The following is a 115,343-nucleotide window of genomic DNA, read 5'->3' on the forward strand; positions in this document are numbered from 1 at the left end:
GCCGGCAAGCGCGCGATCAAGGGCCTCAGCCTTGCACTCGGCGACAACAAGGTTTCGGGCGACCTCGCGCTCGACGACCAGTTCCTGCCGGTTGGCACGCTGACGCTGGCCGTTCCCGATGTCGGCCCGCTGGCGGCGCTTGGCGGCCAGACGGCGACCGGCGATATCAACGGCACGATCGCCTTCGCCAAGGATGGCGCGACTCCGAACCTCACCATCAATGCGGCCAGCACATCGATCGCGCGCGGCGAACTGGCGGCGAAAGCGATCACCGTCAATGCGCTGATCGCCAATTATCTCAAGGGACCGGCAATATCGGGCACGATCAAGGCCGACAGCGTCACTTCCGGCAAGACAGTGGTCAGCGGTATCGGCATCGACCTGAGGCGCGACGGCGACTGGACCAATTTTTCCGGCGGCGCGACGGCATCCGGCATTCCGGCCACCGCGACCGGGCGCGTGAAGATCGCCGACGGCAAGACCAGCGTCGAGATCGCGTCCGGCGAAGCGACCCTGCGCGGCATCAAGGCGGCGATCGCCGAGCCGTCGCGCCTTGCAATCGCCAACGGCGTCGCCAGCGTCGAGAAGCTTGCGCTCAATCTCGGCGGCGGCTCGGCGACCATTTCCGGCAGCGCCGGCCAGATCCTCGACCTGACGACCAATTTCGCCGGCCTGCCTGCGGCGCTCGCCAATGATTTCGTGCCGGGCCTCGATGCTGCCGGAACGCTGGAAGGCACGGCACATGTTACGGGGCCGTCGGCCAATCCCGATATCGAGTTCGACGCCAAGCTTGCCGGCGCCGAGACCAGCCAGACCCGCCAGGCCGGACTTGGGCCGCTCAATCTGGATGCCGCCGGCAGCTACGGTCTGGCGAGCGGCCTGGCCCTGGACCATGCAACGCTTTCGGGCGACAAGATTTCCGGCAACGCCGCCGGCACCTTGAATCCGAACGGCGTCAGCGATTTTTCGCTCGATCTGACGTCATCCGGACCCAGCCTGCCGTTGACGATCGGCAGCGCCGAAAGCCCGGTCAAGATCGAGGTCCAGTCATTGTCGGCAAAGATAGCCGGCCAAAGCACGCAGGCCCGCCTCGAGGCTTCCGCCATCCTGCCTTCGGTTGCCGCCAGCCAGGTGAATGTGGACGGCCTTGCCGTTGCGCTGCATTCGGATGCGTTCGATCTCAAGGGGCGGACAGGCCCGGTCTCCGGGACGGTGTCGATCGACAGGATCGGCCTGGACAATCCGATGATCGCGCCGTTGGTTGCCGGCAAGGTCACGGCCGAGGTCAATGGCCGTTTGACGAGCGACGCCGTTGCCGTCAACAGCGGCTCGCTCAAGAGCGATGCGCTCAACAGCCAGGTCGCCGGCCGCATGTCGCTGCGCGACGGCGCCGTCGACCTCAATGTGAACGCCAATGTCGCTTCTTCCGCCTTGCCGGCGGCGGTGCGCGGCATGTTGGGCGAGAGCGCGCAATTGAGCGCCGCGCTGAAACGCGACGCCAACGGCAATGTCAATGTCTCCGGCTTGAAGCTCAACTCGGGCGCGCTGAGCGCCGACGGGCAGGCGAGCCTTGCCGACAACAAGCTTGCCGCCGACATCAGGGGGGCGTTGAGCGACGTTTCGCTGCTGTCGAAAGACGCCAAGGGCGCCATCGCTTTTGGCCTGAATGCGCAAGGTCCGATTATGGCGCCCGACCTCTCGCTGACGGTCAACAGCGACAGGCTGTCCGTGGCGGCGCGCGAGATCACCGGACTGAAGCTCACCGCGACAGGCAAGGCCGATGCCGCCAATCCGGCGGCCGATGTGCAACTGACCGGCAATGTCGCCGGACAGCCGCTGCAGGGCAATGCCGTGCTTGCCACCGCCGCCGGCAAGCGCGCGATCAAGGGCCTCAGCCTTGCACTCGGCGACAACAAGGTTTCGGGCGACCTCGCGCTCGACGACCAGTTCCTGCCGGTTGGCACGCTGACGCTGGCCGTTCCCGATGTCGGCCCGCTGGCGGCGCTTGGCGGCCAGACGGCGACCGGCGATATCAACGGCACGATCGCCTTCGCCAAGGATGGCGCGACTCCGAACCTCACCATCAATGCGGCCAGCACATCGATCGCGCGCGGCGAACTGGCGGCGAAAGCGATCACCGTCAATGCGCTGATCGCCAATTATCTCAAGGGACCGGCAATATCGGGCACGATCAAGGCCGACAGCGTCACTTCCGGCAAGACAGTGGTCAGCGGTATCGGCATCGACCTGAGGCGCGACGGCGACTGGACCAATTTTTCCGGCGGCGCGACGGCATCCGGCATTCCGGCCACCGCGACCGGGCGCGTGAAGATCGCCGACGGCAAGACCAGCGTCGAGATCGCGTCCGGCGAAGCGACCCTGCGCGGCATCAAGGCGGCGATCGCCGAGCCGTCGCGCCTTGCAATCGCCAACGGCGTCGCCAGCGTCGAGAAGCTTGCGCTCAATCTCGGCGGCGGCTCGGCGACCATTTCCGGCAGCGCCGGCCAGATCCTCGACCTGACGACCAATTTCGCCGGCCTGCCTGCGGCGCTCGCCAATGATTTCGTGCCGGGCCTCGATGCTGCCGGAACGCTGGAAGGCACGGCACATGTTACGGGGCCGTCGGCCAATCCCGATATCGAGTTCGACGCCAAGCTTGCCGGCGCCGAGACCAGCCAGACCCGCCAGGCCGGACTTGGGCCGCTCAATCTGGATGCCGCCGGCAGCTACGGTCTGGCGAGCGGCCTGGCCCTGGACCATGCAACGCTTTCGGGCGACAAGATTTCCGGCAACGCCGCCGGCACCTTGAATCCGAACGGCGTCAGCGATTTTTCGCTCGATCTGACGTCATCCGGACCCAGCCTGCCGTTGACGATCGGCAGCGCCGAAAGCCCGGTCAAGATCGAGGTCCAGTCATTGTCGGCAAAGATAGCCGGCCAAAGCACGCAGGCCCGCCTCGAGGCTTCCGCCATCCTGCCTTCGGTTGCCGCCAGCCAGGTGAATGTGGACGGCCTTGCCGTTGCGCTGCATTCGGATGCGTTCGATCTCAAGGGGCGGACAGGCCCGGTCTCCGGGACGGTGTCGATCGACAGGATCGGCCTGGACAATCCGATGATCGCGCCGTTGGTTGCCGGCAAGGTCACGGCCGAGGTCAATGGCCGTTTGACGAGCGACGCCGTTGCCGTCAACAGCGGCTCGCTCAAGAGCGATGCGCTCAACAGCCAGGTCGCCGGCCGCATGTCGCTGCGCGACGGCGCCGTCGACCTCAATGTGAACGCCAATGTCGCTTCTTCCGCCTTGCCGGCGGCGGTGCGCGGCATGTTGGGCGAGAGCGCGCAATTGAGCGCCGCGCTGAAACGCGACGCCAACGGCAATGTCAATGTCTCCGGCTTGAAGCTCAACTCGGGCGCGCTGAGCGCCGACGGGCAGGCGAGCCTTGCCGACAACAAGCTTGCCGCCGACATCAGGGGGGCGTTGAGCGACGTTTCGCTGCTGTCGAAAGACGCCAAGGGCGCCATCGCTTTTGGCCTGAATGCGCAAGGTCCGATTATGGCGCCCGACCTCTCGCTGACGGTGAACAGCGACAGGCTGTCCGTGGCGGCGCGCGAGATCACCGGACTGAAGCTCACCGCGACAGGCAAGGCCGATGCCGCCAATCCGGCGGCCGATGTGCAACTGACCGGCAATGTCGCCGGACAGCCGCTGCAGGGCAATGCGGTGCTTGCCACCGCCAATGGCAAGAGCGCGATCAACGGGCTTCTGCTGTCGCTGGGACCGAACAAGATCTCCGGCGACCTCGCGCTCGACGAAGCGTTCGTGCCGGTGGGCACCGTGTCACTCGATCTTCCTGACATAGGGCCGCTGGCGGCGCTTGCGCTAGAAAAGGCGGAAGGCGACGTCCGCGGCGCGATCGCCTTCTCGAAGGCCGGCAACGCACCGAACGTCGCCGTCAAGGCAACCACGGCAGCGATCAGGCGCGGCGACCTCTCGGCCAAAAAAGTCGCCGTCGACGCCCAGATCGCCAATTACCTCGCAGCACCTGTCATCTCCGGCAGGATCCGCGCCGACAGCGTGACCTCCGGCGGCACTGCCGTTACCGGCATCGATGTCGACCTGAAGCGCGATGGCGACTGGACCGCCTTTTCCGGCGGCGCCACCGTGAAGAACATTCCGGCGAAAGCGGCCGGCCGGGTGAAAGTGGCGAACGGCACGACGACCGTCGAGCTCGCGTCGGGCCAAGCGACGGTGCAAGGCATCAAGGCAGCGATCGCGCAGGCCTCGACCGTGACCATCGCCAACGGCGCGACGACGCTCGACCGGCTGGTGCTCAATCTCGGCGGCGGCACGGCGACGGTGACGGGCAAGGTCACGCAGACGCTCGACATCAACGCCAATCTGGCCCGGGTGCCGGTCTCGCTCGCAAACAGTTTCTCGCCTGGCCTCGATGCGGCAGGCTCGATCTCGGGCACGGTCAAGGTCTCCGGCGCGCCGGCCACTCCGACGGTCGCCTTCAATGTCGATGCTTCGGGCGTGCAGACTTCGCAGACGCGGGGCGCAGGCCTCGGCGGCATGAACGTATCCTCGTCGGGAACCTTTGCCGGCAGCAAGCTTGCCTTCGACGCCAACATCAGCGACGGCGCGGGCCTTGGTCTCAAGGGCGGCGGCACGGTGACGACGGCAGGCGGGCCGACCCTGGCGCTCGATTTCAAAGGCAAGGTGCCGTTTTCCTTCCTTGCCTCGAAACTCGCCGTGCAAGGCCTGGCGCTCAACGGAACCGCCAATGTCGACGTGCAGGTGCGCGGTCCTGTATCCGCGCCGGTGATCAGCGGCAAAGTCACGACGTCGGGCGCCCGTCTCATCGACGCGCGCTCCGGGCTGGCGGTCAACGACATCGGGGCTGACGTCTCGATCGGCGGCGGCGTCGCCAGGATCACTCGCCTGACGGGCACGTTGTCGACGCGCGGCAGCCTTTCGGCGAGTGGCACCGTCGGCATCACGCCGGCGCAAGGTTTTCCGGCCGACCTGTCGATAAAACTCACCGACGCCCGCTACACCGACGGCAGGGTGGTGACCGCCAATCTCGGCGGCGACCTGACCATTAAAGGCCCGCTCGTGTCGGCGCCGGTGATCGCCGGCACCATCAATCTGGCGAGGACGGTCATCACCGTGCCGGACAAGCTGCCCGGCTCGCTCTCGGAGTTGGATGTGAAGCATAAGAACCCGCCGCGCGCGGTGCGCGCGCAGGACAGAGCGCTGAACCCGCCGACATCCAGCAGCGGCGGCAGCAGCGGCAGCGGCCTTGTCCTCGACGTGACGGTCAACGCACCGAATCAGATCTTCATCCAGGGCAGGGGCGTCGACGCCGAGCTAGGCGGCTCGCTGAAGCTGACCGGCCCGGCATCCTCGCCGCAGGCCGTCGGAACCTTCACCTTGCAACGCGGCCGGCTGACGATCCTTGCCAAGCGGCTGACCTTCACCGAGGGCACAGTCGGGTTCCAGGGTTCGCTTGTGCCTTACCTCAACCTGACCGCGACCACGACGACCAGCAGCGCCACCGTCACCATCGTCGTTTCGGGCGAAGCGACCAACCCGAAGTTCAACTTCTCCTCCGCACCGGCGCTGCCTGAGGACGAGGTGCTGGCGCAACTGATCTTCGGCCGCTCGATGTCCAATCTCTCGCCGCTGCAGATCGCCCAGCTTGCTGACGCGGCCGCGCAATTGGCAGGGGCCGGCGGCACGACCTCGCTGCTGGACAATCTACGCAGCGCGATCGGCATCGACGATCTCGACGTGACGACCGACGAGAAGGGGGGCACCGCGGTTTCGGCCGGCAAGTACCTCAACGACCGTACCTATGTGACAATCCAGAAGGGCGACAAACCGGGCTCCGGCAAGGCGACGATCGATCTCAATGTCGGGAGGGGCGTGAAGCTGCGCGGCGAGGCCAACGACGCGGGCGAAGCCAAGGGCGGCGTCTTTTACGAACGCGAATATTGACGGTGTTGCCCGCCCCGGCGGGCTGAAGAGGACTTTTGGCGCGCGCACGAGGCCCTGTCCGCCGGCAATGTCTTGATTTGATTGCCCTGTTAATTTTTGGAAATGTGCTGTGGACTAACAAATTTGCGTCAAGGCTGTCGCTATCACGCCAACCGGCCCCATTCCAAAGTTGCACATTCCCCACCATGTTCCAATTCCAAACCGGCTTTTGACATCACGGTCTGGATGCGGAATGTTAAAAGGCAGAAAGCCAAACAATGGGAGTCAGTCATGGCAATCTACAAAAGTAACGGTGATCGCGTTCCGGACCACATCCTGGCGATGGCCGAAGCGGCCAAGTCGGGCACGGTGGACCGCCGTGAATTCCTGGCTTTGGCCAGCGTTTTCGGTGCATCGACGGCAATGGCTTACGGCATGCTCGGTCTCGCCGCGCCGACGCCGGCCAAGGCCGAGGACGTGCAGGGCAAGAAGGGCGGCGTGCTGAAGGTCGCCATGTCGATCAAGGATCCCAAGGATCCACGCACCGCCGACTGGTCGGAGATTGCCAACGCCGAGCGCCAGGCGCTCGAGCCGCTGGTGAAGTACACGAAGGAGTACACCTTCGCGCCTTACCTGCTGGCAAGCTGGGACATCAACGACGACGCCACCGAATACACGCTGCATGTGCGGCCAGGCGTCGAATGGAATAACGGTGACAAGTTCACCGCCGACGACGTGATCTACAATTTCACCCGCTGGGCCGACAAGGCAGCGGAAGGCAACTCGATGCCTGGCCGCCTCGGCAGCCTGGTCGACGACGGCACCAAGAAGCTGCGCGAAGGCTCCGTCGTCAAGGTCGACGACATGACGGTCAAGCTCAAGCTGAGCAAGCCCGACATCGCGATCATCCCGAACATGTGCGATTACCCGGCACTGGTCGTGCACAAGACCTTCGATGAGAAGGGCGCCAACTTCAAGAATTGCCCGATCGGCACCGGCCCGTTCGAGCTTGTCTCCTACGATGTCGGCCAGAAGGTGGTCTACAAGCGCCGCGAGACCGGCAAGTGGTGGCAGGGCGAAGCTTTCCTCGATGGTGTCGAGTTCATCGATTACGGCACCGATCCGGCGGCGACGGTTTCGGCTTTCGAATCCGGCGAAGTCCAGACCAACCACGAAACGACCGCCGACTACATCAAGATCATCGCTGATGTCGGCGCGCCGGTTTCGGAGGTCGTCACGGCCGCCACCGTGGTGTCGCGCTTTAACATCACCCACAAGCCGTATGACAACCAGAAGGTTCGTCAGGCGATGTTGCTTGCGGTCGACAACGCCACGGTGCTGCAGCTCGGCTACGGCAATGCCGGCACCCCGGCTGAAAACCACCATGTCGCGCCGATCCATCCGGAATATGTCAAGCTGCCCGAGGTCAAGCGCGACATCGCCAAGGCCAAGCAGATGCTGACGGAAGCCGGCGTGATCGATTTCGAGCACGAACTGATCAGCAACGACGAAGACTATCACAAGAACACCACGGACGCGATCGCGGCCCAGCTGCGCGAAGCGGGCATCAAGGTGAAGCGCACCGTGCTGCCGAGCTCGACCTTCTGGAACGACTGGACGAAGTATCCGTTCTCGCAAACCAACTGGAACATGCGCCCGCTGGGCATCCAGGTCATCTCCATCGCCTATCGCTCCGGCGAAGCGTGGAACGAGACGGCCTACGCCAATCCCGACTTCGACAAGAAGGTCAACGAGGCGCTCGGCATCGCCGATGCGGAGAAGCGCAAGGTTGTGATGAAGGACATCGAGCAGACCCTGCAGGATTCCGGAATCATCATCCAGCCCTACTGGCGCAAGCTCTACATCAACATCAAGCCCGAGGTGAAGAACCACTCGATGCACCCGACCTATGAGCACGACTTCGGCAAGGTCTGGCTCGAACAGGCGTGATCCTTTTGCGACAAATATGAGGGGCGTCAGCCCCTCTTATTTGCAGCTTCGTCGCCGTTGCGTATTGTGCAACGGCGGCGGAGCCTCACAAGGTATCCGACACAGGGTTGAACCTATCTGACCCCAACCCGGCCGGCAGGGGAGCGCGCATGTTCTCATTCATTGCCAGACGCATCGGCACGATTCTGCTCACGATGCTATGCCTGACGCTGGTCGTCTTCTTTCTCGTCAATCTCGAGCCCAACTTGAAGAAGCTGGCGATCAGCCAGACCGAGATGCACACGTCGGCCGAACAGCTCGAAAGCTGGCTGGTCAATCACGGCTACCGGCAGAACTTCTTTGCGCGCTACGGCCAATGGCTGGGCGTCCTGCCCAAGCAGCCGATCACCGATCCTGCCACCGGCAAGGTGACGCAGCGCTTCTCCTTCTGCAACGACCCAGTCGAGCCGAAATTCTCCGGCGTGCTGCAGGGCGATTTCGGCTGTTCGACCAAGTTCAAGACGACGGTCGCGGCCAAGCTGTTTCCGGCACTCGGCGCCACCGGCATATTGATGTTCTGGGTGCTGGCGGTGATGGTGCCGATCTCGCTGCTCATCGGCATCCTTGCCGGCATGCGCGAAGGCTCGCGAACGGACCGGACCCTGTCGGTGGCCTCCATCGCCTCGACGGCGACGCCCGAATATGTGTCGGGCGTCATCTTCACCGTCATCTTCGCCTCGTGGTTGGGCTGGCTGAACGGCTCGGCGGCATCCGCCAGCCAGGGCATCACCTTCTACAATTTCACCCTGCCGGTGATCACTCTGGCGATCTACGGCACCGGCTATATCGCGCGCATGACACGGGCCTCGATGGTCGAGGTGATGACGCAGCAGTATATCCGCACGGCCCGCCTCAAGGGCCTCTCCTTCGGCAGTGTGGTGATCAAGCACGCGCTACGCAACGCGCTGATCGCGCCTTTCACCGTCATCATGCTGCAGTTCCCGTGGCTGCTCACCGGCGTCGTCATCGTCGAGGTGATGTTCCGCTACCAGGGTTTCGGCTACACGCTGGTCGAGGCCGCCGGCAACAACGACATCGACCTTCTGCTCGGCTGCTCGCTGGTCTCGGTATTCATCGTGCTGATCACCCAACTCATCTCGGATGTCGGCTACGCGTTTCTCAATCCGCGCATCAGAGTTCAATAGGGGGCAGGGCGGATGCAGATCGAATATATCGGTGCCTTCGATGTCGTGCTCGGCGTGCTTTGGCGCTTCTGGCCGGTATGGGTCGCGCTTGTCCTGGTGATGGGCGTTAGCTTTACTTACAAGAAGAAGCTCGGGCTCTACGGCCAGCTCTTTGACAGCGGCGTCGGCATTGCCGGCGTCGGCATCTGCCTGTTCTGGCTGTTCACGGCGATCTTCGCCTCGACCATCTCGCCTTTCGATCCGCTGGCCCAGGTGTCGATCATGAAGGATACGCTGCCCGGCGCGATCGAGCCGACTTCGAAGCTCGTCTACTATTTCGGCGGCGACAAGCTCGCCCGCGACGTGTTCTCGCGCATGGTCTATGGCAGCCAGATCGTGCTGATCATCGCGCCTGCGGCGACCGGTTTTGCGCTGATGGTCGGCATCACGCTCGGCCTGCCGGCCGGTTACTACGGCGGCAAGATCGACACGGTGCTGTCCTTCCTCGCCAATCTGGTGCTGGCCTTCCCGGTGATCCTTTTGTTCTACCTGCTGGTGACGCCAGGCATCATGGACACGCCTATCCCGTACGCCCTGGCGGGGCTGTTCTTCCTGTTCCCGATCATCTTCTTTTGCGTGCTGTTCTGGACCCGCTACAAGAACCGGCCGGACCGGCTCTATATCCTGCTCGGCCTGACGCTCGTCATCGGGGGCTGGATCTATACGGGCCTCGTCTTCGACAAGGATCCGCTGAGGATCGTCCACATCGATCCCAACCAACTCAACATTTTCGTGGCGGTGGTGTTCGCTTCCAGCCCCGGCGTGTTCCGCATCGTGCGCGGGCTGACCATGGATATCAAGACGCGCGACTACGTGGCGGCGGCGCAGACACGCGGTGAATCGCCCTGGTACATCATGCTATGGGAAATCCTGCCCAATGCACGCGGACCGCTGATCGTCGATGCCTGCCTGCGCATCGGCTATACGACGATCCTGCTCGGCACGCTCGGTTATTTCGGCCTGGGGCTGGCGCCCGAGAGTCCCGATTGGGGCACCGCGATCAAGGATGCCAGCCGGCTCTTGCGCTCCTTCATCCACCCGGCGCTGCCGCCGACGATCGCGCTAATGTCGTTCGTGCTGGGCCTGAACCTTTTGGCGGATTCGCTGCGCGAACAGTCGATGAAGGATTGATGGCGGGGCTTCGGGCCCCATCTTCCAGGAAGCAAGGATTGGAGCGACCCATGAACGAGGCAGTTCGAGATCCAGCCAAGACGACCAATGGGCCGATCATCGAGATCGAGAACCTCTCGATCTCCTTCTTTACCCGCAAGGGCGAGATCCCGGCGGTGATGGACTTTTCCTGCACGGTCATGCCCGGCGAGGCGATGGGCATCGTCGGCGAATCCGGCTGCGGCAAGTCGACCGTATCGCTCGGCATCATGCGCGACCTCTCAAACATCGGAAAGATCGTCGGCGGCCGCATCAAGTTCCAGGGCAGGGACATGGGCGAGATGTCCGACGAGGAGCTTCGGGCCATCCGCGGCAACAAGATCGCCATGATCTATCAGGAGCCGATGGCGAGCCTCAATCCGGCGATGAAGGTCGGCCAGCAATTGATGGAAGTGCCGCTGATCCACGACAAGGTCTCGAAGGAAGAGGCCCATAACCGTGCACTGGAGATGGTGCGCGCGGTCAAGCTGCCCGATCCGGAGCGCATGATGCGCTCCTATCCCCACCAGCTTTCGGGCGGCCAGCAGCAGCGCATCGTCATCGCCATGGCGCTGCTGTCGAAACCGGCGCTGCTGCTCCTCGACGAGCCGACGACGGCGCTCGACGTCACCGTCGAGGCCGGCATCGTCGAACTGGTCAAGGGACTGGGCCAGAAGTTCGGCACCTCGATGATCTTCGTGTCGCACAATCTCGGCCTCATTCTCGAGACCTGCGACAAGATCACGGTGATGTATTCCGGCGAGGCCGTCGAGACCGGCAAGATCGAGGACGTGTTCGACCGGATGCGCCACCCCTATACGCAAGGGCTGTTCCGCTCGATTCCGCTGCCCGGCGCCGACAAGAATTCGCGGCCGCTGATCTCCATTCCCGGCCAATTGCCGCTGCCGCATGAGCGGCCGAAGGGATGCAATTTCGGACCCCGCTGTCACCATTTCGTCGAGGGCGTCTGCAATGCCGCCGAAATTCCGATGGTTGCCGTCGAGGGGCATGAGGGCCATTTTTCGCGCTGCGTGCGCTTCAACGAGATCGACTGGGAAGCGCTGCCGCCCGGCGCCAAGAAGGTCAACGAAAAGGTCGAGCCCGGCGCGCCGGTGCTCAAGATCGACAATCTCAAGAAGTACTACAAGGTCGGCGGCAGCGAGGTGTTCGGCTCGAGCGAAGGCCGCGTCGTCAAGGCCAACGAGACGATTTCGTTCACCGCGCGCGAGTCCGAAACGGTCGCGATCGTCGGCGAGTCCGGCTGCGGGAAATCGACGCTCGCCAAGGTGCTTTTGGGGCTTGAGACCGCAAGCTCGGGCACCGTGACGCTGGGCAACAAGGAGATCCAGTCGACCGGCATCGAGAGCCGCAATGTCGAGACGGTGTCGTCGATCCAGATGGTGTTCCAGAACCCGTTCGATACGCTGAACCCGAGCCACACGGTCGGCTCGCAGATCATCCGCACGCTGGAGAAGTTCAATGTCGGCAAGACGGTCGCCGAGCGGCGCAAGCGCATGCTGGAGCTGCTCGACCTGGTGAAGCTGCCGCGGGCCTTCGAGACCCGCAAGCCGCGCCAGCTCTCAGGCGGCCAGAAGCAGCGCATCGGCGTGGCCCGCGCCTTCGCTGGCGACGCCAAGGTGGTGGTGGCCGACGAGCCGGTCTCGGCGCTCGACGTCTCGGTGCAGGCGGCGGTGACCGAGCTCTTGATGGACATCCAGCGCAAGAACAAGACGACGATGCTGTTCATCAGCCACGACCTGTCCGTGGTGCGCTACATCGCCGACCGTGTCGTCGTCATGTATCTCGGCTATATCGTCGAGCAGGGCACGACGGACCAGATATTCTCGCCGCCCTACCATCCCTACACCGAGGCGCTGCTCTCGGCGATCCCGATCGCCGACACCAGCGTGGTCAAGAAGCACATCGTGCTCGAAGGCGATATCCCATCGGCGATGAACCCGCCGACCGGCTGCCCCTTCCAGACGCGCTGCGGCTACAAGAAGCTGGTGCCGGACAATCTGTGCGAGACGACGGTGCCGCCGGTGAAGAATCTCGGCAACGGCCATATGAGCCTGTGCTGGCTGTCGGACGATGTCTTGGCGAAGATGGAGCCGGTCATCAAGTTCGACAAGGAGCATGCGGCACATGAAGGCGTGCCGGACGACGCGCCGCACGGCACCGGGCCGGGCTTTGCCGGCACCCCGCCCAAGCGCCCGAGGGGCAAGAGGCCGAAGTCGAACTAAAACTTCGCCGGGTCCCGGCCTCAGTTCCCACATTGCCGCAACTGGGCGGCGTAGTCGCGGGCCATTTGGTCCGTGGCGCGCGCGTAGTTCTGCACGCCGGCATCGCCGCGATTGCCGCGTCCGTAGGCCGACCAGCCGAGATAGTAGGCGAGATAGAGACTGTAGGTGTCGTTGCGGGCGACGCCGAAGCTGTCGACAGTCTTGGAATGATACCAGCCGACGAAGTCGATGGCGTCGGCGAAACGGCTGCGGCGCGCCGCCCAGTTGCCGGTCTCCATCTGATATTGCGACCAGGTGCCGTCCAGCGCCTGCGAATAGCCCGCGGCGGTGGAGACATGTTTCCAGGGAATGAAGCCGAGCAGCTTGGTGCGCGGTGGCCGGGCGTTGCTTTTGAAGCCGGATTCCTTGCGCACCGTCGCCATCAGCACCGGAACGGGAATGCCGTATTTTTGTTCGGTGCGCTCGGCGGCGGACTGCCAGTTGTCGAACCAACCGTCATTCTGGTCGAAGACGGCGCAGACATTGTTGATGTGGCTGGGCGCCGTCGCGCAGGCTGAAAGCGCCAGCAGCACAGAGACAACGACAATTTTACTAAAACTCGAGCTAGGCATCGGAAGACGAATAGGGCGAAATCATAAAAGGAATCTTTCGAGCTTCCTTAACGCCGACCGAGGCTCCTCGATCTGGGCCTATCGATATTTCGACTTCACTCGTCGTATTTGTCTTCATCAGAATGAAGAAAATGCCGCCTTGGCTAAAATCACGCCGGCAAATGGCGAATTCCTGACAGCTCGCGCCTGACGTCGGCGCTCTGATAGACGCCATGACCGAACCAAGACGAAAACGCGGCGCCGAACGGACCAGCAACCGCGGGCCCGCCCCCATTCCGCAGCTGCCGCCACGGCGTGTGGTCAACCCTTACCCGCCCATGGCGGTGCTTTCGGCCGACCAGATCGAGTCCATTCACCAGGCCTCGATGCATATTCTCGAAAATTTCGGCATCGAGGTGATGAGCCCGCGAGCGCTCGCGCTGTTTGAACGCGCCGGCGCCAAGGTCGATCACAGCTCGATGAATGTGCGCCTCGATCGGGGCATGGTCGACGAAGCGCTAAAGACGACACAGGCCAGCTACACACTTACGCCACGCAACCCGGCTCACGCCGTTTATCTCGGCGGCAACACGATCAACTTCACGCTGGTGGCCGGGCCGCCCAATGTGCACGACATGGAGCGCGGCCGCCGCGCCGGCAATCTCGCCGACTATTGCGATCTCGTCCGGCTGGCGCAGCATTTCAACTGCATCCACATGTTGGGGAACCAGGTCTGCGCGCCGATCGAGCTGCCGGCGAATTCGCGGCACCTCGACACCTACTTCGCCAATCTGACGCTGACCGACAAATGCTTCCATGTCTCGGCGATCGGCCGGGGCAGGGCCCTCGACGGCATCGAGATGATGGCGATCGCGCGTGGCTTGACTCTCGACCAGGTCGGCCAGGACCCCGGCGTCACCACCATCATTTCCGTCAACTCGCCGCGCCGCTTCGACGAGATGATGGCCGAAGGGCTGATGACCATGGCCGAGTTCGGCCAGTCGGTGGCGGTGACGCCGTTCACGCTGATGGGCGCGATGAGCCCGGTGACGCTTGCCGGCGCGCTGGCGCAGCAAAATGCCGAGGCACTGTTCGGCATCGTGCTGACCCAGTTGGTGCGGCCTGGCGCGCCGGTGATGTATGGCGCCTTCACTTCCAATGTCGACATGAAGTCCGGCGCGCCGGCCTTCGGCACGCCGGAGAACACCAAGGCCAACATCGCCTCCGGGCAATTGGCGCGGCGCTACAATCTGCCGTACCGCACGACGCCGGGCTCGGCGTCCAATGCCGCCGATGCGCAAGGCGCCTACGAGACGCTGATGGCGCTGTGGGGCGCCGTGCTTGGCCACGGCAACCTCGTCTATCATGCCGCCGGCTGGCAGGAGGGCGGACTGACGGCCTCATTCGAAAAACTCATCATCGATGTCGAGATGATGCAGCACATGATGGAATTCCTGCGGCCGATCGTGGTCGACGAAGGCGAATTGGCGGTCGACGCATTGGGCGCCGTGCCGACCGGCGGCCACTTCTTCGGCGAGCAGCATACGCTTGAACGCTATGCCACCGCCTTCTATCAGCCGATGCTCTCCAACTGGCAGAACTACGAGGCCTGGCAGGAGGCCGGCGCGCTCGATGCCACGGCGCGCGCGACCCGGCTCTGGAAGAAGGCGCTGGGAGAGTACGTTCAGCCGACAATGGACCCAGCCGTGCGCGAGGCACTTGAAGCCTATATGGCGCGCCGCAAGGAAGCGATCGGGCAGGGCGAGCCGTGACGGTTTTGGAACGCTGGCGCCGCCCCTCATCCGCCTTCCGGCACCTTCTTCCGTGAAGGACGGGGAGAAGGGAAGCGCTACAGCGCTGGCGACCCCTCTCCCCGTTTTTCACGGGGAGAGGGCAAGGGTGAGGGGCAGCGCCGACGTTTGAGGAGAGACATGCCTCTCATCCTGAATCCACTCAGTCATCCAACTCACTGAGATAACGAGAAGAACCCATGAAGTCGCATGCAAAGGTCGTGGTCATCGGCGGCGGTGTTGTCGGATGTTCCGTGCTGTTCCATCTTGCCCGCCACGGCTGGACGGACGTGGTGCTTCTGGAGCGCGATGAGCTGACCTCGGGCTCGACCTGGCACGCGGCCGGCGGCATGCACACCATCAACGGCGATCCCAACGTCGCCAAGCTGCAGAAATACACGATCTCGCTCTACAAGGAGATCGAGGAGCTTTCCGACCAGGCGACGGGGGTGCATCTGACCGGCGGCGTGCTCTTGGCAGCAACCGAGGCGCGGCTCGACTGGCTGCGCGGCGTCGTCTCCAAGGGCCGCTATCTCGGCATCGACCTCGAGGTGATCTCGGCGAAGGAAGCGGCCGAGTTGATGCCGCTCATTGATCCGAAGCAATTCGTCGGCGCCGTGCGCAACAAGGAGGACGGCCATCTCGATCCCTCCGGCGTCACCCACGCTTACGCCAAGGCGGCGCGGAAGCTGGGCGCGGAAGTGGAGCGCTTCACCAAGGTCGAGGACATCGTGCGCCGGCCCGACGGGCTTTGGCGCGTCATCACCAACAAGGGCGATGTGATCACCGAGCATTTCGTCAACGCCGGCGGTCTTTGGGCGCGCGAGGTCGGCCGCATGGTCGGGCTCGAACTGCCGGTGCTCGCCATGGAGCACATGTACCTGATCACCGAGGACATGCCGGAGGTCGCCGACTGGAACAAAAAAACCGGCACGGAAATCATCCATGCGGTCGACTTCGACGGCGAGCTCTATCTGCGCCAGGAGCGCGGCGGCATGCTGATGGGCACCTACGAGAAAGCCAACAAGGTCTGGTCCGAATTCTCCACACCCTGGAATTTCGGCCATGAGCTCTTGGAGCCGGATATCGACCGTATCGCGCCTTCGCTCGAAGTCGGCTTCCGTCACTTCCCGGCCTTCCAGAAAACCGGCATCAAGCAGATCATCAATGGACCTTTCACCTTTGCGCCGGATGGCAATCCGCTGGTCGGTCCGGTGCGCGGCCTGCCGGGCTTCTGGGTCGCCTGCGGCGTCATGGCGGGTTTTTCCCAAGGCGGCGGTGTTGGCCTGGCGCTCGCAAACTGGATGATCGAGGGTGATCCCGGCGCCGATATCTGGGCGATGGACGTGGCGCGCTACGGCGACTGGGCGACGATGGCCTATACCAATGCCAAGGTGCGCGAGAATTACTCGCGCCGCTTCTCGATCCGCTTCCCGAACGAGGAACTGCCGGCCGGGCGTCCGCTGAAGACAACGCCCCTTTACGACACATTGTCGGCCAAGGGCGCGCAATGGGGCGTCGCCTTTGGGCTGGAAGTGCCGCTCTGGTATGCGCCCGAAGGGGTCAAGGACGAGTTCTCCTGGCGGCGGTCGACCGATTTCGACCATGTCGGCAGCGAAGTGGCCGCCGTTCGCAACGGCGTCGGCCTCTCGGAGATCTCGAGCTTCGCCAAGTACAAGGTGACGGGCGAGGGGGCGGCAGCCTGGCTCGACCGTCTGCTTGCCTGCAGGTTGCCGAAACCCGGCCGCATGACGCTGGCGCCGATGCTGAAGGAAGACGGCAAGCTGATCGGCGATTTCACGCTCGCCAACATCGACGACAGCGACTGGTTCATCGCCGGCTCCGGCGTCGCCGAGCAGTACCATATGCGCTGGTTCGAAGCGCATCTTCCGAAGGACGGCTCGGTGGAGATAAAATTGCTGGGGCAGAAGCTCACCGGCCTAGCCATCGCCGGGCCGAAGGCGAGGGCGGTGCTGGCCAAAGTCACCCGCGCCGACGTCTCCAGCGCGGCGTTCCCATTCATGGCCGTCGCCAGGATGGATATCGGCATGGCGCCCTGTCTTGTCGGCCGCGTCAGCTACACCGGCGATCTCGGCTATGAGATCTGGGTGGCGCCGGAATATCAGCGCGCCGCCTACCAGGCGCTGGTCAAAGCGGGCGAGGAATTCGGCATCGGCCTGTTCGGCTCACGCGCGCTCAATGCGCTCAGGCTCGAAAAGAATTACGGCTCATGGGCGCGCGAATACCGGCCGATCTACGGACCGGTCGAGGCCGGGCTCAACCGTTTCGTCGCCTATGGCAAGGAGGCTGACTTCATCGGCAAGGAAGCAGCACTTGCCGAGCGCAAGCAGGGCGGCAAGCTCCGGCTGCGCGCCTTCATCGTCGAGACCACTGATGCCGATGTCATCGGTGACGAGGCGATCTGGCATGACGGCGTCGTGCGCGGCTGGGTCACGTCCGGCGGCTATGCGCACAATGCAAAAAAGTCCATCGCCATGGGCTACGTGCCGAAGGAGATCGCCGACGGGCCCGACGGCTTCGAGATCGAGATCCTCGGCAAGCGCCACGCCGCGCGCATTCAGGCAACGCCGCTGTTCGATGCCAATTTCGAGCGGATGCGCGCCTGAAAAACAGGCGCGCGTCCGCACAGGGCATCAGGCGCTGCGGCGGTTGTCGAGCGCGAAAGCGCCGGGACCGGCAAAGACCAGATAGAGGAAAATGAAGCAGAACGAGATCGCAGCGTCGCCGCCATTGTTAACGGGGAAGAAGTCGCGCGGGAAATGCGCCATGAAATAGGCGATGGCCATTTCGCCGCAGAGCAGGAACGCCACGGGTCGGGTCAACAGCCCCAGCGCCAGCAGGATGCCGCCGGCGAATTCAAGGATTGCGGACGTCAGCGCGAGCCCCGTCAGCGCCCCGGCATGGGCGCCGGCGGGGAAATTGAACAGCTTCTGGGTGCCGTGCTCGGTGAACTGCAACGCCGTCATGATGCGAAGCACGCCCAGCGCCTGCGGCTGATAGCGGGAGAGACCTTCAAAAAGCTTCATCTAAACTCCATCTTGCCCTTCCGGACCCGCCATAAATTATCGCCCGGAAGCGGACCATTCACTTCCCATGCCCTGCCATCAACAATCGGTGAGTGGGCATGAGTTCACCTCTTCCGGCTTATTCTCGCCGTGGTTGCAATTGGCTCTCATAAGTTGTATTGATGCGCGGATACACCAAATCATCCGGGAATCCATCGCCATGAAAAAATTCGCCATCAGCCTCTTCGCATTCCTTGCAGGCACGAGCTTCGCCATAGCTGCCGATGCTGGTTGTGATGCCTTCAAATGGCCGGTGACACGCGAGCAGGCCCTGTTTCCGTCAGCGTCCGCCGCCCAGTCCGGCGCGGCCCTGACAGTCGGGCAAGCGGCGGATTTCTCACTTGCAGCGGTCGACACGATCGGGTTTGAAGTTCCGCCTGGACGTGCACCGGCAGCCGGCACGTTCGGCGCGATGGCAAGCGTGACCGTACCGGCTGAAGGTGAGCTCCAGTTCAGCCTGTCCGATGAGGTCTGGATCGATGTCGTCCAAGACGGCCGCGCCGTGAAGTCGGCGGGCTTCAGCCGCGCGAAGACCTGCCCAGGCATTCGCAAGAGCGTGCGCTTCAAGCTGTCGGCCGGTCCGGCCACCGTGCAGCTCAGCGGCGCCAAGAAGGCCGATCTCAAAGTGGCGGTGCTGACGCCGGAGTGACGCCCAAGAGGGCGACGCCGGCGCCGGGCCAGCGCTCCCCTCTGCCCGGCCCGACCTCCGCAGCAGCTGCGCCGCGGCTGCGGAGGATGGACCGGATATCTGCCCCACAAGGGGGCGGCAGTTTCTACCGCCCAGGCGCCAGCAGCGCGAAATGCGCGCCCTGCGGGTCCTGGCATTGGATGATCCACTGCGCGCTCGGCACCTCCATCGGCCCCATCAATACCTTGCCGCCATTGTCGGTGACACGCTTGGCGGCGGCGTCGATCGCGTCGACGTTGAAATAGAACTGCCAGACCGGGACCGGGATCTGCGGCGGCTTGTTCATCATGCCGCCGCCGGATTCGGGCCCGGCGCCGAAGGTCTGGTAGAGGCCCATCTCGCCCATGTCGAACTGACCGGCGCTCTCCCAGCCGAACTGGCTGGAATAGAAGTCGAAAGCGGCTTTCCAGTCCGAGGTGTAGAGCTCGTGCCAGCCAACATGGCCGGGCGTGGTAGCGGGTACCGGCGGCTGCTCGGGCTGGTTGGGCTGCAGGAACATGAAGGTCGCGCCCTGCGGGTCGGCGACGACGGCGAAGCGACCGACGCCGGGAATATCATCCGGCGCGCGATGAACGGCACCGCCAGCGTCCTTGAGCGCCTTCGTCGAGGCATCGACGTCCTTGGTGTAGATGTAACCGAGCCAGGCCGGCGGCATGCCCATCTTGGCGGCATCCTCCGGCATCGTCATCAATCCGCCGACGCCGCGCAGGCTGGAATTCACCACGATATAGCGCGGCATGCCCGACGCCTTGTCGAAGGGCTCGGCCCGCCAGCCGACGACAGCAGTATAGAAAGCCTCGGCGGCGTCGAGGTCGGTGGTCATCAGTTCGTACCAGAAGAAGGGTTTTGCGGCATTCGGCATGGTCGGTCTCCTCACCGGTTCAGGCAGCGATCGCGGTTCCGATCCATCGTAGGACGATCTCGGCGACAGAAATCCGACATCTGGACCAGAAATCGAGAACGGCAAGGCGCTCATGCATGTCACTCAAAAATGCGCAGCGGTTTTGGGCGGCCGACACGCATCAAAATCGGAGCTTGAAGCGCGTCGGCCTATCCGTTCTGCGCGAAGCGCCATAGGAACCGTGATCTTGCATGGCCCGGGGTTTTAGCCTTTGCTGCGGGCAACGAGGGGCTGTCTTCCATGCGTGAATGTCGCTTACGCCCGAGAGTGGCTTTGTGCCATCGCGAGGAGCTCGACCCTGGTCCGAGCGGGGACTGGACCCAGCTTAACGACGACGATTTCCGCGCGCTCGCCTCGCGCCTGTCAGACCAGGCCGACGAGGGGCCGCTCTGGGTGTTCGCTTATGGCTCGCTGATCTGGAAGCCGGCGTTGGAATCCATCGAGCAACGCCGCGCCTCCGCCTATGGCTGGCATCGCTCCTTCTGCCTCGACATGGTGCGCTGGCGAGGCAGCGCCGCGCAGCCGGGGTTGATGATGCTCGAGCGCGGCGGCCGTTGTGACGGCGTCATCTATCGTCTGCCGGACGGCGAGAAGCCCGCCCAGATCGAGAGATTGCTGCGGCGAGAAATCGACGATCATGAAAGCGTCAGCTCGGTCCGGTGGGTTCCGGTACGCACGGCGCAAGGATCGCTGCGAAGCGCTGGGCTTCTGGATCGGGGTGACGGGTAGGGGCACGTCGCTCAGGCAGCCGCTCGAAAGGGTGGCGAAGACACTGGCACACGCATGCGGCCATGTAGGTTCCGGCGCCGAATATCTTTACTACACCGTCAGCCACCTGGAAACATTCGGCATCCATGACCGCAATCTGTGGCGCCTGCAGGAACTCGTGGCAGACGAGATCAGGTCGATCCATCCCTCCAGGATTGAAAGCGCTGAACCGACAGACATCGGCGTGGCGATAATATGAGTACGACTATCATGTTTTGTCCAAGCAATACAGCAGCTTGGCCGAAAATTGACCAATTGATAAAAAAATAAAACGTGCTAGCCTTCCTCAAAACAAACAAGGGGAACTGGAATGGCGACTGGTCATTTCATCGAAGGCATAGCCGGCGGCCGGCTGTCTGCGGAGCAATACGCCGATAATTTTTCCGACCTGCACCCGCCGCTCGATCACCACGAGGCGCTGGTTGAGGCCGATCGCTGCTATTTCTGCTACGATGCGCCGTGCATGAATGCATGCCCGACCTCGATCGATATCCCGTTGTTCATCCGGCAGATCGCGACCGGCAATCCGCTGGGCTCGGCCAAGACCATTTTCGACCAGAACATTCTTGGCGGCATGTGCGCCCGAGTCTGCCCGACGGAGACGCTGTGCGAAGAGGTCTGCGTGCGCGAGGTCGCGGAGGGCAAGCCGGTGCAGATCGGCCGGCTGCAGCGCTATGCGACCGATGTCGCGATGGATGAGGGCAAGCAGTTCTACAAGCGCGCCGAACCGACCGGAAAAACGGTCGCCGTGGTCGGCGCCGGGCCAGCGGGCCTGGCGGCGGCGCATCGCTTGGCCCGCCACGGCCACGATGTGACGATCCTCGAAGCGCGGCCGAAGGCTGGCGGCCTCAATGAATACGGCATCGCGGCTTACAAGAGCGTCGACGATTTCGCTCAGGCCGAGGTCGACTACGTCACCGCGATCGGCGGCATCGACATCCAGAACGGCAAAGCGCTCGGACGGGACTTCCAGCTTTCCGACCTGATCCGCAACTACGATGCGGTGTTCCTTGGCCTCGGGCTCGGCGGCGTCAATGCGCTGCGCGCCGAAGGCGAGGATACGGATGGCGTCGCCAACGCAGTCGAGTTCATCGCCGAACTCAGGCAGGCAAGCGACCTTTCCAGCCTGCCGGTCGGCCGCCGCGTCGTCGTCATCGGCGGCGGCATGACGGCGATCGACGCCGCGGTGCAGTCGAAGCTGCTCGGCGCCGAGGAGGTGACGATCTGCTACCGGCGCGGCCAGGAGCATATGAATGCCTCCGGCTTCGAGCAGGATCTGGCCGCCGCGAACGGCGTCACGATCCGCCACTGGCTGCAGCCGAAGCGCGTCATCGCCGAGAACGGCAAAGTGTCGGCGATCGAGCTCGAATACACAGCCATGAATGGCGACAAGCTCGCCGGTACCGGCGAAATGCTGAGGCTCAACGCCGACCAGGTGTTCAAGGCGATTGGCCAGAGCTTTGTGCCGGCTCATCTCAACGGCAGCGTTGCCTCCATCGAGCTCGATGGCGGCCGCATCAGGGTCGATGCCGAGGGCCGCACCTCGCTGGCGAAAGTCTGGGCGGGCGGCGACTGCATCTTCGGCGGCGACGACCTGACGGTCTCGGCCGTGGCGCAAGGCCGCGACGCCGCCGAATCCATCCACCGGGCACTGACCTCTAACGGGAGGGCATGAGCATGGCAGACATCCGCAACACCTTCGTCGGCATCAAGTCGCCAAATCCGTTCTGGCTGGCTTCGGCGCCGCCGACCGACAAGGCCTATAATGTCGAACGCGCCTTCAAAGCCGGCTGGGGCGGCGTGGTCTGGAAGACGCTTGGCGAAGAGGGCCCGCCGGTCGTCAACGTCAACGGCCCGCGCTACGGCGCGATCTGGGGCGCCGACCGCCGGCTGCTCGGCCTGAACAATATCGAGCTGATCACCGACCGCGACCTGCAGACCAATCTGCGCGAGATGAAGCAGGTGAAGATGAACTGGCCGGATCGGGCGCTGGTCGCCTCGATCATGGTGCCTTGCGAGGAGGAAAGCTGGAAGGCGATCCTGCCGCTGGTCGAGGAGACCGGCGCCGACGGCATCGAGCTCAATTTCGGCTGCCCGCACGGCATGAGCGAACGCGGCATGGGCTCGGCGGTGGGCCAGGTGCCGGAATATATCGAGATGGTGGTGCGCTGGTGCAAGCAGTATACGCGCATGCCGGTCATCACCAAGCTGACGCCGAACATCACCGACATCCGCAAGCCGGCGCGCGCCGCCAAAGCCGGCGGCACGGACGCGGTGTCGCTGATCAACACCATCAACTCGATCACCGGGGTTGACCTCGACAGTTTCGCGCCGCAGCCGACCATCGATGGCAAGGGCTCGCATGGCGGCTATTGCGGCCCGGCGGTGAAGCCGATCGCGATGAACATGGTGGCCGAGATCGCGCGCGATCCGGAAACGCACGGCCTGCCAATCTCGGGCATCGGCGGCATCACAACCTGGCGGGATGCTGCCGAATTCATGGCACTCGGCGCCGGCAACGTGCAGGTCTGCACCGCGGCAATGACATACGGCTTCAAAATCGTGCAGGAGATGATCGCGGGGCTGGAGAACTGGATGGACGAGAAGGGCCACGCCTCGCTGTCCGACATCATCGGCCGCGCCACACCCAATGTCACGGACTGGCAATATCTCAACCTCAACTATGTCGCCAAGGCGCATATCGACCAGGACGCGTGCATCAAATGCGGGCGCTGCCACATCGCCTGCGAGGACACCTCGCACCAGGCGATCACCAGCATGGTCGACGGCGTCAGGCATTTCGAGGTGATCGAGGCCGAATGCGTCGGGTGCAATCTTTGCGTCAATGTCTGCCCGGTCGAGGGCTGCATCACCATGGAACCGCTGGCCGCCGGCGTGCTGGATCAGCGCACGGGCATACCGGTGTCGCCGGTCTACGCCAACTGGACGACGCATCCGAACAATCCGATGGCCAAGGTGGCCGCGGAGTAGGAACACTTTTGAAGGAAATGCGACGCCTTCGGGTGCCGTTTTTCGTTACCTATATTGCAGATAAGAATTATCCATGATAGGTACTATCCATGAATTGGAGCCAAAGATCGTGAAGCTGGGAGAGGGCGTCGAAGCGGCGATCCACTGCGCCGCCATGCTTGCCGGCGTCGACGGCAACAGCACCATGTCGGGCGCGGCCATGGCCGAGGCGTTCGGCCTGTCGCCGAGCTATCTCTTGAAGCATCTCAATCAGCTGACAACGGCGCGCATCCTGGAATCCGTGCCGGGGCCGGCAGGCGGCTACAGGCTGGCGCGGCCGGCCGAGCGGATCACGCTGCTCGACATCGTGCTTGCGGTCGAGGGCAGGGAGCCTGCCTTCCGCTGCGGCGAGATCCGCCAGCGCGGCCCGGTCAAGCTCGACGCGTCGGCCTATGTCAAACCGTGCGGCATCAATGCCGCGATGCTGAGGGCCGAGCGCGCTTATCGCGCCGCGCTTGCCGATGCAAAGCTCTCCGACATCGTCGCCGATTTCATGAACCACGCCGATCCCCGCACCGTCGCCGCAAGCTGCGCCTTCGTCGAACGCCATCAGCGGGCGCAGAAAGTTCAACAACCAAGCAAAGCGTGAAAGGTAAGAGAATGAAACAGAGGCTGCAGTTCTTCGCCAAGGCGCCTGAAATCATGAAGGCGGTGATGGCGCTCAACAAGGCCGTCGAGGAGTGCGGGCTGGAAGAAAGCCTGATGCACCTGGTCAAGCTCAGGGCTTCGCAGATCAATGGCTGTTCCTATTGTGTCGAGATGCATAGCCGCGAGGCAAGGCGAGATGGCGAAACGGAGCAGCGGCTTTATTTGGTCGCCGCCTGGAAGGAGTCGCCGCTGTTTTCCGAGCGCGAGCGCGCCGCGCTCGCCTGGACCGAGAAGGTGACAAACATCTCCGACAACGGCGTTCCGGACGATCTCTACGCCAGGACGCTGGAGCAGTTCTCCGAGGAAGAGCTGGTCAAGCTGACAGTGGTGATCGGCATGATCAACACCTGGAACCGGCTCTGCGTGTCGTTCCACGCCATCCATCCGATGCCGGCCGCCAAGGCTGCCTGATCATCCAAAGCCGCGCGGATCCGAAGACGGTTCCGCGCGGCTTTCATTTGCGAGATCAATGACATGTTTGAGAATCTTCAGAACGAGACTCTGTTTGCCGCGCGCCTGCTGCTCGGCGGCGCCTTCGTCATTGCCGGCCTGCGCAACGCCCAGCACAAGACCTGCTCATCCCGATGATGGCGGCACGCGGCGTGCCGTAGGCAGGGCCGGCATTGTGGCTGGAAATGTCCTGCAGGTCGCGCCGGACGGCTGGTGATCGGCGTCTTGTTCACCGCGCTGGCGGCGGCAAGCCTGATCCTGTTCCTGATCGTCGCGACGCCGATGTTTCACAATTTCTGGGATCATCAGGGTCCGGATCGCGCCTCACGCATCAACGGCTTCGTCGCCAATGTCGCCCTGGCCGCGGGTTCCTGGCGCGGGTCTATGCCTGACAACTGCACTCGGATTCCGCGCAGTCGATGGCGCCGCGTTAATCGGTTTGTCGCGATTGTCCTGTATTAGCAAAAAACAGGTTCGCCCGTCGGAGCGTTCATGGAGCAGAACTGGACTGCATTCTGGGCACGCGTTTCGGATGCCTTCCACCAGGCGCTGGCTCCGTTCCGTGCAGTCGCGGGAGCCTTCGGCCAGCATCCGAGCGACATTCAGATATGGTGCTTTCTGTGCGGCGTCTTCTTCCTCGCGGTCGTCGCCATACAGACCTATGGCGACATCATGCTCAGGCGACGCGGCGCCTTTGCCACCGGCAAGGTGATCGGCATCGACAAGTCGAGCGACGGGCCGGACACGCCGATCATCGAATTCGCCGACCGACTGGGCAAGACCTGGCGTTTCGGATCGCATCTGCCGGTCAACGGAACGACCGGGAACGTCGGCGCAGTGGTCGAAGTGATTAATGACCCTCTCCACCCGAAGCGGGCGCGGGAAGTGGGCCGGCTGCTGATGAAGGCCGTCCACCTGGCTGTCTGGTATGCGGTCGTCGCCGGGCTGATGGTGCTGGCCTTCCTGCCCGGCCTCTTTTTCCAATTGATCCATTCAGGCGGCGAAGCGCAGGCCGCCGTCGCAGGTCAGCACCTGGCCGGTCATGAAACCGTTGGACACCAGGAAGGCGATCGCGTCGGCGACGTCCTCGGCGCGACCGATACGGCCGACCGGCGTCTTTCCGGCGTACTCGGCAAAGACCGCCTGCCGCTCTTCGCCCGATAGAAAATCCCACCAGGGCGTATCGATGACGCCGGGGGCCACGACGTTGACGCGCAGCGGCTTCAGTTCAACGGCCAGGATCGGGACTACGGTCAAAAGCATGCCGTTGATGGCGCCGATGCCGGCAATGCCGGGTGCTGCGATCTGCGCCGAGACGGCCGAAATGAAAGTGACCGATCCGGCTTTGTTCAAGGTCGGCAGGGCCGCTTGCAAGCAGCCTAGCTGCGGCTTGATCTTCTCGTCGACGCCGCCGCCGATGTCGGCAAGGTCGAGGGTCGCGAACGGCCCAAGGCCCTTGCCGCCGCTTGCGGCGAGAACGAGATGATCGAATGGGCCGAGACCATCGAAGAAGTGCCGGACCGCGTCCGGCTTGGTCGCGTCGAAAGCGGCCTTGCCGACGGTGCCGCCGAGGCTCTTCCAGGCGTTGTTCAGCTTGTCCTCGCTGCGGCCGGTGATCGTCACCTTCATCGTGGGGCTGAGCAGCCGTTTGGCTGTGGCAAGGCCAATGCCAGACGAGCCGCCGATGATGACGCAATGTTCGATGCTCATGAATGCTGTTCCTTGGATGTCGCGGAAGATTGTCCGGTCAGTTCGAGGCTGAGCGCCCGCAACCGGCTGCGGGCTTTTTCGTCATAGGCCTGGGCATCGGCGCGCGCTTCCCGCTGGCCATCGAAATAGAGGCCGCTGCGCCCTTCGAGCGCCGGAGATATTGCCAAGTTGAGGATCGCGTCGGCGCCGGTCTCGACCGAGCTCCACGGTGTGATGCCGGCCTGCCGGACCATGGTGGTATCCATGTAGCTTGCCGGATGGAGTGCATTGACGGTGACGCCGCTGCCTTCGAGCTGCTCGGCCAGATCGATGGTGAACAAGATCTGCGCCAGCTTGCTCTGGCAATAGGCGCGCACGCCGCTATAGCCGCGGGCCAGATTGATATCGTCGAAATCGATCGCCTGCTGGCCGGCGGAGGCGACATTGACGATGCGCGCCGGCGCGCTTGCCTTCAGCAAGGGCAAAAGCTCCGACGACAGCAGGAAGCCTGCGAGATAGTTTACGGCGAAGCGCATTTCGTAGCCGTCGGCGCTCACTTGCCTTTTTGCGCCTTCGCCGCCCGTGCCGACGCCGGCATTGCTGATCAATATGTCGAGCCGGTCGGTTCCTGCCCGCACGGCGCCGGCAAGGCGGCGCACTTCGGCGAGCGACGAAAGATCCGCAAGCAGAAATTCGGCGTTGCCGCCCTCGGCTTCGATGGCAGCGACTGTCGCCTTGGCGCGAGTTTGGTCGCGGCCATGTACCAGCACGCGGGCGCCGGCAGCGCCGAGCCTTTCAGCGACCACGCGGCCAACCCCGTCGGTCGAGCCGGTGACGAGAACGGTCTTATTCTTAAGTTCCATGTTCAGAGCCTCCTTATGCTGCTCTGAACGCAAGATGGGGCGCGGCGCGCAGGCCAAACAGTTCAATTTTTATCCTGGTATCGATACTGCTATAATAGCTGCATGGATGCCGTGCCCCATTCCCCTGACGACAGCCGCCGCCGCGAGCTCGGCGCTTTCCTGCGCTCGCGCCGGGAGCGGCTCTCGCCTGCCGACATTGGGATTGCGAGCGGCGCCAGGCGGCGTACGCCCGGGCTGAGGCGCGAGGAAGTGGCGATGATCGCCGGCGTCGGCACCACCTGGTACACCTGGCTGGAGCAGGGGCGGGACGTGCGGCCCTCGGTCGAGGTGCTGACCGCGCTCTGCGAGGCGCTGCGCCTGGACGCCGTCGAGAAGCGGCATCTGTTCATCCTTGCCGGCCGCCAGCAGCCGGAGCAGCGCACGGCGACGTCTGAAAAGGTCGACGCCACACTGCTGCACATGCTGGGGAGCCTCGTCCTACAGCCGGCTTATGTGGTTGGCCGGCGTTGGGATGTGCTCGCCTGGAATCCGGCGGCGGTCGCCTTGTTCGGCGACTATGGCCTGCTGGAGGGCGATGCCCGCAACATCGTCCATCTGGTGTTCACAAGCCCGCATCACCGCCGGCTGCTGGTCGACTGGGAAGCGCTTGCCCGCGTGGTGCTCGCTTCGTTTCGCGCGGAGAGCGCCAAATATGTCGGCGATCCGGATTTCGAGCGGCTGATCGCGCTGATGATGCGCTCAAGCCCGGAGTTCCGTGATTGGTGGCCGCGGCGGGACGTGGCGAGAAGGCTGACGGGCGTGAAACATGTCCGCCATCCCACAGCCGGCCCGATGGCTTTCGAGCATATGAGCCTGTCGATCGACGACGGCTCAGACATGCGGCTGATCGTCTACACGCCGTTGCCCGAGCAGAATACGATCGCCAAGCTCAAGAAGCTGCTGGAAGAGAAGCCCCCGAGCGGCGCAGCGCCTGATCTTCGCCCGACCTAAGCTTTCGGCTTCAGCCCATCGAGGAACAGTTGCTCCAGGAACCGGGCAGCATCCTCGAAGCGGCCGTCGCCGCCGCGGTCGGGGCCGAGCACGGCGCGCACCTGGACGTCGAAATCGGCGTAATGCTGCGTCGTCGCCCAGATCGAGAAGATCAGATGCCAGGGGTCGGTGCGGGCGATCTTGCCGGCGCGCATCCAGCCCTTGATGACGGCGGCCTTCTCCTCGACCAGCGTTTTCAGCTCGCCCTCCAGCATCGGCATGATGCGCGGCGCGCCCTGCAGGATCTCGTTGGCGAAGAGCCGGCTTTCGCGTGGAAAATCGCGCGCCATTTCGAGCTTGCGGCGGATGTAGCTTCTGAGCTCGGTCATCGGATCGCCGATATCGTCAAGCTCGCGGAGCGGCGCCAGCCAGGTGTCCAGCAGCCGCTGCATCAATGTCTCGTGAATGTCCTCCTTGCGGCGGAAGTAATAGAGAAGGTTCGGCTTCGACATGCCGGCGGCTTCGGCAATCTGGTCGATGGTCGAGCCGCGAAAACCGTTGGCGGAGAAGACTTCCAGCGCGGCTTCCAGGATGAGCTCGCGCTTTTCCTGCTGGATGCGGGTGCGGCGTGGAGCTGAGCCTTCCATCCTGTCCGTCATCCTTGCCGGCTGCTGCCGTGTGGGCACTCTGGACCAATTCTCTGGACCAGTTTTTCTCCGAGCCGTGGAGCGCGCTTTCGATGCCGCATTTCCGTTAGTAGTCCCTTGACCGCCGACAGGGCGGTGCTAACGTTTGTCCAACCGGTCAAAATTTTGCGTAGCACGAAAACGCAACGAAGACCAAGCCTTGGGAAGACCAAGCGTTAGCGCACAGAAACAGGTTACAAGGGGAAATCTTGGTCATGTCCAACCGGCTGAAAGTCACGCCGAACGATCTCAGCGCATTCTGGATGCCGTTCACGGCAAACCGGCAGTTCAAGCAGGCGCCGCGCATGTTCGTGTCCGCCAAGGACATACACTACACGACGAGCGATGGCCGCAAGGTGCTCGACGGCACTGCAGGCCTGTGGTGCGTCAACGCCGGCCATTGCCGGCCGAAGATCACCGAGGCCATTCAGCAGCAGGCCGCCGAACTCGACTATGCGCCGGCCTTCCAGATGGGCCACCCGATCGTCTTCGAACTGGCGAACCGCCTGGTCGATATCGCGCCGAAGGGCATGGACCATGTGTTCTTCACCAATTCCGGTTCGGAGTCGGTCGAGACCGCGTTGAAGATGGCGATCGCCTATCACCGTGTCCGAGGCGAGGGCTCGCGCACCCGGCTGATCGGCCGCGAGCGCGGCTATCACGGCGTCAATTTCGGCGGCATTTCGGTCGGCGGCATCGTCGCCAACCGCAAGATGTTCGGCACGCTGCTCGGCGGCGTCGACCATCTGCCGCACACCCATCTGCCGGAGAAGAATGCCTTCTCGAAGGGCGTGCCTGAGCACGGCGCCGAATTGGCGAACGAGCTGGAGCGTCTCGTCACCCTGCATGACGCCTCGACCATCGCGGCGGTCATCGTCGAGCCGGTCGCAGGCTCGACCGGCGTCATCCTGCCGCCGAAAGGCTACCTGCAGAAGCTTCGAGAAATCTGCACCAAGCACGGCATATTGTTGATCTTTGATGAAGTGATCACCGGCTTCGGCCGTCTTGGCGCGCCGTTCGCGGCCGATTATTTCGGCGTCACGCCGGATATCATGACGACGGCCAAGGGCGTGTCCAACGGCGTCATCCCGATGGGCGCGGTTTTCGTGAAGAAGGAAATCCACGACGCCTTCATGAACGGCCCGGAGCACATGATCGAGTTCTTCCACGGCTACACCTATTCGGGCAATCCGATCGCCTGCGCCGCGGCTCTCGGCACTTTGGACACCTATAAGGAAGAAGGGCTGCTAACCCGCGGCGAGGAGCTGGCGCCTTACTGGGAGGACGCGCTGCATTCGCTGAAGGGCGAGCCGCATGTCATCGACATCCGCAATATCGGCCTGATCGGCGCGATCGAGCTGGCGCCGATCGCCGGTAGCCCGACCAAGCGGGCCTTCTCGGCCTTCATCAAAGCGTTCGAACGCGGCGCGCTGATCCGCACAACCGGCGACATCATCGCGCTGTCGCCGCCGCTGATCATCACCAAGGGCCAGATCAACGAACTGATCGACCATGTTCGCGATGTTCTGCGCTCGATAGACTAACTGCTCAAACCGCTCGGGCGGCGACGGGAACCGCCGCCCGACCGGAGACCTGAAATGAGAGGACTTTGAATGGCCGCCCCCGGCGAGAATCTGCGAATCAATTCAGACCGTTTGTGGGATTCCATCATGGAGATGGCGAAGATCGGCCCCGGCATCGCCGGGGGCAACAATCGCCAGACGCTGACCGATTCCGACAAGCAAGGCCGCGAACTGTTCAAGTCCTGGTGCGACGAGGCCGGGCTCACGATGGGCGTGGACCAGATGGGCACCATGTTCATGACGCGCGCCGGCACCGATCCGGACGCGCTGCCGATCTATGTCGGCTCCCATCTCGATACCCAGCCCACCGGCGGCAAATATGACGGCGTGCTCGGCGTGCTCTCTGGCCTCGAGGTCGTGCGCTCGCTCAATGATCTCGGCATCAAAACCAAACATCCGATCGTCGTCACCAACTGGACGAACGAGGAGGGAGCCCGTTTCGCGCCGGCCATGCTCGCCTCCGGCGTGTTCGCAGGCGTTCACACGCAGGACTATGCCTATGCCCGCAAGGATCTCGACGGCCTGAGCTTCGGCGACGAGCTGAAGCGGATCGGTTGGGTCGGCGACGAGACGGTCGGCGCGCGTAAGATGCACGCCTATTTCGAGTACCATATCGAGCAGGGGCCCATCCTCGAGGCCGAGAACAAGCAGATCGGCGTGGTGACCCACTGCCAGGGCCTGTGGTGGCTGGAATTCACGCTGACCGGCAGGGAGGCGCATACCGGCTCGACCCCGATGAACATGCGCGTCAATGCGGGGTTGGCCATGGCCCGCATCCTGGAGATGGTGCAGACGGTCGCGATGGAGAACCAGCCTGGCGCTGTCGGCGGTGTAGGCCAGGTGAAGTTCTCGCCCAACTCCCGCAACGTGCTGCCGGGCACGGTGATCTTCACTGTCGATATCCGCTCGCCCGATAAGGCGAAGCTCGACGGCATGCGCGCGCGCATCGAGAAGGAGGCGCCGAATATCTGCGAGCCGCTCGGCGTGAAATGCGCCGTCGAGGCGGTCGGCCATTTCGATCCGGTGACCTTCGATCCGACGCTGGTCGGCCGTGTCCGCACCGCCGCCGAGAAGCTGGGCTACAGCCATATGAACATCATCTCCGGCGCCGGCCACGACGCCTGCTGGGCGGCCAAGGTCGCGCCGGCGACCATGGTCATGTGTCCCTGTGTCGGCGGGCTCAGCCACAACGAGGCCGAGGACATCTCCAAGGAATGGGCGGCGGCAGGCGCCGATGTGCTGTTCCACGCGGTGGTCGAGACGGCAGGAATCGTCGAATGACCGAATAGAAATCACCTCGAAAAAGCCGCTCGCAAAGAAGCGTGAAAAGATCAGGGGAACGGATATGACCAAAGTCATCAAGAACGGCACCATCGTCACGGCCGACCGCACGTGGAAAGCCGACGTGCTGATGCAGCACGGCAAGATCATCGCCATCGGCTCGAACCTGCATGGCGATCACGAGTTCGACGCCACTGGCTGCTATGTCATGCCGGGCGGCATCGATCCGCACACCCATCTCGAAATGCCCTTCATGGGCACCTATTCGGCCGACGATTTCGAATCCGGCACGCGCGCGGCGCTTTCGGGCGGCACGACCATGGTCGTCGATTTCTGCCTGCCGGCGCCGCAGCAGTCGCTGCTGGAGGCGCTGCAGATGTGGGACAACAAGACCTCGAAAGCTGCCTGCGACTATTCCTTCCACATGGCGATCACCTGGTGGGGCAAGCAGGTCTTCGACGAGATGGCGACCGTCGTCGACAGGGGCATCACCTCGTTCAAGCACTTCATGGCCTACAAGGGCGCGCTGATGGTCGACGACGACGAGATGTATTCCTCGTTCCAGCGCTGCGCCGATCTCGGCGCGCTGCCGCTGGTCCATGCCGAAAATGGCGACGTGGTCGCGGCACTCTCGCAGAAGCTGCTTGCCGCCGGCAATAACGGCCCCGAGGGGCATGCCTATTCGCGTCCGCCCGAAGTGGAAGGCGAGGCGACAAACCGCGCCATCATGATCGCCGACATGGCGGGCGTGCCGCTCTATGTCGTGCACGTCTCCTGCGAGCAGAGCCATGAAGCCATCCGCCGGGCACGCCAGAAGGGCATGCGCGTCTATGGCGAGCCGCTGATCCAGCACCTGACGCTCGACGAGAGCGAATATTTCAACAAGGACTGGGACCATGCGGCGCGGCGCGTGATGAGCCCGCCTTTCCGCAGCAAGTGGCACCAGGATTCGCTGTGGGCGGGCCTGCAGGCCGGATCGCTGCAGGTGGTGGCGACAGACCACTGCTCCTTCACCACCAAGCAGAAGCGCAACGGCGTCGGCGACTTCACCAAGATCCCGAACGGCACCGGCGGCCTCGAGGATCGTTTGCCCGTGCTTTGGACGACCGGCGTCAACACCGGTCGGCTGACGATGAACGAGTTCGTCGCGGTGACCTCGACCAACATCGCCAAGATCCTCAACATGTATCCGAAGAAGGGCGCGATCGTCGAAGGCGCGGATGCCGACATCGTGGTCTGGGACCCGAAGCGCAAGAAGACGATCACGGCCAAGAACCAGCAGTCGGTGATCGACTACAACGTCTTTGAGGGTTTCGAGGTGACAGGGCTGCCGCGCTTCGTCTTTTCGCGCGGCGAACTGTCGATCGAAGAAGCGGACGTCAAGGCCAAGGTCGGGCACGGGGAGTTCGTGGCGCGCGAACCGAACGCCGCTGTCAACCGCGCGCTTTCGACCTGGAAGGAGATCAGCGCACCGCGCAAGGTGGAGCGCACGGGCATTCCGGCGACCGGAGTTTGAGCGTGCGCGCAACTCACCTTCTGACCGGGGCAGCCGTGCTGCTGGCCGCCGGCCAAGCTTTCGCCGCCGGCATCGATCTCTCCAAGCCCTGGGGCAACAAATCCGGCTGCATCAACAAGAACGGCCAGGAGGTCTATGCCGAGGATATGCTGCTGTTGACCAGCGAGGCGTTCGTCACGGTCGCCAGCGCCTGCACCTTTACCGACAAGAGACCCCAGGCGAATGGCTCCCTTGTGGTGACGGCGCAGTGCGAGGCGGAAGGCGAGGAGGGGCAGACGCCGGCCCAGTTCATCATCAAGCGCAGCGCCAAGAACGCCAAGAGACTGGTGATCGCCGACAAGGACGGCAACGCGATGGGAGAAGTCTCCCGGTGCAAATGACGGCGGTCCCGTCGACCTCAGGCAACCAACGCATCCAGTTCCGGCATCAGGACCACGCTTTCCTGCTCGTTGGGATCGGTGCGGGCGATGACCGCCGAAGAGGGCGCTCCGCTCAGATTGGCGGGCAGATGCGGCACGCCCGCCGGAATGTAGAACAGGTCGCCGGCCTTGACGACTTCGTGATGCTCGAGCCGGTCGCCATACCAGGTGTGGACCTCGCCGGAGAGCACATAGATCGCGGTCTCGTGGTTCTCATGCATATGCGCCTTGGCGCGGGCGCCGGGCGGCATGGTGAGAAGATGCATACAAATGCCGGAGGAGCCGACGGTTTCGGCGGCTATACCGGCGAAATAGCTCAAGCCTTGCTTGCCTTCATAGGTGCTTTCAGGGCGAATAAGATGGCACGTGGGTTTAGGCGACATCGGCAAGGCTCCGGGCGTCGATCAAGTGGGACTGGACGAGTGGAAAGCAAGGCAATCGTAAAATCAACCGGATTCCGGCCGGCGCGGCAGCGGCTGCGAAAGACAGGTTTCTGCCGATGAGCGGACAGTCGCCAGCCGTCGTTTCGGCAAGCAAGCTCGGCCTCACCTTCCAGACCAATGACGGTCCGGTGCAGGCGCTGTCCAATGTCGATCTCACCATCGGCAAGGGTGAGTTCGTCTCCTTCATCGGCCCCTCCGGCTGCGGCAAGACAACCTTGCTGCGCGTCATCGCCGATCTGGAGAAGCCGACCTCGGGAACGATCTCCGTCAATGGGATTTCGCCGGAGCAGGCGCGCGAGAAGCGGGCTTACGGCTATGTCTTCCAGGCGGCGGCGCTGTTTCCTTGGCGCACAATCGAGCGGAATGTGGCGCTGCCGCTGGAAATCATTGGCCTCAGCCAGGCCGAGCAGGCGGAACGCATCAAGCGAACCCTCGAACTCGTCAACCTCTCCGGCTTCGAGAAGAAGTATCCCTGGCAGCTGTCCGGCGGCATGCAGCAGCGCGCCTCGATCGCGCGCGCGCTCGCCTTCGACGCCGATTTGCTTTTGATGGACGAGCCGTTCGGCGCGCTCGACGAGATCGTGCGCGATCATCTGAACGAACAGCTTCTCGAACTCTGGGATTCGACCAACAAGACGATCTGCTTTGTCACTCACTCGATCCCCGAGGCGGTCTATCTGTCGACCCGCATCGTGGTGATGTCGCCGCGGCCGGGCCGCGTCACCGACGTGATCGAATCCACCTTGCCCAGGAAGCGGCCGCTCGACATCCGCGAGACGCCGGAATTCCTGGCGATCGCCGCGCGCGTGCGCGACGGGTTGAGGGCGGGGCACAGCTATGATGATTGAGGGTGCTTGCCAGCGGACGGACACCCGCTGCTTCGACATCCTGGGGCGGAGCAAGCGCGAAGCCGCGCGCGTGGCGGGAGCCGACCGCCGTGATTTCGTTATCCTAGGGTGGAGCGACGCGAAGCGGAGCGCAGACCCTAGGATCCATGCCGTGACGTCGACCGAAGGCCGTAAGCGGCTCAGAATACCCGACGAGCTGAGCGCGGCGCAGGGAGCCGCATTCTGCGCCACGGCGGAGCGTCGAGATAACGGCATGGATCCTAGGGTCTGCGCCGCGTCGCTTCGCTCCTTGCTCCGCCCTATGATGACGAAAACCGCGCAGCGCCGCGTGCTGCCGTTGCGCCGGGGGGAGGCCCGCTAAATGGACTCCTTCCGTTCCAAGATCATCCCGGTCACGTCAATCCTCGCCGGCGTGGTGGTGCTCTGGTATGTCTTCGCCGTCATCCTCAATGCGCCGTTCCAGCGCGATCTCGACGCCAGAGCCAACGAAACCCCCGGCACGGTCGAATTCATCGGCAAGACATTATCGCAGCCGAAGCCGACGCTGCCGGCGCCGCACCAGGTGGCGGTGAACTTCTTCGAGAACACCTTCCTGCGCGGCATCACCTCGAACCGCAGCCTTGTCTACAATGCCTGGGTGACGCTGTCCTCGACGCTGCTCGGCTTTGCTTTCGGTACGGCGCTCGGCATCGTGATCGCCGTCGGCATCGTGCATGTGACGACGCTCGACCGCAGCCTTATGCCGTGGATCATCGCCTCGCAGACCATTCCGATCCTGGCGGTGGCGCCGATGATCATCGTGGTGCTGGCGGCCATCGGCATCACCGGGCTGATCCCCAAGGCGCTGATCTCGACCTATCTGTCGTTCTTCCCGGTTGCGGTCGGCATGGTGAAGGGATTGCGCTCGCCCGAGCTCATGCATCTCGACCTGATGCACACCTATAATGCCAGCGCCTCGCAGACCTTCTGGAAAGTGCGCGTGCCGGCCTCGGTGCCGTTCCTGTTCACGTCGATGAAGGTGGCGGTGGCGGCGAGCCTGGTCGGCGCCATCGTCGGCGAATTGCCGACGGGTGCTGTCGCCGGAATCGGCGCCAAGCTGCTCTCGGGCGCCTATTACAGCCAGACGATCGACATCTGGTCGGCGCTGGTTGCGGGCTCGGTGGTTGCCGCGCTTCTGGTCATGGTGGTCGGCATCGCCGGCCGCCTGGTCGACCGCGCCATGGGTGGGAGGCCGGCATGACCTGGCTGAAACCATCCTGGCAAGCGGTGCTGGCGATCCTTCTTTGCGTCGTCGCCTTCGCGCTCGGAGCGATGTCGACACCGGAAGCGGCGGCGCTCGCCGAGCCTGCCGCGACGGTTGCCTACCCATATATGGGCACCAAAGGCCTCATCCTCGGATTGCTGCTGATCGCGGCGCTGGTTTCGACAGTGAGACTCGCGCCACTTGTCGAGGCGTTTGTCCTGTTCGTCGGCGCTCATGTCGCAGCGTGGCTTCTGGTCAAGGGCATCGGAGGCTTCGAGGGCACGGCACTGGCGCCGTACTTTCTGGTTCTCGCGGCCGCCTGGTTGCTTGCCTGGCGCTGCGTCGCCCTGTTGTCCTCGTTACGGCCTGCAGCCAGCGGGGCCAAAACGGCGCTACGGCTGATCATTCCGGCGATCTTCGGCGCCTGGATCCTGATCATCTGGGAAGCGGTGACGCGCGGCGCCGGCATTCCCTTCATCCTTTTGCCCCCGCCGAGCGCCATCGGTGCGCGCATCGCCAACTCGCTGCCGATCCTGGGATCGGACGTGCGGCAGACGATCTTCAAGGCGGTGCTGATCGGCTACATCGTCGGCAATCTCGCCGGCTTCGTCGTCGCTATTCTCGCCGACCGTGTGCCGTTCCTCAGGCGCGGGCTGCTGCCGATCGGCAACATGGTATCGGCGCTGCCGATCATCGGCGTCGCGCCGATCATGGTGATGTGGTTCGGCTTCGACTGGCCGTCCAAGGCGGCAGTCGTGATCATCATGACCTTCTTCCCGATGCTGGTGAACACCGTCGCGGGGCTTGCCGCCTCCGGCCACATGGAGCGCGATTTGATGCGCACTTATGCGTCGGGCTACTGGCCAACCTTGCTGAAGCTGCGGCTGCCGGCGGCAATGCCGTTCATCTTCAATGCGCTGAAGATCAACTCGACGCTGGCGCTGATCGGCGCCATCGTCGCGGAGTTCTTCGGCACGCCCGTGGTAGGCATGGGATTCCGCATTTCGACGGAAGTCGGGCGGATGAACATCGACATGGTCTGGGCCGAAATCGCAGTTGCAGCACTGGCGGGTTCGGTCTTTTATGGCGTGGTCGCTCTTGTCGAGAGAGCCGTCACGTTTTGGCATCCCTCTGTCCGTGGTGGATAGGGGCGGTGGGTTTGGGTGCTAACTTCAGAGGGTAAAAACATGAAAAGACTGGTAATTTCTGCTCTGGCCGGGGCGATGTCGCTGGCCGCTTTCCAAGCGATGGCGGCCGACAAGGTGACGCTGCAGCTGAAATGGGTCACGCAGGCCCAGTTCGCTGGCTACTACGTCGCCAAGGCCAAGGGCTTTTACGAGGCCGAAGGGCTCGACGTCGACATCAAGCCGGGCGGGCCGGATATCGCGCCCGAGCAGGTGATCGCCGGCGGCGGCGCCGATGTGATCGTCGACTGGATGGGCGGCGCGCTGGCCGCCCGTGAAAAAGGCGTGCCGCTGGTCAACATCGCCCAGCCGTTCAAGAAAGCCGGCATGGAACTGGTCTGCCCGAAGGACGGCCCGATCAAGACCGAAGCCGACTTCAAGGGCCACACCCTCGGCGTCTGGTTCTTCGGCAACGAGTACCCGTTCTATGCCTGGATGAATAAGCTCGGCCTCAAGACCGACGGCGGCAAGGACGGCGTCACCGTGCTGAAGCAGAGTTTTGACGTTCAGCCGCTGATCCAGAAGCAGGCGGACTGCATCTCGGTCATGACCTATAACGAGTACTGGCAGCTGATCGACGCCGGCTACAAGCCGGAGCAGCTCATCGTCTTCAACTATTCGGCCATGGGCAACGACCTGCTCGAGGACGGCCTCTACGCGCTGGAGAACAAGCTCAAGGATCCGGCCTTCGAGGACAAGATGGTGCGCTTCGTGCGCGCCTCGATGAAGGGCTGGAAATACGCCGTCGACAATTCGGATGAGGCGGCCGAGATCGTCATGGATAATGGCGGCCAGGACGAGAACCATCAGAAGCGCATGATGGGCGAAGTCGCCAAGCTGATCGACAATGCCGACGGCAAGCTCGATCCGGCCACCTATGAGCGCACCGCCAAGGCGCTGCTCGACCAGAAGATCATCGCCAAGGAGCCGTCGGGCGCCTACACGACCGCGATCACCGACAAGGCGATCAAGTAAGGTTGACCTCGCCAGTCGAGACTTAACGGGGGCGGGTGACCGCCCCTTTTGCTTGGCTGTGGTAAAATATCCGTGTGCAGGGATACAAGCGGCCTGCCAACCGTTGCAGTGGGGCATCCGCGCGCCGGGGGAGCCGCGGCGGGGCGGATGCGCGCCAGCCAAGGAGGTTCTCCAATGCGCATCCAATCATGGCCGATGCTTTCGGCCTTTGCTGTCTCGACTGCTTTGCTGCTCGCATCTCCGGCCTTGGCCGAAACTGTGAAGTACAATGCGACGCTCGACGGTAGCCAGCAGAGCCCGCCCGTCACCACCAAAGGCAAGGGAACCGCCACATTCACCTTCGACACCGCCAAGAAGAAGCTCAGCTGGAACGTCAAATATTCCGGCCTCAGCGGACCTGCGACGGCTGCTCACATTCACGGCCCGGCCGCGTCGGGTGAAAACGCACCTCCGGTGATCCCATTCAAGAAGCTCAAGAGCCCGATCAAGGGATCGGCGACGCTGACCGACGCGCAGGCAGCCGACCTCGAGGCCGGCAAGTACTACGTCAACGTCCACACCAAGGCGAATCCGGACGGCGAGATCCGCGGCCAGATCGAGAAAGCCGGCGGATCGATGTAGCGGAGTTTCCTCAGGCAACGAGGGGGCGACCGCCTCGTTCTGCCTGATCAGGACTTGTCGCGTATCTGTGTCAGCGTGCGGGTCGGCGTGATGGCTTCGGGATCGAGCCTGATCTCGACGATCGCCGGCTTGCCGCTGGCGCGTGCGCGTTCGAAGGCCGGCGCGAAGTCTTCGGTCTTTTCGACGGTCTCGCCATGGCCGCCATAGGCGCGGGCGAGGGCGGCGAAATCCGGGTTCTTGAGGTCGGTCGCCACGACGCGGCCCGGATATTCCCGCTCCTGATGCATGCGGATCGTGCCGTAAATGCCGTTGTTGACGACCACCACGATGATCGGCAGGTCGTATTGCACGGCGGTCGCGAACTCCTGCCCGTTCATCAGAAAACAGCCGTCGCCGGCAAACGCGATGACCTCGCGATCCGGGTATAGGGCCTTGGCCGCGACCGCGGCCGGCGTGCCGTAGCCCATCGAGCCGGAAGTCGGCGCCGCCTGCGTGGCGAAGCGGCGGAAGCGGTGGAAGCGATGTACCCAGGTGGCGTAGTTGCCGGCGCCGTTGGTGAGGATGGCGTCTTCCGGCAGCGCCTTTTCCAGATAGGTCATGATCGGCCCCATCTGCACAGCGCCGGGGCCGGTCTGAGGCGGCGTCGACCATTCGAGATAGGCGGCATGCAGCTTTGCCGTCTCCGCCGCCCAACCGGGCGCGGCCGGACCTTTGCGTCTGGCGAAGGATCGCACGAAGGCGGCGGGGGAGGCGTTGATCGCCAGGGTCGGCCGATAGACGCGGCCAAGCTCGCCGGCGTCGGCGTGGACATGCACCAGCATCTGGTCCGGGTAAGGGCTTTTCAACAGCGTATAGTCCGAGGACGGCATCTCGCCCATGCGGCCGCCGATGAGCAGCACCAGGTCTGCCTGCTTGACCGTTGCCGCCAGCTTTGGATTGATGCCGATGCCGACATCGCCGGCATAGTTCGGATGCAAGTGGTCGAACAGCATCTGGCGGCGGAAGGAGCAGCCGACCGGCAGTGACCAGGCCTCTGCGATACGGGTGACGTCCTGAACCGCTTGAATATCCCAGCGCGTGCCGCCCAGGATGGCAATCGGCCGTTTGGCGGCATTGAGCAGGGCCTCAAGCCGGTCGAGTTCGGCTTCACCAGGGCTTGTTTCGACCAGCGTATGAGCCAGCGCCGTTGGGGCCTCGACCTCGCTGGTCAGCATGTCCTCGGGCAGCGAGATGACAACTGGGCCAGGGCGGCCTGACGTCGCCACCGCGAAGGCGCGGGTGACGAATTCCGGGATGCGTGAGGCATCCTCGATCTCGACCACCCATTTGGCGATGTCGCCGAAGAAGCTCTTGTAGTCGACCTCCTGAAAAGCCTCGCGCTCCTTGGCGTGACTGGCGACCTGGCCGATGAACAGGATCAGCGGCACCGAATCCTGCATGGCGATATGAATGCCGGCCGAAGCGTTGGTGGCGCCGGGGCCGCGCGTGACAAAGCATATGCCGGGCTTGCCGGTCAGGCGCCCCTGGCAGTCGGCCATCATCGCCGCTCCGCCTTCCTGACGGCAGACGATGGTGCGGATCGGCGAGTCATGCAGCGCGTCGAGCACTGCCAGATAGGATTCGCCTGGAACGCAGAAGATGCGGTCGGTGCCGTTCGCTTCGAGCGCCTCGACGATCAATTGTCCGCCGGTCTTCATTTTGCTGCTCTCTCCAGTTCGGCAAGGATTTCCTCAGTGTGCTCGCCGAGACGCGGCGAGGGGCGCTCATAGACGAGCGGCGTGCCGGACATCACCATCGGCGCACGTACCGTAGGCAGCAAATTGCCATGACCGTCGTCCAGGTCGAGCCGCATGCCGCGCGCGATCGTCTGCGGGTCGGCGAACATCTGGCCGATCGTGTTGATCGGGCTTGCCGGCACGCCGGCCGCCTCTAGCTTCGCCAGCAGCGGATCGCGATCCCACGTGCTCAGCGTCTCGATGATCTGTTCGCGCAGCTTTGCGCGATTGGCGACGCGCGCCGGATTGGTGGCGAAATCCGGATTGGCTGGCAGATCGGTGAGGCCGACCGCTGCGCAGAACTTGGTGAATTGTCCGTCATTGCCGACCGCGAGGATGATATGGCCGTCCTTGACCGGCAGCACCTCGTAAGGCGCGATGTTCATATGCGCGTTGCCCATCTGCACGGGCGACTTGCCCGAGACCAGATAGTTGAGGTTCTGGTTGCCGAGCGCCGAGATCTGGCTGTCGAAGAGCGCCATGTCGATATGCTGGCCTTCACCGGTCCTTTCTGCATGGCGAAGCGCCGCCTGGATGGCGATCACCGAATAAAGCCCAGTGAACAGGTCGGAGATGGCGACGCCCGCCTTCTGCGGCTCGCGGCCGACCTCGCCGGTGATCGACATCATGCCGGCCATCGCCTGGATGATGAAATCGTACCCAGCGCGGGGCGCGTAGGGCCCGTCCTGGCCAAAACCGGTGATTGAGCAATAGACGAGACGCGGGTTGATCCTCTTCAGGCTTTCATAGTCGAGCCCGTATTTCTTGAGACCGCCAAGCTTGAAGTTCTCGATCAGCACGTCGGCCGTGGCGACGAGGCGGCGGAGCGTGTCGGCGCCCTCGGGCTTGGAGAAATCGATGGCGACCGAGCGCTTGCCGCGATTGCAGGAATGATAGTACGCCGCCGAAAGGTTCTCGCCGTCATGGCTCATGACGAAGGGCGGGCCCCATTTGCGGGTGTCGTCGCCGCCGTGCGGGCTCTCCACCTTGATGACATCGGCGCCGAGATCGGCGAGCAGCTGCCCGGCCCAGGGGCCTGCCAGGATGCGGGCGAGTTCGATGACGCGGATGCCTTTCAGCGGGGGTTCAGCCATGGATCACCGTGAGTGGTCGAAAGCGCAGCGTCTACCAACAGAGGTCGCCCCTGTCACGACCCATGCAATGGGCCAATGCCGCTAGAGTTCAGCGTATGATCCGCCCAGGCGGCGAAATCATTCATGATGATGTCGCGGTTGACCTCGTTCAGGCTTTCGTGGCGGGTGTCGGCGTAAATCTTTGAAACCAGATTCGAAAAGCCCATTTTGTCCATCCGCCGGGCAAGGTGGTGAACCGCTTTGCCGTGGTCCGATGCCGGATCCTTCCCGCCGCCGATCAGATTGACGAAGAGGTCGCGGCGCACGCCGGCGAAGCTAGAATCCCTGCCGGCGTAGAGCGCCAGGTTGACCACATCGCGCCACATGGAGACCGAGGCATCCCAGCCGCAGAGCGGGTCAGCGATGTATTTGTCGACCTCGACCGGATCACGCGACAGCCAGTCGAACAAGGTCCGGTGATTGGGTACGGCCTTGCCCCAGGCCTGGAAGGTCAGCTTGGGCAGCAGCCGAGATGGCACGTCGGAGCCCAGCCGCATCCTTTCCCAGCCCAGGATGGCCAGGGCCAGCCGGCCGAGCAGGCCTTGCGAGAAATTGCCGTTCCAGATTGCGGCGGCATGGACGCGATCGGAATGGCGGAGCACGAAATTCAGCGCGATCGAGGCGCCGAGCGAGTGTCCAAAAGCGATGACCGGCAATCCCGGATGTTCAACGGCGATCAGATCATGCACCGCGCCGACATCGGCAATCACCTTGGCGATGCCGTCGGTATCGGCGAACCGGCCGAGCGGCGCATCGGGCGCCTTTGTCGCGCCATGGCCGCGATGGTCATGGGCGTAGACATGGAAGCCGCGCGCGCCGAGGAAGTCGGCAAAGCGGGCGTAACGCGCCGCATGCTCGGCCAAGCCGTGATTGATCTGGATGACGGCGCGCGGGGATAGTTGCGCATGTTTCACATAGAGGTTGAGGTCGGCCCCGGTCGGTGAGGCCAGCCTGGTCTGCTTGTCGAATGGCATGTCTCGCTCCCTTGGCGACTGATGGGCGAGGGCTTCGGCTGCGTCAAGAGTGCGAGATCCTTTCGAGCCTATGGAGTGCGCTTATCGCTCTCCTGGGGATTATTTTCGCGCGACGACAAAGATCGCAATTCTGACACGTCGCCTGTTCTAATGTGGCGAATCCGATACGGTTCGATGGTCGCCGGGAGAGCGGGAATGCGGGTTTGGGCAGTATGGGGTTCGGTTGTTCTGGCCCTGGTTGGCGCCGGCGCGGCTCAGGCCGATGTGAGGATGAGCGGCACCTTCGTGGCCGACAGCGCCTGTCCGGCAACGCAAGCCATCAGGAGCGGCAAGAACTCCGGCAACGTGTCTACCGAAGCGGGACAGACCTATCAGCTTCTGGCAGGCAACAAGGACGAGCCCACCCATTATCTCATCCAGGTTCCTGGCGCCGATCCGGAGCGACGCTGGGTGAAGATCGGCTGCGGTCATGTCACCGGCAGCAGCGCGTCCGCCACGCCCTCGCCGGCCGATCCGATGAAGCCGTCGCAACCTGGTTCCGGCAAGCCTGAATATGTGTTCGCGCTGAGCTGGCAGCCCGCATTCTGTGAGACCAAGGCCAACAAACCCGAATGCAAGGCGCAGAATCCCAACGAATTCGACGCTTCGCACTTCACGCTGCATGGGCTGTGGCCGCAGCCGAACGGCAATTTCTATTGCCAGGTGTCGGCGGCCGACAAGGCCAACGACAATCCCGCGCATTGGGGGGATTTGCCGCCCGTCGAACTCGACGTCAACACGCGCGCCGAGCTCGACCAGATGATGCCGGGCACGGCGTCCAAGCTGGAGCGCCATGAATGGATCAAGCACGGCACCTGCTACGGCAAGAGCCAGCAAGAGTATTTCTCCGACGCGCTCAATCTGATGCGCGCGGTGAACGCCTCGCCGGTGCGCGATCTTTTTGTCAAAAACATCGGCAAGCAGCTGACATCGGAGCAGATACGCAATGCCTTCGACCAGGCCTTCGGCAAGGGCGCCGGCGACCGCGTGCGCGTCTCCTGCCTTGTCGATCCGTCGAGCGGAAGGCGGTTGATCGGCGAGCTGACGCTCGGTCTCTCCGGTCCGATCGCCCCCGACAGCAAGCTCGCCAGCCTGCTGATCGCCTCGGCGCCGACGAGCAAGGCGGGCTGCCCGAAGGGCATGGTGGACGCGATAGGGTTTCAATAGGGCGCGTGCCAGGCCCGGATCTGGCCGCCGAACCGAGCATGATCGCCGGCTGGTGAAGATCGCGGCGTGCCGAAAGCGATTGCCGTTCGGCGCTTCATCGCCTACATAGCGCGCAACTCCACCCAATTCGACAGTTCAGTTTCAGGGAAAGCGCGCGTGGCTCGCCAGTTCATCTATCACATGTCAGGCCTGTCGAAGGCCTACGGCACCAAGAAGGTGCTCGATAACATCCACCTGTCCTTCTATCCGGACGCCAAGATCGGCATCCTCGGCCCCAACGGTTCGGGCAAGTCAACCATCCTGCGCATCATGGCCGGGCTCGACAAGGAGTTTCAGGGCGAGGCGTGGCTGGCCGAAGGCGCGACCGTGGGCTACCTCGCTCAGGAGCCGCAGCTCGACAACAGCAAGACCGTGCGTGAAAACGTCATGGACGGCGTCGCCAGGAAGACCGCCATCATCGAGCGCTATAACGAGCTGATGATGAACTATTCCGACGAGACGGCGGACGAGTCGGCCAAGCTGCAGGACGAGATGGACCGGCTGAACCTGTGGGATCTCGAGCAGCAGGTCGAGATGGCGATGGACGCCCTGCAGTGCCCGCCGGCCGATTCCGAAGTGACCAACCTCTCGGGCGGCGAGCGGCGCCGGGTGGCGCTCTGCCGGCTGCTTCTCGAGCAGCCCGACCTTTTGCTGCTCGACGAGCCGACCAACCATCTCGACGCCGAGACCACGCAATGGCTGGAAAAGCACCTGCGCGACTATCCGGGCTCGGTGCTGATCATCACACACGACCGCTACTTCCTCGACAACGTCACCGGCTGGATTCTCGAGCTCGACCGCGGCCGCGGCATTCCCTACGAGGGCAACTACACCAAATATCTGGATGCCAAGGCCAAGCGCCTGATCCAGGAAGGGCGCGAGGACGACGCCCGCCAGAAGGCGATCTGGCGCGAGCGCGAATGGATCCAATCCTCGCCGAAGGCGCGCCAGACCAAGTCCAAGGCGCGCATCAAGGCCTACGAGGAATTGGTCGAGCAGTCGCAGAACCGCAAGCCGACCGACACGCAGATCGTCATCCCGTCGAGCGAGCGCCTCGGCAATGTCGTCATCGAGGTCGAGGGCCTCAACAAGGGCTTTGCCGACGAGCTTTTGATCGAGGATCTGTCGTTCAAACTGCCGCCGGGCGGTATCGTCGGCGTCATCGGCCCGAACGGTGCCGGCAAGACGACGCTGTTCAGGATGATCACCGGCCAGGAAACACCGGATGCCGGCTCGATCCGCAAGGGCGAGACTGTGAAGCTCGGCTATGTCGACCAAAGCCGCGACGCGCTCGACCCGAACAAGACGGTTTGGGAAGAGATCTCGGGCGGCGCCGAGGTCATCAAGCTCGGCAAGCACGAGGTCAACAGCCGCGCTTACTGCTCGTCCTTCAACTTCCGCGGCGGCGACCAGCAGCAGAAGGTCGGCAATCTTTCCGGCGGCCAGCGCAACCGCGTGCATCTGGCCAAGATGCTGAAGGGCGGCGGCAATGTGCTGCTGCTCGACGAACCGACCAACGATCTCGACACCGAAACGCTGGGCGCGCTTGAAGATGCGCTCGAAGCCTATGCCGGTTGCGCGGTGATCATCAGCCACGACCGCATGTTCCTCGACCGCATGGCGACCCACATGCTCGCCTTCGAGGGCGACGCGCATGTCGAATGGTTCGAAGGCAACTTCGAGGAATATGAGAAGGACAAGCTGCGCCGCCTGGGCGCGGAGGCGGCAACCCCGCACCGCATGACGCACAAGCGGCTGACGCGGTAGCAAAGTCCATGAGCGGCGAACAAATATGAGGCTCTGAAATGGCTGACTGGTCCGCCGCCCAATATCTGAAGTTCGAGGACGAGCGCACGCGGCCCGCGCGGGACCTGGCAGCACAAGTTCCGGTCGATTTCCCGCGCCGCGTCGTCGATATCGGCTGCGGTCCGGGCAACTCGACGGAGCTGCTGGTCGAGCGCTGGCCGGATGCGGAGGTCAGTGGCTTCGACACCTCACCCGACATGATCGAGAAGGCGAAGGCGCGGCTGCCCAACGTCAATTTCGAGCTAGCCGATGCTTCCGCCTGGCAGCCGGCACAGCCCGTCGACGTGATCTTCGCAAACGCGGTCTTTCAATGGCTGCCGGAGCATCCGGCGGTGTTCCAGCAGCTGATCGGGCTGCTCGCGCCGGGCGGCGCCTTGGCCATCCAGATGCCCGATAATCTTGGCGAACCCTCGCATCGGTTGATGCGCGACACCGCGGCCGAGATGCCGTTCTCGGCCAAGCTCAGGAGCGCCGCCCGCGCGCCGCTGCCCCCGGTTTCCTTCTACTACGATCTTCTGTCGCCGCTCGCCGATCGCGTGGATATCTGGCACACGATCTACAATCATCCGTTGGCCAATGCCGAAGCGATCGTCGAATGGGTCAAGGCGACGGGGTTGAAGCCGTTCCTCGATCCGCTCGACGCGGACGAGAGAAAGACATTCCTCGAAAGCTACACCGCAAAGATCGCAAAGGCCTATCCGAAGACGGCGACCGGCAAGGTGCTGCTGCGCTTCCCGCGCATCTTCATCATTGCCAAGCGGGCCTGACCGTTTCCGGTCAACTCATCGCGATAGCCGGAACTGCGATTTAGGCTGGCATAAACCGGCCAAATGCGACAAGGGTAGCGCGCTCCGGCACAAAGGCCGTGCCTCGGACGGATTGGACATGCATCGCGTCATCATCAGCGGCATCGGCGCCGAAATCCCCGAGCCTGTCATCACCAATGAAGAGCTGGTCGAAAGCTTCAACAGCTGGGTCGACACCGAGAATGCGCGCCGCGCCGTCACAGGCGAGACGCTGCTGCAGAAGTCGGACAGCGACTTCATCGTCCATGCGTCGGGCGTGCAGACCCGCCATGTGATCGAACGCGAAGGCATCCTCGATCCAACCCGCATGGCGCCGCGCATTCCGGCCCGGCCGGACGACGCGCTGTCGCTGCAGGCGGAGTTCGGCATCGCTTCGGCCAAAAAAGCCATCGCCCATGCCGGCGTGGAAGGCTCGGACATCGATCTGGTGATCTGCTCGGCCTCGCATCATCAGCGGCCTTATCCGGCGATCGCCATCGAGATGCAGCAGGCCCTGGGCACCAAGGGCGCCGGCTTCGACATGGGGCTCGGCTGCTCTTCCGCCGCGGCGGCGCTGCACATCGCAGTCAACCTGGTCAGGGCAGGGGCGCACAAGCGCATCCTGGTGTCGACGCCCGAAATCATCACCGGCCATCTCAACTTCCGCGACCGGCAGACGCATTTCATCTTCGGCGACGCCTCGGTCGCCATGATCGTCGAAGGGCTCGACCAGGGCGAGAAGCGGCCGGGACGCTTCGAGGTGCTCGACACGCGCACTTGGACGCAAATGTCGAACAACATCCGCACCAATCTCGGCTACCACACCCGCACTGCCCAGGACGATCCCTACCAGATCAACCTCGAGGGCAATCTGATCAAGCAGGTCGGCAACAAGGTGTTCAAGGAAGTCACGGTCGCGGGCCACAAATTCATCGTCGAGTTCCTGGCCGAGCATGGTCTGGCGCCGCAAGGCATCCGCCGCTTCTGGCTGCATCAGGCCAATGCGCGCATGAATGCGATGATCCTGAAACTCGCCTTCGGCCATGATGTCGACCATGACCGCGCGCCGATGGTGCTGGAGCGGCTCGGCAACACGGCGGGCGCCGGCGCCATCGTGGCACTGTCCGAAAATCATGCGGACATGAAGGCCGGCGATTTCGGCCTGCTCTGCGCCTTCGGCGCAGGCTATTCGATCGGCGGCGCGCTGCTGAGGATGTTGTAAACCGGCTCAGGCGGGAACGAACGGCACCAGCATCGGCACGCGCCTGGCATAGTCGTCATAGGCGGGGCCGAGCTCGCCGCGCAGGAAGCTCTCTTCCAGCCTGGCCTTGACGACGATGCCGACGAGCAGCAGGGCAGCGCCGGCAACACCCCAGACAGTGCCCTTGGCTGCCATGGTGGCGAGGATCGACACCAGCAGGCCGGTGTAGATCGGGTGGCGGACCAGCCGATAGGGACCGCTGTCGACCACGCGGTGATCGGCTTTGGCGGTGACGGTGCCCGACCACAGCCGACCGAGATGCAAGCGCGCCCACCAGGCGAAAGCGATGCCGATCGCGATCAGGGCGACGCAGATCCAGCCCTCGGCAAGCGTCGGCGTCCACAGCCGCAATCGGCCGACATAGCCGTGCGCCGGCGCGAACAGCAGAAAGGTGCCGGCCAGCCAGAGAACCCGGTAACGGGCCTCAGCCTTGAAGTCCGCGCGCTTTTGCGCTGGATCGGCCCACGCGGCGGCCAGCACCCAAGACACCACCCAGGCCAACCAGAGCGCGGCGATCGCATGTTGAACCTGCATGATCTGAACCCTCCCAAGTTCGCGCCGCCATTTACGCCGCCGGCGCGGCGGCAATGCGGCGGAATGTGAAAGCGTGCGGCATCTTCAGGTAAGAAAGTCGTGATCGCCATGAAGCGCTGTGATCGGATCATCAGCGCTTTCGACTGGACCGAGTAGCCGAGCGTCTCTAGACCAACGCTATGCAGGAAACGAACCTAGAGCTTTTTCCGTCGGCGGAGCCGACGGCCGACATCGTCGCCGGCCGCAAGCTGACAGCATTGGCAGCGGCACTCTATGCCGCGCAGTCCGATCATTTCGAGACAAGGCCCGTGGACGAATTGCGCCTTGGCTTCGACGGGATCGAGGGTGACTTCCATGCCGGCGCGACGCGGCGCTCCGGCGGGCGCGAGCCCTGGTACCCGCGCGGCACCGAAATGCGCAACGAGCGGCAATTGTCGCTCGTCGCCGCGGATGAGCTCGCCATCGTCGCCCACCGCATGGGCCTCGAGGAGATCAAGGCGGAATGGATCGGCGCCAACCTGATGATCGAAGGCCTGCCGCATCTTTCGATGCTGCCGGCGGGGTCGCTGTTGTTCTTCAAGGGCGGCGTGACGATCAAGATCGACGGCCAGAACAAGCCCTGCCGGGTCGCCGGGCAATCGATCGCCGAACATGTCAACGCGGCGGATCGCGACGCGACGGCCTTGCTGTTTCCGAAGACGGCGAAGAGGCTGCGCGGTCTGGTCGCCTGGGTCGAAAAACCCGGCATCATCAGGACCGGCGAAGAGATTTCGGTGCGGGTGCCGGAGCAGTGGATCTATCGCGCGTGATCGGGCTTCGGCTTTGGATATCGCCGGTTCAAGTCTCGCTCGAGTGAACTGTTGGAGTGGCTTTGGTTGTCATCCGTAGCGCACTGCGCTCGACCAGGCCGGATCCTCGTGCTTTTGCCAGTAGAGGCGCATCAGACGCTCAGTGATCGCCCCGACCTTGCCATCGGCAACCGGAGCACCGTCGATCATCGTGACGGGCATGATGCCGCCGGCCGTCGAGGTGATGAAGACTTCGTCGGCTGACTTGAGCGCGGCCACGCTGACATCCGCGGCAACCGTGGGCAGTCCCGCCTCGGCGCACAGGTCAAACACGGTGCGGCGCGTTATGCCGGGCAGCACGCCGACGGCGGGCGTGGTCAATTTGCCTGCCCTGACACAGAACACGTTGAAGCCTGGACCTTCGGCGAGGTTGCCGTTGAAGTCGAGGACCAGCGCGGTGTCGGCGCCGCGGTCATAAGCGTCGTAGAGCCCGCGCACCAGGTCCAGCCAATGGTAGTTCTTGATCGAGGGATCGATCGAGGCAGGTGGGATACGGACTTTGTCGCTGATCGCGACGTGGAGGCCGCTTCGCAATTGTTCGGCATTGGCGACCGAGCCGAAGGGGACGGCGAAAGCCATGAACCGGTTGATCGCCTGACGCGGATCGCGGCTGAAGGTCGGCGAGGCGCCGCGCGTGCACAGCATCTCGACATAGGCACCGCGATGGCCGGACAGCGCGACGCAATTGTGCAGGATTTCGGCAACGCCGTCGCGGCCGAACGGGATGGTCATGCGAAGCTTTTCCAGCCCGCCGAAGAAACGGTCGAGATGCAGATCGAGACGGAAAAAGCGGCCGTCCCAGACATGGACCGTGTCGTAAGTGGCGTCGGAATGCAGAAAGCCCCAGTCCAGCACCGACACCTTTGCCTGCGACATCGGCAGATATTGTCCATCGAGGTAAGCGACGCCGTTGGGATAGGCATGCGGATCGAGATGACGCTCTGACAGAATGGGTAGTGGCGCGGCAGGCGCGGGGGCGGCTTGGCTCATTTCGCTCCATCTTCGTCGTTGTGGAAAGGCAGGTTAGCGTCCAGCTTCGAATGAAGTAAGAGCCAGGCCAACGGCGCTGTCTAGCCTAGCCTGTGCTTTACTCGTCCTCGTCATCCTCTTCCAGCAGCCGCGTCGCGCGCCAGCGGGTCAGCACCTCATTGGTCTCGTCGATGACAAAGAAGCGTGCCGAGTCGCGGTCATAGCCTTCGGCCAGCAGTTTGTCATAGTCGGTATGGGTGTGGCGGACATGCGCGATGGTTGCCAGCCACACCGCGATCGTCGGCGGCAAGCTCTTCATATGCACGGCTCCGGCATCGGCGCGGATTTTTTCCATGTCGGAATAGGGGGCGAGCGGCAAGAGCGCGGTGAGCGCCTTGGCAATCGCGCGGCGGCGGCCGGTCGGCGCGCTCATTTCTCCTCGCGTCCGGCAATGGCCGCCTCAGGGAAGGCATCGGTCGACGCATAGTAGGGCTTGATGTCGACGACCGGCGTGCCGTCGAGCACGTCGATGGCGTCGATCTCGATCCGGCCTTCCTCGATATCGAGCGCGACGAGCTTGGCGATGTGCAGGCCGACAGGGTTCGGCCGGGCAGGGGAGCGCAGCGAGAAAACGCCTTTCGGTTCAGCCGCATGGCGCGGCTTCTGCACAATCAGATTCCGTGGGGCATGATCGAGCCAGGACAGGATGACGATGTGGCTGGCGCGATCGAGGTTCTGCAGCCCCCGGCGGTAGGGCTTGTCGATCAGGATGGCCCCAGTCCGACCGGTCTCGCGGGCGGCGCGCATGTTCTTGGGACAATCCTCGCGGCTCGTCCAAGGCGAGGCGATCCGGCCGATGAAGACGACATGGCCGTCCGGCGGCAGATTGGCCGGGTCGTTTTCCAGGAGCGTCTCGTCCTCGCGTCTCTCGAACATCGTTCAATCAATCCGCGGACGCATGGCCTGCAATGCGCGGACCATGGCTGCGCCATTTTCTTGTCCGAGAGCGACATAACGCTTGCCAGGGTTTTAAATTCGACATAAACATATCTTTATATCTTTCAGCGAGAACCTTTCATGCATGTCACGCTCGACACGATGGTAGATACATTGAAGGCGGCTGCCGAATCCAGCCGCCTGCGCATTCTGGTGCTGCTGTCGCGCGGCGATCTCACGGTCTCCGACCTTACCGAAATCCTTGGCCAGTCGCAGCCGCGCGTCTCACGGCATCTGAAGCTACTGCTCGATGCCGGGCTGATCGGCCGCTACCAGGAAGGGTCCTGGGCCTTTTTCAGGCTGTCGGACACAGACAGCTCGCGCGATTTCGTTCAGCGGCTCGTCTCGGGCGTGCGCGAGGCCGATCCGCAGGTGGTGCGCGACCTGGAGCGGCTGGCCGCTGTCAAGCGCAAGCGGCAGGACCGGGCCGCGGAGTATTTTTCGGAGAACGCCGCCAGCTGGGATCGCATCCGCTCGCTGCATGTGCCGGATCGCGCGGTGGAAGCGGCACTGCTCAAGCTTGTCGGCAAACGGCCGTTCCAGTCGATGCTCGACCTCGGCACCGGCACGGGCAGGCTGCTGGAGATCTTCGCGCCGCTCTACCGGCGCGGCGTCGGCATCGACATGTCGCGCGAGATGCTGACCGTGGCGCGCGCCAATCTCGACAAAGCCGGCGTCGCCAATGCGCAGGTGCGCCAGGGTGACATCTTTTCGCCGCCGGTCGAGCGCAACGCCTTCGATCTCGTCACCATCCACCAGGTGCTGCACTATCTCGACGATCCGGCCCGCGCCATCGGCGAGGCCGCGAGGCTGCTGCGTCCGTCCGGCAGGCTGGTGATCGTCGATTTCGCGCCTCACAATCTGGAGTTCCTGCGCGACCAGCACGCGCATATGCGGCTCGGCTTTTCCGACCGGCAGATCGCCGACTGGTTCGAGGAGGCAGGGCTTGACCTCGAAGAGAGCCAGGAGTTCGAGCCGCGCGGCCAGGCCGAAGCGAGACTCACCGTCAAGCTCTGGTTGGGTCGCGATCGCCGCCTGCTGATCGCCGATCCGTCCAACGACACACTTCCAGCAAGGGAAACAGCCTGATGAACCAGTTCCGCTTTTCCCGCCGCCCCGACATTGGCGACAAGGTCCGGGTTTCGTTCGAGTTCTTCCCGCCCAAAACGGATGAGATGGAAGCAAGGCTCTGGGACACCGTCACAAGGCTCGAGCCGCTCAAGCCGCGCTTCGTCTCGGTGACCTACGGTGCCGGCGGCTCGACCCGAGAGCGCACGGCGCGCACCGTGAAGCGCATCCTCAACGAGACGACGCTGACCCCGGCGGCGCATATGACCTGCGTCGACGCGGCCCGTTATGAGGTCGACGCCGTCATCCAGGAATTCGCCGACTTTGGCGTCACCCGTTTCGTCGCCTTGCGCGGCGATCCGGCAGCAGGCGTGGGCACCGCCTATCGTCCGCATCCCGATGGTTATGCGAACGGCGCCGAACTGGTCGGGGCGCTGAAGAGCGTCGGCGATTTCGACATCTCGGTCTCGGCCTATCCGGAAAAGCATCCGGAAAGCCCGGACTTCGCCACCGACATCGATATGCTGAAGCGCAAGGTCGACAATGGCGCGACGCGGGCGATCACCCAGTTCTTCTTCGACAACGACCTCTACGAGCGCTATGTCGAGCGCGCGCGCCGCGCCGGCATCTACATCCCGATCGTGCCGGGTATCCTGCCGGTGCACAACTTCACCCAGGTCGCCAATTTTTCCTCCCGCTGCGGCGCGCTGGTGCCGGCCTGGCTGGCCGAGCGCTTCGAAGGGCTGGAGAACGATCCGCAAACGCATGCACTGGTGGCCTCAGCGGTCGCGGCAGAGCAGGTCCATGATCTGGTCGAGCGCGGCGTCGGCGATTTCCATTTCTACACGATGAACCGTGCCGACCTGGTCTTCGCCGTCTGCCACATGATCGGCATCCGCTCGCATGAGGCGGAGGCGGCCGGCTCGGCCGCGGCCTGATCAAACTCGCCGAAAAGTGTGCAGCGGTTTTGCGAAACGACATGCATTCAAAACAATGATTGAAACGGAAAAGGCCGGGCGGAACCCGGCCTTTTCGAATCGGTTGGACTCATCCTCGGTGCTGGTCTTCCCGGCTTCGGCGGGTCAGGGAAGAACGCCCATGATAAGGGCGCCGATGAATGCAAACGCAGCACAAATCATCAATGCGTTGATTGGCCTCGTCAGTCCCATGCCATAGCCTCCTCTTAAGAGCTATGGCCGGAATCTAGAGTCATTTGGGTCACAGGCAAGCGGAAAATGTGCTGCATTGCGACGTGATTGTGGAATTTGCGACCTCGAATTTGCCGTTAGCCATTGAAACTCTTCGGCAAAAATCGATCCAAGAGTTTGTGAATAAATTATGGCGAAGCCGTGGCATGGCACCGCTACCATCGGCCGAACAGGCGCCCGTCAATGGTGATCAGACCGACTCCGATCAGCGCCATGCCGCCCATTTCGAAGAGCTGCAGCCGCTCGCCCAGAAACAGGAATCCGAGCAGCACGGCACTCACCGGTACGATCAAAGTGACCAGCGAGGCGTTGGTGGCGCCGGCCGAGGCCACGAGGTTGAAATAGAGGATGTAGGCAAAGGCTGTGGAGAGCAGGGCCAGCCCGAGCACCGCGGCCCAGACCGGCGGCGAGACCGAAAACAGCCCGGCTGGGCCGTAGGCAATCAGCACGACGGGGATCATGATGATGGTCGATGCGGTCAGTTGCCCGGTGGCGATGACCGGCGAAGGCACCCCCTTGAAGCGGCGCGCGATCATCAGGGCAATCGCGTAGGACACCGAGGCGCCGATCAGCGCGAACTTGGCCCAGGCCGGCTCGCCGAGGCCAGCAGCCAAACCAGGACTGATCATGACAGCTGTTCCTGCAACGCCGAGCGAGATGCCGGCCAGCTTGTTCCAGGACAGTTTTTCGTCAGCGGTGAGCGCATTGGCGAGGAGCAGCGTCCAAAATGGCGTCGTGGCATTGAGCACAGAGGCAATACCGGCGCCGAGCTCGGTCTGGCCGGCGAAGATCAGCGAAAACGGAATGACATTGTTGGCCAACGCCAGCAGGAAGAACAGGCCGGCGTGGGGAAAGGCGAGGCGGAAGGACGGGCCGCGGATCGCCAGATAGAGCTGAAGCGCGGCCGCCGCGATGGCGACGCGAAACAGCACCAGCGCCAAAGGATGGATCTCCGCCACGGCAATGCGGGCAAAGAAGAAGGAGCCGCCCCAGATCGCGCCGAGCAGCAGGAGCTGCGCCCAATCTCTGAGCGTCATCGGTCCGCGTGTCGGCGCGGCGCCAGCCGCCATCGTCATGTCGTCACCCCTCCCATGCCGATCGCCCCTCAGTCCGCCGAACCAGCTCCAACCGATATACGGTTCGGTGGCAAGGGCCACCCGAAACCTGCCCAATGGTTTAGCGTGGCGCAGAAGGGTGCGGCCGCTCGCAGGCGAAGGCGAGACACAGAACTGTTTTCTTTGGCGGCTAGCTAGGATTAATTGTGCGCGCCGAGATCAAGGACTCGTCCATGCAGCGATTCGAAAATGCCCGCGAGGCGGCACTGGCGCTTCGTCCGGACGATCCGGTCTATTGCTTCCGCCCGCAGGTGCTTAAGGCCGATGCTTTGCAGTTCATGGGCATGTTCCCGGGCAAGACCGCCTATGCGGTCAAGACCAATGGCGAGCAGATCGTGCTGAAGACGCTGGTCGAGGCCGGCGTGAGCGCCTTCGACGTCGCCTCGCCCGGCGAGTTCGCCGCTGTGCGGGGGGTCTCGCCCGAGGCCGAAATGCTCTACATGCATCCGATCAAGGCGCAGTCGGACATCAAGCTGGCGTTGGAGAAATACGGCATCCGCGTGATTTCGCTCGATCATGAGGACGAGATCACCAAGCTGACGCGCGTGGTGCGTGCGCTCGACATCGATCCCGGCGCTCTCACCGTCTTCGTGCGCATCCAGACCAAGGGCCACGCGGCCTATGAGCTGTCGAAGAAATTCGGCGCCGGTCCCGCCAATGCGGTGGAGCTTGCCGAGCGGCTCAACCGTACCGGCTACAAGGTCGGGCTGTGCTTCCATGTCGGCAGCCAGATCGAGGACCCCGACACCTACGAGCGCGCGCTGGCCTCTGCCGACTGGGTGCGCAACCGGCTGACCTTCGACATTGCCGGGCTTGACGTGGGCGGCGGCTTTCCGGCCGAGTACGGCCACGATCCCAACCGCAAGCACATCGAGATGCCGTCGCTCGGCCAGCTCATGTCGCGGCTGGCCGGCGACCTCAAGGAATACCAGTTCGACGAGATGCCGCTGGTCGCCGAACCCGGCCGCGTGATCGTGGCGCGCTGCCTGTCGCTGATCGTGCGCGTGCTCTTGCGCAAGGGCAAAAGGCTCTACATCAATGACGGCATCTGGGCGTCGCTCTCGGATTCATGGACCGGCAAGATCACGCTGCCGGCGCGCTTCATTCCCGATCCGGCGATCCGCACGCGCAATGGCAGCGACAAGACGGTCGTGCCGTTCAAGGTTTGCGGCGCAACGTGCGATTCCGTCGACATCCTGTCGCGCCCATTCTGGCTGCCGGAAACGGTCGACACCGGCGACTGGATCGAGATCGGCCATATCGGCGCCTACTCGCTGTCACTGAGGACGCGCTTCAACGGGTTCTATCCCGACACGTTCGTGGAGGTGACGACGCCGTTCGACGAGGGCGACGCGCCGCAAGGTTTCGCGAGCTTGGAGACGATGGCGGATTGAGCTCCCCCTTCTCCCCTTGTGGGAGAAGGACAGGGCGCTACAATTTCGCCAGCAATTCCGGCGTCGGCCAACCGTCCACGGCCATGCCGAGCCGCATCTGCTCCTTGCGGATCGCTTCGCGGGTATTCGTGCCGAGGATACCGTCGACCGTGCCGACATCGTAGCCCTTGGCCTCAAGCTTGGTCTGCAGGGCCTTCATCTGGTCACCGTTGAGGCCGGGCTCGGGCGTGCGCGGATCGAATTGCGGCGCCCCGGCCAGACGGGTCGCCAGCACCGCAGCGGTGAGCGCGTAAGTGAAGGACTGGTTCCATTCCAGATAAACGTCGAAATTGTCGTAGGTCAGGAAGGCTGGACCCTTGCGACCCATGGGCAAGGCGAGCCCGGCCTTCAGGCCGTTGTCGACGAGCGGCGTGCCGTCCGGATTGGTCACGCCCCATTGGGCCCATTGCGACAGCGGCAGCTTGTTGGTGCGGCCGGTCTGGTCCCAAGGCATGTCGTCGGGAACACGCACCTCCTCGACCCAGGGCTGGTCGCGCTTCCAGCCGCGCGACAGGATTTTGTCGGCCGTGGTCATGATCACGTCCGCCACGCTGTTCCGGAGATCGACCTTGCCGTCGCCGTCGCCGTCGACGCCGCGGGCGAGATAGTCGGTCGGCAGAATCTGCGTCTGGCCGATCTCGCCGGCCCAGGCGCCCTTGACATCGGCCGGCAGCACGCCGCGATCGATCAAGGTCAGCAACGGCACCAATTGCGGCCGGAACAACTGAGGGCGGCGGCAGTCGTGCGCGAGGGTGACCAGCGCGTCCAGCGTGTGGAAATCGCCCTGCACGGCGCCGAAATCCGTCTCCAGTCCCCAGAACGCTGTGATGACGGCCGGCTGCACGCCGAATTCCTTGTCGGCGCGCGCGAAAACGTCGGCATATTTCTTGAGGTTGGCCGCGCCCTGCTTCAGGCGATAGGCCGAGATCATGCGGTTCGAGAATTGGGTGAAGGTCTGGGCGAACACCCCTTGAGCGCGGTCGCGCGCCAGCACCTTTTCATCGATCGCGGCATTTTCCAGCGCCTTCAGGCCAACGGCGCCGACGCCGGCTGCCTTGGCTTCCGCGGCCACGCCCTGTTTCCACGCTTCGAAATCGCCGCCGCATTCCTGCGCCGCCGCAGGCCAAGCGAAAGCGCCGACCAGCAGCGCCGCCAGGATTTCAACGCGCAATCGCATCGCTTCCCTTACGAGACCGGGGCATGATCACGGCCGGGTGCGGACGCATCATGCGTAGATTTCAAAATTCAGGAGCGCCGTGCGGCACCCCGGTGGGGTGCGCCGCTCCGCATCGCCAGCGGTTGCAACTATCACCGCCCGCCATGTCGAAAGCAGGCAAGGGGGCCGATGTCAACGGGTGTTCTGCCGCAGCCATTTGTTCCAGGCGGCTTCCGAGCCGTTGAAAACATTGATGTCGGACTTGCCGGTCATGCCGGGCACGATGCCGGTTCCGGTGTACTGCCAAAAGGTGAAAGGATGGCTGCCATACTTCTGGCGCGGATGGCCGGCGACCGAGCGCAGCCAGTAAGGATAGCCGCGGAACGTCGCCAGGTTATTGTCATCGAAGAAGTCGAGCGACGTATAGATGATCGGCTTCTTGCCATAATGGCGCTCGACGATCTCGAGAAAGGTGGTCATCTCGCTGCGCACCGTCGCGGGATCAGGGCGCAGTCGGCAGGTCGGCGACTTCGGGTTCCATTCCATGTCGAGCACCGGCGGCATCGCCGAGGGATCTTTCGGAACATTGGCGATGAACCAGCGCGCCTGGGTGGCGGCCGGGGTGCAGAAATAGAAGAAATGATAGGCCGCGCGCGGGATTCCGACGGCCTTGGTGCGTGCCCAGTGCTCGTTGAAATAATCGTCGAAGCGATCGCCGCCCTCGGTCGCCTTGATGAAGGCGAAGGAGATGCCGCTGGCCTTGGCCGTCGGCCAGTCGACAGAGGTCTGGTATTTTGAGACGTCGGTGCCGTGGACAGCATAATTCCACGGCGCGCCGCTGTCCCACTCATGCGGCTTGGAATCTTCGAAACGGGGCGCGCGCAGGGCGACCGTCTGCGATGACGGCGCCAGCGGCGATAGATCGTCCACGGTCGAGCAGGCGCTCAACAGCGTCAGCATCAGGATGGCCGCAAGACGGCGCATGATATCCCCCGAGCCGGGATCAGCCGGCCGCTGATGGGTCCTTCACTGATGGTGGTCGCTTCCGCGGGCCCCCTCCGGACGGTCGCCCCACAGAACCGCCCAGTCTCTCCGTTCATCGCCGAACATGGTTGATAATCCATTGACGGCGCTCGACATCGACCATGATTTTGGAGAAGCAATGGCGGCAAATCAATGACATAAAGCGAACCGGAAAACCCAAGGGCGGAAAGATGCGGGATGTCGTGAAGTTCATCAAATGGCTGTTCGGCCTGATTGTGCTGGCGGTGATCGCGCTCTTCGCCTGGCTCTACTTTGCGCCGCCCGAACTGATCCGTGTCGGCTCGGGCTATGCGGCCAAGATCGTCTGCTCCAACGTGTTCATCGCCGGCCGCGACCCGAATGAAGTGCTGGCCGTCGACGTGCAGGCGCCGGGCCATCCGCTGCTCAAGCTGATGAAGGTATCCGTCGACAAGGAAAGGGGCCTTGTTTCGGCGGGCCTGCTTTGGGCGCTGGGCAAGAGCGTCGCCGTAGAGCGCCACGGGGTCGGCTGCGCGTCGGTTCCGGATGGCGACACCGGCAGGGCGCGGCAGACCTCCGTCCATATCGAGCCTTTGGCGGTGGCCTCGCAGGATGCGCTCTGGCCGGAGGGCGAAAGGGTGGTCGCCCTGCAAAACCCCGCCGTCACGAAGATCGTCGACGATGCCGCGATGGTCGGGACAGGCATGCGCGCGGTCGTGGCGGTGAAGAACGGCCGCATCGTCGCGGAACGCTATGGCGAGGGTTTTTCGGCCAAGACGCCGCTGCTCGGCTGGTCGATGACCAAGACGGTGAATGCCGCGATTGTCGGCACGCTGGTCAAGGACGGCAAGATGGCGCTCGACAAGAAGGGCCTGTTCTCGCCGTGGAAGGCCGACGGTCGGGCGGCGATCAGCCTTGCCGACATGATGGCGATGTCGAGCGGGCTGGAGTTCAACGAGGATTATGGCGACGTCGCCGACGTGACGCGCATGCTCTATCTCGAGCCGGACATGGCGGGCTTTGCCGAGGCCAAGCCGCTCGGCGGCGAGGTGGGCAAGGCATTTTCCTATTCGAGCGGCACGGCCGTCATGCTGTCGCGGCTGTGGCAGGAGGCAATCGGCGACAAGGCGAAGGCGCTGACCTGGCCGCGCACGGCGCTGTTCGAGCCGCTCGGCATGCACAGCGCGGTGCTCGAAACCGACGAGCGAGGCACTTTCGTCGGCTCGTCCTATCTCTACGCCACGGCGCACGACTGGGCCCGCTTCGGCCAGTTCCTGCTGCAGGGCGGTGTCTGGAACGGCGCGCAGATCCTGCCCGCCGGATTCGTCGACTGGATGCGGCAGCCGGCGCCGGCCTCGAAGGTCTACGGCAACGGCCAGGTGTGGATCGAGGGTCCGGGCGATGAGGAGAATCCGGGCGCGGGCGCTGCCGCCGGCCTGCCCAAGGACACCTACTGGATGGAAGGCCATGACGGCCAGACGGTGGCCATCATTCCGTCGGAGCAATTGGTGGTGGTGCGGCTCGGGCTGACACCTGCCAAGCTCGGCTATCGGCCGCAGGCGATGGTGGCCGCGCTGGTGAAAGCTTTACACCAGTAAGGCTCTCTACATCCGAGCTCCGATGACGCCGAGCCAGGCATAGCCGCGATAAAGCGTTCTGAAACGGAAGGTTGCGCCGGTCCGTTTCGACTCCGAGTCAAGGACGTCGCGCAGCGAGGCGCGCGGCGTGACATGGAATTTCCGCAGCCAGCCGCGCAGCAAGGCCCGGAACCAGTTTGGCAGACCTTCCTGCTGGCCGAAATCGACGACATGCAGCGAGCCGCCGGGTGCGAGCGCGGCAAGCGCGGCCGACACGGTCTTCTCCCAGCCGGGGATCATCGACAACGAATAGGATATGAAGACACGGTCGAAGCGCTCGATGCCGAAGAGCGCCGCCGGATCGAAATCCGTGGCGTCGCCGCGCGCCAGTTCGACCCTGTCGGAGAGACCTTCGCGAGCGATAGCCGCGTTTGCCGTCTCCAGCATCTCGGCCGAGATATCCAAACCGAAGAAGCGGGCGTCTGGATAGCTCCGGGCGGCAAGAACGATGTTGCGGCCGGTACCGCAGCCGAGCTCGAGCACGGTGCCGCCTTGCGGCACGTCGAGCCCCGCTATCAGCCGGTCGCGGCCGAGCAGGTAGTATTTGCGGGTAATGTCGTAGATATGGCGCTGCCAGCGATAGACGCCATCCATCAGATCGGCATGGCGGACCGGCAGCTCCGTCGTGCTCATGCGGCGCGCTTCACATAGAGATGGAAGCCGCCATAGATCGCCGAGCGATCCCTGGCCGAGAATTCGCGCGAGGCCTCGGCTTCGTAGCGCCACTGGTCGAGCAGGGAACTGGAGACGCGGCCCGGCAGCAGGCTGGGCTCGGCCGCGGTGCGGAAGATCACGCGCGCGCCAACCGAGGCCGTGCGGGTGATCTCGGTCCACAGATCGTTGAGCAGGTCGTCGGTCATCCAGTCCTGGGCATCGAGCAGGACGAAGCGATCGACCGAGGCCGCATCCTTGCCGGCGAGGAATTTGATCAAGTTGGCATGATGGATGGCGACGCGTTCGGTGTTGGCGCGGATCGTCCTGTAGTTGCGCTGTTCCAAATAGGCGGGCAGGGCTGCCTCGCCGGGCTGCGGATAGCGGCGGGCAAAGGCCTGCCAGGCGAAATAGTTGTTCTTCAGCGGGAAATCGCAGGCGAGCTTCTCCAGCCGCGCCTTCAAGACGCTCGCCATCGAACCGTCGCCGGACGTGATCAGCGAGTCGTACTGTGCCGGCGGGATACCCAGACCGAAAAGCGAGGCCTTGCGCGATGTCGCCCAGCGTAGCAGCTTTTTGTCGAAGACCGGCGCCAGCTCCTCGTTAAAGAAACGGCGCTGCTCGCCGATGTTCTCGGCCTTCATGATGCCGGCCGGATCGACACCGAACAGTTTTGCCACACGATGGCCCATGGCGATGAAGAGGCCAAGCAGGCCGGTCTGGTAGAAGTTGCGGTCGAAAACCGCGATGCGGCGGCGGCCGCGCCAGTTCCTGCGCTCCCAGTAGTGACGGCTGACCGGGTCGAGATGCGGCGCGATGAAGCGGTCGTAAGCTTCCGAGTTGTGGCTGGTATCGGCTGCGCCGAAGAAGCGGAACAGATCGCCCTGCGAGGGCAGATGGCGCACCGCCTCCAGCTTCATGCGGTTCAGCGCGATGTGCGCGGCGTTGAGGTCGACGGCGTCGATCCGGGCCGGCGAGCGGGTGAGGTAAGCCAGAATGTTGCAGCCGCCCGACGCGATTGTGACGACGCGATGGCCGGCGCCAAGCTGCATGGCGTCCATGTCGACATCCGGGTCTTCCCAGATCTGGGGATAGACGAGGCCGGAAAACAGGAAGGCGAAAAGCCGCTCGGAAATGCCGTCCTTCGACAGGGCGCGGTTCTGGTAGACGGCTTTTCCAACCTCCTTGCCGCGTCGAAAAACGAGTTCTCCCGATACATCCGACATGGCAAGCTGATTCCCCGTTTGCATTGCGCAAGCGGGTAGCGCAGCGTTGTGACAGGCGGGTGACAGGCTGCTGACGCTGAGTCTTAGGCCTTGCCGAATCCGCCGGGCGTCGGCGTGACGACGATGACGGCCTCGCCGGCGTCGAGCGTGGTCTGGTCGCAGGCCTTCAGCACCTCGATCGAGCCGTCGTTGCGTCTGACCTTGGTCGAGCCAGCCTCGCCGTCGCCGCCGCCGTTCAGACCCTGCGGCGGGCGGTTGCGGTGTGAGGAGAGGATGGCGCATTCCATTTTTTCGAGGAAGCGGATCGTGCGTTTGGTGCCGTTGCCGGCGTTCCATTTGCCCTTGCCGCCGGAACCGTCGCGGATGTGGAAGTCTTCCAGCACGACCGGGAAGCGCAGTTCCAGCACTTCGGGATCGGTAAGTCGCGAATTGGTCATATGCGTGTGGACGCCGGAGGTGCCGGCAAAGCCGCGGCCCGAATTCATTTGGCCGGCCGGCGAGCCGGAGCAGATCGTCTCATAATATTGGTATTGCCGGTTGCCGAAGGTGAGATTGTTCATTGTGCCTTGCGCGTTGGCCATCGCGCCCATGGCGCCGAACAGCGCGTTGGTGACATGCTGCGAGGTCTCGACATTGCCGGCGACGACGGCGGCAGGGTAGGAGGGTTTGAGCATGCAACCGTCGGGGATGACGATGTTGATCGGCCTGAGACATCCGGCGTTCATCGGGATCATGTCCTCGACCATGACGCGGAAAACATAGAGCACAGCGGCTCGCGCCACCGGCTCCGGCGCATTGAAATTGTTCTTCATGACCTTCGAGGTGCCGGTGAAATCGACCGTCGCGTCGCGCCTTTGCCGATCGACGGTGATCTTCACTTTGATCACCTGGCCGGTGTCGGTGGCATACTCGTAGTCGGAACTGTCGGGCAGCCTTTCCAGCACGCGGCGCACGCTCTCGGCGGCATTGTCCTGAACATGGCCCATATAGGCCTCGACGACAGCGAGGCCAAAATGCGCGACCATCTTGCGCAACTCCGCCACGCCCTTTTCGTTGGCGGCGATCTGCGCCTTGAGGTCGGCGATGTTCTGGGCGGGATTGCGGGCAGGATAGGGATGGTCGGTGAGGAGCGCCTCGAGTTCCTCCTCGCGGAAGCGGCCGCGATCGACGATGCGGAAATTGTCGAACAGCACGCCTTCCTCGTCGACGGTTGTGGCCAAAGGCGTCATCGAGCCCGGCGCGGTGCCGCCGACATCGGCATGGTGGCCGCGCGAGGCCGCCCAGAACAGGATTTCCGTGCGCGCGTCGTCGAACACCGGCGTCACCACGGTGATGTCGGGCAGATGCGTGCCGCCATTGTAGGGCGCGTTGAGAGCAAAAACGTCGCCGGGATGGATATCACCCGAATTCAGGCGGATGACGGTTTCGACCGAGCGGTCCATGGACCCCAGATGCACCGGCATGTGCGGCGCGTTGGCGACCAGCGCGCCATGGCGGTCGAACACGGCGCAGGAAAAATCGAGCCGCTCCTTGATGTTGACGGAATAGGCGGTGTTCTGCAGCGTGACGCCCATCTGCTCGGCGATCGACATGAAAAGGTTGTTGAAGACCTCGAGCATCACCGGATTGGCTTCGGTGCCGAGCGCCGCCTGCCGCGCCTTTTTCTCTATACGCCGCAGCAGCACGTGGTTCCTGGCCGTGATCTCGGCCTGCCAGCCCGGCTCGACGACGATGGTCTGGTTCGGCTCGATGACGAGCGCGGGGCCTGCCACCTTGTGACCGGGCTTCAAATCCTCGCGCCGGAAGATGCCGGCATCGCGCCAGGCTCCGTCGGCGAAGAATTGCCGGGACTGCCAGGGGCTTGCCACCTGGTCTTCGAGCCCTGATTCACTTTCGTCGCGGCCGGCGGTCCCGACATCGCTGCCTTCGACGCCGACTGCCTCGACGATCATCGGCTTGTCTTCGTAGACGAAGCCGAATTGCGCCTTGTGCGCGGCCTCGAAATCGCTCCTGGCGCGAAAAATCGAGCCGTGCTCGAAGTTGACCGGCAAAGTTGTGTCGGTGCCGTCATAACGGATCTGCAGGACCGGCTTTGAGGCGATGGCGTCTTGCGCAATGCCTTGCACTGCAAGCTCGGCGATGACGCCCTGGTGCAAGGTCGCAATCAGGTCCTCGATCGAGGAGCGGGACTCTTCGGCGAGCGGCTTCAGCAACGCCTGCTGGCGCGAGGCGAAAACCGTCGACAGCCCGATGCCGTAAGCCGAAAGCAAGCCGGAGAAGGGGTGGATAAGCACCGCTTCCATGCCGAGCGCATCGGCGACGAGGCAGGCATGCTGGCCGCCGGCGCCACCGAAACAGTTCAAGAGATATTCAGTGACATCGTAACCGCGCTGCACCGAAATCTTCTTGATGGCGTTGGCCATGTTCTCGACGGCGATGGTGACGAAACCCTCGGCCATCGCTTCGGGCGAGCGTTCATCGCCGATCTCGGCGGCTAAAGCCGCGAATTTTTCGCGCACGGCGGCGACGTCGAGCGGCTGGTCTTGACCGGGGCCGAAGATCGCCGGGAAGATGTCGGGCTGCAGCTTACCGAGCATGACATTGGCGTCGGTGACGGCGAGCGGGCCGCCGCGTCGATAAGCGGCCGGGCCGGGATTGGCGCCGGCGGAGTCCGGGCCGACGCGGAAGCGACCGGCCTCGTAATGCAGGATCGAGCCACCGCCGGCCGCGACCGTATGAATACGCATCATCGGCGCGCGGATGCGAACGCCGGCGACTTCAGTGTCGAAGGCGCGCTCGTATCCGCCGTCATAATGGGCGACGTCGGTCGAGGTGCCGCCCATGTCGAAGCCGACGACCTTGTCGAAGCCGGCGAGCTTCGCCGTCTCGACCATGCCGACGACGCCGCCGGCCGGGCCGGAAAGCAGCGCATCCTTGCCCTGGAACATGTCGGCGGCGGTCAACCCGCCCGATGACATCATGAACATCAGCCGCGGGCCGGCACCCAATTCTCCCGCCACCCTTTGCACGTAGCGTGACAGGATCGGCGACAGATAGGCGTCAACCACCGTGGTGTCGCCACGACCGACCAGCTTGATGAGCGGCGAGACCTCGTGGCTGACCGATATCTGGCTGAAGCCGATCTTGCGACAGACTTTCGCGACTGCCTTTTCATGGTCGGGATATTTCCAGGCGTGCATCAAGACGATGGCTACCGCGTCGATGCCGTCGGCCTTGGCCTGCTCGATGGCCGGGCGGCAGGCGGCGATGTCGAGCAGGCGCTCGACGGACCCGTCCACGCGCACGCGCTCGTCGATCTCTACCACCCGCTCATAGAGCTGTTCGGGCAGGATGATCTCCTTGGCGAAAATATCCGGCCGCGCCTGATAGGCGATGCGCAGCGCGTCGCGAAAACCCCTGGTGATGAGCAGCAGCACGCGGTCGCCCTTGCGCTCCAGCAGCGCGTTGGTAGCGACAGTGGTGCCCATTTTTATGTCGCCGATGCGCTCCGCGGGGATGGCGGCGCCGGTTTTCAGTCCAAGCAGTTCGCGGATGCCCTGGATAGCGGCATCGGCATAGGCCTCAGGGTTCTCCGACAAAAGCTTGCGGGGATGCAGTCGGCCTTGCGGATCGCGGCCGATGATGTCGGTGAAGGTCCCGCCCCGGTCGATCCAGAAATCCCATTTGTTGTTGGCTGCGGCGTCCTGCATGCTGCTTATCCGTTACCTGCGACAACCCGTTCTGTTAGTTCGCCGTTTTGGCCCCGGCAACCATGCGCTTGGTGTTACACATGGAAACGCAACGTTACGAAACCCAGGTCAGATTTCTGCATTTCCTCTGCGACGTTCACCGAAACGTGAGCGTTTGCTGAAGGAGAGATACCATGAAGAAGCTTATTCTGGCGTCTGTTTCGGCGCTCGCCCTGCTGGGGGTCGCGGCTTGCAGCGACAGCAGCACCGACAACACCACCACGCAGAGCACCAACCCGCCGGCCAACGAACAGCCAATGAAGCCGGCTACCCCTGACCCTTCGAAGCCTGCTGAACCGGCTCCGGCAACACCTCCTGCTGCGCCCGCGCAGTAGAAGTTCATCCACTGAAATCAGGAAGGCCGGCCCCTGTGCCGGCCTTCCTTTTGGCGGGACTGTCCCCAAAGTCGATCGACCTGCGGCATCGTCCCGGCTTGATAGCGGTGCCCGGTTCGCACTAAGAAGCCGCATGTCGATTTGGGACCGCCTCGGCGACTTCATCGCTCGTGTTTCGTCGTCGGCGTCCTCGGGCGTCGGCGATGTCGTCGAAGCCGTGCGGACCGTGTACTCGGGCGACCCGGATCTACGCCGGCGCGTGGCCTTCTCGGTGGCGATGATCGCGCTTTCGGCCAAGATGGCGAAGGCCGACGGCATCGTCACCCAGGACGAGGTGAGGGCCTTCCAGGAAATCTTTGAGGTGCCGCCGAGCGAAACGCGCAATGTGGCGCGCCTTTATGACCTCGCCAAGCGCGATGTTGCCGGATTTGAAATCTACGCCCAGCGCATGTCGCAGCTTTGCGGTTCCGGTCATGCGAATTGCAAGATGCTGGAAGACATACTCGACGGGCTGTTCCACATCGCCAAGGCGGATGGCCTGGTTCACGAGAGGGAAGGGCAATTCCTGCATCGCATCGCCGAGATTTTTCAGATCGATGAGGCGCATTACCAGGCGATCCTGGCGCGCCACGTCAATGTGGGCGCCGCCGATCCCTATGTGGTTCTCGGCGTCGAACGCGGGAAGCCATTCGAGGAGGTCAGGAAGCGTTATCGCAAGCTGATCTCCGACAACCATCCCGACCGGCTGATCGCGCGCGGCCTGCCGCAGGAATTCATCAAGATCGCCACGACAAGGGTCGCTGCGATCAATGCCGCCTATGAGATGATCGAACGGGGCCTCAGGCACGTATGAGCGGTTTCTTGCCCGACCAGCCGGGTACCGAGGTCAGGCTATCGCCGAATTTCGGTCCGCGACGCGAGACACTCAGGCCCGACATGATCGTGCTGCACTATACCGGCATGCCGACGGGGCCTGAGGCCGAGGCCTGGCTGTGCGATCCGGCAAGCGAGGTATCCTCGCACTATCTTGTGCATGAGGACGGCCGCATCGTGCAAATGGTGCGCGAAAGCGACCGCGCCTGGCATGCCGGCAAGAGTTCATGGTTCGGGTGCACCGACATCAACTCCTGCTCTGTCGGCATCGAGATCGTCAACCCCGGGCATTCGCTGGGCTACAAAACCTTCCCGAAGCGGCAGGTCAAGGCCGTGATCGATTTATGCGCAGGGATCGCGGGCCGGCATTCCATTCCACCGCAAAGGGTGCTTGCGCATTCCGATGTGGCGCCGGGACGCAAGGTCGACCCGGGCGAGAAGTTTCCCTGGAAGGCGCTCTTTGCCGCCGGTGTCGGCCATCTGGTTCCCGCGGCTCCGATCAGGACGGGCGCGGCGCTGAGGGCGGGCGACGCAGGTGCTGACGTGGAAGCCCTGCAATCGATGCTGGCGCTTTACGGCTACAGCGCCGAGATATCGGGTGTCTTCGACCGCCAGACGGAAATCGTGGTGGCGGCGTTTCAGCGGCATTTCCGACGGCGGCTCGTCGACGGCGTGGCGGACGGTTCGACGATCAGCACGCTCCAAAGGCTTTTGGCTGCGATAAAGGCAGCCCCTTCCAAATAGCCTGCCAAGCTGGCTAAATTACAATTTGTCATACAAAGTGAATTGCCTCGCCTTTATTGGCGCCAATTCGGTCTCCAAACGCATCTCCCGCAAGTTGTCGGGCATCTATCCCTCCAAGATGCTCCGGTGTTGGATTGGCCCCGCCGCGTGAAATTCTTCGCGCGGTTCTAACAGAACAGGAATACATGCAAAGATTGACCGTTGTAGCGGCAGCCGTTGCTGCCGGAGTGATGACTTTTGCCTTCAGCCCAGCGAACAGCGCCCCCTGAGCCTCCGGGCGGCGGACAATGGGTTTGCTGCGACCCCCTCAAAGCCCAAGGCTGCGCCAAGCGCCAAGACTTCGACGGCCAAGAGAGCTACCCCGGCGAAGGTGCAGAAAGCCGCCGCAGCGCGGTCCGCGAAATCAAGAGTCAAACGCTACGCAAAGCGCAGCAGGCAAACCATCGACCTGACCGCGACAGCTTCCATCCGTCCTGAAAAGCCCGCCTTGTCTTCTTCGGCAACTGGCGACGGCCAATATTCGGCGATCATCGCCCGCTATGCGGCAAGCTACGGCGTGCCGGTGTCGCTGGCCAAGGCCGTCATCACGATCGAGAGCAACTTCCGGCCCAACATGGTCGGCGGCGCCGGCGAGATCGGCCTGATGCAGATCAAGCCGGCGACGGCCCGGATGATGGGCTATACCGGTTCAGTCAAGGGACTGTTCGATCCCGACACCAACATCAAATACGGCATGAAGTACCTCGCCATGGCGCAGGGGCTAGGTGGCGGCACCACCTGCGGTACCATCCTCAAATACAATGCCGGCCATGGGGCGACGCGGATGAATCCGATTTCGGCCGCCTATTGCAGCAAGGTGAAGGTGCAGATGGCAGCGCTCGGTTCGCCTGTCTAAGCGGGACAGTTGCCTTTTTTGTTGCGTTTTCAGGCGCGAATCCTTTTATACGCCCTTGCCAGCTGGCCGGGCGGCCGCGCCCGCAAGAGCCGAAAGGCTGCGGGTGAGGAAAGTCCGGGCTCCATGGAGACACGGTGCCGGCTAACGGCCGGCGGGGGAGACCCCAGGGAAAGTGCCACAGAAAGCAAACCGCCGCGGCATTCGCCGCGGCAAGGGTGAAAGGGTGGGGTAAGAGCCCACCGCGCGACTGGCAACAGAAGCGGCACGGCAAACCCCACCGGGAGCAAGACCGAATAGGGGCGGTGCGAAGGGAAACCTTCGAGGGCTGTTTCCGGCCCACCGCCCGGGTAGGTTGCGTGAGGCGCATGGCGACATGCGCCCAAGATGAATGGCCGCCACGTTCCCGCGCCGCAAGGCGTGGGGGCCATACAGAACCCGGCTTACAGGCCAGCTGGCATTTTCCTCCACAGCGTTCCGAGCCGCTCAGCCGTCAAGCCGGTCCAAAGACGCCTCGATCGCCTGCCAGAGCTCTTCCACCGGCTCGCAGCCGACGGCCAGCCGCACGAAGCCGGGCGGCACGGCATCGCCGCGCTTCGATCGCCGTTCAGCCGATGTATGAACGCCACCAAACGAGGTGGCCGATTCAATCAGCGCGCAGTTGTTGATGAAATCCTCGGCCTTCTCTTCCGAAGTCAGCTCGAATGAGATGAGAAAGCCGAAGCGCTCCATCTGGGCACGCGCCAGATTGTGCGAGGGGTCGCCCTCAAGGCCTGGAAAGCGCAAGCCGCTCACGGCGCGATGCCCCTTGAGCCGGCGGGCGATCGTTTCCGCCGAGGAGCACATGCGATCGTACCGCACCTCGAGTGTTTCAAGGCCGCGATGCACGAGCCAGGCCTCGAACGGCCCGGGAATGCCGCCGGCGGTTTCTCGCCAGTCCCTGACCTTGGCGATAATATCCGGATCGCGGCTGGCGACATGGCCGAACAGCACATCCGAGTGACCGTTGATCGCCTTGGTGTCGGCCGAGACCACGATGTCGGCGCCAAGGTCGAGCGGGCGCTGGCCGAAGGGCGTCATCGTCGTGTTGTCGACGATGAGGAGCGCACCTTGTTCGTGGGCGGTCTTGGCGACGGCGGCGATGTCGCAGATATCCAGCCTTGGGTTCGAGGGGGTTTCGACGAAGACCAGCCGGTAGCCGGCGAAGCCGCCGTCGAGCATGCTCGATGTCGGCCTCACGTCATAGGCGATGCCGAGCGGTTTCAGGAAACGCTCCGCCAGAGCCCGCGTCGTGTGGTAGCCGTCCGAGGGCAAGAGGATGCGGTCGCCAGATTTGACCAGCGCAAAGAACGTTGCCGAAATCGCCGCCATGCCCGACGGAAAGGCGATGCACTGCGCATCTTCGAGATGACCAAGCGCATGCTCGACCGCGTGCCATGTCGGATTGCTGAAGCGGCCGTATTGATCGAAGCCCGTCGCGTCGCCCGGCGAATGAAAGATCGAGGCCATTGTCAGCGGCAAAGGGATGGGATCGCCCTTGGCGAAATCGCCGCTGCGCAGATGGGCAAGTGTCGCGGCGCGTGACTTCGCGGTTTCGGACATTGGGCGCATTCCTTCACTGAACTGACGTCCGAACGCTAGGCGTGGCGGCCCTTCGCGGCAAGCCGCGTCCTTTTGGGCCAGAGCCTTCTAAACGCTTCGTTAGGCTTAATGGACGATAAAGACGAGACGTGCCGCGAGCCTGCGCTTTCAGGTTGTGGCATGCGTGTTTGTGATGCCTCTTCCCGTTGACGCCCACATTACCCCATGATATCCCATTCCCATCAAGCTTTCGTTCCGCGTCAGGGTGAAGCGTACGCCAATCGGGCAGTCGCGGCGGCTGCGCGTTTGCCGGTTTTCGCCTTGGTGAATGAAGCGATTTGTCGCGAGGCGATGCGCGGCGGCGGCGCGGAGAAAAACATGGGCAGGGGTGCGGCGGCGACAGCGGCTGTAAGGCGTAGTGGACCGATTTCTGTCAAACGCAGTAAACAGGATCGATGCGAAGGGGCGGGTATCCGTTCCGGCGCATTTCCGTTCGGTCGTGCAGAAACGTGGCTATGCGGAACTCTATGCGCTACGCTGCCTCGACCTTCCGGCGATGGACGTCGGCGGGCTCGATCTGCTCGACCGCTACGAGCAGCGGATCGCGCTGGAAGATCCCTTCCTGCAGACGGCGGACGATATGTCCTTCTTCTGCCATGGCGACGGGACGTTCCTGAAACTCGACCAGGACGGCCGCATCACGATGACCGATTTCATCCGCGAGCACACGGGCATCTCGAACGAGGTGGCCTTTGTCGGCCGCGGCAATTTCTTCCAGATCTGGGAGCCGGGCCGACTTGCCGCCTATGGGGCGCAGGCTCGAGCCAGGCTTTTGCAGCTTCGGCAGGGGACGAAGCCCGGGGAGCGACCGGAATGATGACTGGCCACGGCGATGATCCTCACGCCGTTGGCGGACTGGTCCGTCACATTCCGGTCCTCCTTGCCGAAGTGCTGGAGGCGCTTGACCCCAAGGCGGGCGAGACAATCGTCGACGGCACGTTCGGCGCCGGCGGCTACACCACCGCCATCCTCGAGCGCGGCGCCTCGGTCGTGGCCATCGACCGCGATCCGGATGCGATCGCCGCGGGCAAGGCTCTGGAACAGCAGGCCGGCGGCAGGCTGAAGCTCGTTCAGGAGCCGTTCTCGACCCTGGACAAGCATGTCGAAAGCGCCGACGGCGTCGTGCTCGACATCGGCGTCTCGTCGATGCAGCTCGACCAGGCCGGGCGCGGCTTTTCCTTTCGCGCCGACGGACCGCTCGACATGCGCATGGCGCAGGCTGGCCTGAGCGCCGCCGACGTCGTGAACACCTTCAAGGCGGGCGACCTTGCCCGCATCTTCGGCTTTCTCGGCGAAGAGCGGCATGCCGGCCGCATCGCCCGCATGATCGAGGCCCGGCGCGAGAAGCGGCCCTTCGAGCGCACGCTCGATCTTGCCGACGCCATCGCCACCCATGTCGGCCGCGCGCCGAAGGACAAGATCCATCCCGCCACCCGCGTCTTCCAGGCGCTGCGCATCTTCGTCAATGACGAGCTCGGCGAGTTGGCGAGCGCGCTGTTCGCCGCCGAGCGGGTGCTGAAGCCGGGCGGCAGGCTCGCCGTCGTGACCTTTCATTCGCTGGAGGATCGCATTGTCAAGCGCTTCATCGCCGATCGCGCCGATGCGGCCAGCGGATCGCGTCATATGCCGGACGCGCCGGCGCGGCTGGCGACCTTCCGCAAATCCGGCGGCGGGGTGACGCCGGGAGAGGCCGAGATCGCCGGCAATCCGCGGGCGCGCTCGGCGAGGCTGCGCGCGGCAATCCGCACCGGCGCGCCTGCGCGCGCCGGTGACTCTTCGATTTTCGGCCTTCCAAAGCTTCCCGCCGTCGAGCGGCCGGGGGAGAGGTAAGCACGTGTTTCGCACCAGCGATATAGTCCTGATCGCCGTAATGGTCTCGGCGGCGGCATTGACCTACAAGACCAAGCGCGAGGCCGAGGACCAGCTGGCGGCGGTGCAGAAGCTGCAGGCGCAGATCCGCTACGAGGAAGACACAATCGATCTTCTCAAGGCGGACTGGAGCCTGCTCACCCAGCCGGCGCGGCTGCAGAAGCTTGCCGAAATCTACAAGTCGCAGCTCGGGCTCGAGCCGCTCAACGCCCACCAAATCGGCGGGCTCGACGACGTGCCGATGAAGCCGCTCAATATCGAGGACCTGTCGTCGCAGCCGCTCGGCGGCATGGCCGACAATTCGGGCAAAGGGCCGTCGGACGGCAAGGATCCGGTGGTGACCGGGAGCACCGTGCAATGATCAGCAGGCTTCCAGGGATCGGCAACCTGCTGAAGCGCCGAAGCAAGGCAGCTGAGGACGGCTCGATCGTCGTCGACGCCGCCCGCAAGGCAACCGGCGGCAAGGCCAAGACCCGCATCGTCATGACGATGGCGGTGTTCTTCACCATCTATTCGACGATTGCCGGCCGACTGGTCTATCTCGGCCTGCAGAATCCGGACAATTCGGGTGGTCCGCAGAGCCGCGTCACTGCATCGCGGCCGGACATCGTCGACCGCAACGGCGAGGTGCTGGCGACCGACATCAAGACGGCGTCGCTGTTCGCCGAGCCGCGCCGTATCGTCGACGCCGACGAGGCGATCGAGAAGCTCTCGACCGTGCTTCCCGAGATTGACTACGAGCAGACCTATCACAAGCTGAAGAGCGGCGCCGGCTTCGTCTGGCTGCAGCGGCAGCTGACGCCGAAGCAGCAGGCCGACATCATGGCGCTCGGCATCCCGGGTCTCGGTTTCCGCACCGAAAAGCGCCGCTTCTATCCGAGCGGCGAAACGTCATCCTACATTGTCGGGCTCACCAACATCGACAATCAGGGCATCTCCGGTATGGAGAAGTACATCGACGACCAGGGCCTGACCGATCTGCAGGCGTCAGGACTGGCGGTGGCCAGGGACCTGAAGCCGGTGAAGCTGTCGATCGACCTGCGCGTCCAGCATGTGGTGCGCGACGAGGTGGCGACCGGCATGGAGCGGTTCCACGCGATCGCGGCCGGCGCGGTGGTCCTCAATATCAAGACCGGCGAAGTGCTGGCCATGGCGTCGGTGCCGGATTTCGACCCCAACAATCCCTACAATGCTCAGGAAAAGGACCGGCTGAACCGTATGTCGGCCGGGCTCTACGAGATGGGCTCGACCTTCAAGAGCTTCACCACCGGCATGGCGCTCGATTCCGGCAAGGTGACGCTGGAGAGTCGCTTCGATGCGTCGCGCCCGATCAGGATCGGCCGCCAGACCATCCATGACTTCCACAGCAAAGGCCGTGTGCTTTCGGTGCCCGAAGTGTTCATCTATTCGTCCAACATCGGCTCGGCCAAAGAAGCCGAGGCTGTCGGCATCGAAGGGCATCGCGAGTTCCTGCATCGGCTAGGCGTGCTCGAAAAGATGCAGACGGAATTGCCGGAAGTGGCGCGCCCGACCGAACCGAAAGTATGGAAGCAGGTCAATTCGATCACCATCGCCTTCGGCCATGGCGTCTCGACAACGCCCCTGCAGACTGCCGTCGGCTGCGCCGCATTGATGAGTGGCTATTTGATCGAGCCGACTTTTCTGCCGCGCACGGCCGAGCAGGCGATGGAGGTGGCCAAAAGGGTGGTCAAGGACACAACGGTGGAAGGGATGCGCTATCTCTACGCACTCAACGCCGAGAAAGGCTCGGGCAAGAGCGCCAGGGTTCCGGGTTACCGCGTCGGCGGCAAGACGGGCACGGCGGAAAAGGTCGTTAACGGCCGTTATTCGAAAGAGAAGAATTTCAACGCCTTCGTCGCCGCCTTTCCGATGGACGATCCGCAATATATCGTGCTGACCATCGCCGATGAGCCGAAGCCGGAAAAGCCCGGCATGGGCGCCACCGCCGCCTCGAATGCCGGCATCATGGCAGGCAACATCATCAGGCGTGCGGCTTCGATGCTTGGCGTGAAGCCAGATTTCAGCCATGAAAATGGTGCAACGCTGGTTTCCTATCAGTGATTCTTGGGGCGCGCCGGCAACTGCGCGCTATTTTGTTGCGGTGAACGGGACTCAATGTATCTGAAAAATCTAGCCGGCATCCTGCCTGTCGAGGGAACAGCTTCCCCCGATCTGGAGGTTACCGGTCTCTCCTCCGATTCCCGCCAGGTAAGACCGGGCGTCGTTTTTTTCGCGCTCGCCGGCAGCAAGGCTGATGGCTCGACCTATGCCGCCGATGCCGCCGGCCGCGGCGCTGCCGCAATCGTGGCGGCCAAAGGCAATACAATCTCCGGTCTGTCGATCCCGGTTCTTGCCGTCGATGATCCCCGTCTGGCATTGGCGCTGAGCGCAGCGCGCTTCTTCGGCAAGCAGCCTCGGACGATGGTCGCCGTAACCGGGACCAGCGGCAAGACATCGGTTGCCGCGTTCACCCGCCAGATCTGGGAGCAGGCAGGTTTTGCCGCCGCTTCGATCGGCACGACCGGCGTGGTGGCGCCGGGCCGCAACGAATATGGCTCATTGACTACGCCCGATCCGGTCGCGCTGCACGAGTTGCTCAAGGAACTGACGGAGGCAGGGGTAACGCACGCCTCGATGGAGGCTTCCAGCCATGGTCTCGACCAGCGTCGGCTCGACGGCGTCAAACTGGCCGCCGGCGGCTTTACCAATCTCGGCCGCGACCACATGGATTACCATCCGACGGTTGAGGATTATCACCGTGCCAAGCTGCGTCTGTTCGACACGCTGCTGCCGAAGGGGGCGCCGGCCGTGATCTTCGCCGACGATCCCTGGTCGCAGCCGACGGTTGATGCCGCGCGGGCAGCGGGCCTCAATGTTCTGACCGTCGGCCGACACGGCGAATTCCTGACGCTGAAGCGCGTCGAGCATGAGCGGCGGCGCCAGCGTGCCGAGGTGGAGGCCGATGGTGTGCTTCACGAGATCGACCTGCCGTTGGCAGGTGATTTCCAGATCGCCAACGCGCTGGTTTCGGCCGGCCTCGCCATCTCGACTGGAACATCCGTTGATAAGGCCTTGGCCGCATTGGAGAAACTCGAAGGTGCGCCGGGCCGCCTCGACCTTGTGGGCACGACGGCCGCCGGCGCTCCGGTCTATGTCGACTACGCGCACAAGCCCGACGCATTGGAAAATGTCCTGACCTCGGTTCGTCCGTTCACCACGGGCCGGGTCGTTGTCGTCTTCGGCTGTGGCGGCGACCGCGATCGCGGCAAGCGGCCGATCATGGGCGAGATCGCGACCCGGCTCGCCGATGTCGTCATCGTCACCGACGATAATCCGCGCACGGAAATCCCCGAAACCATCCGCGCGGCAATCCTTGCCGCGGCGCCCGGCGCCATCGAGATCGGCGACCGCCGCAAAGCGATCCACGAGGCCGTCGCCATGCTCCATGCCGGCGATACGCTGATCGTCGCCGGCAAGGGGCATGAGGAAGGCCAGACGATCGGCACCGAAACCTTCCACTTTTCCGATCACGAGGAAGTGCGCGAGGCGCTCCAGGAGCGCGCCGCATGAGCTTGCTGTGGACGTCGCAAGCGCTTGTCGAGGCCATGGGCGGCAGGCCGATCGGCTCGCTGCCGGAAGGCATCACCGGCATTTCGATCGACAGCCGCAGCCTCGAGCCGGGCAACGCCTTCTTCGCCATCAAGGGCGAGACGATGGACGGCCACGATTTCGCAACCGCTGCAGTGAAGGCGGGCGCTGCGGTGCTGGTGGTGGCCGAGGGCAAGCTGCCGTCCCTTGGCCGGCTGACGGCGCCGATGATCGTCGTGCAGGATGTGCTTGCGGCGCTGGAAAAGCTCGGCATTGCGGCGCGCGCTCGCTCACGGGCCAAGATCATCGCGGTGACCGGCTCTGCGGGCAAGACGACCACAAAGGAAGCGCTGCGCCATGTGCTGTCGGCGGTCGGCAAGGTGCACGCCTCGGCGCAGTCGTTTAACAATCACTGGGGCGTGCCACTTACCTTGGCGCGCATGCCCGCAGACTGCGACTACGCGATCTTCGAGATCGGCATGAATCATCCGGGCGAGATAAGGCCGCTGGTCAAGATGGTGAGGCCGCATGTCGCGATCGTCACGCTGATCGCGGCCGCCCATCTCGGCTTCTTCAAGAATCTCGACGAGATCGCCATGGCCAAGGCCGAGATTTTCGAGGGCATAGAGGCCGGCGGCGCCGCGCTGCTCAATCGCGACGATCCGCGTTGGAAGCTGCTCGGGAAAGTGGCCAAGGATGCAGGTGTCGAGCATGTCTTCGGCTTCGGCGAGAACGCCCGCTCGGCCTTTCGTCTTGTTGGCTGCGACCTTTATGCCGATCACTCCGATATCGCGGTCAAGATCGGCAAGAGGGACGTGACGGCCCGTGTGGGGGCGCCCGGCCGCCACATCGTGCAGAATGTGCTGGCGGTGCTTGGCGCCGCGCAACTGGTCGGCGCCGATCTCGACAAGGTCGCGGCGGCGCTCGCCGATCTTTCGGCCGAGCGCGGGCGCGGCCGGCGCCACATTTTGCGCCATCCGAACGGTCCGATCACGCTGATCGACGAGAGCTACAATGCCAATCCAGCGTCGATGGCGGCAGCCATGGCGCTGCTCAACGCCACGCCGGTATCGGGCGAGGGCAGGCGCATCGCCGTGCTTGGCGACATGCTGGAACTCGGCAGCCATTCGGCGAAGCTCCACGCGGCCCTTGCCGAACTTATTGTCGGCACAGAAACGCGTAAGGTCTTTCTCGGCGGCCCGGAGATGCGGGCACTGGCCGAGGTTTTGCCTTGGGATGTCGAAACCGAGTACCGGCCAGGAGCCGAAGAGCTGAAGCCCGTCGTCATGTCGGCGATCAGGCCGGGCGACGTGGTGATGGTCAAGTCGTCGAAAGGCATCGGCTTTTCAAAGCTGGTCGAGGCATTGCTCGGCAAATTTCCGGCGGAAGCCGCAACCATTGAACCGACCTGAGGTCGGGATCCGGGGGACCGATGCTCACTTTACTCGTTGATTTCGCGGACAAGATCTCGGCCTTCAATGTCTTCCGCTACATCACCTTTCGCACCGGCGGTGCGCTGATCACTTCGGCGCTGATCGTCTTCATATTCGGACCGACCATCATCAATTCGCTGCGGCTTCGCCAGGGCAAGGGGCAGCCGATCCGCGCCGACGGACCGCAGACGCATTTCAAGAAGGCCGGAACGCCGACGATGGGCGGGCTGATGATCCTGTCCGGCATCATCGGCTCCTCGCTTCTGTGGGCAAACCTCTCCAGCATCTATGTCTGGGTGGTGCTTTTGGTCACCGTCGGCTTCGGCTCGATCGGTTTCTACGACGACTATCTCAAGGTGACGAAACAGTCGCATCTGGGCTTCTCCGGCAAGGCGCGGCTGGCGATCGAATTCGTTGTCGCCGGCATCGCGGCCTGGGTGATCATGCATAACGGCCAGGCGCCGTTCTCGTCGTCGCTGACCTTCCCGTTCGCCAAGGAATTCCTGATCCATCTCGGCTGGTTCTTCGTGCCGTTCTCCTGCTTCGTGATCGTCGGCGCCGGCAATGCGGTGAACCTGACCGACGGTCTGGACGGGCTGGCGATCGTGCCGATCATGATCGCTGCGGCGTCGTTCGGCGTCATCGCCTATCTTTCCGGCAACGCGGTGTTCGCCGAGTATCTGCAGATCCATTTCGTTCCCGGCACCGGCGAACTGGCGGTCGTGCTGGGCGCCGTCATCGGCGCCGGCCTCGGCTTCCTGTGGTTCAACGCACCGCCGGCCGCAATCTTCATGGGCGACACCGGCTCGCTTGCCATGGGCGGCCTGATCGGCACCATCGCTGTCGCCACCAAGCACGAGATCGTGCTGGTCATTGTCGGCGGCCTGTTCGTGGTGGAGATCCTGTCGGTCATCATCCAGGTCGGCTATTTCAAGATGACCGGCAAGCGCGTCTTCCTGATGGCACCGATCCATCACCATTTCGAAAAGCTCGGCTGGACCGAAAGCCAGGTGGTGATCCGCTTCTGGATCATCGCCGTCATCCTGGCGCTGGTCGGCCTCTCCACCCTCAAGCTCAGATAGGATGCCCGCTTGATCGCCGCCGCTTCATTTGCAGGCAAACGCGTTTCGCTCTTCGGGCTCGGCGGGTCGGGGATTGCCACCGCGCATGCGCTGATCGCCGGCGGCGCCGAGATCCTCGCCTGGGACGACAATCCGGACAGCGTCGCCAAGGCAGCAGCCGCCGGGATCGCGACCGGCGACCTGCGCGGCGCCGACTGGTCGCGCTTTGCGGCCTTCGTCCTGTCGCCCGGTGTGCCGCTCACGCATCCGAAGCCGCACTGGACGGTGGAACTGGCGCGCGGCGCCGGCGTCGAGGTGATCGGCGACATCGAGCTGTTCTGCCGCGAGCGCATCCAGCGCGCGCCGGCCGCACCCTTCGTCGCGATCACCGGCACCAACGGCAAATCGACGACCACAGCGATGACGGCGCACATCCTGAAGTCGGCCGGACGCGACACCCAGATGGGCGGCAATATCGGCCGCGCGATCATGACGCTCGATCCGCCCGAGGCCGAACGGCACTATGTGGTGGAGTGCTCTTCCTACCAGATCGATCTCGCGCCCTCGATCAATCCGACCGCCGGCATCCTGCTCAATCTGACGCCCGACCATCTCGACCGCCACGGCACCATGGCCCATTACGCCTCGATCAAGGAAAGGCTGGTCGCCGGCAGCGACACCGCGATCATCGGCGTCGACGATTCCTGGTGCGCCCAGATCGCCGACCGGCTGGAGCGGGCAGGCCGGCAAGTGATCCGCATTTCCAAGCGCCTGCCGCTGACCGACGGCTATTTCGCTGACGGCACGAATCTGATGGAAGCCGTGCACGGTCGCTACAGCCGCATCGCATTCCTGGAAGGCATCGGCTCGCTGCGCGGCCAGCATAATGCGCAGAACGCGCTCGCCGCCGTGGCCGCCTGCCTCAGGGTCGGGCTGGAACTCGGCGAGATCCAGGCGGGGCTGGAAAGCTTCCCGGGGCTGGCGCACCGCATGGAGCAGGTGGGCCGCAAGGATCATGTGCTGTTCGTCAACGATTCCAAGGCGACCAATGCCGATGCGGCGGCTCCCGCGCTGTCGAGCTTCAACCGCATCTATTGGATCGCAGGCGGCCTGCCCAAGGAAGGCGGGATAGAGCCGCTGCGCGGTTTCTTCCCACGCATCGCCAAGGCCTATCTGATCGGCGAGGCCGCTCCCGCTTTCGCCGCCACGCTCGGCGAGGCGGTGCCTTACGAAATTTCCGGAACGTTGGCGGCCGCGGTCGAGCACGCCGCCCATGACGCCGCGGGCGACACCGGCGGCGAGGCCGTCGTCCTGCTTTCGCCGGCCTGCGCCAGTTTCGACCAGTTCAAGAATTTCGAGGTTCGCGGCGAAGCCTTCAGGCAAGCTGCGACTGCTATTGATGGGGTGAAACCCATCGGAGGGCCACGTTGATGCAAAGCCGTCTCGACAAAAGTCCGGTCGCAACCTGGTGGTGGACGATCGATCGCTGGTTCCTGGCGGCATTTCTGTCGCTGATGGGGCTCGGCATCGTCTTGTCCTTCGCCGCAAGCCCGGCGGTCGCCGAGCGCATCGGTCTCGACAGCTTCCACTTCGCCACAAGACAGATCATCTTCACCATCCCGGCGCTCGTCGTGATGCTCGCGGTTTCCTTCCTGGAAGCGCGACAAATAAGGCGCATGTCGCTGGCGATGATCTGCATCATGCTGGTGCTGATGGTGGCGGTTCTCTATATCGGCGTCGAGGTGAAGGGCGCGCGGCGCTGGGTATCGCTGGCCGGGCTCTCGATCCAGCCGTCCGAGTTCCTGAAGCCGGCCTTTGTCATCATTTGCGCCTGGCTGTTTGCCGAGCACAAGCGCCAGCCAGACATTCCCGGCAATCTGTTCGCCATGCTGCTGCTGGCCTTGGTGATCTCGCTGCTGATCGCGCAGCCGGATCTCGGCCAGACCATGCTGGTGCTGGGCACCTGGGGCGTGATGTTCTTCATGGCCGGCCTGCCGTGGTTCTGGATCGTCGCGCTGGGGGCTGCCGGCGTCGGCGGCGTGTTCGCGGCCTATACAGTGTTTCCGCATGTGGCCGCCCGCATTGACAAGTTCCTCACCGGCGAAGGCGACACTTTCCAGGTCGACATGGGCCGCGAGGCGCTGATCAATGGCGGCTGGTTCGGCGTCGGCCCAGGCGAGGGCACGGTGAAGCGGGTCATCCCCGACAGCCACGCCGACTTCGTGTTTTCGGTCGCGGGCGAGGAGTTCGGGCTGATCATGTGCTTCTTCATCATGTCGATTTTCGCTTTCATCGTGCTGCGCGGATTGAGCATCGCGCTCAAGGAGCATGACGACTTCACCCGTTACGCCGTCGGCGGGCTCGTCACCATTTTCGGCTTGCAGTCGGCCATCAACATGTGCGTGAACCTACAGTTGATGCCGGCCAAGGGCATGACGCTGCCCTTCATTTCCTACGGCGGCTCCTCGCAGATCGCGATTGCCGTCTCGATGGGCATGGTGCTGGCGCTGACGCGCAGGCATCCCGAAAAGCGCAAGCAGATTGGCTACGCCTTCTCGCAGCGCGCCATGCCGGCGGAATGAGGCGGGATGTCGAGGGGTGTCATCCTGCTGGCGGCCGGCGGAACGGGCGGACATCTGTTCCCAGCCGAGGCGCTTGCGCATGAGCTGATCGAGCGGGGCTGGGAGGTGCATCTTGCCACCGACCGCCGCGCGGAGCGCTACTCCGGCCACTTTCCCGCCGCCGCGATCCACTCCATCCGCTCGGCGACTTTGGGCTCGAAGAATCCCTTCGCCGTGCTCGCCGCCTTCTGGGCGATCTGGCAAGGCGTGCGGCAAGCGGGGCGTGTCATCGCCAGGATCAAGCCCGACGTCGTCGTCGGCTTCGGCGGCTATCCGACATTGCCGCCGCTCTATGCGGCGACACGGCGCAAGGTGCCGACGCTGATCCATGAGCAGAACGCCGTCATGGGCCGTGCCAACAAGGCGCTGTCGAGCCGGGTCGATGCGATTGCCGGCGGTTTCCTGCCGGAGGGGGAAAGCGCGGCCGGCGCCAAGACGGTGACCACGGGCAATCCTGTGAGGCCGCAGATACTTGAAGCGGCGAAATCGCCTTATGTCGCGTCGGATGCCAGCGAGCCGTTCCGCTTCCTGGTCTTCGGCGGCAGCCAGGGTGCGCAGTTCTTTTCCGATGCTGTGCCGGCGGCGATAGCGCTTTTGCCCGAAGCGCAGCGCAAGCGGCTGGCGATCACCCAGCAGGCGCGCGCGGAAGACGTGGCGCGAGTGAAGACCGCCTATGCCGATCTCGGCGTCGACGCGCAGGTCTCGCCCTTCTTCACCGATATGGCGGCGCGCATGGCGGCCGCACATCTGGTGATGTCGCGGTCCGGTGCCTCGACCGTATCGGAGATCGCGGTCATCGGACGCCCGGCGCTGCTGGTGCCTTACCCGCATGCGCTCGATCACGACCAGGCGGCGAATGCCGCGGCACTTGCCGCCGCCGGTGGGGCCGAGGTCCATCAGCAATCGACGCTCTCGGCCGAGCGGATCGCCGCGCTGGTCGGCGGGCTGATGGAGGATCCCGGCCGGCTGACCGCAATGGCTGCGGCTGCCCGCTCGGCCGGAAAACCCGACGCGGCGCGGTTGCTCGCCGATCTGACAGAGGCTATTGCGTCCGGCAAAACGGTTTCCGACTACAGGAGGACGCGCGCATGAAGATGCCGCAGACGATCGGCCTCGTGCATTTCATCGGCATCGGCGGCATCGGCATGAGCGGCATTGCCGAGGTGCTGCACAATCTCGGCTACAAGGTGCAGGGCTCCGACCAGGCGGACGGCGCCAATGTGCAGCGGCTGCGCGACAGGGGCATCGAATGCTTCGTCGGCCACAAGGCCGAGAACATCGGCGAGGCCGAGGTGGTCGTGGTGTCGACCGCCATCAAGAAATCCAACCCCGAGCTCAAGGCGGCGCGCGAGAAACTGCTGCCGGTCGTGCGCCGCGCCGAGATGCTGGCCGAGCTGATGCGCTTCCGCCAGGCGGTCGCCATCGGCGGCACGCATGGCAAGACGACGACCACCTCCATGGTCGCGACGCTGCTCGAAGCCGGCGGGCTCGATCCGACCGTCATCAATGGCGGGATCATCAACGCGTATGGTACCAATGCCCGCATGGGTGACGGCGAGTGGATGGTGGTCGAGGCCGACGAGAGCGACGGTACCTTCCTCAAGCTGCCGGCCGACATCGCCGTCGTCACCAACATCGACCCCGAGCATCTCGACCACTATGGCAGCTTCGACAAGGTGCGCGAGGCCTTCTGCCAGTTCGTCGAGAACGTTCCGTTCTACGGTTTCGGCGTGATGTGCACCGACCATCCGGAGGTGCAGGCGCTGGTCGGCAGCATCGAGGATCGGCGCGTCATCACCTATGGCGAGAATGCCCAGGCCGACGTGCGCTTCGCCAATCATCGCATGGACGGAGCTACATCCGAGTTCGACGTGGTGATCCGCGACCGCAAGGGACGGGGCACGACGACGATCACAGGTCTGCGACTGCCCATGCCCGGCCGCCATAATGTCTCCAACGCGACGGCGGCGATCGCGGTCGCGCACGAGCTCGGTCTGTCCGCCGAAGCCATCAAGAAAGGCCTGTCATCCTTCGCCGGCGTCAAGCGGCGTTTCACGCACACCGGTTCCTGGAACGGCGTCGAGGTCTTCGACGATTACGGCCACCACCCGGTGGAGATCGCGGCGGTGCTCAAGGCCGCGCGCGGGGCCACAAAGGGCCGCGTCATCGCGATCGTGCAACCGCACCGCTTCACCCGGCTGCACGACCTGTTCAATGAGTTTTCCGTCTGCTTCAACGATGCCGACACGGTCATGGTGGCGCCCGTTTACGCGGCCGGCGAGGAACCGATCGAGGGCGTGACCTCGGACGCGCTGGTGTCGCGCATCCGTGCCGGCGGCCATCGCGACGCGCGCTATATCGAAGGCCCGACGGCGGTCGCGCCGGCCGTCCGCGAACTTGCCAAGCCCGGCGACTTCGTCATCTTCCTTGGCGCCGGCAACATCACGCAATGGGCCTATGCGCTGCCCAAGGAACTCGGTGGGGGCCCCTCATGATGCGCGGCCAGGACCTGATCGACAAGCTCGGCGACAAGCTTGCCGGCCTGCGCGGCCGCGTCACGCCCAATGCCGAGATGGACAAGATCACCTGGTTCCGTGCCGGTGGGCTGGCGGAAGCGCTGTTCCAGCCGGCCGACGAGGAGGACCTCGCGGCCTTCCTGCGCGCGGTGCCGGAGGAAATCCCGATTACGGTCGTCGGCGTCGGCTCAAACCTTCTGGTGCGCGACGGCGGCATCCCCGGTTTTGTGGTGAGGCTCTCCGCCAAGGGCTTCGGCGAGGCCGAAGTCACCGGATCGACCACCATTAAGGCTGGCGCGGCAACGCCGGACAAGCGTCTGGCCGCCGTGGCTTATGAAGCCGGCATCGGCGGGTTCCATTTCTATCACGGCATTCCGGGCGCTGTCGGCGGGGCGCTGAGGATGAACGCTGGCGCCAATGGCGTCGAGACGCGCGAGCGCATGGTCGAGGTGCAGGCGCTCGATCGCGCAGGCAATGTCCACACGCTGAGCAATGCGGATATGGGCTATGCCTACCGCCATTCGTCGGCGCCTGGCGGGTTGATCTTTACCTCCGCCATCTTCGAGGGCATCCCGCAAGACAAGGTTGCGATTAAGGCGGCGATGGATGCCGTGCAGAACCATCGCGAGACGGTGCAGCCGATCCGCGAGAAGACCGGCGGTTCGACCTTCAAGAACCCGGAAGGCTCGTCGGCGTGGAGAGAGATCGACAAGGCCGGCTGCCGCGGGCTGATGATCGGCGGCGCGCAGATGTCTCCCATGCACTGCAACTTCATGATCAACACCGGCACGGCGACCGGCTACGATCTCGAATATCTCGGCGAGACGGTGCGCGCGCGGGTGCTGGAAAATTCGGGCATCCGTCTGCATTGGGAGATCAAGCGGCTGGGCAACTTCCGGCCGGGTCACGCGGTGCAGGAGTTCCTGGGCCAGCTTCTTTAGCTCGCTGCGATGTTCAAGTAGTGCTTGAACTTGCGTCGTCGGCGACGCCGTCAAGCGTTACCGCAAAGACTCAACAACACACTTTTCTCGCCCGTTTTCGCGGAAAGTGAATCTCTCGGAATCATAGGTACTTGCCAGGGAATCAACTCTCTGATTCTCTGCTCTAAAGCGTTTCCTGATTTGAGTCGTTTGACGCGTTACCCGCGTTTTCCGTCTGGGGGGCAACCTGCCGGAAGACTCGGACTCAATGTGCGGAAATGTTGCGTGCGGAAATATTGGTTGCAGGCCCGGCGTGAAAGGGGAAGGCGGGATGAAGAAGAAGCATGTGGCTGTTCTCCTGGGGGATTTTCCTCGGAGCGGCCCGTGTCTCTGTCGTCGGGGAAGGCATGTGCGGATGCGCTCGAGAATGAAGGCTATCAGGTCACCCGCGTCGATGTTTCGCGCGATGTCGGGTCTGTGCTTGCCGAGCTCAAGCCCGATGTCGCCTTCAACGCCCTGCATGGCCCGTTCGGCGAGGACGGCACCATCCAGGGAATTCTCGAATATCTCGGAATTCCCTACACCCATTCGGGTGTGCTCGCTTCGGCGCTGGCCATGAACAAGGAGCAGGCCAAGAAGGTCGCCAAGGCGTCCGGCATTCCCGTCGCGGAATCGAAGGTGGTCAACCGCTTCTCCGTCCAGAACAAGCATCCGATGAAGCCGCCTTACGTGGTGAAGCCGGTCAATGAAGGCTCGAGCTTCGGCGTCGTCATCGTGCATGAGGGGCAGTCGCATCCGCCGCAAGTCATCGGCTCGTCCGAATGGAAGTATGGCGAGATCGTCATGGTCGAGCGCTACATCCACGGGCGCGAGTTGACCTGCGCGGTGATGGGTGACGTGGCGCTTGGGGTCTGTGAAATCATCCCGACCGGTCATTCCTTCTACGACTACGATTCAAAGTACGTCCCGGGTGGATCAAAACACGAAACCCCTGCAAAAATTTCACCGAATATTTACCAAAAAATACAGACACTGGCCCTCAAGGCTCATCTTGCTATCGGTTGCCGGGGCGTTTCCCGGTCGGACTTCCGTTACGACGACCGTCACTCCGAAAACGGCGAGGTTGTCTGGCTCGAGATCAACACCCAGCCGGGCATGACGCCGACGTCTCTGGTGCCTGAAATCGCCGCGCAAGCGGGGCATTCGTTCGGCGAATTGTTGAGTTGGATGGTGGAGGACGCTTCGTGTCTGCGTTGAGGTGGGGCCAGGGCAAGGGCCGCGGGACTGGGCCCGCGCTGTTCGGCGTGCCGCTATCGTTCGACAATTTCGTGTTGCCGCGCCAGCTGCGGCGGCCGGTGCGTTTGCTTGCCCGTCTCTGCGATGGCGAGTACGAGGCGCCGCGCTTCTCGGCTGCGATCCTCTCGGCTGCCTTGTTGGCTTCCGCCGGAGCCTACGGGGCCTATCTCGGCGGCTACGCCGACAGCATCGTGCAGGGCGTGACGGCCCGAACCGGTTTTGCCGTCGACCAGATCAAGGTCGTCGGCAATCGCCAGACTTCCGAGATCGATATCCTGGACCGCCTCGGCCTCGATGGCTGGACGTCGCTGATCGGCTTTGATGCCGAGGCTGCGCGCGAGCGCATCGCGACGTTGCCCTGGGTCGAGGTTGCGGCGGTGCGCAAGATCTATCCTCATACGCTCGAGGTCCGTGTCGAGGAGCGTGAGCCCTTCGCGCTCTGGCAGCAGGGCAATTCGCTTTCGGTCATCGAGCGGTCGGGCGAGGTGATCGCGCCGTTCTCGGGCGGCAAGCAGGCTTTGCTGCCGCTGATCATCGGCACGGGCGCGCCGGCCAAGGCACCGGATTTCCTCGAGAGGATCAAGCGCTATCCCGAGCTGGCGGCGCGGGTCAAAGGCTATATCCGTGTCGGCGAGCGGCGCTGGGATCTCAAGCTGGAGAACGGCATCACCGTGAAGCTGCCGGAAGACGGCGAGGATCAGGCGATCGCCGAGCTCGTCAAGCTTGACCATGATAACGGACTGTTGACGCGCGACATCGCTGCCGTCGACATGCGGTTGTCCGATCGCCTGGTCGTCGAGCTCTCGCCGGAAGCGGCGACGCAGCGCGAAGCCGCGCTCAGCGACAAGCCGAAGACCCTGACGAAACGCAAGCCGGAGACGAAGATATGAGCTGGCTTGGCGGCGGCGGTGATGCCTCTTCGCGCCGGTCGGGCACGCTGACTGTGCTCGATGTCGGCTCGAGCAAGGTCTGCTGCGTGGTGGCGAAGCTGAAGCCGCGCGAGGACGGCAAGCTGTTGCGCGGACGCTCGCATCGCATCCAGGTGATCGGCATCGGCCATCAGAAGTCGCAGGGAGTTAAGTCGGGCGTCGTGGTCGATCTCGACCGCGCCGAGCATGCCATCCGTCTCGCTGTCGACGCCGCCGAGCGCATGGCGGGGCTCACCGTCGATTCCCTTATCGTCAACATGACGGCCGGCCGGCTGAGGAGCAAGGCCTTTTCGGCAACCATCAATCTCGGCGGCCATCAGGTCGAGGAAGCCGACATCAAGCGCGTGCTCGCTGCCGGCGCCAAGCAGGCGCTGCGGGCCGAGCGAGAGGTGGTTCATTCGCTTCCCGTCGGCTTCTCGCTCGATGCCGAGCGCGGCGTGCGGGATCCCCGCGGTATGGTCGGGGAGACGCTGGGCGTCGATATGCATGTGCTGACCGGCGATGCTGCGCCGATGCGCAATCTCGAGCTTTGCATCAACCGCTCGCATCTGTCGGTCGAGCGCATGGTGGCGACGCCCTATGCCAGCGGTCTCGCGGCTTTGGTCGACGACGAGCTCGAAATGGGCGCGGCCTGCATCGATATGGGCGGCGGCACGACCACGATCTCGGTGTTCTCGGAAGGCAAGTTCGTGCATGGCGACGCCATCGCCATCGGCGGCAATCATGTGACGCTCGACATGGCCAAGGGGCTGTCGACTTCGCTCGACGCCGCCGAGCGGCTGAAGGTGATGCATGGCTCTGCGCTGCCGGGCAGTGCGGACGACCGCGACCTGGTTTCCATCCAGCCGATCGGCGAGGAGGGCGAGCTGCCGCTACAGATCCCGCGCTCGGTGATGACGCGGATCATCCGGGCGCGCATCGACGAGACGCTCGAGCTTTTGCGCGACCGGCTGAACAAATCGGGCTACGGCAACGCCGTCGGCAAACGGGTCGTCCTCACCGGCGGCGCCAGCCAACTGGCGGGCCTGCCGGAGGCGGCGCGCCGCATTCTTGGGCGCAACGTGCGCATCGGCCGGCCGCTCGGCGTGGCAGGCCTGCCGGAAGCGGCCAAGGGGCCGGCGTTTTCGACCCCGGTCGGGCTTCTGATCTATCCTCAAATGGCGAGCTTCGAGAGCCATTCGGCGAAAGGACTTTCCGGTTTCAGGATGACCGGAACGGGCGGAAAACTGCATCGCATGAGTCAGTGGTTGAGAGACAGTTTTTAATTTGACGGGGACAGCCCCCAAGGCGGCCGCAGCGGCGAGGCGGCGGGAAAGGCAAAGGACGGAGACTATGACCATCAATCTCAAGAAGCCGGACATCACCGAGCTTAAGCCACGCATCACCGTGTTCGGTGTCGGCGGCGGCGGCGGCAACGCGGTCAACAACATGATCACAGCCGGCTTGCGCGGCGTCGAGTTCGTGGTGGCCAACACCGACGCGCAGGCGCTGACGATGTCGAAGGCTGAGCGGCTGATTCAGCTCGGCGCGCATGTCACGGAAGGCCTCGGCGCCGGCTCGCAGCCGGAAGTCGGCCGCGCGGCGGCGGAAGAGTGCATCGACGAGATCATCGATCATCTGTCCAACACGCATATGTGCTTCGTTACCGCCGGCATGGGCGGCGGCACCGGCACGGGCGCTGCACCCGTCGTTGCCCGCGCGGCGCGCGAAAAGGGCATCCTCACCGTCGGCGTCGTCACCAAGCCGTTCCATTTCGAGGGCCAGCGCCGCATGAAGACGGCCGACATGGGCATCGAGGAACTGCAGAAATGCGTCGATACGCTCATCGTCATCCCCAACCAGAACCTGTTCCGGCTGGCCAACGACAAGACCACCTTCGCCGATGCCTTCGCCATGGCCGACCAGGTGCTCTACTCCGGCGTTGCCTGCATCACCGACCTGATGGTCAAGGAAGGCCTCATCAATCTCGACTTCGCCGACGTCCGCTCGGTGATGCGCGAGATGGGCAAGGCGATGATGGGCACCGGCGAGGCTTCGGGCGAGGGCCGCGCCATGGCCGCCGCCGAGGCGGCGATCGCCAACCCGCTGCTCGACGAGACCTCGATGAAGGGCGCCAAGGGCCTGCTGATCTCGATCACCGGCGGCCGCGACCTCACCCTGTTCGAGGTCGACGAAGCCGCGACCCGGATCCGCGAGGAGGTCGACCAGGACGCCAACATTATCCTCGGCGCCACCTTCGACGAGGAACTGGAAGGCGTGATCCGCGTCTCGGTGGTCGCTACCGGCATCGACAAGTCGGCGGCCGAAATCGCCGCGGCGCCAATCTCCATCCGCGCGCCGCAGAAGCCGGTCGCCCGTCCCGCGGCACCTGTTCAGGAAAGCCGTCCCGCACCGGTTCAGCAGCAGGCCTACGAGCCGCGCGCCGTCGATCCGGTTGCCGAGGCGATCCAGCTTGCAGAGGCGAACGCCGCCGCGATGGCACAGCCGCGCCCCACGCCGGTCGACGACTTCCGCCCGCAGAGCAAGATCTTCCAGGCTCCGCCGGCCCAGCCTCAGCCGCAGCCGATCGCCCAGCAGCCGGTCATGCAGCCCGCGCCGCAGCGCGAGATGCCGCAGCCTGTGGCTGCAGCGCCGCAGCGCATGCCGCGCGTCGAGGACTTTCCACCGGTCGTGAGGGCCGAGGTGGAGGCCAAGAGCCGCCCTGCGGATCATGAGAACAGCGGACCGATGGGGCTGATCAAGCGGCTGACCAACGGCCTGACCCGCCGCGAGGAAGAGCCGGCCCGGCTGCAGCCGGCGCAGCCGCGCGAGCCGAAACTGCGCCAGGCGGCACCGGAAATGCGCCGCCTCGCCAGCCAGGACCCGCAGCTCTATGCGCCGCGCCGCGGCCAGCTCGACGACCAGGGGCGCCTCACGCCTCAAAGCCGCACGGTGCAGGAAGACGACCAGCTGGAGATCCCGGCGTTCCTGCGTCGCCAGGCGAACTAATCGTTAAAGCGCGCCGCCTATGTGCGGCGCGCTTTAAGCAATGTTTGATAAAACCGCTGTGCACTTTCGGGCAGAACATACACTAACGATATATAACAGCTGTTAACAGGCAGGCGAGAGATCGTCTGTCTGTTGCCTTTAAAAGTTATAGAAAAACAACGCATTACGAGTGTTTTTTCGCTCACGGCAGCGGTTACACGGGGTAAGAAACCGTGATTTGGAGTCTCCCAGACGGGCCACTATCTTCGCGTCGGACTAAAGTCGGTTTGCCGGGATTCGGGGAGTTGGCCCTGCCTGCCGATACATCAGAGCCGCTGCCTTGCTCATTCGCCGCTTTTGCGCGCAGGCCAGATGATCCGTCGGGCCATAATGCCTAAGGCTGACAAGCGGACACAGGCGGTTTGGGCTTATGGGGTTTGTCTTGCACGACTATCAGACGACAGTTAAGGCGCGCGTGACGCTGACTGGCACCGGCGTCCACAGCGGCAAGCCCGTCACCGTTCATTTCCTGCCCGCCGACGCCGATACCGGCATCGTGTTCCACCTCGCGAATGGCGGCGAGTTCCGCGAGTTCCGCGCGCTGGTCTCCGAGGTCGGCGCCACCGACCTGTGCACCATGCTCGGCGATCCGGTCGGCCAGCATATCGGAACCGTCGAACATCTCATGGCGACGGTGTTCGGACTTGGCATCGACAATCTCATCATCGAGATCGACGGTCCGGAAGTTCCCATTCTCGACGGCAGCGCGGTGGCCTTTGTCGAAGCCTTCGACCAGGCGGGGATCGAGACGCTTTCGGTGAAGCGCCGCTATATCCGCGTGGTCAAGCCGATCCGCGTCGAAGCCGGTGCATCCTGGGCCGAGTTCCGTCCTTATGACGGCACGCGATTCGAGGTCGAGATCGACTTCGAGAGCCCGGCCATCGGCCGCCAGCTCTTCGCCTCCGACATCAACCCCGACATCTTCCGCCGCGACATCGCGCGGGCCCGCACCTTCGGCTTCATGAAGGATGTCGAGCGGCTGTGGGCCGCCGGCTACGCGCTCGGGTCGTCGCTGGAGAACTCGCTGGTCATCGGCGACGACAACGGCGTCATCAATGTCGGCGGACTGCGCTATCCGAACGAATTCGCCCGCCACAAGACGCTCGACGCCATGGGCGACCTGGCGCTTGCCGGCGCGCGCTTCATCGGCTGCTTCCGCTCCTATCGTGGCGGCCATCGGATGAACGCGGCGGCGCTGCGCCGCCTGCTTTCGGACCGTACGGCCTTCGAGATCGTCGAGACGCGGCGCCGCGAGCGCGGCCGGGTCGCCGAAATGATCGCCGTCAGCGGACCGGTCTACGCGCCCTGGGTCATCTGATTTTTAACGATTTTCTGGCTTTGTAGCGAAGCCGGTGTTGCGCAAATGCATCACAAACCCGTGAAATCGAGCGGCTTTGGGGACGGTCCCAAACCGCCACAAAAATGTGCGATTGGCCGGACATAGCGTTGCCGGGCAAGGGGATAATGGTTTATGGCTGCGGCCGGGACCGAAACGACGCCGAAAGGGCGGAATCCAAACATGTTTTTTTCGCGAGTTGGTCAATCGAAGGCGCCGTATCGGGCTGTTTTCCTGGCGTTTTCGTTGGTCGCCCCGTCGCTCATGCTGTCGGCCTGCATGTCCTCCGAAAAGGACGTCAATCTGGCGACCTATGTCGACCACACCGAACCCGCAGACGTTCTCTACAACCAGGGCCTCGCCAATCTGAATGCCGGCCGCCTCGATGAGGCGAGCAAGAAGTTCGACGCCGTCGACCGCCAGCATCCCTACTCGGAATTCGCCCGCAAATCGATGGTGATGGGCGCCTTCGCCGATTATCGCGCCGGCAACTATGACGAGGCGATCGGTTCCGCCAAACGTTACCTGACGCTCTATCCGTCAACCGACGATGCCGCCTATGCGCAGTACATCATCGGCTTGAGCTACTACCGGCAGATCAAGGACGTCACCCAGGACCAGAAGGAAGCGCGCCAGACGGTGCAGACCATGCAGGACCTGGTGACCCGCTGGCCGAATTCCGAGTATGTCGACGACGCCAAGGACAAGATCCGCTTTGCCACCGACCAGCTCGCCGGCAAAGAGATGCAGATCGGCCGCTACTATCTGGAACGCCGCGAATATATCGCCGCCGTCAAGCGCTTCCGCACCGTGGTCGAGAACTACTCCAACACGCGCCATGTCGAGGAGGCGCTCGCGCGACTGACCGAAGCCTACTACGCGATGGGCCTGACTTCGGAAGCGCAGACAGCCGCAGCGGTGCTCGGCCACAACTATCCGGACAGCCAGTGGTACAAGGATTCCTACAAGCTCCTGCAGAGCAACGGGCTTGAACCGCGCGAGAATGCCGGGTCGTGGATCTCCAAGGCCGGGAAGCTGATCACCGGCGCCTGACACTTCTGATGCTGTCCAGACTGTCGATCCGCGATATCGTCCTGATCGAGAAGCTGGACATCGACTTCTTGCCTGGGCTTTCGGTGCTGACCGGCGAGACCGGCGCCGGCAAATCCATCCTGCTCGATGCGCTGTCGCTGGCGCTTGGCGCGCGCGGCGACGCGTCGCTCGTCCGCCATGGCGCGGCGCAGGGCCAGGTCATCGCCGTGTTCGACGTGCCGCGCAACCACCCGGCGCGCGCGCTGCTTGCCGACAACGACATCGAGGATGATGGCGACATCATCCTGCGCCGCGTGCAGACCGCCGACGGCCGCACCCGCGTTTTCGTCAATGATCAGCCGTCCAGCGTGACCCTGATGCGCGACGTCGGCCGCGCGCTGGTCGAGATACACGGCCAGCATGACGAGCGGGCGCTCGTCGATCCCGGCGCCCACCGCGAATTGCTGGATAGTTTCGGCGGCCATCTCGGCGCCGTGCGCGGGACGGGCGAAGCCTGGCGCTATTGGCGGAACTGCGAACAGGAGCTTTCGCGGCACCGCGCCAAGGTCGAGGCGGCGGCGCGCGAGGCCGATTATCTCAGGGCCTCGGTCGCCGAGTTGGCGAAGCTCGATCCGCAGCCGGGCGAAGAGACCGAGCTTGCCGAATTACGCGCCCAGATGATGCGCGCCGAAAAGATCGCGTCCGAGATTCACGATGCGCAGGATGTGCTGTCGGGGCCGTCTTCGCCCCTGCCGCAGCTCGCCAGCCTGCTCAGGCGGCTGCAGCGCAAATCGGGTGAGGTGCCGGGCCTGCTCGACGATGTGGTCAAGTCGCTGGACGAGGCAATGATCTCGCTCGACGCGGCGCAGTCCGGCGTCCAGACAGCACTACGCGCCACCGAATACGATCCGCAGCGCCTGGAAAAGGCCGAAGAGCGGCTGTTCTCGCTGCGCGCGGCCTCACGCAAGCACAATGTCGCGGTCGACGATCTGGCGCAGCTGCGCGACACGATGGCGGCCGACCTTGCCGATCTCGATGCGGGCGAGGAACGCCTGCACGGGCTGCAGAAACAAGCAGCCGCCGCGCGCGAAGCTTACGACATAGCCGCGGCGCAGCTCTCTTCGCTGCGCCATGCGGCGGCGGCGGGCCTCACCAAGGCGGTGATGGCCGAACTGCCGGCCCTCAAGCTCGAACGGGCGGAGTTCATCGTCGAGATGGTGAGCGATGCCGATGGCCGCATGGAAGAAGGCATCGACCAGGTCGAGTTCTGGGTGCGCACCAATCCGGGCACACGGCCCGGGCCGATGATGAAGGTTGCGTCCGGCGGCGAGCTGTCGCGCTTCCTTCTGGCCCTGAAGGTGGCGCTTGCCGACCGCGGCTCGGCGCCGACCCTGGTCTTCGACGAGATCGACACCGGCGTCGGCGGCGCCGTGGCCGATGCCATCGGCCAGCGGCTGGCGAGGCTGTCGAAGCGGGTGCAGGTGCTTTCGGTCACGCATGCGCCGCAAGTGGCGGCGCGCGCTGCGACGCATTTTCTAATCTCGAAGTCCGGCGGCAAGGACCGTGTCGCCACCGGCATTGCCGAAATGGATCGCGCGGCGCGCCAGGAAGAGATCGCGCGCATGCTGGCCGGCGCCACCATCACCGATGAAGCGCGCGCCGCCGCTGAGCGGTTGCTGCGCGAGAACACGGCGGCAGCCTAGGCTTCTTGATTCCCCGGCTGGAATGCCGAGTCAGCAGGTGGCTGCATCCTGCTGTTCGGCAATGATTTTTGCGCAAGCCGACTCCTCCATACCGAATCCTGATTTATAGTGGCCCGCCACAATTCGAGGACCGCGCTTCATGTCTGAAAAACCAGTCGATTCGCTGAGCGAAAGCGAGGCCGCGGAGGAGCTGAAGCGGCTGGCGGCGGAGATCGCCGAGCACGACCGGCGCTACCATATGGAGGATGCGCCGACGATTTCGGACGCCGAATACGACGCACTGGCGCGGCGCAACCTTGCCATCGAGGGGCGCTTTCCCGATCTCGTTCGCGAGGATTCGCCGTCGCGTCGGGTCGGCGCGCCGCCGGCGGAAGGCTTCACCAAGGTGCGGCATGCCGTGCCGATGCTGAGCCTCGCCAAGGCCTATACCGACCAGGACGTGGCCGATTTCATCGAGCGTGGCCGGCGCTTCTTCGACCGCGACAAGGACCTCGATATCGCCTTCACGGCGGAGCCGAAGATCGACGGGCTATCGGCATCACTGCGCTACGAAAACGGCATCTTCGTGCAAGGCGCGACACGCGGCGACGGCGCGGTCGGCGAGGACATCACCGCCAATCTCAAGACCATCGCCGACATTCCGAAGAAGTTGCAGGGCTCGGGCTGGCCGGAGGTGATCGAAATCCGCGGCGAGGTCTACATGACCTACGCGGAGTTCGAGGCTTTGAAGCAGCGCTCGGCAGCTATCGGCGGCCAGGACTATGTCAATCCACGCAACACGGCGGCCGGGTCGCTGCGCCAGAAGGATCCAGCCGTCACCGCCAGCCGCAATCTGAAATTCTTCGCCTATGCCTGGGGCTACACGACGGCGGATCCCGCTCCGACCCAGTACGATTCCGTGCAGAAGTTCAAGGAATGGGGGTTCCAGGTCAGTCCGCTGATGGTGCGGGCGAGGTCGATCGACGAACTCATCGCGCACTACCATCGGATCGAGGAGCAGCGTTCTTCGCTGGGCTACGACATCGACGGCGTTGTCTACAAAGTCGACCAGCTCGAGCTGCAGCGCCGCTGGGGCTTTGTCACCGGCGAGCCGCGCTGGGCAGTTGCCCACAAATTCCCGGCCGAACAGGCGATGACGACGGTTGAGAAGATCGACATCCAGGTCGGCCGCACCGGCACGCTGGCGCCGGTGGCGCGGCTGGCGCCGGTGACGGTCGGCGGCGTGGTGGTGGAAAACGTCACGCTGCACAATGAGGATTATATCAAGGGTTTTGACAGCAACGGGCAGCCGATCCGCGACGGCATTGACGTTCGCATCGGCGACACGGTGGTGATCCAGCGGGCAGGGGACGTCATCCCGCAGATCGTCAGGGTCCTCATCGACAAGCGGCTGGCCGATGCGGTGCCGTATGAGTTCCCGCACACCTGCCCGGTCTGCGGCTCGCCGGCGACGCGCGAGATCAACGAGAAGACCGGCAAGGAGGATTCGCGGCGCCGCTGCACCGGCGAGCTGATCTGCGCAGCGCAGGCCGTGGAGGGGCTGCGCCACTTCGTGTCGCGCGGCGCGCTCGATATCGAGGGCCTCGGCGCCGAGAACATCGACCTGTTCTTCAATGCCGGGTTGGTGAAGACCGCCGCCGACATCTTTACGCTGAAGGACCGCCGGCCGGCCGTCACCAAGGCGTTGGCGGAGCGGCGTGAGGAGCAGGCCAGACTGCGCGAGGCCGCATCGGGCAAGACGCGCAAGAATGTGCGCAGCATCGAAGATCGCAACTACGAAGGCCTCGACAAACTGTTCGCAGCCATCGACGCGCGCCGCGAGCCGGAGCTCGACCGCTTCATCTTCGCGCTCGGCATCCGCCATATCGGCGAGACGACGGCGGCGGTGCTTGCCCGCCAGTTCTCGACCATCGAGGAACTGATCCGCGTCGGCAAGGAGACGGCGAAGGCGGAGGATCCGCATGACGTGTTCCCGTCGATCAACGGCATCGGCGACACCGTCATCAACGCCTTGCGCGACTTCTTCGGCAATGAGCGCAATGACGACGTGCTCGATGCGCTGCTGGCGCAAGTCCATCCCAAGCCCTATGTGGTCGAGATCTCGGCCGGCAGCGAGGTATCCGGGAAGACGGTGGTGTTCACCGGCACGCTGGAAAAGATGACGCGCTCCGAGGCCAAGGCGATGGCGGAGCGCCTGGGGGCGAAGGTCGCCGGCTCGGTTTCGGCCAAGACCGATCTGGTGGTGGCGGGTCCGGGCGCCGGCTCCAAGCTCAAGGTTGCGAGCGATCTCGGCATCGAGGTGATCGACGAGGACACCTGGCTGCAGCGCATCGGCAGGGGCGGCTGATGGCCGGAGCGTTCAAGGGTTTTGGCGAGAAGGCCATTCCGTTCCTCAAGGCGCTCGACTTCCACCAGAGCCGCGAATGGTTTCAGGAAAACCGCGGTCTCTACGAGAGTGAGCTGCACGAGCCGTTCTGCGATCTCGTCGAAGCGCTCAGCGAGCGTTTCGCGGCGGCGGGACTTGGCCTGCGCGGCGACCGCAAGAAGTCGCTGTTCCGCATCAATCGCGACGTTCGCTTCTCCAAGGACAAGCGCCCCTATAATCGGCACCTGTCGGCAATCCTGTCGCCAGACGGCACCAAGATGGAGCAGGGCGTGTTCTATGTGCATATCGGCCTCGAGCGCTGCTTTGCCGGCGTCGCCTGGTGGCAGCCCGGACCGGAGTTGCTGCAGGCGATGCGCAAGGCGATCGTGACGAAGCCGGCCGCCTTCCGCGCCATGGTTTCAGCGCTGAAAAAGACTGGGCTGGAGCTGGATAGGGAAGATTGCCTGAAGCGCGCGCCGCGCGGTTTCGAGGACGTCAGCGAAGCCGATCTCGCGCAAGCAGTCCGCAACCGCCATTTCGTGGTGCGGCATAATATTGATCCCGAAACCATCTGCATGGCGGCGCTAGTTGACGATCTCGTCGGCTTCACCTTGCGCGCCAAGCCGCTGCTCGATTGGGGCAGGGCGATCCAGGGTAAGGCTGCCTGAGCCGCTCAAAGCCCGGCAATCAGTTCCGCTGATCGTCGGCTCAAGCGAATTGGTGTGACAAGCGGGAAGCCGCTCCCTAAATCAAGCCGCTCAAGGGAGCAGTTGGATGTCGGCGGAAGCAATCTTGGAAAGCCGTGCGAGGAGCGATTTCTGGGACGGCGTGCGGATGTCGATGCCGGTCGTCGTCGCCTCCGCGCCGTTCGCGATCCTGTTCGGCGCGATTGCCGTGGACAACGGGTTTTCGGTCCTGGAAGCATTCCTCATGAGCGCGCTGATCTTCGGCGGCGCCAGCCAGATGGTCGGCATCGAATTGTTCGGCCAGCATGTCGCGCCCTGGCTGATCGTGCTCTCGATCTTCGCGGTGAATTTCCGTCACGTGCTCTATTCCGCCGGCATCGGCCGGCGCATGGCGCATTGGCCGCTGCTGCAGCAAGCGCTGGGCTATTTCATCCTGACCGATCCGCAATATGCCGTGGCCGAGGCGCGCGCGGCGTCCGGCCAATCGGTCGGGTTCGTCTGGTATCTCGGGCTCGGCCTGCCGGTCTATGTGTTCTGGGTGGCCGAAAGCGCGCTCGGCGCGGTCTTCGGCAAGATGATCCCGGATACCCATGCTCTGGGCATCGATTTCCTGCTGCCGATCTATTTCCTCGGCCTGGTTCTCGGCTTCCGCAAGCGGCCGCTGTGGCTGCCGGTGGTCGTCGCCAGCGCGGCCGCCTCGATCGTCGCCTACAAGACGGTCGGCTCGCCCTGGCATGTCTCGATCGGCGCCATTGCCGGCGTCCTTCTGGCGGTCATTCTGCCGCCGCATCATAGCGGCGTGGGGCAGCGCACATGAGCACGACCTTCTGGATCATCCTCGCCGGCGCCGTCGCCACCTATCTCACGCGCGTCGGCGGCCATCTCGTCATCTCGCGCTTCGAGACCGTCCACCCGCGTGTCGAGGCCGGCCTCAACGCCGTGCCGGCCGCTGTGCTGACGACACTTGTGGCACCTGCCGCGCTCGGCGCCGGACCGGCCGAATGGGCAGCGCTGATCGTCACCGCGCTGGTGTCGCTGCGCGGCGGCCTGATGGCGATGTTTTTGGCCGGTGCCGCGGTGCTGATTCTGGCCAGGCAGTTCGTCGGCTAGAAGTCAGATCTTGGCGTCGTGCGGCAGCGGCGCCGTGGCTTTCTCCAGCCAGGCCAGCGTCTCGCCGTCCACCATCGGACCGATCTCGGCCAGAACCCGCGCGTGATACTGGTCGAGCCAGTGCAGTTCGTCGCGGGTCAGCAGGTCACTGCGGATGAGGCGCTTGTCGATCGGCGCCAGCGTCAGCGTCTCGAAGCCGTGCATGGCGATGTCGCCGCCCTCGATCTGCTCGGCAGGCGTGACCAGGATCAGGTTCTCGATGCGAATGCCGTAGGAGCCTTCCTTGTAATAGCCCGGCTCATTGGACAGCATCATGCCGGCAAGCAGTTTTTCGGTGCCGGTGCGGGCGATGCGCTGCGGGCCCTCATGCACGGCGAGGTAAGAGCCGACGCCATGGCCGGTGCCGTGGGCGAAGTCGCAGCCATGCTTCCACAGGGCCACGCGGGCGACGGCATCGATTTCCGAACCGCGCGTGCCGGCCGGAAAGCGCAGCGTCGAGATGCCGATCATGCCCTTCAGCACCAGCGTGAAGCGCTCGCGCATCTCTTCGGTCGGCTGGCCGATCGGCACGGTGCGGGTGATGTCGGTGGTGCCGTCCTGGTATTGTCCGCCGGAATCGAGCAGGAACAGCTCGCAGCTTTGCAGCTTGCGGCTGGTGGCGCGGGAGACGCGGTAGTGCATGATGGCGCCGTTCGGGCCGGCGCCGGAAATCGTGTCGAAGGAGACGTCGCGCAGCGGCATCTGTGTTTCCTCGCCGGTCTGCCGCCGCACCTCCTCGAGTTTGGTCACGACGTCGATCTCGTCGAGCGTATCCGGTTGCTGCCGGTCGAGCCAGCAGAGCAGCTTGGCGACTGCGGCGCCGTCGCGACGATGCGCGGCGCGGCTGCCGGCGACCTCGGCGTGGTTCTTGGTGGCGCGCGGAATGCGAGCGGGGTCCGGCGCAGAGACAACGATGCCGCCATTGCCCTCGACCAGCATCTTGAGCTTTTCCGCCGCCAAAACGGGATCGAGCGCGATTTTTGCGCCGCCCTTGGCGAGGTTGGCGACCGCCGATTCGAATTCGCCTGGGTCGTGCGGATCGGCGAGCTGGGTGAGATAAGCCGCGACCTGGCGCGAAAATTTGCGCTGGTCCATAAAGAGTTGATGCTTGCCGTCGGCGGCAAGAATCGCGAAGCCGAGCGCCAGCGGCGTATGCGCCACGTCACCGCCGCGGATGTTGAAGGCCCAGGCGATGGAAGAAGGGTCGGTGAGCACGGCGTGCGTCGCGCCCTCCTTTTCGATCGCGCCCGCCAGCCGCGCCAGCTTGTCCTTGGCGAGCTCGCCGGCGAAGGCGATCGGATGGAGTTCCACGGGTGCGCGCGGCGGCTCGGGCTGATCTTCCCAGATGATATCGATCGGATTCTTCTCGAGCGGCACCAGTGTCGCGCCGGACTGCTCGGCCGAGGCTTTCAATGCCTTGATCTCGCCGATCGTGTGCAGCCACGGGTCGAAGCCGAGCCTGGCCCCTTTGCCGAGATTGTCCTTGATCCAGGAGGCCGGCGGATTGTCGACGAGGCTCTCGACGGTGAAGATCGAAAGATCGACCTCATTGCGCACCTGCAGCGTGTAGCGGCCGTCAACGAAGATGAAGGCGCGGTCGCGCAGGATGATGGCGACGCCGGCTGAGCCGGAAAAGCCGGTCAGCCATTTCAGCCGGGCCGACCGGTCGGCGACATATTCGCCCTGATGCTCGTCGGCGCGCGGCACCATGAAGCCGTCCAGCTTGTTCTCGGCCAGCCATTGGCGCAGCGTCGCCACGCGCGGCTTGCCGACAGCCGGATCGCCGGCGGAATCAAAGGTCTGGAACATTTTTCCGCATCTCCTCGAATGGCTCGCGCGACCGTAGCGCAAGGTCTTCGAAACCGGAATCGATTTCGACAGGGCCAGTCTTGAACGATCCGGTTTTCAGCGCTTGAGGTGGATGGTCACCCAGCCCTCGCGGTGCAAGGTGCGGACGTGGCGGAAGCTCTGGCCGACATAGGCCGAGATCACCGCATCGCGCTGACGGTCGAGAATGCCGGAGAGCACCAGCGAGCCGCCGAGCCTGATGTGCCTGGCCATCTCAGGCGCCAACCGCATCAGCGGGCGCGCCAGGATATTGGCGACGATGAGGTCGAAGGGCGCGCGCCTAGAGAAGATCGGATGGTGGAAGCCGGGCGCCGTCACCGTCTCGACAAGCGCCTTCACTCGGTTCAGTCGCGCATTGGTCGCAGCGACGCGAACGGCGACCGGATCGATGTCGGTCGCCAGCACCGGGATGTGCGCGAGCTTGGCCAGCGCTATCGCCAGCACGGCACTGCCGGTGCCGAGGTCGAGCGCGTTGCCGGGGCGTTCGCGCACCACCACCTGTTCCAGCAGTTCGAGGCAGCCGGCCGTGGTGCCGTGATGGCCGGTGCCGAAGGCAAGACCCGCCTCGATCTCAATGGCGAGGTCACCGCTGCGGCGCTTGTCGCGATCATGCGCGCCGTGGACAAAGAAACGCCCGGCGCGGACCGGTTTCAGTCCTTCGAGCGAGCGTGCAACCCAGTCGATGTCGGGGAGCGCCTCGCGCTCGACCTGCTTCGGCAGGCCCAGGTCCGCGAGTATGCCGTTGATCCGGACTGCGACGGCATCGACATCGCCATCGGCATAGAGCGACACTTCGTGGATGTCATTGGCCTCATCGACCTCCAGCAGCGCAAGCGGCAGGCCTTCGTCCTCGAAAGCTGCATCAAGCGCCGCGAAGATGCGGTCAGCCTCGGCCTTGCCCGCCGTGAAATGGAACCTGGTCTGCCCCATCAGGGCGACTCATGTTTGAGCGTGATCATTTCCGAGAACCGGTTCCACTTGTTGCTACGCAAACCTTCGGTTCGGGATCACGCCTGGCCGCCTGCTGCGAGCCGCTTCAGCTTCGCAATAGCCGTGTCGGCGCTTTCGCCATAGGAGATGGTGCCGGCGAACTCGCCCTTGGCGTTGAGGAGCAGCACGGAGGCCGTGTGGTCCATCGTGTAATCGCCGTCGCCGGTGTCGACCTTCTTCCAGTAGATGCCGAAGGCCTTGGCCATTGCATGCACCTTGTCCGGATCGCCGGTGATGCCGGTGATGCGGTCGGAGAAATTGCCGACGTAGGAATTGATGATCTGCGGCGTGTCCCGCTCCGGGTCGACCGTGACGAAGTAGGCGTTGAGGTTCTTGCCGCTGTCGCCCATCGTCTTCAGCCAGCCGGCCATTTCGAACAGCGTTGTCGGGCAGACTTCCGGACAATGAGTGAAGCCGAAGAAGACGACGCTTGGGTGGCCCCGGAACGCGGCCTCGGTGATCGGCGCGCTCTTCTGGTCGATCAGTGTGAACGGTGCGCCGTAGGGCTGGCCGCCATAATGGCCGCGATACCAGTCGAAAGTGAGCCAGCCGATGCCCGCCGCCATCAGGACGAGGATGCCGACCAGAATTGAGCGCATCATCAGAAACTATCCGTTGCGATCGTCGCGGCCCGGCGGATCCGGCGCGAGCCTGTTCGGCGACAGTCTTAGCGGTTTGGCGGCGCGCGCGCAAAGAGGTCGCGTTGCCGCAACCACGAGACCTGCCGCCTCCGTCGCGACAATCATCGAATGGCTTGCAAATGCCATTGTCCTGTCCCACCTGACATCGGCTAAACGCAAAACCCGAGGAGGCTTCCTTGCGAAAACTGATCGGCTTGATTGCCGCCTGCATTGCCCTCGGCGCCGGCGCAGCGATGGCGGACGAGGTCGGCAAGGTCGGCGTCGACTGGGTCGGCAACGACATCATGATCGATGCGATCAAGGATCCAAAGGTCGACGGCGTCACCTGCCACGTCGCCTATTTCGACCGCAGCATCATCGATCGGCTGCACAAGGGCAACTGGTTCGAGGATCCGTCGGACTCGTCGATCTCCTGCCGCCAGACCGGGCCGATCACCATCGGCGACATCGACATGAGCGAGCGCGGCGAAGAGGTGTTCAAGCAGGGCCTCAGCCTGATCTGGAAGAAACAGGTGGTGAACCGCATCTACGACAAGAAGAACGAGACGCTGATCTATCTCTCGCATTCGCGCCAGGTCCAGAACGGCTCGGCGAAGATGTCGGTCACGACCGTGCCGCTCTATGGCCAGAACGTCGTGTGGACCAAGGGCAAGCCGCAATTAGGCTCCGATCCGCCCGGATGATTGGTCCCGCTTGCCGGGGCAATCGCTCGGGCGTAAAGCCGCGCCATGGACCGTCCTGAACATCTCGTTGCGAAGGATCCCGAGCCGCGCATCCATCCGACCGCGGAGTTGAAGGGGTGCAAGCTTGGCCGCTATGCATCGATCGGCGAGCGGGTGATCCTGCGCGACGTGACGGTCGGCGATTTTTCCTATTTCGAGCGTCATTCGGAAGCGATCTACACGACGATCGGCAAGTTCTGCTCGATTGCCGCCAACAGCCGCATCAACGCGCTCGAGCATCCGATCGAGCGGCTGACCCAGCACAAAGTGAGCTACCGGCCCAACGAATATTTCCGCTGGCTTGGCGTCGACGCGGCATTTCGAGAGCGGCGGCAGGCAAAGCCGGTCAGCATCGGGCACGATGTCTGGATCGGCCATGGCGCCGTCATCATGCCAGGCATCACGATCGGCAATGGCGCCGTCATCGGTGCCAACGCGGCGGTGACGCATGACGTGCCGCCTTACGCTGTCGTCGCCGGCGTTCCGGCCAAACCCTTGCGCCAGCGCTTTAGCGCCGACGTGGCGGCGCGCATTGAAGACCTCGCCTGGTGGGACTGGACGCCGGAAAAACTCGCCAGGGCGATCCCGGACATGCAGTCGTTGCCGATCGAGGCCTTCCTCGATCGTTGGGAAAACGCCGCGACCTGAACCCGTGAAGCGCGCCCCTTCCGCCATGCGGGGGTGGCCCGGCGGAAGGGGCCGGAGGTAAGCCGCCGTGAAGCGGAACGAGCAGGCTTTTCGACCTGCACCGGCACCATGGCAACAACGCATAAGGTGTTTTTTCGTCGTCATGCGCCTCTCGCGTGTATGCGATTGCAGGCGGAAAATCGGGCCGGCGGGAACCGGAGAGGCCGGCCCTTGTTTCTCTCGAAATGCCGCGCTCTTGCGTTTTGTGAGGACTGGATGATCGAAAAGCTTTTCACCAAGGTTGCCAATTGGGTGGCTCACCTGGCCGGTATGCCTTTGACTTTTGCCGTCTGCGTTCTGATCGTGGTGATCTGGGCGGCGACTGGCCCGGTCTTCGGCTTCTCCGATACCTGGCAACTGGTGATCAACACGGGGACAACCATCATCACCTTCCTGATGGTGTTCCTGATCCAGAACACGCAGAACCGCGATGGCGCCGCAATCCAGACCAAGCTCGACGAGTTGATTCGCGTCAGCGAGGCCCACAACCATTTCATCGGCATCGAGCACCTGACGGAATCGGAGGTCGAGGAGATCCGCGCCAAATGCGAAGCGGCGGCAAAACGGCACGACCGCAAGATCGCCGAAACAGCGGCCAAGCAGGCTATGACGATAAAAAACGGTTCCGGGCGCGACCGCAAGATCGCTGAGGCGGCCGCCAAGAAGACCGTGCCAGGGAAGGCAAGCTCCAAGAAGAAGGCGCCGCCTGAACGGCCCGTCAGCGGTTCATAAAGGCGGCGAAAGCGTCCTTGTGATCCGGATGCCAGCGCGACAAAGCTGGGCGGTTTTCGATGATGTCGCCGATCGCCCAGGCCATGCGCTTTTCATCCATGGGCCGAGCGACCTCGTTGTCCGGGCAAAGGATGTAGAAGTCGTCCTGCTTGAGCGATGCCAGCATGAAATCGATCACCTGCTCGCCCGTCCAGGCGCCGGCCGGCTTCTCCGTGGCGCCCTCGGTCAGGCCGGTATAGGTGAAGCCGGGGATGAGCAAATGCGCGGAAAGCTTCGCTCCAGGCTCGTTGCGCAACGCATGGGCCAGGCCCTCGGTGAAGGTCTTCACGCCCGCCTTGGAGACGTTGTAGGCGAGATTGCCGGGCGGCGTGGTGATGCCTTGCTTGGATCCGGTGTTGATGATCAGGCCGGGCTCGCCCGCGGCCAGCATGCGCGGCGCAAAGGCCTCGACACCATGCACGACGCCCCAGAAATTGATGTCCAGCAGCCGCTTCCAGGCATCACGGCTTTCCCACGGCTTGCCGGGATTGTTGCCGACGCCGGCATTGTTCATCAGCACCGAAACCGCACCGAACGCACCGTAGGCGAGGTCCGCGAGCCGGTCGACTTCGTCGGCCTTGGAGACGTCGGTGGGGATAGGGAGAACGGCATCGTCCCCGGCAATGACGGCGACCGCCTGCCGGGCCTGGTCGAGGCGCACGCCGCCTATGTCGGCAAGCACGGTCTTCATGCCCATGGCCGCGAAGCGCTTCGCGGCGGCCAGGCCTATGCCGCTGGCGCCACCGGTGACGACGGCGACATTGCCGGAGGCGAAAGCGGGCAGGGCGGTCTGGATTTCGGCGTCGCTGGTCATGGTTGATGTCCTTATTCCGGTCGAGCCGAACTTAACGCCGGTCAGGGCCGAGGCAAGCCTTGATCGCTGCAATCATCGACGGCGGTAGCGGCAATGGGTTGACCGCAGCAGCTTGCCCCGCGCATGCTGCCAGAAAAGGAGTTCGGCATTGACCGATTGGATCGGAATCCTGAAGGAGCAGACCGCCACCGGCGAACAGATGGGCCGGGATGTGCCGAAGATGCTCGCCAACCCCGATATCAGCGAGGCGCAGGTCAAGACCCTGTTTTCGGCACTGGAGCAACAGGCCGACTTCGCGGAAAAGCTGCGCCTGGCGCTGGAGAAGTTCGGCCATGACTTTCCCGTCATCAAGGGCGCAGAGCGGCTGGAAGAGCGCTATGCCGACCTTGCCGCCTCGGCGGCAGAAAAACTGAAAGCGATGCGGCAGTAAGAAGCCGCTATCTTTCCACGAGACGCTCGAACCGCCTGTCCGGCGTAAACCAGGTAATCGCAACTAGTTTGCGGCGAGACTGTTCCCCGACAGGCCGGGCAGGGTAACCCGATAGACCAGGAAGGTGGTGTCGACATCGGCGCCATCCTCGGCCTTGTACGGGGCACCGACCTGGAAGCCGTCCTGGGTGAGAAAGTCGTTGTCGTTGGCGACGAACAGGAAATAGTCGTCAGGCAGCTTCGGGTCCAGCACGCTCACCAGCGACATCGCCTCCCACTTCTCCGAGAGGTTGTTCCTGTCGTTCGGCGCGCCGTTGTGCAGGCCGAAACGGCCGAGTTCGCCCTTGTCGTTGATGTCGATGAACGAGGTGAGCTTGGCCGGCGTCACCGACGGATCGAGCACGCCTTTCGGCGCAACCGGCTTGTCGGCGGCGTCGAATGGGCCGTTGGCGATATCGGTGGCCGCGGACAGGTCGACGATCTCGATCTTGCGGTAGACCGACTCGGCGTCCTTCAGCCCCTGGCCGTTGCCGCTGTCGCGTGCCAGCATCAAAAAGCTCTTGTCGGACAGCGCCACGATCTCGCTCTGCGCAGCCACTTTGATCTTGCCCTTGGCGTCCTTGAACACCGGCAGCGGTACGACATATTCGTGCGCCAGCTTGAGGTGGGCGAGGTCGGAGGCGTCATAGACCAGCGCGCGGGTGTTCCGGCGGGTCGAGCCGGAATCGCCGCCATCCTGGCGCGGCGCCGACTGCAGCACGGCGATCAGGAACTTGCCGTCCGGCGTCATCGACATGCCTTCGAGGCCTTGATTGTTCTGGCGGCCAGTCTCGGGATCCTTGGGATCCGGCTCGGCGGCACCCGGACCAGGATTGTCGGAAGCGAAGTTCGGCTTGCCATGGCGTATCGGCACCAGGGCCGCCGGCGGCTGCGTCGCCGACATCAGGCGGCCGTCGGCCGAAAAGCGATAGATGTTGGGGCCATATTCGTCGGAAATGAACATGGTGCCGTCGGGCAGGCGCACGACCGCCTCGTCGTCGAGCGAAAGCTTGCCATTGTCGGCCTGCGGCAGGATCGGCATGTCGCCGGCAGCGGGGCGCACGCCGTTGAGCGGATCGAGGCCGGTGGCGTCGGCGCCCTTGTCGTCCGTCAGGAGCATGGTGTCGACGAGCGTTGCCTTGACGCCCGACTGTTCCTGGCCGGCGGCGGGCGCCGCGCCCGGAGGGGTCGGGGTCAGCTCGATTGCAATGGTGTTCAAGCGGGGCCGGTAGTCGGTGGTGCCGGCGACGTTGTAGCCGCGGTCCGGCAGCAGCCAGAGCGAGCCTTTGTAGCCGGCGCCGTCACGCGCCCAGCTCTTGGCGTCGATTGCCATGCCGGAGCCCGAACCAAAGGTCTCGCCGAACTTGTCCTTCTGGCTGGCGGGGATGCGGCCAACGCCGATCAGCCCCTTGTTGACATGGCCAACACCCTCGGCGAGCGCAGGGCTCAGCACGGTGAACAGGGCTATTGCCGCGCCAAGCGCGACAGTTCGGTTGAGGTGCTTCATGATGTCCCCATGTGACGAGCAGAGCCGGAATGGCGTCACATCGGGTCTAGGACGCGAACATGATACTTGCGTGACAGGAGTGGGGCTCCTTCCTTCTCCCCATGTGGGAGAAGGTGGATCGGCGCGCAGCGCCGAGACGGATGAGGGGTGTTCCAGCGGAGCGAGACGTTGGCTTTCCTGGAGCACCCTCATCCGTCGCCTTCGGCGTCTCCTTCTCCCGCAATGGGAGAAGGAGAGGTGCTCAATCGCTCTCGCGCGCGACGAGCTCCAGCGGCCAGACTTCGCGGATCGTGCGTGGCCCCTCCGGACCGGCATGGGCCGGGAGTGACGCCAGCAGCATCTCGGCCAGCCGCCGGCCCATCGGCTCCAGCGCCGGACGGAAGGCGGTCAGCGTCGGCGAGAAGTAGCGGCAGAGCGGCGTGTCGACGATGACGATCACCGCGATGTCGTGGCCGGGCCTGATGCCCATCTCGGCCAGTGCCTTGCAGCCGCCGAGCGCCATCGCGTCATTGTTGAAGATGATGGCTGTCGGCCGGTCCTTGGAGAGCATGACACGCGGCGTCACCTGGTAGCCGCCGGTCTCGTTGATGAAGCCGTCGGCGATCAGGCCGGGGTCGACTTCGATGCCGTGCCGCTTCAGAGCCTTGCGGTAGCCGTCGAGGAACAGGTAGCCGAAGTTGAGATCAAGCGAAGGGCGGATGGCAGCTATGCGGCGGTGGCCGCGCGCAACCAGCCGGTCGACGGCTTCATCACCCGCCCTCTCGAAATCGATATCGAGCGAAGGATAGGTGTCGCCGCCGGATTGACTTCGGCCAAGCGTGGCGAAGGGAAAGCCGGCCTTGCTCAGATAGTCGATCCGATCGTCTTCCCGCCGTGTATTGGCCAACACGACCGCGTCGGCCCGGCGCGTCTCAACCACGCGGCGCAGCCTCTCCTGCTGATATTGGCCGGGCTCGCCCATGACGACCATCAGATCCAGCTCATGCTCGGCGAGCCGCGCCTGCAGGCCGGTCAGGAATGGAATGAAGAACGGCTCGCCATATTGCTGGTCGCCGGGATGCGGTTGCAGCATGAAGGCGATCGAGCGGGTGGCGCCCTGGCGCAGGCTGCGGCCCGACTGGTTGGGCGAATAGTTCAGCTTCCTGGCCGCCTCGAGCACGCGCTGGCGCGTCTCCGCATTGACGTCGGCGCGGCCGTTCAGCGCGCGCGACACGGTGCCGATCGAAATGTTCAGGTGACGCGCGAGATCGTGGATGCTGGACGCCAAGGCAGGTTCTCCCCCTGACTTCGCTAGCACCGGCCGTCCTTCAGGCCAAGCAGTGGATGTCGATTTTCGCGAGCAGGTGATTGACATTCTACGCCATCGGGTGTGTTCTCGTAAACGTTTACGGAAAAACGTTTACGGTGAAGCCGGAAATGCCGTGACACTCGGCCTGGAGGGGCCGAGCGGAGGAGGAGCGCTGGATGATGAAGGTCGTCCTGGTCGGGTGCGGAGCCATGAGCAGGCAGTGGCTCGATGCCGCGAGGCAGATCGACGGGCTTGCCATTGCCGGCCTTGTCGATCTCGATGCCGAGCGGGCGCAGGCGAGGGCGCGCGAGTACGAGCTCCCCAATGCCGTCATCGGCACCAGCCTCGATGCCGTTCTCGATCAGACCCGGCCCGATGCCGTGTTCGATGTCGTGGTTCCTGCTGCGCGGCGCCAGGTCGCGCTTTCAGCCTTTGCCCATAACTGCCATCTGCTCACCGAAAAGCCGCTTGCCGACAGCCCAGAAAATGCGCGCGCCATCATCGAAGCGGCGCGCCGCGCGGGGCGGGTCCATGCCGTGGTTCAGAACCGGCGCTATGTCGCCAATGTCAGGCGGATCCGGCGGTTCCTCGATTCCGGCGCCATCGGCAAGCCGACTAGCATCCATGCCGACTTCTTCGTCGCGCCGCACTTCGGCGGCTTTCGCGAGGAGATGCGCCACGTGCTTTTGCTCGACATGGCGATCCACACGTTCGACGCCGCCCGCTACATGGTCGCCGGCGAACCGGCCGGCGTCTATTGCCAGGAGTGGGAGCCTGCCAATTCCTGGTACCGTCAGGGCTCGTCGGCCAGCGCGGTGTTCGATTTCGGCGGCGGCAAGGTCTTCACCTATGCCGGTTCCTGGTGCGCGGACGGTTTCCGCACGAGTTGGGAAGGCAGCTGGCGCATCGTCGCCGAGCGCGGCAGCCTGTTGTGGGACGGGCATGACGGGTTGAAGGCCGAGGTGGTTGCATCCGGCCGCGACGGTATCATCGACAAGACCCAGTCGATCGAGGTGCCGGCGCTCGACGCGGCCGACAGAGTCGACGGCCATCTCGGCATCATCCAGGATTTCATGCGCGCGATCGAGACCGGCACCGAACCGGAGACGCGCGGCACCGACAACATCAAAAGCCTAGCCATGGTCTTTGGCGCCATCGAAAGCGCAGAGACCGGACGCCGCGTCGCAATCGCAAAGGAAACGCCGTGATGCCGAACCCGCTTCTCGACATCAGGATCGGCACCATGGTGCGAGCCAATCTCGACGACCCGGCCGTCTATGTGAAACAGATCCTGCCGCTCGGCTTCGAGAGCATCCAGCCCTTTTTCTGGCAGACGCTGGGCGGCAAGGACCTAAAGTGCCTGGCGGGCGAAATCCGCGAAGCGATCGGCGATGCGGACGTCGCCGTCTCATCGATCGGCGTGTTCGGCAATCCGCTGGAGAACGGCGAGGTCGACCGCGGCGTGCTCGCGGCGTGGGAGACCGTCATCGACAACGCACATCTGTTCGGCACCACGATGGTCTGCGGCTTCACCGGCCGGCTGCGCGGCAAACCGCTGACCGACAGCCTGCCCCGTTTCCGCGAGGTCTGGGGGCCGCTGGCCAGGCGCGCCGCCGACAAGGGCGTGCGCATCGCCTTCGAGAACTGTGCGATGGACGGCAACTGGGCGAGCGGCGACTGGAACATCGCCCACAACCCGGACGCCTGGGAGCTGATGTTCAACGAATTGCCCGACGACAATCTCGGGCTCGAATGGGAGCCCTGCCACCAGCTCGTCTATCTGATCGACCCGATTCCGCAGATTCGCAAATGGGCGCCGCGTATCTTCCACGTCCACGGCAAGGACGCCACCGTGCGCTGGGACGTGATCCGCGAGCACGGCGTGTTCGGACGCCTGCCATTCGTGCAGATGCGCAGCCCCGGCTTCGGCGACAGCGACTGGACGCGGGTGATCAGCGAATTGCGGCTGGCCGGCTACAAGGGCGCCATCGACATCGAAGGCTGGCACGACCCGGTCTATCGCGGCGACCTCGAGATGACCGGTCAGGTGCGGGCGCTGGACTATCTGAAGCAGTGCAGGGGAGGAGCCAGCTACCTGCCCAATCCGGTGTGAGGACCGGCCGGCGGGAGGAGCCGGCCACCAAGACTACGGCCGAAGCAATCGTCGAAACCCTCTGTTGCGAGGGACCAAAAGGGAGGAACGTGCATGAGCATCACGACCAGAAGGACTGTTCTGCGCTCGACCGTCGTGGCGGCTGCCGCGGCGCTCTGCGCCTCGATCTCCATCTTGCCGGCAAAGGCGCTCGACGCCCAATGGTGCAAGGACGTCCATATCCGCTTCTTCGTCGGCGGCGCCGAGGGCGACGCCTTCGGCACCATCGTCTACAATGGCGCCAAGCAGGCGGCGGCCGATCTTGGGCCGAAGGTCGACTACATCTTCTCCCAGTGGGATGTCGAGAAGATGGTGCAGCAATTGCGCGAGGCGGTCGCGGTCAAGCCGCAAGGCATCGCCATGATGGGCCATCCGGGCGATGCCGCGATCATGCCGCTGGCCGAGCAGGCGCATAAGGACGGCATCAAGATGATGTACCAGAACGTGCCGGTGCCGAAGGTGGTGGCGGCGTTCGGCGGCGGCTATGTCGGCGCGCAGCAGGAGCAGCAGGGCCGCGCGCTCGGCGCCGAGGCGTTCAAGCTGGCCGGGCTGAAGGCCGGCGACAAGGCGATCATGATCGGCCCGTTCGAGAACGAGAACCGCGGCGCGCGCGAGCGCGGCACGGTCGCGGCGCTGAAGGAGGCGGGCGTCGAGGTGATCCAGCTGTCCTCGCCGCCGAGCGGCGAGTGGGCGTCCGATCCGAACCTCGCCATTCCGGTGATCACGGCGGCTCTGCTCAACCACCCCGACGTCAAGGCGGTCGGCTATCCCGGCGGGCAGATGCTCGGCAACGTCGCCACCTATATGCAGGCGGCGGGACGCAAGCCCGGCGACGTCTTCAACTTCGGCTTCGATACCAGCCCGCAGATCGTCGAAGGCTTCAAGGGCGGCTGGGTGCAGCTGACGGCCGACCAGCAGCCTTTCCTGCAGGGCTATCTGCCGATTTTGAGCCTTTGCCAGCAGGTGGTGCTGGGCCTGGCGCCGATGAATGTCGATACCGGCGCCGGCTTCGTCACGCCGCAGAACTACGAGATCGTCGCCGAGCTGGCCAAGCAGGCGCTGCGCTGACCTCCCAAGCCGCCGGCCGGGATTTCGCCCGGCCGGCGGGGCCGCCGGCGAGGAGACCGGCAAGACAGACAACCCGAGCGAGGATCGCATGGGCGAACGCATCATCGAACTGCGCGATATCAAGAAATCCTACGGCCAGGTCTATGCGCTGGGCGGCGTCAACCTCAGCGTCGAACGCGGCGAGGTGGTCGGCTTGATCGGCGACAACGGCGCCGGCAAATCGACGCTGATCAAGATCCTATCCGGCGTGGTCAAGCCGACAAGCGGCGACATCCTCGTACGCGGCAAGCCGGTGACCGGATGGAGTGCCGCCCGCTCGCGCGATGCCGGCATCGAGACAGTCTTCCAGGACCGCGCTTTGGCCGTGCAGCAGACGATCGTGCGCAACATCTTCATGGGCCGCGAGCTGACCGGCTTCATGGGCTGGCTGAAAGTCAACAAGGAGATCGAGGAGGCAAGCCGGCTGATGCGCGAGATCGGCTTCACCTCGAAAGTGTTCACGCCGCATTCCATCGTCGGCCAGCTTTCGGGCGGCGAGCGTCAGGGCGTGGCCATCGCGCGGGCCATCTACAAGCAGGCGGAGCTGATCATCCTCGACGAACCGACGACGGCGCTGTCGCTGACGGAGACCGCCAAGGTCTTCCATTTCGTGCGCCAGGTGCGGGCGAGTGGCCGCTCGATCCTGTTCATCGGCCACAACATTCATCATGTCTTCGACATCGCCGACCGCTTCGTGGTGCTCGACCGCGGCAAGGTGGCGCTGACGGCTGACCGCAGCGAGGTCAAGTCAGCCGACGACCTCATCAACTTTATGGAAGAGATCGCGCATCCGGGTGGCCTGCCAGGGCTACACGAGGCGGGCGGAGCGGAGCAGAGAGCGTGATGAGCAAGGCCATGGAACCCGATCTGCAAACACCTCTGGGAAGGGCAAGCGGCCCGACAGAATCAGGCAAGCAGTGGAGTCATCCTTCCGATCACTGGCTGCGCGGCTTCGTCCTCGACAATCGCGCGGCGCTAGGCACGCTCGCCGTGTTCATCGTCATGATGGCGATCTTCATGATCGCCAACCCGACCGTCTTCACCACCTGGTATCTTTACAGCTCGGTGCTGACGACGCTTCCCGTCGCGCTGTTCGTTGTCGTGCCGCTGGTCTTCGTAGTCACCTGCGGCGAGATCGACCTATCGTTCCCGGCGACGATGGGTTTCGCCTCATGGGCCTTCGCGATCGTCGTGCAGGCCGGCTACGATCCGTTCCTCGGCATCGCCGCGGCGCTTCTCACCGGCACGCTGCTCGGCTTCCTGGTCGGATCGCTGGTGGTCTATGGCGGCCTGTCGTCGCTGATTGCCACGCTCGGCATGAACTTCCTGCTGCGCGGGCTGATCCAGATCATCAACGAGGGCAAGTCGACGGCGCTGACCAGTCTGGCCGACAGCTCAGCTTACGCGATCTTCTCCGGCCAGCTCTGGGGCATCCCGGTGCAGATCTTCTGGGCGATCGCCTTCGTCGTGTTTTCGGCGCTGCTCTACAACCGCCACCGCTTCGGCGCCCAGGTCAAGGTGGTCGGCGACAATCCGGACAGCGCCAAGCAGATGGGCATCGACGTCCAGCGCGTCCGGGTCAAGGTGTTCGTCTTCACCGGCATCGGGGCGGCGATCGCCGGAACCTTCTCGGTGATGATCAACTTTACCTGGTGGCCGACGGCGGGTGACGGCTATCTGCTGCCGGTGCTGGCATCAGTGTTCGTCGGCGGCACTCCGACCTGGGGCGGTATCGGTACAGTGGTCGGCGGCGCGATCGGCGCGGTCACCGTGTCGTTCATCCAGACCGGCGTCGTCGCCGCGGGCCTCAGCGGCTTCTACGTGCAGTTCTTCAACGGGCTGATCATCATCCTGTCCCTGCTCGGCCACAAATGGAACCAGGCGCGGTATCGCTGAGAGGCTGCGGTTTTCGGACGTAATCCGTTGGCGGCCGCCGCTCAAACGCTGGTGACAAACCCGTCCAGCACACGTTTCTGGCCGGCCTTGTCAAAGTCGATGGTCAGCTTGTTGCCGTCGATGGCGGCAATATTGCCGTTGCCGAATTTCTGGTGGAAGACGCGGTCGCCGAGCTTGAATGGCGAAGGTGTGTCGGCGACCGATTTGGCGACCAGTTCGCCTTCGATGGTGCGGCCTTTCACCGAGGTGCGGCCGGCGCCATAGCCGCTGTCAGTCTCGCCATAGCCGATGCGTTCGACCTGGTGGCCGGAGCGTGTGCCCCAGTTGCGGTCGGTCGCTTCGGTGCGGTTCGCCTGCGCGCGCTGCCAGCCGGGTGTCGCATAGGTGTTGGAGAAGCTGCCGGGTTTTTCCGCGCCGATATTGTCGAAGCGCGAGGCGCCGTAGGGATTCTGCCGGCCGCCGCCGCGGCCTGAGGCGAAGGAGCCGCCGCCATAGGGATTGCCATAGCCGCCATAGGAATTGCCGCCATCGGCGACATCGACATGGGCTTCCGGCAATTCATTGACGAAACGCGACGGAATGGTCGATTGCCACAGGCCGTGGATCTGGCGGTTTGAGACGAACCAGACGTGCAGGTTCTTTTTCGCGCGCGTCAGGCCGACATAGGCGAGGCGGCGTTCTTCCTCGAGGCCGGAGCGGCCGCCTTCGTCCAGCGCGCGCTGATGCGGGAACAGACCTTCCTCCCAGCCGGGCAAGAATACGGTCTCGAATTCAAGCCCTTTCGCCGAATGCAGCGTCATGATCGAGACCGCATCGAGCGATTCGCCCTGCTCTGCCTCCATGACCAGCGCGACATGCTCGAGGAAGGAACGCAGGGATTCATACTCCTCCATGGAGCGGATCAGTTCCTTAAGGTTCTCCAGCCGCCCGGGCGCTTCCGCCGAACGGTCGTTCTTCCACATGTCGGTGTAGCCGCTCTCCTCGAGGATGGTCTCGGCGAGCTCGGTGTGCGGCGTGGTCTCCAGCGCCTTCTGCCAGCGCTCGAAATTGGCCACGACCTCGCGCAGCGCGGCGCGCGGCTTCGGCTTCAGCTCGTCGCTTTCGGCGAGCGTCGCCGCGGCCTCAAGCATCGGGATTTGCATGGCGCGCGCGGTGTCGTGGATCTGGCGGATGGTGGCTTCGCCGAGCCCGCGCTTCGGCACGTTGACAATGCGCTCGAAGGCAAGGTCGTCGCCGCCGTTGGCGACGACGCGGAAGAAGGCCAGCGCGTCGCGGATTTCCAACCGTTCGTAGAAGCGCGGGCCGCCGATGACTCGGTAGCTCAAGCCGAGCGTGATGAAGCGGTCTTCGAAGGCGCGCATCTGGAAGGACGCGCGCACCAGGATCGCCATATCGTTGAGGTTGTGCTTTTGCCGCTGGTAGGCCTCGATCGCCTCGCCGATGGCGCGCGCCTCTTCCTCCGAATCCCAGGCGGCATGGACATGCACCTTGTCGTCCTCGGGGTCGTTGCGGTCGGTGAACAGCGTCTTGCCGAAGCGGCCCTCATTGTGGGCGATGAGATGCGAAGCCGCACCCAGTATATGCGCGGTGGAGCGGTAGTTGCGCTCCAGCCTGATGATGGTGGCGCCGGGAAAATCCTTGTCGAAGCGCAGGATATTGTCGACCTCGGCGCCGCGCCAGCCATAGATCGACTGGTCGTCGTCGCCGACGCAGCAAATGTTGACAGTGGATTGACGTCGGTTTCCCTCCCCCTTGAGGGGAGGGTGGCCGGGCGAAGCCCGGTCGGGAGGGGTCCTCGCGGCAGTGCTCGACGCTCCGGCGCCTGATGACTGGGCGGCGCCTTCCGTGGCGACCCCCTCCGTCCGCTTCGCGGACACCTCCCCCTCAAGGGGGAGGATTGCGGCCTCTGCGCCAACAGGCGCAGCCACATGTATTGCGCGGTGTTGGTGTCCTGGTACTCGTCGACCAGGATGTATTTGAACTTGCGATGATAGTCCCTCAGCACGTCCGGATAGGCGCGGAAGATGCGGATCGGGTGACAGAGGAGATCGCCGAAGTCGCAGGAATTCAGCGTCTGCAGCCGTTCCTGATAGGCCTTGTAGAGCTGGCGCCCCTTGCCGTTGCCGAAGCTGCGCGCGTCGCCTTCCGGAATCTCGTCGGGGCCAAGGCCCTTGTTCTTCCAGTTGTCGATCATCTGCGCGAAGGTCTTGGCCGGCCAGCGCTTGTCGTCCAGATTTTCGGCCTGGAGCAGCTGCTTGATCAGCCGTACCACGTCATCGGTATCGAGGATGGTGAAATCGGATTTCAATCCGGCAAGCTCGGCATGCCGGCGCAGCAGCTTGACGCCGATCGAGTGGAAGGTGCCGAGCCAGGGCATGCCCTCGACATTCTGCTCGCCGATCAGCAAGCCGATGCGCTGCTTCATCTCGCGCGCGGCCTTGTTGGTGAAGGTGACGGCGAGAATCTGCGAGGGGAAGGCCCTGCCGGTGGCAAGGATGTGGGCGATTCGCGTGGTGAGCACCCGCGTCTTGCCGGTGCCGGCGCCGGCCAGCACCAGAACCGGGCCTTCGGTCGTTTCAACAGCGAGCCGCTGTTCGGGATTGAGGCCGTTCAGATAATCGGGCGCACGGTTCTGCGCGTTGCGTGCGGCCATGGCGCGCGCGGCAAGGCCGGATGGGGCGGCGGGCCGCGCATTCGGTTCGTCAAAAAAGGGCATGTCTTCCGAAAAGCCGGACATCGCCCCCGAATGTAGTGATTCGGCAGCGAAAGGCCAGAAGTGTCTCCGTTTTGTTCTAGTTGTTCCTGTTCGGGGCCGCCTTGACAGGCGCAACTTGCGAGAGAAAGCTGCCAACAGGGCAGGGACGGCAAGCCGTTGCCTCAGAGGCGCCGCAAGCGCGCAACAGTCGAAGGAGTATCGTCTTGGCTGTCACCATCACCTCCCTCGTCCTTTTGCTTATCGGCCTGGTCCTCGGCGGCGGCGGCATCTGGCTGGTGACGTTGGGTGGCAGCTGGTACTACCTGATTGCCGGACT

93 protein-coding genes, 1 other RNA gene and 7 pseudogenes (2 of these 101 running past the window's edge) are annotated in these 115,343 nt (G+C 64.0%); 72 read left to right on the forward strand and 29 right to left on the reverse strand.

Features of this window, described 5'->3' with window-relative positions:
* The 5 genes from EJ078_RS25215 to EJ078_RS25235 form a co-directional block, all read left to right on the forward strand.
* On the forward strand, positions 1 to 5,997 hold the 3' portion of the coding sequence (locus EJ078_RS25215) for a translocation/assembly module TamB domain-containing protein (RefSeq protein WP_208720912.1). Its footprint begins 1,926 nt before the window's first position; 5,997 of the gene's 7,923 nt are visible here — the last part of the coding sequence; the start codon falls outside the window, past its left edge; the stop codon is at positions 5,995 to 5,997.
* A gap of 270 nt (positions 5,998 to 6,267) precedes the next feature.
* Positions 6,268 to 7,926 carry an ABC transporter substrate-binding protein gene (locus EJ078_RS25220; protein WP_095779087.1) on the forward strand — a complete coding sequence of 553 codons (1,659 nt, stop codon included), beginning with the start codon at positions 6,268 to 6,270 and terminating at the stop codon, positions 7,924 to 7,926.
* 149 nt (positions 7,927 to 8,075) lie between these two features.
* Positions 8,076 to 9,110, forward strand: a complete 1,035-nt coding sequence (locus EJ078_RS25225; protein WP_067328931.1) for an ABC transporter permease — start codon at positions 8,076 to 8,078, stop codon at positions 9,108 to 9,110.
* A gap of 12 nt (positions 9,111 to 9,122) precedes the next feature.
* Positions 9,123 to 10,280, forward strand: coding sequence for an ABC transporter permease (locus tag EJ078_RS25230; protein WP_066990564.1), 1,158 nt, complete (start codon positions 9,123 to 9,125; stop codon positions 10,278 to 10,280).
* A 50-nt stretch (positions 10,281 to 10,330) separates the two neighbouring features.
* Positions 10,331 to 12,541 carry an ABC transporter ATP-binding protein gene (locus EJ078_RS25235; RefSeq protein WP_067328934.1) on the forward strand — a complete coding sequence of 737 codons (2,211 nt, stop codon included), beginning with the start codon at positions 10,331 to 10,333 and terminating at the stop codon, positions 12,539 to 12,541.
* A 20-nt stretch (positions 12,542 to 12,561) separates the two neighbouring features.
* Here the strand turns inward: EJ078_RS25235 and EJ078_RS25240 are convergent, their stop codons facing one another.
* Positions 12,562 to 13,152 carry a transglycosylase SLT domain-containing protein gene (locus tag EJ078_RS25240; RefSeq protein WP_127325140.1) on the reverse strand — a complete coding sequence of 197 codons (591 nt, stop codon included), beginning with the start codon at positions 13,150 to 13,152 and terminating at the stop codon, positions 12,562 to 12,564.
* Positions 13,153 to 13,364: 212 nt separating this feature from the next.
* On the opposite strand from EJ078_RS25240, the gene EJ078_RS25245 reads away from it, so the two are divergent.
* Positions 13,365 to 14,903 (forward strand): trimethylamine methyltransferase family protein, encoded by a 1,539-nt coding sequence (locus EJ078_RS25245; RefSeq protein WP_145992682.1) that lies wholly within the window; start codon positions 13,365 to 13,367, stop codon positions 14,901 to 14,903.
* A gap of 218 nt (positions 14,904 to 15,121) precedes the next feature.
* A complete protein-coding gene (locus tag EJ078_RS25250; RefSeq protein WP_128294362.1) occupies positions 15,122 to 17,548 on the forward strand; it encodes an FAD-dependent oxidoreductase in 2,427 nt (808 codons plus the stop codon).
* 27 nt (positions 17,549 to 17,575) lie between these two features.
* Here EJ078_RS25250 and EJ078_RS25255 read toward each other — a convergent pair whose 3' ends face one another.
* On the reverse strand, positions 17,576 to 17,968 hold the full coding sequence (locus EJ078_RS25255; RefSeq protein WP_067328942.1) for a DoxX family protein: 393 nt from the start codon (positions 17,966 to 17,968) through the stop codon (positions 17,576 to 17,578).
* A 199-nt stretch (positions 17,969 to 18,167) separates the two neighbouring features.
* Here EJ078_RS25255 and EJ078_RS25260 point away from each other — a divergent pair, with 199 nt between their 5' ends.
* Entirely contained in the window at positions 18,168 to 18,656 is a 489-nt protein-coding gene (locus tag EJ078_RS25260) for a hypothetical protein (protein ID WP_067328944.1), read from the forward strand.
* A 124-nt stretch (positions 18,657 to 18,780) separates the two neighbouring features.
* On the opposite strand, the gene EJ078_RS25265 is transcribed toward EJ078_RS25260, so the two are convergent.
* The gene (locus EJ078_RS25265; RefSeq protein WP_127215517.1) at positions 18,781 to 19,557 is read right to left on the reverse strand and encodes a VOC family protein; all 777 of its coding nucleotides are present in this window, start codon (positions 19,555 to 19,557) and stop codon (positions 18,781 to 18,783) included.
* A 279-nt stretch (positions 19,558 to 19,836) separates the two neighbouring features.
* Here EJ078_RS25265 and EJ078_RS25270 point away from each other — a divergent pair.
* The 7 genes and pseudogenes from EJ078_RS25270 to EJ078_RS30895 form a co-directional block, all read left to right on the forward strand.
* A pseudogene (locus EJ078_RS25270) lies at positions 19,837 to 20,563 on the forward strand (gamma-glutamylcyclotransferase).
* A 111-nt stretch (positions 20,564 to 20,674) separates the two neighbouring features.
* A complete protein-coding gene (locus tag EJ078_RS25275) occupies positions 20,675 to 22,039 on the forward strand; it encodes an NAD(P)-dependent oxidoreductase (RefSeq protein WP_066990587.1) in 1,365 nt (454 codons plus the stop codon).
* A gap of 2 nt (positions 22,040 to 22,041) precedes the next feature.
* Entirely contained in the window at positions 22,042 to 23,355 is a 1,314-nt protein-coding gene (gene preA, locus EJ078_RS25280) for an NAD-dependent dihydropyrimidine dehydrogenase subunit PreA (RefSeq protein ID WP_067329150.1), read from the forward strand.
* Between the two features lie 109 nt (positions 23,356 to 23,464).
* Complete coding sequence (locus EJ078_RS25285; RefSeq protein ID WP_127215524.1) at positions 23,465 to 23,983, forward strand: Rrf2 family transcriptional regulator; 519 nt, start codon at positions 23,465 to 23,467, stop codon at positions 23,981 to 23,983.
* 11 nt (positions 23,984 to 23,994) lie between these two features.
* Positions 23,995 to 24,453 (forward strand): carboxymuconolactone decarboxylase family protein, encoded by a 459-nt coding sequence (locus EJ078_RS25290; RefSeq protein ID WP_067328952.1) that lies wholly within the window; start codon positions 23,995 to 23,997, stop codon positions 24,451 to 24,453.
* Between the two features lie 252 nt (positions 24,454 to 24,705).
* Entirely contained in the window at positions 24,706 to 24,954 is a 249-nt protein-coding gene (locus EJ078_RS25295) for a DoxX family protein (RefSeq protein ID WP_189413666.1), read from the forward strand.
* A 30-nt stretch (positions 24,955 to 24,984) separates the two neighbouring features.
* Positions 24,985 to 25,458 (forward strand): annotated as a pseudogene (locus EJ078_RS30895) (DUF3592 domain-containing protein); the annotation flags it as partial.
* A gap of 27 nt (positions 25,459 to 25,485) precedes the next feature.
* Here the strand turns inward: EJ078_RS30895 and EJ078_RS25300 are convergent.
* Positions 25,486 to 26,202 (reverse strand): SDR family oxidoreductase, encoded by a 717-nt coding sequence (locus EJ078_RS25300; RefSeq protein WP_095802388.1) that lies wholly within the window; start codon positions 26,200 to 26,202, stop codon positions 25,486 to 25,488.
* Positions 26,199 to 27,044, reverse strand: coding sequence for an SDR family NAD(P)-dependent oxidoreductase (locus EJ078_RS25305; RefSeq protein WP_127324034.1), 846 nt, complete (start codon positions 27,042 to 27,044; stop codon positions 26,199 to 26,201). Before EJ078_RS25305 ends, EJ078_RS25300 begins: the two co-directional genes overlap by 4 nt.
* Positions 27,045 to 27,146: 102 nt before the next feature.
* On the opposite strand from EJ078_RS25305, the gene EJ078_RS25310 reads away from it, so the two are divergent.
* A complete protein-coding gene (locus EJ078_RS25310; protein WP_208720915.1) occupies positions 27,147 to 28,034 on the forward strand; it encodes a helix-turn-helix transcriptional regulator in 888 nt (295 codons plus the stop codon).
* Here the strand turns inward: EJ078_RS25310 and EJ078_RS25315 are convergent.
* Positions 28,031 to 28,660, reverse strand: coding sequence for a TetR family transcriptional regulator C-terminal domain-containing protein (locus EJ078_RS25315; RefSeq protein WP_095812645.1), 630 nt, complete (start codon positions 28,658 to 28,660; stop codon positions 28,031 to 28,033). The two genes, EJ078_RS25310 and EJ078_RS25315, sit on opposite strands and share 4 nt — an antisense overlap.
* A 254-nt stretch (positions 28,661 to 28,914) precedes the next feature.
* Here EJ078_RS25315 and EJ078_RS25320 point away from each other — a divergent pair, with 254 nt between their 5' ends.
* The 4 genes from EJ078_RS25320 (at position 28,915) to EJ078_RS25335 (ending at position 33,459) form a co-directional block, all read left to right on the forward strand.
* Positions 28,915 to 30,243 (forward strand): aspartate aminotransferase family protein, encoded by a 1,329-nt coding sequence (locus tag EJ078_RS25320; protein WP_127215521.1) that lies wholly within the window; start codon positions 28,915 to 28,917, stop codon positions 30,241 to 30,243.
* Between the two features lie 69 nt (positions 30,244 to 30,312).
* Positions 30,313 to 31,563, forward strand: a complete 1,251-nt coding sequence (locus tag EJ078_RS25325; RefSeq protein ID WP_127215522.1) for a Zn-dependent hydrolase — start codon at positions 30,313 to 30,315, stop codon at positions 31,561 to 31,563.
* A 64-nt stretch (positions 31,564 to 31,627) separates the two neighbouring features.
* The gene (gene hydA, locus EJ078_RS25330; RefSeq protein WP_067328963.1) at positions 31,628 to 33,079 is read left to right on the forward strand and encodes a dihydropyrimidinase; all 1,452 of its coding nucleotides are present in this window, start codon (positions 31,628 to 31,630) and stop codon (positions 33,077 to 33,079) included.
* A 2-nt stretch (positions 33,080 to 33,081) separates the two neighbouring features.
* Entirely contained in the window at positions 33,082 to 33,459 is a 378-nt protein-coding gene (locus EJ078_RS25335) for a hypothetical protein (protein WP_067328965.1), read from the forward strand.
* 17 nt (positions 33,460 to 33,476) lie between these two features.
* Here the strand turns inward: EJ078_RS25335 and EJ078_RS25340 are convergent, their stop codons facing one another.
* The gene (locus EJ078_RS25340) at positions 33,477 to 33,887 is read right to left on the reverse strand and encodes a cupin domain-containing protein (RefSeq protein ID WP_170950346.1); all 411 of its coding nucleotides are present in this window, start codon (positions 33,885 to 33,887) and stop codon (positions 33,477 to 33,479) included.
* A gap of 110 nt (positions 33,888 to 33,997) precedes the next feature.
* Here EJ078_RS25340 and EJ078_RS25345 point away from each other — a divergent pair, with 110 nt between their 5' ends.
* From EJ078_RS25345 to EJ078_RS25365, 5 genes are all read left to right on the forward strand, one after another.
* Positions 33,998 to 34,789 (forward strand): ABC transporter ATP-binding protein, encoded by a 792-nt coding sequence (locus EJ078_RS25345; RefSeq protein ID WP_066990627.1) that lies wholly within the window; start codon positions 33,998 to 34,000, stop codon positions 34,787 to 34,789.
* A 361-nt stretch (positions 34,790 to 35,150) separates the two neighbouring features.
* On the forward strand, positions 35,151 to 36,029 hold the full coding sequence (locus EJ078_RS25350) for an ABC transporter permease (protein ID WP_127216752.1): 879 nt from the start codon (positions 35,151 to 35,153) through the stop codon (positions 36,027 to 36,029).
* The gene (locus EJ078_RS25355) at positions 36,026 to 37,180 is read left to right on the forward strand and encodes an ABC transporter permease (protein WP_127216753.1); all 1,155 of its coding nucleotides are present in this window, start codon (positions 36,026 to 36,028) and stop codon (positions 37,178 to 37,180) included. Before EJ078_RS25350 ends, EJ078_RS25355 begins: the two co-directional genes overlap by 4 nt.
* A 39-nt stretch (positions 37,181 to 37,219) precedes the next feature.
* Positions 37,220 to 38,191, forward strand: a complete 972-nt coding sequence (locus EJ078_RS25360; RefSeq protein WP_067328975.1) for an ABC transporter substrate-binding protein — start codon at positions 37,220 to 37,222, stop codon at positions 38,189 to 38,191.
* Positions 38,192 to 38,365: 174 nt separating this feature from the next.
* Complete coding sequence (locus tag EJ078_RS25365) at positions 38,366 to 38,812, forward strand: CHRD domain-containing protein (RefSeq protein WP_066990644.1); 447 nt, start codon at positions 38,366 to 38,368, stop codon at positions 38,810 to 38,812.
* Between the two features lie 47 nt (positions 38,813 to 38,859).
* On the opposite strand, the gene EJ078_RS25370 is transcribed toward EJ078_RS25365, so the two are convergent.
* The 3 genes from EJ078_RS25370 to EJ078_RS25380 are packed head-to-tail and all read right to left on the reverse strand — an operon-like array spanning position 38,860 to position 42,694.
* On the reverse strand, positions 38,860 to 40,509 hold the full coding sequence (locus tag EJ078_RS25370) for a thiamine pyrophosphate-binding protein (RefSeq protein WP_127216754.1): 1,650 nt from the start codon (positions 40,507 to 40,509) through the stop codon (positions 38,860 to 38,862).
* Positions 40,506 to 41,681 carry a CaiB/BaiF CoA-transferase family protein gene (locus tag EJ078_RS25375; protein ID WP_127216755.1) on the reverse strand — a complete coding sequence of 392 codons (1,176 nt, stop codon included), beginning with the start codon at positions 41,679 to 41,681 and terminating at the stop codon, positions 40,506 to 40,508. Before EJ078_RS25375 ends, EJ078_RS25370 begins: the two co-directional genes overlap by 4 nt.
* Positions 41,682 to 41,734: 53 nt before the next feature.
* Complete coding sequence (locus tag EJ078_RS25380) at positions 41,735 to 42,694, reverse strand: alpha/beta hydrolase (RefSeq protein WP_127245812.1); 960 nt, start codon at positions 42,692 to 42,694, stop codon at positions 41,735 to 41,737.
* A 195-nt stretch (positions 42,695 to 42,889) separates the two neighbouring features.
* On the opposite strand from EJ078_RS25380, the gene EJ078_RS25385 reads away from it, so the two are divergent.
* The 4 genes from EJ078_RS25385 (at position 42,890) to EJ078_RS25400 (ending at position 47,752) form a co-directional block, all read left to right on the forward strand.
* Positions 42,890 to 43,900, forward strand: coding sequence for a ribonuclease (locus EJ078_RS25385; protein ID WP_127216252.1), 1,011 nt, complete (start codon positions 42,890 to 42,892; stop codon positions 43,898 to 43,900).
* Positions 43,901 to 44,056: 156 nt separating this feature from the next.
* Positions 44,057 to 45,706 (forward strand): energy-dependent translational throttle protein EttA, encoded by a 1,650-nt coding sequence (gene ettA / locus EJ078_RS25390; protein WP_067328984.1) that lies wholly within the window; start codon positions 44,057 to 44,059, stop codon positions 45,704 to 45,706.
* A 38-nt stretch (positions 45,707 to 45,744) separates the two neighbouring features.
* Positions 45,745 to 46,512, forward strand: coding sequence for a trans-aconitate 2-methyltransferase (tam, locus tag EJ078_RS25395; protein ID WP_127216251.1), 768 nt, complete (start codon positions 45,745 to 45,747; stop codon positions 46,510 to 46,512).
* A gap of 118 nt (positions 46,513 to 46,630) precedes the next feature.
* Positions 46,631 to 47,752, forward strand: a complete 1,122-nt coding sequence (locus tag EJ078_RS25400) for a beta-ketoacyl-ACP synthase III (protein ID WP_127216250.1) — start codon at positions 46,631 to 46,633, stop codon at positions 47,750 to 47,752.
* A gap of 6 nt (positions 47,753 to 47,758) precedes the next feature.
* Here the strand turns inward: EJ078_RS25400 and EJ078_RS25405 are convergent, their stop codons facing one another.
* Positions 47,759 to 48,325, reverse strand: a complete 567-nt coding sequence (locus EJ078_RS25405; protein WP_067328990.1) for an isoprenylcysteine carboxylmethyltransferase family protein — start codon at positions 48,323 to 48,325, stop codon at positions 47,759 to 47,761.
* A 179-nt stretch (positions 48,326 to 48,504) separates the two neighbouring features.
* Between EJ078_RS25405 and EJ078_RS25410 the strand changes: the two genes are divergently transcribed.
* Entirely contained in the window at positions 48,505 to 49,134 is a 630-nt protein-coding gene (locus EJ078_RS25410; protein WP_095802403.1) for an MOSC domain-containing protein, read from the forward strand.
* A gap of 69 nt (positions 49,135 to 49,203) precedes the next feature.
* Here EJ078_RS25410 and EJ078_RS25415 read toward each other — a convergent pair whose 3' ends face one another.
* The 3 genes from EJ078_RS25415 to tsaA all read right to left on the reverse strand — a co-directional run bounded on the left by EJ078_RS25415 (position 49,204) and on the right by tsaA (position 51,078).
* The gene (locus EJ078_RS25415) at positions 49,204 to 50,163 is read right to left on the reverse strand and encodes a D-amino acid aminotransferase (RefSeq protein WP_095824936.1); all 960 of its coding nucleotides are present in this window, start codon (positions 50,161 to 50,163) and stop codon (positions 49,204 to 49,206) included.
* A 97-nt stretch (positions 50,164 to 50,260) separates the two neighbouring features.
* Entirely contained in the window at positions 50,261 to 50,575 is a 315-nt protein-coding gene (locus EJ078_RS25420) for a DUF2293 domain-containing protein (RefSeq protein ID WP_066990672.1), read from the reverse strand.
* A complete protein-coding gene (tsaA, locus tag EJ078_RS25425; RefSeq protein WP_067328995.1) occupies positions 50,572 to 51,078 on the reverse strand; it encodes a tRNA (N6-threonylcarbamoyladenosine(37)-N6)-methyltransferase TrmO in 507 nt (168 codons plus the stop codon). The genes EJ078_RS25420 and tsaA overlap by 4 nt, the downstream gene beginning before the upstream one ends.
* 141 nt (positions 51,079 to 51,219) lie before the next feature.
* Between tsaA and EJ078_RS25430 the strand changes: the two genes are divergently transcribed.
* Positions 51,220 to 52,227: a metalloregulator ArsR/SmtB family transcription factor gene (locus EJ078_RS25430; protein WP_067328997.1), complete on the forward strand. Its 1,008-nt coding sequence runs from the start codon at positions 51,220 to 51,222 to the stop codon at positions 52,225 to 52,227.
* Positions 52,227 to 53,144 (forward strand): methylenetetrahydrofolate reductase [NAD(P)H], encoded by a 918-nt coding sequence (metF, locus tag EJ078_RS25435; protein ID WP_067328999.1) that lies wholly within the window; start codon positions 52,227 to 52,229, stop codon positions 53,142 to 53,144. The genes EJ078_RS25430 and metF overlap by 1 nt, the downstream gene beginning before the upstream one ends.
* A 425-nt stretch (positions 53,145 to 53,569) precedes the next feature.
* Here the strand turns inward: metF and EJ078_RS25440 are convergent, their stop codons facing one another.
* Entirely contained in the window at positions 53,570 to 54,490 is a 921-nt protein-coding gene (locus EJ078_RS25440) for a DMT family transporter (RefSeq protein WP_127217351.1), read from the reverse strand.
* A gap of 212 nt (positions 54,491 to 54,702) precedes the next feature.
* Here EJ078_RS25440 and EJ078_RS25445 point away from each other — a divergent pair, with 212 nt between their 5' ends.
* Entirely contained in the window at positions 54,703 to 55,923 is a 1,221-nt protein-coding gene (locus EJ078_RS25445; protein ID WP_127217350.1) for an alanine racemase, read from the forward strand.
* Positions 55,924 to 55,960: 37 nt separating this feature from the next.
* Here EJ078_RS25445 and EJ078_RS25450 read toward each other — a convergent pair whose 3' ends face one another.
* Both EJ078_RS25450 and EJ078_RS25455 read right to left on the reverse strand, forming a co-directional pair.
* Positions 55,961 to 57,139 (reverse strand): lytic murein transglycosylase, encoded by a 1,179-nt coding sequence (locus EJ078_RS25450; protein ID WP_067329003.1) that lies wholly within the window; start codon positions 57,137 to 57,139, stop codon positions 55,961 to 55,963.
* A 171-nt stretch (positions 57,140 to 57,310) separates the two neighbouring features.
* On the reverse strand, positions 57,311 to 58,102 hold the full coding sequence (locus tag EJ078_RS25455; protein WP_095779058.1) for a GH25 family lysozyme: 792 nt from the start codon (positions 58,100 to 58,102) through the stop codon (positions 57,311 to 57,313).
* 230 nt (positions 58,103 to 58,332) lie between these two features.
* On the opposite strand from EJ078_RS25455, the gene EJ078_RS25460 reads away from it, so the two are divergent.
* Entirely contained in the window at positions 58,333 to 59,718 is a 1,386-nt protein-coding gene (locus EJ078_RS25460) for a serine hydrolase (RefSeq protein ID WP_127404128.1), read from the forward strand.
* A gap of 6 nt (positions 59,719 to 59,724) precedes the next feature.
* Here EJ078_RS25460 and EJ078_RS25465 read toward each other — a convergent pair whose 3' ends face one another.
* From EJ078_RS25465 to EJ078_RS25475, 3 genes are all read right to left on the reverse strand, one after another.
* Entirely contained in the window at positions 59,725 to 60,390 is a 666-nt protein-coding gene (locus tag EJ078_RS25465) for a class I SAM-dependent methyltransferase (RefSeq protein ID WP_067329011.1), read from the reverse strand.
* Positions 60,387 to 61,634, reverse strand: a complete 1,248-nt coding sequence (locus EJ078_RS25470; protein WP_164746751.1) for a DUF3419 family protein — start codon at positions 61,632 to 61,634, stop codon at positions 60,387 to 60,389. The genes EJ078_RS25465 and EJ078_RS25470 overlap by 4 nt, the downstream gene beginning before the upstream one ends.
* 83 nt (positions 61,635 to 61,717) lie before the next feature.
* The gene (locus EJ078_RS25475; RefSeq protein WP_127216983.1) at positions 61,718 to 65,344 is read right to left on the reverse strand and encodes a hydantoinase B/oxoprolinase family protein; all 3,627 of its coding nucleotides are present in this window, start codon (positions 65,342 to 65,344) and stop codon (positions 61,718 to 61,720) included.
* 173 nt (positions 65,345 to 65,517) lie between these two features.
* Between EJ078_RS25475 and EJ078_RS25480 the strand changes: the two genes are divergently transcribed.
* The 5 genes and pseudogenes from EJ078_RS25480 (at position 65,518) to rnpB (ending at position 68,689) form a co-directional block, all read left to right on the forward strand.
* On the forward strand, positions 65,518 to 65,718 hold the full coding sequence (locus EJ078_RS25480; RefSeq protein WP_082954075.1) for a hypothetical protein: 201 nt from the start codon (positions 65,518 to 65,520) through the stop codon (positions 65,716 to 65,718).
* Positions 65,719 to 65,851: 133 nt separating this feature from the next.
* The gene (locus tag EJ078_RS25485; protein ID WP_127404129.1) at positions 65,852 to 66,571 is read left to right on the forward strand and encodes a DnaJ family molecular chaperone; all 720 of its coding nucleotides are present in this window, start codon (positions 65,852 to 65,854) and stop codon (positions 66,569 to 66,571) included.
* Positions 66,568 to 67,335, forward strand: coding sequence for an N-acetylmuramoyl-L-alanine amidase (locus EJ078_RS25490; RefSeq protein WP_127217371.1), 768 nt, complete (start codon positions 66,568 to 66,570; stop codon positions 67,333 to 67,335). Before EJ078_RS25485 ends, EJ078_RS25490 begins: the two co-directional genes overlap by 4 nt.
* A 185-nt stretch (positions 67,336 to 67,520) precedes the next feature.
* Positions 67,521 to 68,230: pseudogene (locus EJ078_RS25495) on the forward strand (transglycosylase SLT domain-containing protein).
* 58 nt (positions 68,231 to 68,288) lie between these two features.
* An RNA gene (gene rnpB / locus EJ078_RS25500) (RNase P RNA component class A) lies at positions 68,289 to 68,689 on the forward strand.
* Positions 68,690 to 68,713: 24 nt separating this feature from the next.
* On the opposite strand, the gene EJ078_RS25505 is transcribed toward rnpB, so the two are convergent.
* The gene (locus tag EJ078_RS25505) at positions 68,714 to 69,829 is read right to left on the reverse strand and encodes a cystathionine gamma-lyase (protein ID WP_127404226.1); all 1,116 of its coding nucleotides are present in this window, start codon (positions 69,827 to 69,829) and stop codon (positions 68,714 to 68,716) included.
* A gap of 397 nt (positions 69,830 to 70,226) precedes the next feature.
* Between EJ078_RS25505 and mraZ the strand changes: the two genes are divergently transcribed.
* The 23 genes and pseudogenes from mraZ (at position 70,227) to EJ078_RS25620 (ending at position 97,381) form a co-directional block, all read left to right on the forward strand.
* On the forward strand, positions 70,227 to 70,685 hold the full coding sequence (gene mraZ / locus EJ078_RS25510) for a division/cell wall cluster transcriptional repressor MraZ (protein ID WP_095783823.1): 459 nt from the start codon (positions 70,227 to 70,229) through the stop codon (positions 70,683 to 70,685).
* The gene (gene rsmH / locus EJ078_RS25515) at positions 70,682 to 71,698 is read left to right on the forward strand and encodes a 16S rRNA (cytosine(1402)-N(4))-methyltransferase RsmH (RefSeq protein WP_127217079.1); all 1,017 of its coding nucleotides are present in this window, start codon (positions 70,682 to 70,684) and stop codon (positions 71,696 to 71,698) included. The genes mraZ and rsmH overlap by 4 nt, the downstream gene beginning before the upstream one ends.
* Before the next feature lie 4 nt (positions 71,699 to 71,702).
* Positions 71,703 to 72,098 (forward strand): hypothetical protein, encoded by a 396-nt coding sequence (locus EJ078_RS25520; protein ID WP_066990723.1) that lies wholly within the window; start codon positions 71,703 to 71,705, stop codon positions 72,096 to 72,098.
* Positions 72,095 to 73,819: a penicillin-binding protein 2 gene (locus EJ078_RS25525; RefSeq protein WP_066990727.1), complete on the forward strand. Its 1,725-nt coding sequence runs from the start codon at positions 72,095 to 72,097 to the stop codon at positions 73,817 to 73,819. The genes EJ078_RS25520 and EJ078_RS25525 overlap by 4 nt, the downstream gene beginning before the upstream one ends.
* Before the next feature lie 54 nt (positions 73,820 to 73,873).
* A complete protein-coding gene (locus EJ078_RS25530; protein ID WP_127847204.1) occupies positions 73,874 to 75,328 on the forward strand; it encodes a UDP-N-acetylmuramoyl-L-alanyl-D-glutamate--2,6-diaminopimelate ligase in 1,455 nt (484 codons plus the stop codon).
* Positions 75,325 to 76,758: a UDP-N-acetylmuramoylalanyl-D-glutamyl-2,6-diaminopimelate--D-alanyl-D-alanine ligase gene (locus EJ078_RS25535; protein WP_208720923.1), complete on the forward strand. Its 1,434-nt coding sequence runs from the start codon at positions 75,325 to 75,327 to the stop codon at positions 76,756 to 76,758. The genes EJ078_RS25530 and EJ078_RS25535 overlap by 4 nt, the downstream gene beginning before the upstream one ends.
* 20 nt (positions 76,759 to 76,778) lie before the next feature.
* On the forward strand, positions 76,779 to 77,861 hold the full coding sequence (gene mraY, locus EJ078_RS25540; RefSeq protein ID WP_095802416.1) for a phospho-N-acetylmuramoyl-pentapeptide-transferase: 1,083 nt from the start codon (positions 76,779 to 76,781) through the stop codon (positions 77,859 to 77,861).
* A gap of 9 nt (positions 77,862 to 77,870) precedes the next feature.
* Entirely contained in the window at positions 77,871 to 79,271 is a 1,401-nt protein-coding gene (gene murD, locus EJ078_RS25545) for a UDP-N-acetylmuramoyl-L-alanine--D-glutamate ligase (protein WP_066990739.1), read from the forward strand.
* Positions 79,271 to 80,422 carry a putative lipid II flippase FtsW gene (ftsW, locus tag EJ078_RS25550; RefSeq protein WP_067329044.1) on the forward strand — a complete coding sequence of 384 codons (1,152 nt, stop codon included), beginning with the start codon at positions 79,271 to 79,273 and terminating at the stop codon, positions 80,420 to 80,422. The genes murD and ftsW overlap by 1 nt, the downstream gene beginning before the upstream one ends.
* A 6-nt stretch (positions 80,423 to 80,428) precedes the next feature.
* The gene (gene murG, locus EJ078_RS25555) at positions 80,429 to 81,553 is read left to right on the forward strand and encodes an undecaprenyldiphospho-muramoylpentapeptide beta-N-acetylglucosaminyltransferase (protein WP_127217034.1); all 1,125 of its coding nucleotides are present in this window, start codon (positions 80,429 to 80,431) and stop codon (positions 81,551 to 81,553) included.
* Complete coding sequence (murC, locus tag EJ078_RS25560) at positions 81,550 to 82,956, forward strand: UDP-N-acetylmuramate--L-alanine ligase (protein ID WP_208720925.1); 1,407 nt, start codon at positions 81,550 to 81,552, stop codon at positions 82,954 to 82,956. Before murG ends, murC begins: the two co-directional genes overlap by 4 nt.
* Positions 82,953 to 83,918, forward strand: a complete 966-nt coding sequence (murB, locus tag EJ078_RS25565; RefSeq protein WP_127217036.1) for a UDP-N-acetylmuramate dehydrogenase — start codon at positions 82,953 to 82,955, stop codon at positions 83,916 to 83,918. Before murC ends, murB begins: the two co-directional genes overlap by 4 nt.
* Positions 83,919 to 84,228: 310 nt before the next feature.
* A pseudogene (locus EJ078_RS25570) lies at positions 84,229 to 85,154 on the forward strand (D-alanine--D-alanine ligase).
* Positions 85,142 to 86,083, forward strand: a complete 942-nt coding sequence (locus EJ078_RS25575; protein ID WP_095828963.1) for a cell division protein FtsQ/DivIB — start codon at positions 85,142 to 85,144, stop codon at positions 86,081 to 86,083. The pseudogene EJ078_RS25570 and the gene EJ078_RS25575 overlap by 13 nt, the downstream one beginning before the upstream one ends.
* A complete protein-coding gene (gene ftsA / locus EJ078_RS25580; protein WP_208720927.1) occupies positions 86,080 to 87,387 on the forward strand; it encodes a cell division protein FtsA in 1,308 nt (435 codons plus the stop codon). The genes EJ078_RS25575 and ftsA overlap by 4 nt, the downstream gene beginning before the upstream one ends.
* Positions 87,388 to 87,454: 67 nt before the next feature.
* Positions 87,455 to 89,110, forward strand: coding sequence for a cell division protein FtsZ (gene ftsZ, locus EJ078_RS25585; RefSeq protein ID WP_127403693.1), 1,656 nt, complete (start codon positions 87,455 to 87,457; stop codon positions 89,108 to 89,110).
* A 409-nt stretch (positions 89,111 to 89,519) separates the two neighbouring features.
* On the forward strand, positions 89,520 to 90,467 hold the full coding sequence (gene lpxC / locus EJ078_RS25590) for a UDP-3-O-acyl-N-acetylglucosamine deacetylase (protein ID WP_127216229.1): 948 nt from the start codon (positions 89,520 to 89,522) through the stop codon (positions 90,465 to 90,467).
* Between the two features lie 201 nt (positions 90,468 to 90,668).
* The gene (locus EJ078_RS25595; protein WP_066990991.1) at positions 90,669 to 91,538 is read left to right on the forward strand and encodes an outer membrane protein assembly factor BamD; all 870 of its coding nucleotides are present in this window, start codon (positions 90,669 to 90,671) and stop codon (positions 91,536 to 91,538) included.
* Between the two features lie 8 nt (positions 91,539 to 91,546).
* On the forward strand, positions 91,547 to 93,220 hold the full coding sequence (recN, locus tag EJ078_RS25600) for a DNA repair protein RecN (protein ID WP_127216228.1): 1,674 nt from the start codon (positions 91,547 to 91,549) through the stop codon (positions 93,218 to 93,220).
* Positions 93,221 to 93,359: 139 nt separating this feature from the next.
* Positions 93,360 to 95,567 (forward strand): NAD-dependent DNA ligase LigA, encoded by a 2,208-nt coding sequence (gene ligA, locus EJ078_RS25605; protein WP_127216227.1) that lies wholly within the window; start codon positions 93,360 to 93,362, stop codon positions 95,565 to 95,567.
* Positions 95,567 to 96,253, forward strand: a complete 687-nt coding sequence (locus EJ078_RS25610) for a TIGR02453 family protein (protein ID WP_067329064.1) — start codon at positions 95,567 to 95,569, stop codon at positions 96,251 to 96,253. The genes ligA and EJ078_RS25610 overlap by 1 nt, the downstream gene beginning before the upstream one ends.
* Before the next feature lie 106 nt (positions 96,254 to 96,359).
* Positions 96,360 to 97,088 (forward strand): AzlC family ABC transporter permease, encoded by a 729-nt coding sequence (locus tag EJ078_RS25615; protein ID WP_127216226.1) that lies wholly within the window; start codon positions 96,360 to 96,362, stop codon positions 97,086 to 97,088.
* Complete coding sequence (locus tag EJ078_RS25620) at positions 97,085 to 97,381, forward strand: AzlD family protein (RefSeq protein WP_067329066.1); 297 nt, start codon at positions 97,085 to 97,087, stop codon at positions 97,379 to 97,381. Before EJ078_RS25615 ends, EJ078_RS25620 begins: the two co-directional genes overlap by 4 nt.
* Positions 97,382 to 97,384: 3 nt before the next feature.
* On the opposite strand, the gene EJ078_RS25625 is transcribed toward EJ078_RS25620, so the two are convergent.
* The 3 genes from EJ078_RS25625 to EJ078_RS25635 form a co-directional block, all read right to left on the reverse strand.
* On the reverse strand, positions 97,385 to 99,229 hold the full coding sequence (locus tag EJ078_RS25625) for an aminopeptidase P family protein (RefSeq protein ID WP_127403692.1): 1,845 nt from the start codon (positions 99,227 to 99,229) through the stop codon (positions 97,385 to 97,387).
* Positions 99,230 to 99,325: 96 nt separating this feature from the next.
* On the reverse strand, positions 99,326 to 100,198 hold the full coding sequence (locus EJ078_RS25630; RefSeq protein WP_127215475.1) for a 50S ribosomal protein L11 methyltransferase: 873 nt from the start codon (positions 100,196 to 100,198) through the stop codon (positions 99,326 to 99,328).
* Between the two features lie 77 nt (positions 100,199 to 100,275).
* On the reverse strand, positions 100,276 to 100,860 hold the full coding sequence (locus EJ078_RS25635) for an SCO family protein (RefSeq protein WP_127215476.1): 585 nt from the start codon (positions 100,858 to 100,860) through the stop codon (positions 100,276 to 100,278).
* Positions 100,861 to 101,132: 272 nt separating this feature from the next.
* Between EJ078_RS25635 and EJ078_RS25640 the strand changes: the two genes are divergently transcribed.
* The 3 genes and pseudogenes from EJ078_RS25640 to EJ078_RS25650 form a co-directional block, all read left to right on the forward strand.
* Entirely contained in the window at positions 101,133 to 101,582 is a 450-nt protein-coding gene (locus EJ078_RS25640; protein WP_082980332.1) for a CreA family protein, read from the forward strand.
* Positions 101,583 to 101,627: 45 nt separating this feature from the next.
* Positions 101,628 to 102,269: a DapH/DapD/GlmU-related protein gene (locus tag EJ078_RS25645; protein ID WP_127215477.1), complete on the forward strand. Its 642-nt coding sequence runs from the start codon at positions 101,628 to 101,630 to the stop codon at positions 102,267 to 102,269.
* A gap of 255 nt (positions 102,270 to 102,524) precedes the next feature.
* Positions 102,525 to 102,917, forward strand: a pseudogene (locus tag EJ078_RS25650) (low affinity iron permease family protein); the annotation flags it as partial.
* A 109-nt stretch (positions 102,918 to 103,026) separates the two neighbouring features.
* Here the strand turns inward: EJ078_RS25650 and EJ078_RS25655 are convergent.
* The gene (locus EJ078_RS25655) at positions 103,027 to 103,893 is read right to left on the reverse strand and encodes an SDR family NAD(P)-dependent oxidoreductase (protein ID WP_127215478.1); all 867 of its coding nucleotides are present in this window, start codon (positions 103,891 to 103,893) and stop codon (positions 103,027 to 103,029) included.
* A gap of 148 nt (positions 103,894 to 104,041) precedes the next feature.
* Here EJ078_RS25655 and EJ078_RS25660 point away from each other — a divergent pair, with 148 nt between their 5' ends.
* Positions 104,042 to 104,323, forward strand: coding sequence for a hypothetical protein (locus EJ078_RS25660; protein WP_208720929.1), 282 nt, complete (start codon positions 104,042 to 104,044; stop codon positions 104,321 to 104,323).
* A gap of 63 nt (positions 104,324 to 104,386) precedes the next feature.
* Here the strand turns inward: EJ078_RS25660 and EJ078_RS25665 are convergent, their stop codons facing one another.
* Both EJ078_RS25665 and EJ078_RS25670 read right to left on the reverse strand, forming a co-directional pair.
* Positions 104,387 to 105,868 (reverse strand): esterase-like activity of phytase family protein, encoded by a 1,482-nt coding sequence (locus EJ078_RS25665; protein ID WP_127215479.1) that lies wholly within the window; start codon positions 105,866 to 105,868, stop codon positions 104,387 to 104,389.
* 241 nt (positions 105,869 to 106,109) lie between these two features.
* Entirely contained in the window at positions 106,110 to 107,135 is a 1,026-nt protein-coding gene (locus tag EJ078_RS25670) for a LacI family DNA-binding transcriptional regulator (RefSeq protein WP_095783804.1), read from the reverse strand.
* Between the two features lie 197 nt (positions 107,136 to 107,332).
* On the opposite strand from EJ078_RS25670, the gene EJ078_RS25675 reads away from it, so the two are divergent.
* From EJ078_RS25675 to EJ078_RS25695, 5 genes are all read left to right on the forward strand, one after another.
* Entirely contained in the window at positions 107,333 to 108,364 is a 1,032-nt protein-coding gene (locus EJ078_RS25675; RefSeq protein WP_127215480.1) for a Gfo/Idh/MocA family oxidoreductase, read from the forward strand.
* The gene (locus EJ078_RS25680; RefSeq protein ID WP_210212258.1) at positions 108,364 to 109,269 is read left to right on the forward strand and encodes a sugar phosphate isomerase/epimerase; all 906 of its coding nucleotides are present in this window, start codon (positions 108,364 to 108,366) and stop codon (positions 109,267 to 109,269) included. Before EJ078_RS25675 ends, EJ078_RS25680 begins: the two co-directional genes overlap by 1 nt.
* A 93-nt stretch (positions 109,270 to 109,362) precedes the next feature.
* Complete coding sequence (locus EJ078_RS25685) at positions 109,363 to 110,376, forward strand: substrate-binding domain-containing protein (RefSeq protein ID WP_127215482.1); 1,014 nt, start codon at positions 109,363 to 109,365, stop codon at positions 110,374 to 110,376.
* Between the two features lie 88 nt (positions 110,377 to 110,464).
* Positions 110,465 to 111,259, forward strand: coding sequence for an ATP-binding cassette domain-containing protein (locus tag EJ078_RS25690; RefSeq protein ID WP_127215483.1), 795 nt, complete (start codon positions 110,465 to 110,467; stop codon positions 111,257 to 111,259).
* Entirely contained in the window at positions 111,259 to 112,311 is a 1,053-nt protein-coding gene (locus tag EJ078_RS25695; protein ID WP_095779023.1) for an ABC transporter permease, read from the forward strand. Before EJ078_RS25690 ends, EJ078_RS25695 begins: the two co-directional genes overlap by 1 nt.
* A gap of 41 nt (positions 112,312 to 112,352) precedes the next feature.
* Here EJ078_RS25695 and EJ078_RS30900 read toward each other — a convergent pair.
* Together EJ078_RS30900 and EJ078_RS30905 are read right to left on the reverse strand one after the other, a co-directional pair.
* A pseudogene (locus EJ078_RS30900) lies at positions 112,353 to 114,035 on the reverse strand (3'-5' exonuclease); the annotation flags it as partial.
* 170 nt (positions 114,036 to 114,205) lie between these two features.
* Positions 114,206 to 115,048, reverse strand: a pseudogene (locus EJ078_RS30905) (UvrD-helicase domain-containing protein); the annotation flags it as partial.
* A 182-nt stretch (positions 115,049 to 115,230) separates the two neighbouring features.
* Here EJ078_RS30905 and EJ078_RS25705 point away from each other — a divergent pair.
* Positions 115,231 to 115,343, forward strand: partial view of a glucose/quinate/shikimate family membrane-bound PQQ-dependent dehydrogenase gene (locus tag EJ078_RS25705; RefSeq protein ID WP_208720933.1) — the start only. Its footprint extends 2,200 nt past the window's final position; 113 of the gene's 2,313 nt are visible here — the first part of the coding sequence; it begins with the start codon at positions 115,231 to 115,233; its stop codon lies beyond the right edge, outside the window.

Source organism: Mesorhizobium sp. M1A.F.Ca.IN.022.06.1.1 (assembly GCF_003952605.1).
Taxonomy (GTDB): Bacteria; Pseudomonadota; Alphaproteobacteria; order Rhizobiales; family Rhizobiaceae; genus Mesorhizobium.

Excerpts from the sequence above, each read along its gene's own strand:
- EJ078_RS25220 (WP_095779087.1), top strand. The coding sequence starts at position 6,268 with ATGGCAATCTACAAAAGTAACGGTGATCGCGTTCCGGACCACATCCTG.
- EJ078_RS25225 (WP_067328931.1), top strand. The coding sequence starts at position 8,076 with ATGTTCTCATTCATTGCCAGACGCATCGGCACGATTCTGCTCACGATG.
- EJ078_RS25230 (WP_066990564.1), top strand. The coding sequence starts at position 9,123 with ATGCAGATCGAATATATCGGTGCCTTCGATGTCGTGCTCGGCGTGCTT.
- EJ078_RS25235 (WP_067328934.1), top strand. The coding sequence starts at position 10,331 with ATGAACGAGGCAGTTCGAGATCCAGCCAAGACGACCAATGGGCCGATC.
- EJ078_RS25240 (WP_127325140.1), bottom strand. The coding sequence starts at position 13,152 with ATGCCTAGCTCGAGTTTTAGTAAAATTGTCGTTGTCTCTGTGCTGCTG.
- EJ078_RS25245 (WP_145992682.1), top strand. The coding sequence starts at position 13,365 with ATGACCGAACCAAGACGAAAACGCGGCGCCGAACGGACCAGCAACCGC.
- EJ078_RS25250 (WP_128294362.1), top strand. The coding sequence starts at position 15,122 with ATGAAGTCGCATGCAAAGGTCGTGGTCATCGGCGGCGGTGTTGTCGGA.
- EJ078_RS25255 (WP_067328942.1), bottom strand. The coding sequence starts at position 17,968 with ATGAAGCTTTTTGAAGGTCTCTCCCGCTATCAGCCGCAGGCGCTGGGC.
- EJ078_RS25260 (WP_067328944.1), top strand. The coding sequence starts at position 18,168 with ATGAAAAAATTCGCCATCAGCCTCTTCGCATTCCTTGCAGGCACGAGC.
- EJ078_RS25265 (WP_127215517.1), bottom strand. The coding sequence starts at position 19,557 with ATGCCGAATGCCGCAAAACCCTTCTTCTGGTACGAACTGATGACCACC.
- EJ078_RS25275 (WP_066990587.1), top strand. The coding sequence starts at position 20,675 with ATGGCGACTGGTCATTTCATCGAAGGCATAGCCGGCGGCCGGCTGTCT.
- preA (WP_067329150.1), top strand. The coding sequence starts at position 22,042 with ATGGCAGACATCCGCAACACCTTCGTCGGCATCAAGTCGCCAAATCCG.
- EJ078_RS25290 (WP_067328952.1), top strand. The coding sequence starts at position 23,995 with ATGAAACAGAGGCTGCAGTTCTTCGCCAAGGCGCCTGAAATCATGAAG.
- EJ078_RS25300 (WP_095802388.1), bottom strand. The coding sequence starts at position 26,202 with ATGAGCATCGAACATTGCGTCATCATCGGCGGCTCGTCTGGCATTGGC.
- EJ078_RS25305 (WP_127324034.1), bottom strand. The coding sequence starts at position 27,044 with ATGGAACTTAAGAATAAGACCGTTCTCGTCACCGGCTCGACCGACGGG.
- EJ078_RS25310 (WP_208720915.1), top strand. The coding sequence starts at position 27,147 with ATGGATGCCGTGCCCCATTCCCCTGACGACAGCCGCCGCCGCGAGCTC.
- EJ078_RS25315 (WP_095812645.1), bottom strand. The coding sequence starts at position 28,660 with ATGGAAGGCTCAGCTCCACGCCGCACCCGCATCCAGCAGGAAAAGCGC.
- EJ078_RS25320 (WP_127215521.1), top strand. The coding sequence starts at position 28,915 with ATGTCCAACCGGCTGAAAGTCACGCCGAACGATCTCAGCGCATTCTGG.
- EJ078_RS25325 (WP_127215522.1), top strand. The coding sequence starts at position 30,313 with ATGGCCGCCCCCGGCGAGAATCTGCGAATCAATTCAGACCGTTTGTGG.
- hydA (WP_067328963.1), top strand. The coding sequence starts at position 31,628 with ATGACCAAAGTCATCAAGAACGGCACCATCGTCACGGCCGACCGCACG.
- EJ078_RS25345 (WP_066990627.1), top strand. The coding sequence starts at position 33,998 with ATGAGCGGACAGTCGCCAGCCGTCGTTTCGGCAAGCAAGCTCGGCCTC.
- EJ078_RS25350 (WP_127216752.1), top strand. The coding sequence starts at position 35,151 with ATGGACTCCTTCCGTTCCAAGATCATCCCGGTCACGTCAATCCTCGCC.
- EJ078_RS25355 (WP_127216753.1), top strand. The coding sequence starts at position 36,026 with ATGACCTGGCTGAAACCATCCTGGCAAGCGGTGCTGGCGATCCTTCTT.
- EJ078_RS25360 (WP_067328975.1), top strand. The coding sequence starts at position 37,220 with ATGAAAAGACTGGTAATTTCTGCTCTGGCCGGGGCGATGTCGCTGGCC.
- EJ078_RS25365 (WP_066990644.1), top strand. The coding sequence starts at position 38,366 with ATGCGCATCCAATCATGGCCGATGCTTTCGGCCTTTGCTGTCTCGACT.
- EJ078_RS25370 (WP_127216754.1), bottom strand. The coding sequence starts at position 40,509 with ATGAAGACCGGCGGACAATTGATCGTCGAGGCGCTCGAAGCGAACGGC.
- EJ078_RS25375 (WP_127216755.1), bottom strand. The coding sequence starts at position 41,681 with ATGGCTGAACCCCCGCTGAAAGGCATCCGCGTCATCGAACTCGCCCGC.
- EJ078_RS25380 (WP_127245812.1), bottom strand. The coding sequence starts at position 42,694 with ATGCCATTCGACAAGCAGACCAGGCTGGCCTCACCGACCGGGGCCGAC.
- EJ078_RS25385 (WP_127216252.1), top strand. The coding sequence starts at position 42,890 with ATGCGGGTTTGGGCAGTATGGGGTTCGGTTGTTCTGGCCCTGGTTGGC.
- tam (WP_127216251.1), top strand. The coding sequence starts at position 45,745 with ATGGCTGACTGGTCCGCCGCCCAATATCTGAAGTTCGAGGACGAGCGC.
- EJ078_RS25400 (WP_127216250.1), top strand. The coding sequence starts at position 46,631 with ATGCATCGCGTCATCATCAGCGGCATCGGCGCCGAAATCCCCGAGCCT.
- EJ078_RS25405 (WP_067328990.1), bottom strand. The coding sequence starts at position 48,325 with ATGCAGGTTCAACATGCGATCGCCGCGCTCTGGTTGGCCTGGGTGGTG.
- EJ078_RS25410 (WP_095802403.1), top strand. The coding sequence starts at position 48,505 with ATGCAGGAAACGAACCTAGAGCTTTTTCCGTCGGCGGAGCCGACGGCC.
- EJ078_RS25415 (WP_095824936.1), bottom strand. The coding sequence starts at position 50,163 with ATGAGCCAAGCCGCCCCCGCGCCTGCCGCGCCACTACCCATTCTGTCA.
- EJ078_RS25420 (WP_066990672.1), bottom strand. The coding sequence starts at position 50,575 with ATGAGCGCGCCGACCGGCCGCCGCCGCGCGATTGCCAAGGCGCTCACC.
- tsaA (WP_067328995.1), bottom strand. The coding sequence starts at position 51,078 with ATGTTCGAGAGACGCGAGGACGAGACGCTCCTGGAAAACGACCCGGCC.
- EJ078_RS25430 (WP_067328997.1), top strand. The coding sequence starts at position 51,220 with ATGCATGTCACGCTCGACACGATGGTAGATACATTGAAGGCGGCTGCC.
- metF (WP_067328999.1), top strand. The coding sequence starts at position 52,227 with ATGAACCAGTTCCGCTTTTCCCGCCGCCCCGACATTGGCGACAAGGTC.
- EJ078_RS25440 (WP_127217351.1), bottom strand. The coding sequence starts at position 54,490 with ATGACGATGGCGGCTGGCGCCGCGCCGACACGCGGACCGATGACGCTC.
- EJ078_RS25445 (WP_127217350.1), top strand. The coding sequence starts at position 54,703 with ATGCAGCGATTCGAAAATGCCCGCGAGGCGGCACTGGCGCTTCGTCCG.
- EJ078_RS25450 (WP_067329003.1), bottom strand. The coding sequence starts at position 57,139 with ATGCGATTGCGCGTTGAAATCCTGGCGGCGCTGCTGGTCGGCGCTTTC.
- EJ078_RS25455 (WP_095779058.1), bottom strand. The coding sequence starts at position 58,102 with ATGCGCCGTCTTGCGGCCATCCTGATGCTGACGCTGTTGAGCGCCTGC.
- EJ078_RS25460 (WP_127404128.1), top strand. The coding sequence starts at position 58,333 with ATGCGGGATGTCGTGAAGTTCATCAAATGGCTGTTCGGCCTGATTGTG.
- EJ078_RS25465 (WP_067329011.1), bottom strand. The coding sequence starts at position 60,390 with ATGAGCACGACGGAGCTGCCGGTCCGCCATGCCGATCTGATGGATGGC.
- EJ078_RS25470 (WP_164746751.1), bottom strand. The coding sequence starts at position 61,634 with ATGTCGGATGTATCGGGAGAACTCGTTTTTCGACGCGGCAAGGAGGTT.
- EJ078_RS25475 (WP_127216983.1), bottom strand. The coding sequence starts at position 65,344 with ATGCAGGACGCCGCAGCCAACAACAAATGGGATTTCTGGATCGACCGG.
- EJ078_RS25480 (WP_082954075.1), top strand. The coding sequence starts at position 65,518 with ATGAAGAAGCTTATTCTGGCGTCTGTTTCGGCGCTCGCCCTGCTGGGG.
- EJ078_RS25485 (WP_127404129.1), top strand. The coding sequence starts at position 65,852 with ATGTCGATTTGGGACCGCCTCGGCGACTTCATCGCTCGTGTTTCGTCG.
- EJ078_RS25490 (WP_127217371.1), top strand. The coding sequence starts at position 66,568 with ATGAGCGGTTTCTTGCCCGACCAGCCGGGTACCGAGGTCAGGCTATCG.
- EJ078_RS25505 (WP_127404226.1), bottom strand. The coding sequence starts at position 69,829 with ATGTCCGAAACCGCGAAGTCACGCGCCGCGACACTTGCCCATCTGCGC.
- rsmH (WP_127217079.1), top strand. The coding sequence starts at position 70,682 with ATGATGACTGGCCACGGCGATGATCCTCACGCCGTTGGCGGACTGGTC.
- EJ078_RS25525 (WP_066990727.1), top strand. The coding sequence starts at position 72,095 with ATGATCAGCAGGCTTCCAGGGATCGGCAACCTGCTGAAGCGCCGAAGC.
- EJ078_RS25530 (WP_127847204.1), top strand. The coding sequence starts at position 73,874 with ATGTATCTGAAAAATCTAGCCGGCATCCTGCCTGTCGAGGGAACAGCT.
- EJ078_RS25535 (WP_208720923.1), top strand. The coding sequence starts at position 75,325 with ATGAGCTTGCTGTGGACGTCGCAAGCGCTTGTCGAGGCCATGGGCGGC.
- mraY (WP_095802416.1), top strand. The coding sequence starts at position 76,779 with ATGCTCACTTTACTCGTTGATTTCGCGGACAAGATCTCGGCCTTCAAT.
- ftsW (WP_067329044.1), top strand. The coding sequence starts at position 79,271 with ATGCAAAGCCGTCTCGACAAAAGTCCGGTCGCAACCTGGTGGTGGACG.
- murG (WP_127217034.1), top strand. The coding sequence starts at position 80,429 with ATGTCGAGGGGTGTCATCCTGCTGGCGGCCGGCGGAACGGGCGGACAT.
- murC (WP_208720925.1), top strand. The coding sequence starts at position 81,550 with ATGAAGATGCCGCAGACGATCGGCCTCGTGCATTTCATCGGCATCGGC.
- murB (WP_127217036.1), top strand. The coding sequence starts at position 82,953 with ATGATGCGCGGCCAGGACCTGATCGACAAGCTCGGCGACAAGCTTGCC.
- ftsA (WP_208720927.1), top strand. The coding sequence starts at position 86,080 with ATGAGCTGGCTTGGCGGCGGCGGTGATGCCTCTTCGCGCCGGTCGGGC.
- ftsZ (WP_127403693.1), top strand. The coding sequence starts at position 87,455 with ATGACCATCAATCTCAAGAAGCCGGACATCACCGAGCTTAAGCCACGC.
- lpxC (WP_127216229.1), top strand. The coding sequence starts at position 89,520 with ATGGGGTTTGTCTTGCACGACTATCAGACGACAGTTAAGGCGCGCGTG.
- EJ078_RS25595 (WP_066990991.1), top strand. The coding sequence starts at position 90,669 with ATGTTTTTTTCGCGAGTTGGTCAATCGAAGGCGCCGTATCGGGCTGTT.
- recN (WP_127216228.1), top strand. The coding sequence starts at position 91,547 with ATGCTGTCCAGACTGTCGATCCGCGATATCGTCCTGATCGAGAAGCTG.
- ligA (WP_127216227.1), top strand. The coding sequence starts at position 93,360 with ATGTCTGAAAAACCAGTCGATTCGCTGAGCGAAAGCGAGGCCGCGGAG.
- EJ078_RS25610 (WP_067329064.1), top strand. The coding sequence starts at position 95,567 with ATGGCCGGAGCGTTCAAGGGTTTTGGCGAGAAGGCCATTCCGTTCCTC.
- EJ078_RS25615 (WP_127216226.1), top strand. The coding sequence starts at position 96,360 with ATGTCGGCGGAAGCAATCTTGGAAAGCCGTGCGAGGAGCGATTTCTGG.
- EJ078_RS25620 (WP_067329066.1), top strand. The coding sequence starts at position 97,085 with ATGAGCACGACCTTCTGGATCATCCTCGCCGGCGCCGTCGCCACCTAT.
- EJ078_RS25625 (WP_127403692.1), bottom strand. The coding sequence starts at position 99,229 with ATGTTCCAGACCTTTGATTCCGCCGGCGATCCGGCTGTCGGCAAGCCG.
- EJ078_RS25630 (WP_127215475.1), bottom strand. The coding sequence starts at position 100,198 with ATGGGGCAGACCAGGTTCCATTTCACGGCGGGCAAGGCCGAGGCTGAC.
- EJ078_RS25635 (WP_127215476.1), bottom strand. The coding sequence starts at position 100,860 with ATGATGCGCTCAATTCTGGTCGGCATCCTCGTCCTGATGGCGGCGGGC.
- EJ078_RS25640 (WP_082980332.1), top strand. The coding sequence starts at position 101,133 with ATGGCGGACGAGGTCGGCAAGGTCGGCGTCGACTGGGTCGGCAACGAC.
- EJ078_RS25645 (WP_127215477.1), top strand. The coding sequence starts at position 101,628 with ATGGACCGTCCTGAACATCTCGTTGCGAAGGATCCCGAGCCGCGCATC.
- EJ078_RS25655 (WP_127215478.1), bottom strand. The coding sequence starts at position 103,893 with ATGACCAGCGACGCCGAAATCCAGACCGCCCTGCCCGCTTTCGCCTCC.
- EJ078_RS25665 (WP_127215479.1), bottom strand. The coding sequence starts at position 105,868 with ATGAAGCACCTCAACCGAACTGTCGCGCTTGGCGCGGCAATAGCCCTG.
- EJ078_RS25675 (WP_127215480.1), top strand. The coding sequence starts at position 107,333 with ATGATGAAGGTCGTCCTGGTCGGGTGCGGAGCCATGAGCAGGCAGTGG.
- EJ078_RS25680 (WP_210212258.1), top strand. The coding sequence starts at position 108,364 with ATGCCGAACCCGCTTCTCGACATCAGGATCGGCACCATGGTGCGAGCC.
- EJ078_RS25685 (WP_127215482.1), top strand. The coding sequence starts at position 109,363 with ATGAGCATCACGACCAGAAGGACTGTTCTGCGCTCGACCGTCGTGGCG.
- EJ078_RS25690 (WP_127215483.1), top strand. The coding sequence starts at position 110,465 with ATGGGCGAACGCATCATCGAACTGCGCGATATCAAGAAATCCTACGGC.
- EJ078_RS25695 (WP_095779023.1), top strand. The coding sequence starts at position 111,259 with ATGAGCAAGGCCATGGAACCCGATCTGCAAACACCTCTGGGAAGGGCA.